The following is a 115,343-nucleotide window of genomic DNA, read 5'->3' as shown; positions in this document are numbered from 1 at the left end:
CATCCGCGCAGTCTCTCTCGCGCCGCCGCTTGCTTATTCGCGCAGTCTCTCGCTTGGTTTGCTCGTCCGCGCAGCCTTGCACGCCGCCGCTCGCTCATCCGCGCAGTCTCTCGCGCCACCGCTTGGTCGTCCGCGCAGCGTCTCGCGCCGCCGCTTGTTCATCCGCGCAGCCTCTCGCTTGGCTTGTTCATTCGTGCGGCCCCTCGGGTCGGCGCTTGTTCGTCCGCGTGGCCTCAGGCTGGGATCTGCTCATTTGCGCAGCCTTCGCGCCCGCGTTTGTTCATTCGCGCACCGGCCCGCCTTCCGTACTGGTCGCTGCGCGCATCGTGTCACCGCCGGGCAAGATGCACCGTTCTGTGGCAGTTGTGGCCCGTGGAGAGGATTCCGGACAGCCTGCATGGGTACACCAGTCAAGTACGGTTCCGTCTCTTTGAGGAGGCTGACATGTCTGTTCGTGAACCGAGCGCGCAGCCTGACATCGAGCACCCGATCGATCTGACCGACCTGCCCGATCGCGGCGAACGTCCGAAACCGGCCCGCGTTCCGGAGCACCACCCGGACGACTCCGGCTTGCCCGGCGACGTACCGGGACCGCACAGCCCGGACTCGCCGCCGCGGGAATAGACCCGAGGTGGTCAGGTCCAATAGAGGATGCGGCATGCGGGGAGCCGTGCGGCGATCTCCGATTCGAACCAGCCGCGCAGCTCTCCCATGACCGTCGGCGGGTAGACGTACTTCACCGCGCCGAACTTGCCATGCTTGCGGCTGCGCGATTCCTCGTCCATCTCGATCCGGGTCCGCGGGTACCAGCCCAGCAGCACCTCTTTGCTCCCCGGGGTGAAACGGTGCGTGATGAGCTCGGCGGTCAGGTCGAGCCCGGGAACCCCGTCGACGGCAGTCGCTACGGCGTCCAGCAACGCGCCGTAGTGACGCCGCCAATCGTCGATCGCCATGATGGGGGCGATCGTCAGGCCGACCGGATAGCCGTCGAGTGCGAGGGTGCGCAGCGCGGCCAGGCGTTCCGGCAGGGGAGCGGTGCCGCCCTCCATGCGGGTGGTGACCGGTTGGCCGTTGACGCTGAACCGCACCCGCGTCCGCCCGGCGTGCGGCAGCCCGGTGAAGGTGCCGACGTCGGCGAACTTGGTCGTCCACCGCAGCTGCACCGGCGCGTCCCAGGCGCCGAAGTGCTCGACTGCGCGGCGCCAGCTGCCGGTCAGATGCTCGAGGGCGAGCGGATCGGTGTAGCAGGACGCCTCGAACGTGGTTCCCTCGTCGCGGCGCGCGGCCCGGCGGCTGGTGACCGTGCCCCGGCCGGCGTAGTCGGCCAGCCCGTCCAGGATGTCGTCGAGGTCGGCGTAGACACGGGTGACCGGGGGACCGGACAGCGAACCGGCCAGATAGCAGTACTGGCAGTGCGCGGGGCAGCCCTCAGCCAGGTCGAACCGCCAGTCGGCGCTGGGCGAGATCGGCTGTAACCGGCGACGCGACGGCGGGCTTACGACGATCGCCAGGGTCGACTTCGCTCTCGCGTACGTCTGCCGGTCGTTCTCGCCCCGGACGCCGGTGAGCCGGGCCGACTTCAGGCGCTCGACCTCGATCCCCTGCGCCTCGACGAGCGCCATGATGCGGCGGCCGTGCGGGTGGTCATACGCGGGCGGGGTTGCCACCACCCGCTTCGGGGTCCAACGCCGCCCCGGTCGCGGCGGCGGAGCGACACCGCTCAGATCGTGCGTCCATACCTGCTCGCCGCTGGCGCTGTGCGGTGCCGTCACCTCGTCGAGGGCCAGTGGGTCGTTCAGGTCGGGCACCTCCCGCCAATACCCCGGCCAGGGCGGATGTACCGTTTGTCGAGCCTGAAGTTTGACCACACGATCCGGGAGCGGCGCGAGCGATGACGGCGATTCAAGAGATCCCGCTGAAGACCATCACCGGCCAGGAATCCACGCTGGGTGATTATGCGGGGCAGGTGCTGCTGGTGGTGAACGTCGCCTCCAAGTGCGGGCTCACGCCTCAGTACGACGGGCTCGAGAAGCTCCACGAACGGCTGCGCGACCAGGGCTTCACCGTGCTCGGCTTCCCGGCGAACGACTTCGGCGCGCAGGAACCCGGCACCGACGAGGAGATCGCCGAGTTCTGCTCGACGACGTTCGACGTGCAGTTCCCGATGTTCTCGAAGATCAGCGTGCTCGGCGCCTCCCGGCACCCGCTCTACGACGCCCTCGCCGGCGACCAGGACGTCCAGTGGAACTTCGAGAAGTTCCTGATCGCCCGCGACGGCACGGTAGCGGGCCGTTTCGCGCCCGGTGTCACCCCCGACGACCCCGAGCTGACGTCCGCGATCGAGCGGGAGATTGCCGCCCCGCGCCCGTAGCCAACGCGCCCCACAAGCAGCCCACCGCTCTGCATAGCTCAGTGAGCGGATTGCGCGAGTGGTCACGGCGTTGTGCGGGTCGGTGAGCGGATTGCGCGAGTGGTCGCGGTGTTGTGCGGGTCGGTGAGCGGATTGCGCGAGTGGTCGCGGTGTTGTGCGGGTCGGTGAGCGGGTTGCGCGAGTGGTCGCGGTGTTGTGCGGGTCGGTGAGCGGGTTGCGCGAGTGGTCATGGTGTTGTGCGGGTCGGTGAGCGGGTTGCGCGAGTGGTGACCGCGTTGCGCGGGTCGGTGAGCGGGTTGCGCGAGTGGTCACCGCGTTGCGCGGGTCGGTGAGCGGATTGCGCGAAGTGGTGACCGCGTTGCGCGGGTTCAGTGAGCGGATTGCACGAGTCGTCACGGCATTGCGCGGGTCAGTGCGGGATGCGCGAATGGTAACCGCGCCGGCCGGCCATGCGGGTGGCCGGCGTTCTGCTATACGGCGCCCGCGCGGGTTCGGTTGCGCCACATCTCGAGGGTGATCTCGTACTCGACCTCGCCCTCTTCCGTGCCGGGCAGCGGGTCGTCCCACTCCGGGAAGAACGTGCGTACGTGGCGCATGCCGACGGCCTTCATGACGCCTCGGGATCCGGCGTTCACGGCCATCGTCTGCGCGATCACGCGACTCTGGCCCACGGTGTCGAAGGCGTGCCGCAGGAGCGCGCGAGACGCCTCGCTGGCCAGGCCCTGCCGCCAGAACCGCCGGGCCAGCCGGTAGCCGAGCTCGGCGACGGCCGGGTCGTCCGGCTGGTCGGGCCCGTGCGCCGGCGGCAGCATCATGAGCCCGACAAATCCGTCCGCGGACTCAACCATGGGCTCGGCGCCCGACGCGGACTGCATCGTGGGCTCGGCACCCGACGCGGACTCCATCGTGGGCTCGGCACCTGACGCGGACTTCATCGAGGGCTCGGCACCTGACGCGGGCTCAGCCGTGGTCTTGGCACCCGACGTGGGCTCAACCAGGGTCTTGTGCTCGGGCGCGGTGCCGGGGTGGTCCGAGGCCGGCCCGCCGCCGTTCGAAGCGAACGCCATCCAGTAACCGAGCCCGTCGACCTTCCCCGACAGGGCCATCCGCTCCGCATGGCTGGCGATCACTTCCTCGCGGGAACGGGCGCGCCCCCACAGATAGCGCAGCACCTCCGGATCGGCGTCGAGCTCGACCTCCAGCTCCAGGTGCCGGTCGGCCAGCGGGACCATCACAAGTCGCTCGGTACGCAGGATCGGCTGTGCCACCCGGCGACGATCACACATCCGGGGGCCGTCTGCGACCGAGTTTGCGTCAACGTGCCGCTGCACCGGTCCGGATGATGCGACCACGACGGTCTCCTGACTGGGCGGCGCGAGATGGGTGGGCCAGCCATGCTGTCCGAGCGCGTGGCTGTGGAGAACGCGGGGCGTGACTGGGCGGCGCGAGATGTGTGGGCCGGTCAGGCTGCTCGAGCGCGTGGCTGGGCAGAACGCGGGGCGTGACTGGGCGGCGCGAGGTGGGTGGGCCGGTCAGGCTGCCCGAGCGCGTGGCTGAGGAGAACGTGGGGCATGGCTGGGCGGCGCGAGATGCGTGGGCGGCTCCTCACCCCGTACGCGGAACGCGTTGTCGGCCGGTGCGGCTGAGCGATTCTGTCCATTGACAAGCCTCGAATCGATAGTTAGCTTCTGTGAACGTTAACAACTCCCTGGCTCCAACAGCGGAGGCCGCCTGACCCCCGCTTCGCTTTGACGCGAAAGGCGCATCATGGGTATCCGTTCCTCGGGCTGGCGGGCCGCGCTCGCCGCCTTCGTCCTGGCCGGGGCCGCCGCCCTGGTCGGAGCCGCCCCGGCCCAGGCGGCCGGCACCGGACCGTGCGACATCTACGCCGGCGGCGGCACCCCCTGCGTGGCCGCCCACAGCACCACCCGTGCGCTCTTCGGCTCGTACGGCGGCAGCCTCTACCAGGTGCGGCGCTGGTCCGACGGCGCCACGTCCAACATCGGCGTGCTGAGCGCCGGAGGCTATGCCAACGCCGCCGCGCAGGACTCGTTCTGCTCGGGCACCTACTGCACGATCGTGCGCATCTATGACCAGACGTCGCGCCACAACGACCTGACCATCGCCCCGGGCGGCGGCGCCAACCCGACCGCCGACCAGGGGGCCAACGCCGCGGCACTGCCGGTGACCGCGGGCGGGCACAAGGTGTACGGCGTCTACATCTCGGCCGGCAACGGCTATCGCAACAACGCGACCAACGGCGTCGCCACCGGCAGCCAGCCCGAGGGCATGTACATGGTCACCGAGGGCACGCACGTGAACGACCGGTGCTGCTTCGACTACGGCAACGCCGAGACCAACAACATGGACACCGGCAACGGCGACATGGACGCGATCTACTTCGGCAACCTGTGCTGGTTCTCGCCCTGTTCGGCCGGGCCCCGGGTGGCCGCGGACCTCGAGAACGGCCTCTTCGCGGGCGGCAACGGATCGTGGACCGCGAACACCGGCCGTAACAGCGCCTTCGTGACCGCCGTCCTCAAGAACAACGGCACATCCACGTACGCGATCAAGGACGGCAACGCGCAGTCGGGCGGTCTCGCCACGCGGTACAACGGGTCGTTGCCGACGCAGGCCGGCTACAACCCGATGACCAAGCAGGGCGCGATCATCCTGGGCATCGGCGGTGACAACAGCAACGGCTCGGTCGGGTCGTTCTTCGAGGGCGTGATGACCAGCGGTTATCCCAGTGACGCGACCGAGAACTCCGTGCAGGCCAATATCGTCGCCGTCGGTTACAGCAAGAGTGTGACGTTCCCGGTGAACGGCGCGACCTACCGCCTGACCAACCTGGCCGCCGGCAAGGTGCTCGACGCGGTGAACTGCGGCACCGCCAACGGCACGGCGATCCAGGTGTGGCAGTCGCTCGGCAACACCTGCCAGCAGTGGCGGTTCAACAGCGTCGGCGCCAACAAGTGGACGATCACGAACGTGAACTCGGGCAAGGTGCTCGACGCGGTGAACTGCGGCCTGGCCCTCGGGACGGCCGTCAACCTGTGGCAGTCGCTCGGGAACCTGTGCCAGCAGTGGGCGGTCATCCCGGCCGGCAACGGGCGGTACGAACTGGTGGTCGAGAACAGCGGCATGGTGCTCGACGACCAGAACTGCGGCACCGCCAACGGCACGAAGGCCCAGCTCTGGATGTGGCTCAACAACACGTGCCAGCTCTGGTCGATCGCACCGTGATCGTCAACGCGGCCGGCCGCGCAGGCAAGCCGGTCGGCCGGCCGCGTAAGGAAACCGGTCGGCCGCGTCAGGAAGCCGCCCGGCCGCGCAGGGAAGCCCGGCCGGGCGCGTCGGGCGGTGACCCAGGGCAGGCGGTAGCGTCGGGGAAATGATCTCGGCGCTCTCCGGTTTTGCGGTCATCGGGGTGATCGTGTTCGCCGGGTGGGTGGCCGGTCGCTGGGGCCGGCTGCCCGCCGACACCGAGACCGTGGCCGGCAAGCTCGCGTACACCGTGCTCTCGCCCTGTCTGCTCTTCACCAGCGCCGCGGCGTCCGACCCGGGCACGCTCTTCACCGAGCCCCTGCTCGTGTCGGCCGTCGCGGCGCTGCTCTGCTTCGCGCTGCACACGGTGACGACCCGCGGCCGCGATCTGGGCACGCGGATCGTCGGCGCGCTGGGCGCCGGATACGTCAACGCCGCCTTCATCGGGATCCCCGTGGCCGCGTACGTGCTGCACGACACCGCCCTCGTGGTGCCGATCATCATGCTCCAGCTGCTGGTTTTCATGCCGATCACGGTGACGTTGCTCGAGCTGGCCACCACCGGTCACAGCTCCTGGCGTACGTCACTCACCGTGCCCCTGCGCAGCCCACTCACCGTCGCCGTGGTGCTGGGCATCGTCGTCTCCGTGACCGACTTGAGGCTGCCGTCCGTGCTCACCGACCCGATCGCGGCGATGGGCAACGCGGCCGCCCCGGTGGTGCTCGTCGCGTTCGGCATGTCGCTCAACGGGCGGCGCCTGCTCGAACCCGGCCCCGACCGTCTCCCGGTCATCGCCGCCGCCGTGCTCAAGGCCGCCGTCATGCCCGTACTGGCCCTGCTCATGGCCCTCGCCCTGCGGCTCTCACCGGCCGAGACGTACGCGGTCACGGTCCTGGCCGCCCTGCCCGCCGCGCAGAACGTCTTCCTGTACGCGCAGGCCTTCAACACCGGCGTCACGCTCGCCCGCGACGCCGTCTTCCTTTCCACCCTGGCCAGCGCTCCCGCCCTCGTCACGATTGCGATCTTGCACACGTTGACGTGAACCAAGCTTCAAGTTTTACGGTTGCCGGGTGGTGAATGGTGTCGAGTCCGATCTTGAGACGGGCGTCGGGGAGCGGTTCAGGGCGGCATTCCGCCGTTATCCCACCGGGGTGGCGATCATCTCGGCCGCCGGTCCCGTCGGGCTGACCGCCTCCAGCGTCGCCTCGGTCTCGCTCGACCCGCCCGCGCTGTCGTTCTCGGTGATGGGATCGCCGTCGGCCCAGGCCCTGGTGCGCGCGCCCAGCTTCGTCGTCAACCTGCTCGGCCCCGACTCGATCGCCCTGGCCCGGGCGTTCGCCGGCCCCGGCGGGCCGCGTTTCACCCCCGACCAGGGCTGGGACTACCTCCCCAGCGGCGAGCCTGTGCTCACCAGCGCCTCGGCCTCGTTGCGGGGCATACCGCTGCAGCTGGTGCCGGTCGGCACGTCCACCGTCGTCATCGCCGAGATCGTCGATGTTCTGCTGGGCGAGCCCGGCGGCCACCTCGTCTACCACGACCGCGACTTCATAGCGTCCCCGCGCCGCTGAAAACGCGTCCCCACGCCGCTGAAAACGCGGTCCCGCGCCGCTGAAAACAAGTCCCCGCGCCGCTGAAAACGCGGTCCCGCGCTGCCAAGAACAAGGCCGCCAAACAAGCCACTAGACCACGCGCCGCAACGCGGTCTCCACAGCGTCGATCAACGGGTCGCCCGCCGTCCGGGGATGGCGGGCCAGCCCGAGCTCGACGTCCGGCAGGGCCGGGAGGGCGCCCGAGTCGTGGCCGACCATGGCCGGCTCGAGATTGGCCGGCATGAGCACCCCCACGCCGAGTCCCGCTCGGAGCGCGGCCAGAACCCCGACCAGACTGTTGCTCTCGAACGCCACCCGCCAGTCACGCCCCGACCGTTCCATCGCTTCCAGCGCCGCCCGCCGCCACGCGCAGTCGTTCGAGAACAGCACCACCGGCAGCGGAGAGGCTGTCACGTCCACGCCCCGCCCGATCGCCCACACCAGCGGCCGGCGGACCGTCCACAACGGCGGCGACGGCAGGTCGGGCACCTCGTCGAGCACCAGATGCACCCGGCTCGTCTCGTAGGCCTCCCACATCGCCGCCTTCGACCCGCACAAGACCTCCAGCGTCGCGCCCGGATGCAGACCCGCCAGGTCGGCCAGCGCCTGCGGCAGCCGCGACTCGGCGAGATCTTCGAGCAGCCCGACACCGCAATGCCCGGTGAGCGCGCGCCCGGTCTCGGTGAGCGCCTGGGCCGACAGCGAGAGGATCCTTTCCGCGTACGGCATCAGCTCCTCCCCGGCCCGCGTCGGCGCGACACCGGAGGGCGAGCGGTGCAGCAGCGGACGGCCCACCACACTCTCCAGCCGGCGCAGTTGCTGGCTGAGCGCCGGCTGCGTCAGTCCCAGAGCGCCCGCGCCACGGCTGATGCTCCCCGCCCGTACGGCCGTCACGAAGGACCGCAGCAGCGCCGTCTCGAGATCCCGTGCCATAAGAGTTGATTATGCCTCCCCCAACCAGATAAGGACTTCCTATGGCGTCGGGGAGGTTCTAGCGTCAGGGAAATGAGCGGATACCGGCAGGTGCTCGCCGTGCCCGGCATGGCCTCGTTGCTGAGCGTCTCGCTGCTCGCCCGCACCGCGATCACCGCCGACGTCATGGCACTGACCCTGTACGTCGTGCTCGGCCTCGATCTGAGCTACGCCGCGGCCGGTGTCGTCGCCGCCGCGCTGACCGCGGGCGTGGCGCTCGGCGGTCCGATGCTGGGCCGCCTGATCGACGCGCGCGGTGTGCGCCCGGTGCTGATGACGACCACCCTCGTCCAGGTCGCGTTCTGGCTGAGCGTGCCGGTTTCCCCGTACGGAATCCTGCTCGTCTCCGCCTTTGCCGCGGGCCTGCTGATGGTGCCCGCCCAGGCCGTGACCCGCCAGGCGATAGCCGCCCTGACCACGGCCGATCAGCGCCGCCCCGCGTTCGCCCTCGAATCCGTGCAGGGCGAGCTGGCGTACATCGTCGGCCCCGCCGTAGTCATCCTCGGCGCGGCCACCGTGTCACCCGCGACCGTCGCGTGGGGAGTCGGCGCCGCGATCGTGGCCGGGGGAGCCGGACTGGCCCTGCTCAACCCACCCGTAGGCACTTCCTCCGGTGAGACCGCCCGTCCGCCACGCCGCCAGTGGCTGAACCTCCGGATGATCGCCGCCCTGACCATGGCCCTCGGCACGACAACCCTGCTGAGCGGCGTGGATCTGGCCATCGTGGCCGCCCTGCGGGAGTCCGGCCAGGTCTCGTGGGCGGCCGTGGTGGTAGTGGTGTTCGGTGTCTCGTCGGTGACCGGCGGCCTGATCTACGGCGCCCTGACCCGGCCGCGGCCCACGTGGCTGCTGCTGGCCCTACTCGGTCTGTTGACGATCCCGGCCGGCCTCGCCCACGACTGGCGCTGGCTGTCTGTGGCCGTGATCGGCGCCGGCCTGCTGACCGCACCCACCCTGTCCACGGTCGCCGACGCGGTCAGCCGCCTGGCCCCCGACGGCGCGCGCGGCGAGGCCACCGGGTTGCAGTCGTCGGCTCAGAGCGCGGGTTTCGCCCTGGGTTCGCCCCTGGTCGGCTTGGCGATCGACCTGACCACTCCCGCCGGCGGTTTCGCCACCGCGGGCCTGGCCGGTCTGATCGCCGCCCTGATCGGCTACTCCCTGTCACGCCGGGCCCGGACCGCAGCGCCCGAACACCGCTCGCAACGAGTCGCGGCACGGGCAGCGCTCGAGTTTCGTACGGACCCTAAGGGCGGCGACCCCGGGCCCGATTAGAGGGCCGCAACCCCACCGCCGGGAAGGGATCTCATGAGTAGTGTTCCGCCGCAGAACCCGGGTTTCTCCACGCCCCATGGCGATGCCGTCGTGGCCGCTTACGCCTCGGGTGAAGCAGCGGAATCGATCGCGGCCCGGTTCGGCCTGACGGTAGCCGCGGTTGAGGCCGTCGTGGCCAGGGAGACGACGGTGAACGCCGAGGCCGCTGCCGGGTCGCGGCAGAGCGCTCCCGCCGGCTGGTACGCCGATCCCGGCAACAGTTCCGCGCAGCGGTGGTGGGATGGGCAGCAATGGACCGACGTCGCCCGGATGGCGCCGGCGCTCGCCCAGCCCGTGACGCCGCCGGCGTACGCCAACCTCTACCAGGCTTCCGAGCCCCACGACGGAACGCCGTCGACCGGGAAACGCCGGATCGTCGCCATCACCGCGGGTGTAGCCGCGGTGGCTCTGCTGGCCGGTGGCGCCATCGCGGCGGTAGCCAGTTACTCCGCCAAGTCCGAGCTCTGCGACATCATCGGCAGCCAGGACGCGTATGACCAGGCCGGCGGAGACGAGCCGGACTCACTGGGCAAGATCGAGGCGGTGGCGGAGCGCATCCACACGCTGGCTGGGCGGCTCGTCTTCTCGGGGGAGCTCAAGGACGCCAGCGTGGGCTTCGCCGATTCGCTGCAGACCATGGTGACGTACAGCCGTGCCGGTCTTGACGACACCGCCACGGCCGACCCGGCCACGGCGGACCGCATGAACGACATCGCGTTGTCCGGCGTCGAGAACCTGAGTCAGATGCAGCGATCCTGCGAACTTGCCGTGACGGGCCGGTTGGGTGAGGGCGCGGGCGTCACGGCCGAGATGGCCGACAAGTCGGCCCAGTCCGACGTGCGCGGTGCCGTCAGCGAGGTCGAGCAGTACTACACCGACATGGGCAACTTCTATCCGAACGCCGGTCTCGCCGGCGACAACCGCGGTGGCAGCACGCCGCAGTTGGCACTGGACGGCTCGGCCCGGGCGATCACGCTGTCCGAGAACACTCAGCTGTACTACGTCCCCGCTTCCGGCAGCACCTACCGGATCTGCGCGACCAACACCGGCGGCAGCGGCAAGTGGTACGCCTACGACTCCGCACGTGGCGGCTCGGTCGAGGTCATCAGCCCACCCGCCGATCCGACCCTCTGCGCCTGAGAAAGCCGCACCGCCCGGCAACGCCGTGACGCATGATGTCAGCCATGTTCATCGGGGCGAACGTCACGGTCATCCTGGCTCCCCACTGCGCGTCCGTGCCTCGAGACGGCTGGGCCGGCGAGCAGGACGACCGTCCACTGAGCAGCGCCGGGCACGAACAGGCACGCGCGTTGGCCGAAGCGGTCGGCACGCACATCGACGCGATCTGCACCAGCCCGGCCTTGCGGTGCCGGCAGACCGTGGAACCCCTGGCGGCGCGAGCCGGGCTGGAACTCATCGAACTGCCCGAGCTCCGCGAGGCCTCCGGCTTCGACCAGCCGGCCGAGTGGGTCAACGGCGTGTTCGCCCCCATGGGCGAGGCAATCGCCGGCGCGTGGATCGCCGGTCAGGCCTGGGGCGCCCTGGCCCGTGTGGTCGAAGCCGCCCGCACAACAGTGGCCTGCAGCCACGGCGACGTCATCCCGCTCCTGCTCGCCGCGCTGACCGGCGCCTACAGAGTCCCGGTGCCCCCGCTCGTGGAGCGCGGCGGTTGGTACACGTTGCGCTTCGCCGGCAGCGCTCTCACCGTCACGGCCCACACCGGCGGCGCTGCGAACCAATAGAGTCGGCGCGCTTCCCGGATTACTTCCGGAAGGTACGGCGGTAGGTGTCGGGCGCCACGCCGAGGGTGCGCTGGAAGTGGCGGCGCAGCGTGGTCGCGGTGCCCATGCCGGAAGCGGCCGCGATCGTGTCGATGCTGTCGCCGGTGAGTTCCAGTAGCTCCTGCGCGCGACGGATCCGCTGCGTGAGCAGCCACTGCAGCGGCGTGGTGCCGGTGACCGCGTGGAAGTGGCGGGTCAGCTGGCGCGAGCTCATGGTGGCCTGGCGGGCCAGGTCCTCCACGGTGAGTGGCTCGTTCAGCCGCTTCAGAATCCAGGGGAACAGGCCGGCCAGGCGGTGTCCGTCGTCGGCCGGGACGGGAGTGGTGACGAACTGGGCCTGACCACCGGCCCGGTGCGGCGGCACGACCAGGCGGCGGGCCACGAGGTTGGCGACCGCCGAGCCGTGATCGCGGCGGACCAGGTGCAGGCACAGGTCCATCGCGGCGGCCTTGCCGGCGGACGTGAGCACACGGCCGTTGTCGATGTAGAGCACGTCGGGGTCGACCTCGACGAGAGGGTGGCGGGCGGCCAGCTCCTCGGTGTGGGCCCAGTGGGTGGTGGCGCGCAGCCCGTCCAACAGGCCGGCCGCGGCGAGCACGAACGCGCCGGTGCAGAGCGAAACCACCCGCGCCCCCGAGCGGTGGGCCGCGCGCACCGCGTCGACCAGATCGGCGGGAGTGTCGTCGATGTCGGCCACGGCGGGGACGATCACCGTCCCGGCGTGGGACAGCCGGTCGAGCCCGCTGTCCGGTTCCAACGAGAAACGACCGACCCGTACGGTCCGGTCGCCGCAGATCGAGACGTCGTACCACGGCACCTGGACGGCGTCGGGGGCGTTGCCGAAGACCTCCTGGGCCAGGGCCAGCTCGAAATGCAGCATCCCGTCGGTGGCGGCGATGGCGACGGAGCCTGCGGAGGAATCCATGTCGGAAATTGTATGGGTAATGTCATTCCCGACGCTTGGATTCGACCGGCTGATCCGACAGGGTTGCTAAGGAGATCACCATGTGGGGGAGCGGCAGTGGAAAACGTGGCGGTATACGGGGCCTCGGGCCACACCGGGAGATTCGTGGTCGCGGAGTTGCTCGAGCGGGGGCACATCCCGCTGCTCGTCGGCCGCGACCTCGACAAGCTGGCCAAGCACCAGCCGGGGCTCGAGACACGGCAGGCTGTCGTCGACGACCCGGCCGCACTCGATCGAGCAATGCGGGGCGCGGACGCCGTGATCAACTGCGCCGGGCCCTTCGCCACCACCGCCGCGCCACTCATCGAGGCGGCGTTGCGCGCCGGCGTCCCGTACGTGGACGTGGCGGCCGAGATCGAGGCGAACCGTGACACCTTCGCGACCTTCGCCGAGCGCGCCCGGGTCGCGGGCACGGTCGTGGTTCCGGCCATGGCTTTCTACGGCGGCCTCGGTGACCTGCTGGTGACCACCACGATGGGGGACTGGACGGCGGCGGACGAGGTGCACATCGCGTACGGCCTGAGCAGTTGGCATCCGACGGCCGGCACCCTCGACGCGGGGGCGGTGTCGCGGAAGCGGCGAGCGGGTCGCCATGTCCGCTACACCGGCGGGCAGCTGCGGTATCACGACGAGGAACTGCTGACCGTACGGTGGCCGTTCCCCGACCCGCTCGGCCCGCAGAACGTCATAGCGGAGTTCACGATGGCCGACGTCGTCACCGTTCCCAGCCACTTGGACGTCCCCGAGGTACGCACCTACATGACCGCCAAGGCCGCGGCCGATCTCTCCGCGCCCGGCGCCTCGGCCCCGCTCGCCGTCGACGAGCGGGGCCGATCCGACCAGACTTTCGTGGTCGACGTCCTCGTTCGCTCCGGCCTGGAGGAGCGCCGGGTGGTCGCGGCCGGTCAGGACATCTACGCCGTCACCGCGCCGCTTGCCGTCGAGGCGGTCGACCGCATCCTGACCGGCCGCACCCGGGCCACCGGAGTCGCGTCCGCCGGCGCCGTCTTCGACGCCCCGGACTTCCTTCGAGCGCTGTCGGCACGCGTGACGCTGAGTCAGTTCTGAATGGCGGGCCAGAGGGCTTCGGGATGGCAGCGCGCGGGACAAGCCTGGATGTAGACCTCGTTGCCCAGGAAGAGGTAGACCTGCTCCTTGCCCTCCCGCATCGGCCACATGTCGAAGCCGAAGTTCTCCGGGACCTGGCACACGAAAACCATGTCGGTGCCGCAGGAGCAGCGGTAGTGCTCGGGCTCCTGCGCCCAGGACGGGACGCCGCCCAGCTTGAAACCGGCCCGGCCCCGACGGTTCTCGACCGTCTCCTCGGCGGGATGGAGAACGAGGCGACGCGCCTGCAGGTGCGGGTCGGCTTCGGCCGCGGGGGATCCGGCCGGGCGGAGGAGGAAACGCCAGAACGGTCCCTCGTACGGATCGGTGACCGTGTCCCAGTAGCGCTCGGGCAGCTGCAACGGGCCGAAGACGCCCTCGTCGTGCTCGGGGCACTGGAAGACCAGCAGATGGTCGCCGTCGAGGAACGGGATGTCGAGCTGGAAGAAGAAGACCATCGGCTTGCCGCAGAAGCAGGCGGGCCACGACTCGCCGGCCGCCAGCAGGGGCCGGCCGCCGAGGGTGTTGTGGTCACCGGCGGCCGGCGGCTCGTCAAGGATCTCAACCGTGAAGATCGACATCGCGCCAAAGTACCGGAGTCCCGGCCAGACCCGGAGCAGGACGCGGTGCCGAGGCGGGGGCAGGACGCAGGGTCAAGGCTCGAGGAGACTGCGCGCCACCTGCAGGTCGGTGATCAGCACGTTGACCCAGCCACCCCGTACGGCGGCCTGGATGGCTTTGCTCTTGCGCCGGCCCCCGGCCACCGCGACGCGCCGCGGGACGCGCATCAGGGTGGCCGGGTCGATGCCCAGCACCCGTTCGTCGAACGCCGACTCGATGTGCGTGCCGGCCGCGTCGAAGAAGCGCATGCACACGTCACCCACCGCGCCCGCCGAGCGCAGGCCGGGCAGCTCACTCTCGGCGAACGCGTTGCCGCTCTCGCGCAGCAGCGGCGACGGCTCGATGCTGCCCACGCCGACCAGGGCCATCGTCAGGTCGTCGCACGCCTGGAGCACCGGCTCGATGTTGGGGTCGGTCACGAACATCTGCCGCATGTCGCCCGACGCCAGCAGGCCGGGCGCCTGCAGATAGACGGCCTGGGCGCCGGTCAACGCGGCCAGGCGACCGGTGATGCGGGTGGCCTGGGTCTGCGCGGTCACGTTGCCGACGCCGCCCAGCATCTGCACCACCTGGTCGGCGACCGGCGTCGGCCGGGGATGCATGGCCTCGACGGTCGCCAGGATCGTCGAACTCCACGAGGAGACACCGATGCGCTCGCCGCCCATCAGCGTCGTCTCCAGATAGACGGCCGCCGCCGAACCGAGGGCCCGCATCACGTGGCCCTCGTCGGCGTGGTCGTCGGTGTCGGCCACGATCACTTCGGTCAGCCCGTACGCCTGCTCGATCTGCTCCTCGAGTTCCGCGTACACACCGCGCGGCGCGATCACCGTCGTGCGCACGATGCCCAGGTCGACCGCGCGTTTGAGCAGTCGCGACACGCGCGGCTGGGAGATGTGCAGTTGCTGCGCGATCTGGGGCTGGCGCATGCCCCGCTCGTGGTACATGCGCGCCACCTTGGTCAGCAGCCGGATCTGGTCGGTGGCGACCTCGTCGACCGCGTAGCGCTCCGCCACTGAGGGTTCCTCCCATAGGTCACGCCAAGCTTAGGAGAATATCCATTCAACCCCGCCGCGGCGGAACAAGGTCCTAGCGGACAGTGATGATCACCCGTTGGTAGTGCTTGAGCGCGGGCGTCCCGTCGTCGGTCACCTCGAAGATCAGGTGGATCGTCTGCCCGGACTGCGCGTCGGCCGGCACGGTCAGCGACACCGCGGAGCCACGAACGGCGAGATCAACGGCTTTCCCGTACGTTCCGGCGTCCGTGTACTGCCACCACCGGTACGCGAGCTGGTCGCCGTCCGGGTCGCTCCCACGTCCGTGCAGCGTCACCGGGCGGCCGGCCTTCACCGACAGATCAACCCCTTCCCGTACGGAAGCAAGCGGGTTGTGGTTGGCATCGCGATACCTGGGTGTCACACCCCAGTCCGCCCGCGCCGCGAAATCGTTCTGCAGATCGGCCACCCAGCGTGTCTGCGGGAACGCCCGGTCGGCCGCCCCGGTGAACGTGTTGACGTCACTGGTGTCGATCCAGCCCGACGCGTTCGGCGCGAAACGACCACCCCAGCCCCCGTACGTGGGGTTCTCCGACGACCGCAGCCCGTTGAAGTCGAACAGGTACATGTACGCGGGGGAGTCGCCCTCGGAGATGAAGTCGTGCACGTCGTACGTCAGGTTCTGATCGGGCCGCCACCGGTTGTTCTCGTCGTCGCCCCGCGTCGGTTTGCCGTCGCGGTATGTCCGATACTGCTCGAGCAGCGCGCCGTGGCCGTTCAAGAAGTTCGTTTCCATGTACGGGGCTTTCAGCGTGGACTGATACGCGGCCGGCACCTGGCGCGTCCACAGGTAGGCGAAACTCCAGAACTGGCTCTGGTTGTCGATGATCCTGATGCCGGGCCAGTTCGGCCGGATGTAGTCGGCCAGCGTCGCGTCCTGGTTGAGGATGTTGTAGATGACCACTTTCTTGTTGATCTTGCGCTGGATCGAGGGCCAGGCGCCCGTGCCGGAAAACTGGTCCTGAATCGACTTGAGCGCCCGCGCGGTGGTGTTGAGGCCACCCCAGGCCTGCACGTAGAGTGGCCCCGGCTTGTCGTCCAGGATGACCTTCTTGATCCACTCGGAGCCCTCGGTCACCTGGGTCATCTCGCTGACGTTCGAGACGTTGCCGATCTTGTAGAACGACCGCAGCTTGGCCGGCGTGGGGTAGCCGTCGGCGTGCTGGCGCAGGTTCGGGTAGAGCTTCGCGTACAGGTCGATGTAGTGGTCGACCCACTCGGTGCCGGTCCAGCGGTAGGGCGCCACGTCGGCGCCGTTGCCGGCCCAGTGGAAGCGCGAGCTGGAATAGACGATGCCGGCGATGTCGAACTCGTTCGCGTAGTACAGGAACCGGATGAACGAGTCCATGTCGTCCACCTCGCCGTCCTGGGTGACGACGATGCGCGGCTTGGCGGGGGAGTGGGACATGCCGTGAGCCTGGGCCGGGGCAGCCATGGCGGTCAACGGGAGGGCGACGGTGAGCGCGGCGGCGACAACCAGCCGCGACAACTTGGGCATGGGGCGACCTCGCAAGTGGATTGAATAGAGATTCGGGCTTGCATCGGTATCGCCCACGCACCGTAAGGCGACACCGTCAAGGGCGTCAATGCCCCGCGAAAACGCGCCCCGGAGCAACACCGGAACGACCCGTTGACAAGAACGACATCGACCATTCACAGTGAGGGCATGCCCAATCGCCTATGAATGGATATTCAACATGACGGTGCTCACACGCCGGTGGCTGGCGGCGGCGACCGCGCTGGCGCTCGCGTCGGCGGTGACGGCCTGCTCCAAGGTTCCGGGCGTCTACGTCTATGAGAAGGACGGGCAGGCCGCGGCCGAGTCCAACGCCACCGACCCGGCGACGTACGTGAACGACAACTGGACGCAGAAGATCGTCCCGACCGTTCACGACAACGCGAAGGACGTCACCGAGGTCGCCGCCGCGATCAAGGAGGACTCCGACGCGGCCGGCAAGGAGCTCGGCAAGCAGGCCGGCACCGGCAGCCCGTACGCGTTCATGGTCAAGGGTTCCGGCACGGTCACCGAAGTGGACACCTCGGTCCCCACCGGCCCGGTCACCGTCGAGGTGCCGCAGGCGGGCGGCAAGCCGCTCAAAGTCACGATCGCCACCGGCCCGGTCATCGCCGGCACCGCGGTGCGCGACGCCGTCGGTTTCATCGCGTTCGGCGACTTCACCAACCAGATCGACTACGCCGAGGTCGCGAACCAGATCAACGATCGCGTGAAGACCGACGTCATCGCCAAGGTCGACCGCGACGCGCTCAAGGGCAAGAAAGTCGACTTCTACGGCGCGTTCTCGTCGCTCACCCCCGGCACGATCTTCCTGGTGCCGACCGAGCTGGCGGCGCAGTGATGAGCGAACCCCGCGGACCGCGCCACGACGCGATGAGCGAAGCGGCACAACCGCGCAACGACGCGCTGACCGAGGCGGCGGCACAACCGCGCAACGACGCGCTGACCGAGGCGGCGGCACAACCGCGCAACGACGCGCTGACCGAGGCGGCGGCACAACCGCGCAACGGCGGGTTGAGCGAAGCGACACAACCGCGCAACGTTGCCATGAGCGAAGCGGCAGAACCGCGCAACGGCGCGATGAGCGAAATTCTGGAAGCGCGCAACATCAGCAAGAACTACGGCGGGGTGCGCGCGCTCAAGGACGTCACGTTCACGGCGTACCGGGGAAAGGTCAACGTCCTCGTCGGCGAGAACGGCGCCGGCAAGTCGACGCTCATGAAGATCCTGTCCGGCAGCGAACAGCCGACCAGCGGCGAGATCCTGCTCGAGGGCGAACCCGTGCAGCTCGGTAGCCCGCGCCACGCGCAGGCGCGAGGCATCGGCATCATCCACCAGGAACTCAGCCTCTTCCCGAACATGACGATCGCCGAGAACCTGTTCGCCGGTCGTGAGCTGCGCAAGGGCGGCCGTTTCGTCGACGCCGCCGCCCAGCGCCGGCAGGCCCGCGAGGTGCTGCACCGGCTCGGACAGCACCGGCTCGACCCGGACACGCTCGTCGGCGACCTGCCCATCGGCCAGCAGCAGCTCGTCGAGATCGGCCGGGTGCTGCTCACCGACGTACGCGTGCTGATCATGGATGAACCCACGTCGGCGCTCTCCAACCACGAGGTCGACGTGCTGTTCGGCGTGATGGACGAGTTGCGCCGGGACGACGTCACGGTCATCTACATCTCGCACAAGCTCGACGAGTTCCGCCGCATCGGCGACTGGGTCACGGTCTTCCGCGACGGAAGCCTCGTCGCGCACGAGTCGATGAGCCGCACCGACACCGGGTGGATCGTGCGCCAGATGGTCGGGCGGGACCCCGATTCCCTGTACGTGCGTAACAGCTCCCCGGTCGGCGACGTGCTGCTCGACGTGCGCGGTCTGACCGTTGACGGAACGGTCAAGGTGGACGACGTCTCGCTCACCGTGCGCGCGGGCGAGGTGGTCGGCATCTACGGCCTGATGGGCGCCGGCCGCACCGAACTGGTCGAAACGCTCATGGGCATGCGCGAAGCGAGCGCCGGTGAGGTGTTCATTCGCGCAAAGACGGAGCCGAAAGGAACAGTTCAAGCGCGCATGGCGGCCGGCCTGGCCCTGGTGCCCGAGGACCGGCAACGCGACGGACTCGTGCCGACCATGTCCGTACGGGAAAACATCTTGTTGGCCACGCTCGCCCGGATGACCCGCGGCGGCCTGCTCAACGGCGGCGCCGAACAACGCACGGCGAAGGACAAGGTCGGCGAGCTGGCCATCAAGATCCCCGGGCTGGGGGCGCTGGTGACCGCGCTCAGCGGCGGCAACCAGCAGAAGGTCGTGCTGGCCCGGGCCCTGCTCACCGACCCGGTCGTGCTGCTGCTCGACGAACCCACCCGCGGCATCGACGTCGGCGCCAAGTCGCAGATCGCGTCGCTGATGGCCGACCTGGCCGCGCAGGGCTTCGGCGTCCTGTTCATCTCGTCCGAACTGGCCGAGGTGATGGCCATGGCCGACCGGGTGCTCGTCATGGCCCGCGGACGCGTCACCGCCGAGTTCACCGCCGAGAACGTCACCGAGGAAGCGCTCGTCGCGGCTTCCGCATCCGACAGCGTCCTGGAGGCGTCCGCATGACCGACACCCACGTGGCTCCCCCCAAGCACGCGGCCGCAGCGCCTCCGCCGGACGAGCCGAAGAACACCGCCCTGGCCCGGGCCGCCCTCCTCCTGCTGCGCGGCCGCACCCTGGTCGTCCTGGTCATCCTCGTCATCATCTTCAGCTCGATCTCGTCGGAATACCTGACGCAGAGCAACCTGATCCTGATGACCAAACACGTGGCCATCAACGCCATCCTCGCCATCGGCGTCACCTTCGTGATCCTGACCGGCGGCATCGACCTCTCGGTGGGCTCGATCGCGGGACTGGCCAGCATGGTCGCGGGCGGCCTGCTCTTCAAGGGCCTGAACTTCCCCGGCGGCACGGTCTTCTTCTCGGTGGCCGTGGTCATCCTCATCGGCATCGTGGTCGGCGCCCTGGTCGGCGCGGTCAACGGCGTGCTGATCACCCGGTTCAAGGTCGCGCCGTTCATCGCCACGCTCGGCATGCTCTACGTGGCCCGCGGCGCGGCGCAGCTGCACAGCGACGGCGGCACCTATCCCGACCTGGCCGGCACCGAGGCCCGCGGCAACACCGGCTTCGGGTTCATCGGCGTCGACAGCATCCTCGGCATCCCGGTCGCCGTCTGGATCATGGTCGTGGTCGCCGCGGCCGCCGTCGTCGTCACCACCAAAACCCCGTTCGGAAAGCGCATCTTCGCCGTCGGTGGCAACGAACGCGCGGCGGTGCTCTCCGGCATCCGGGTGAATCGAATCAAAATTGCCGTGTACGTCATCTCGGGTGCCTGTGCGGCGCTGGCCGGCCTGCTGCTCACCTCGGAGCTGGGCGCCGCCTATCCCGACACCGCCACCACGTACGAGCTGAACGCGATCGCCGCCGCCGTTCTCGGTGGCACCGCGCTCAGCGGCGGCCGCGGCACGATCATCGGCACCGTGATGGGCGCCTTCGTCATCGGGTTTCTCAGTGACGGCCTCGTGCTGGTCGGCGTCTCCACCTTCTGGCAGTCCGTGGTCAAGGGCGCCGTCATCGTCTTCGCCGTCATCACCGAGCAGGCGCAGCAGCGTCTGCAGTCCAACCTCGCCAAACGCACCGCCTGATTCCGAGCCGCCTTCCGCACAGCTTCACGACCCAGCCGTACGACCCTTCTGTCTCACCCGCATCGCCTTCTGCAGCCGCACGACCCCCTCTCTCACCCGCACCGTCGCACGTGAAGGGACAAATCCTCATGAAATATCTTCCCTCCCGCAGAGCCTTCATCGCCGTCGGCGCCGCCTCCGTGCTCGCCCTGTCCGCCTGTGGTGGTGGCGACGACTCCTCGTCGTCCGGCAGCGGCGAAAGCGCGGCCCCGGCCGCTTCGAAGCTGATCGTCATCATCACGCCGTCACCCGACAACGTCTTCTTCAAGGCCGAGCAGGACGCCGCCGACGCCCAGGCCAAGAAGCTCGGCTACGAGACGCTGGTGCTCAGCCACGACGACGACCCGACCAAGCAGAGCCAGCAGTTCGACACCGCGATCAGCCGCAAGGCGGCCGCGATCATCCTGGACAACGCGGGCGCCGACGCCTCGGTCACCGCCATTCAGCGGGCCAAGGACGCCAACATCCCGACGTTCCTGATCGACCGGGAGATCAACAAGACCGGCGTCGCGGTCGCCCAGATCGTCTCGAACAACGCCCAGGGCGCCGGCCTCGGCGGCCAGGAGTTCGCCAAGCTGATGGGCAACAAGGGCGAGTACGCCGAGCTGACCGGCAAGCCGACCGACACCAACGCCGGTGTCCGGTCCAAGGGTTACCACGGCATCCTCGACCAGTACCCGGACCTCAAGATGGTCGCCCAGCAGAGCGCCAACTGGGACCAGGCCGAGGCGCTGCAGAAGACCCAGACGATCCTGCAGGCCCACCCGAACATCAAGGGCATCATCGCCGGCAACGACACGATGGCCCTGGGCGCCTGGGCTGCCGTGCAGGCCGCCAAGAAGGACATCGTCGTCGTCGGCTTCGACGGCAGCCCCGACGTCGTCTCCTCGATCCAGAAGAAGGGGATCAAGGCGACCGTCCTCCAGCCCGCCAGCAAGATCGCGGAGATGGCCGTCGACCAGGCCGATGCGTACATCAAGGCCGGCGGCAAGACCGACCAGCCGGAGAAGCAGTCGATCGACTGCGTGCTCGTGAACCCCGACAACGCCGACTCGGTCAAGAACTTCGCCGTCGAAGGCTCCTGACCTTCTTCGGGGCGGGCCTTCTTCTCGGGCCCGCCCTTCACCACCCGCAGAAAGGCACACCCATGCTGGTCGCCGACCCTGGTACCGCCGCCGCCTGGCGCCGATTCCGGCAGGAGTTCTCCGACTCCGGCCCCGAGCGCCGCCGCGAGATGCTGCGGGAGCGGGCCAACCAGTCCCGAACCACCGACCTGCACATGATCGGCCGGGCCGGCCTGGGCCATGTGGGCGGCGACATGTCCGTCCTCGACATCCTCACCACCCTGTTCTTCTCGGTGCTGCGCGTCGACCCCGAGAAGCCCGACTGGGCCGACCGGGACCGGTTCGTGCTCAGCAAGGGACACACCGCCGGGGCCCTGTACGCGACCCTGGCCGCGGCCGGATTCTTCCCGACCGCCGAGCTCGACACGTTCGCCGGGCCGCTCTCCGCCCTCAACGGCCACCCGAACCGCGTCAAGGTTCCGGGCGTCGAGACCAACACCGGCCCGCTCGGCCACGGCCTGCCGGTCTCGGTCGGCATGGCGGTCGCGGCCCGGCTCTCCTCCTCGTCGCGGCACGTCTACGTGGTTCTCGGCGACGGCGAACTGCAGGAGGGCAGCAACTGGGAGGCCGCGATGACCGCCGGGCACCGCCACCTGACCAACCTGACCGCCGTGGTCGACCGCAACCGTCTGCAGCAGGGTGCGCGCACCGAGGAGACGAACACGCTCGACCCGCTGGACGACAAGTTCCGGGCGTTCGGCTGGGACGTGCTCGAAGTCGACGGCCACGACCATCTGGCCCTGTACGACGCGTTCACCGCGCCGCGCGGCGAGCGGCCCACCTGCGTCATCGCCAACACCACCAAGGGAAGAGGCGTCTCCTTCATGGAAGACCGCGTGGAGTGGCACCACAAGGTGCCCTCGGCCGAGCAGATCGTCGCCGCGTCGGCGGAGCTGGCCCGATGAGCGCGCCGGTCGCCTCCGTTCCCGAGACCTTCGACTGCCGCGTCGCCTTCGCCGAGGAACTGAGCGCTTTGGCACGCGAGGATGAGCGAATCGTCGCGGTGTGCAACGACTCGGTCGGATCGAGCAACCTCGTGCAGTTCCAGAAGGAGTTCCCCGACCGGCTCATCAACGTGGGCATCGCCGAGCAGGACATGGTCGGGGTCGGCGCCGGGCTGGCGCTCAGCGGTTACATCCCGTTCGTCTGCGGCGCGTCGCCGTTCCTGACCGGGCGCGCGCTCGAACAGATCAAGGCGGACGTCGCCTACAGCCAGTCGCCGGTGGTCCTGTGCGGCATGAGCCCCGGGATGGCGTACGGGGAACTCGGTCCCACCCACCACTCGATCGAGGACCTGTCGTGGCTGCGCGCGATCGCCGGTCTCGACGTGGTGGTGCCCGCCGACCCGGCCGAGACCCGTTCGGCCGTGCGCTGGGCGGCGAACGCGGCCCGGCCGGCCTTCCTGCGCGTCGGCCGTTTCAAGGTGCCCGCGGTGACCGGTAACCGTCCGTTCACGTTCGGCGCGGCGACCACCCTGCGCGACGGCTCGGATGTCACGGTGGTGGCGGCCGGAACCATGGTCTCGCGCGCGCTCGACGCCGCCGCGGAGGCCGCTGAGCAGGGAGTGTCAGTGCGCGTGCTGAACATGTCGACGATCGCGCCGCTCGACGAGGACGCGATCCGCCTCGCCATGCGCGAGACCCGCGGAATCGTCACCGCGGAGGAGGCCACCACCACCGGCGGCCTGGGCGCGGCGGTCGCGGCCGTCGTCGTCACCGAGCGCACCCCGGTGCCGATGCGCATGCTCGGCATCCATCGCGAGTTCGCACCCACCGGCACCACGGCGTTCCTCCTCGAACACTTCGGCCTGACCGCCGCCGACATCCGCCAGGCCGCTCTCGCCCTGGCCCACACCGATGCCTGACTCTCGCTCCGGCGCTGACGGTCTCCCCGGCAACGCGGGCGCCGCCGAGCGTTCGAGCGGTGGCGAGCGTTCGAACGCTCACGACCGTTTGCACGCGGATGAACGCGACCGTTTGCGCGCAGACGAGCGTGAGCGTTTGCGCGCGGATGAGCGTGAGCGTTTGCGCGCGGATGAACGTGAGCGTTTGCGCGCGGATGAACGTGAGCGTTTGCCCGTGGACGAGCGCGACCTCGTGCTTGCGATCGATCAGGGGACCAGCGCGACCAAGTGCCTGCTGGTCGATCCCACGGGTGCGGTTGTGCGGAGCGGGTCGGCGCCGGTGCCGATTCGCTATCCACGGCCGGGGTGGGTCGAGCAGGACGCGGACGAGATTCTGGACAGCGTTCTGGCGGCGGCCACGGCCTGTCTCGAGGGCGTCGACCGGGGGCGGGTGCGGGCGGTCGGGTTCAGCACGCAACGCGAGTCGGCGGTCGTCTGGGACAAGCGGACCGGCCGCCCGGCGGGACCGGTGCTGGGGTGGCAGGATCAGCGGGCCCAGCCGATCTGTGACGCCCTGCGGGAGAAAGGACAGGCTTCCCGCGTACGGGAAATCTCCGGTCTTCCGCTCGACCCGATGTTCAGCGCGGCCAAGTTGCGGTGGCTGCTCGACCGGACACCCGACGCGGCGGTCGGGACCGTGGACTCGTGGCTGCTGTTCGCGCTGACCGGAAGCCACCAGATCGAGTCGGGCAACGCCTCCCGCACGCAGCTGTTCGACGTCCGGGCCGGGGCGTGGAGCCCGGAACTGCTCGACATGTTCGGGATTCCGTCGACCGCGCTGCCGGCCGTCACGCCGTCCTCCGGTGACCTCGGTGTCATCGGGGAGCGCGGGGGAGTGCTGGCGGGGCTGCCGATCACCGCCGTGCTGGGGGACTCGCACGCCGCGCTCTACGCGCACGGGCCTCAGATCGACGGCGGCGTCAAAGTCACCTATGGGACCGGGTCGTCGGTCATGCGCCTGGGTGCGGTCGATGACACCGGTGTCTGCCTGACGGTCGCCTGGAACGACGAGCCGGCCGCCGAGGGCAACATCCGGTCGTCGGGGGCGACGGTGGCCTGGCTCGCCGACTTTCTCGGGGTGTCGGCGGGACAGATCGGAAACCTCGCCGCCGAGGCGTCCAGCGACGGCGTGTTCCTGGTGCCGGCCTTCGGCGGGCTGGCCGCGCCCTGGTGGGACGACACCGCGGTCGGCCTGATCAGTGGCCTCACCCTCGGATCCACACCGGCCCAGGTCGCCCGGGCCGCCGTCGAGTCGATCGCCCATCAGGTCACCGATGTCATCGACGCCATGGGGGCGGTCGACCGGGTGCTGGCCGACGGCGGCGCCAGCGCGAACGACACCCTCATGCAGATCCAGGCCGACCTCACCGGCGTGCCCGTCCGGCGCGCCCGCACCGCCAACCTGTCCGCCCTCGGCGCCGCGTTCCTGGCCGGAGGCTTCACGCCGCCGATCTCGTACGACGAATTCCGTCCCCAGCCGGGCGACTTCAGTGCGCAGCGCACCGCTTGGCGCGCCGCCGTCGCCCGGGCCCGCACCCCTCGTGATGGGAGCCCCGCATGACCGAGTACCCCCGCTTCGGAGCCGGCCTGTGGCACTTCGCCACCTACGTCGACCGTTACGCCAGCGACGGCTACGGACCAGCCCGCACCACATTGGATGCCATCGAACTGGCCGGGCAGGTCGAGGACCTGTCCGTGGTCGACCTCAACTACCCGTTCACGCCCGGCGTCGGCCTCAGCGAGGTCAAGGACGCCCTGGCCGCGCAGGGGCTGTCGGCCATCGGCATCACCCCCGAGATCTACCTGCGGAGGTTCAGCCGGGGCTCCTTCACCAACCCCGATCCCGCCGTACGGAAAGCCGCTCTTGATCTGATGCACGAGGCGGCCGGGATCGTGCGCGAACTCGGGGCCGACTACGTGAAGATCTGGCCCGGTCAGGACGGCTGGGACTACCCGTTCCAGGTCGACCACCGGACACTCTGGAAGCTCGCGGTCGACGGCATGCGCGAGCTCGCGGGCGCGCACCCCGACCTGAAGTTCGCCATCGAGTACAAGCCGCGCGAGCCGCGCGTGAAGATGACGTGGGACTCGGCGGCCCGCTCGTTGCTCGGCATCCAGGAGATCGGGCTCGACAACGTCGGCATCCTGCTCGACTTCGGGCACAGCCTCTACGGCGGCGAGTCACCGGCCGACGCCGCCCAGCTCATCATCGACCACGGCCGCCTCTACGGCATGGACGTCAACGACAACCTGCGCGGCTGGGACGACGACCTGGTCGTCGGCACGGTCCACCTGACCGAGATCTTCGAGTTCTTCCACACCCTGCGCAAGAACGACTGGGACGGCGTGTGGCAGCTCGACCAGTTCCCGTTCCGGGAAGACAGCGTGGACGCCGCCAACACCGCGATCGGCACGCTGAAGCGGATCCACCGCGCGCTGGACCGGCTCGACACCGCCGGGCTGGCCGAGGCGCAGGAGCGGCAGGACGCGATGGCCGCGCAGCGGATCGTGCAGAACGCCCTGTTCGGTGAGGTCGACTGACCCCTCGCCGAGTGCTCATGCCGGTCGGGCTTGCCGTCCGCCCGAGAGCCTTTCCGCGGCGCCGTAGCCCTTTCCGAGTAGCAGTAGCCCTTTCCGCATCGCCGTAACCGTTCCGCCGAGTAGACCGGGAGATCTCATGCGTATCCACCGCGCGCTCACGATCGCGGTCGCCGGAATCGCGGCCGCCACCACCATGGCCGCGCCCGCCTCCGCTTCCCCCGCCGGCCGTTCCGATGCCGGGCACTCCGCCGGCAAACCACGCACCGTCGTCACGACCGACATGGAATCGGACGACATCGCCTCGCTCATCCGCTACATGCTCTACACCAACGAGCTCGACACCCAGGGCATCATCTACAGCAGCAGCAAGTTCCACTGGGCCGGCGACGGCCGGGGGACCGAGTTCTTCCTGCCCAACCGCGAATACACGACACCGCAGACATCGTGGCGCTGGACCGGCTCGACGACGATCGAGGACACGATCATCCCCGCGTACGCGAAGGTCTATCCCAACCTGCGCAAGCACGACCCGGCCTATCCGTCCCCGGCCCGCGTGAAGTCGCTCGTCCGGCTGGGCAACATCGCCTTCGAGGGTGAGATGGCGGCCGACACCCCCGGCTCGAACCTGATCCGGGACCTGTTGCTCGACCACGACCGGCGGCCGCTCTATCTGCAGGCCTGGGGCGGCACGAGCACCATCGCGCGGGCGCTCAAGTCGATTGAGGAGCGCTATTCGTCCTCGCCCCGGTGGGCGGGTGTGAAGGCGGCGGTGTCGGCCAAGGCGGTCATTCTGGCCAGCGGTTTCCAGGACGAGACCTACGCGAACTACATCTCGAAGGCGTGGCCCGCGCTGCGCGTCGAGGAACTGTCGGCCGGCTACGCCACGTGGGGCTTCAACTGCAACAACAACGGCCAGGGCAACGTCCGGGGCCTGCCCGCCGACCGCGTCTACTTCACCGGCGCCTGGATCCGGCGGAACATCCAGATCGGCCCGTGGGGTTCGCTCTACCGGTCCTGGCTCGACGGCCAGACCACCCCCGGCGACCCGCTCGACGTCTTCGGCGACCCGGTCAAGGCGCCGGGCGGCTGGTGCAAACCGATGGCCCCGTACGACTTCCTGTCCGAGGGCGACAACGTCGTGTTCAACCAGTTGCTCCGTACGGGCCTGCAGAACCCGGCCGACCCGGCGATCGGCGGTTGGGGCGGCCGCGCATACCAGGTCTCGGCCTCGCCCGACCTGTGGCGACTCGTCCCCGCCGAGAAGGATGTCACCGGTGTCGACGTGCCCAACCTGACCACGTTGCGCTGGGCCGCGGCCGCCCAGAACGACTTCGCCGCCCGCATCCAGTGGACCCTGACCCCGCGCCGTTCCCAGGGCAACCACCCGCCGTCGGTCCGGATCGTCACCGGTGACACGGTGCGGGCCCGCCCGGGAGCCACGGTGTCCCTGGCCGCGAAGCTGTCCGACCCCGACGGCAAGCGCGTGACACCGGCGTGGTGGCAGTACCGCGAGGAAGGCACCTATCCCGGCCTCGTGACCATCACCAGCCGGGGTTCGTCCGCCACCGTGAAGGTCCCGTCGGACGCCCAGCCCGGCCAGACCATCTCGGTGATCCTGCAGGGCACCGACAGCGGGACGTTCCCGCTGACCCGCTACGACCGGGTCACGATCCGGGTGATCTGACCCAGCTTGTGAGAGGCGCTGCTCCGGTCGGCGGGCAGCGCTTCTCCCGGCTGCGTTTCGGCCCGCCCGGCGCATCCGGTCGGCGGGGCAGCGCCTTTCCGGGCTGCGTTTCGGCCGGCGCGGCGCATCCGGCCGCGGACCGGCTATCTGGGACGATCTGATGTGCGCGGCCGGTGCCAGACGTCGGCGAACCAGACCACGACCGCCAGCCCCAGCAGGACGGCCGGCCAGCCGACCACGTCGACCAGCACGATCAGGGCGGCGGCCGCGACAACGGCGGCCCGCATCAGGACCGCCGGCGGAACCGTTGAGAACCTCACTCCCTCATGGTCCGCCGCCGTCGCTTCGCCGGGCACCGAATCGTGACTACCGGCACGATGTGGTGTTCGTTGCCTTTCGCCAGGCCCGGGACATTCACACCGGCCGGGGCCGGGCCGGGCGCTCCGGGGCGTAGCGTCCAACCATGGACTCGAAGAGGCTTCGGGACGTCTACGAGGATCTGCACCGCCATCCGGAACTGTCGTTTCAGGAGCACCGGACGGCGGGCGTCGCGGCCGACTGGTTGCGGGAACATGCGTACGGGGTCGTCGACGGTCTTGGTGTCACCGGTGTCGCGGGTATTCTGCAGCGCGGGGACGGGCCGGCGGTCTGGTTGCGGGCCGACATGGACGCGCTGCCGGTCGGCGAGGAGACCGGTCTCCCGTACGCGAGTGGGGTCGACGGTGTGTCCCATGCCTGCGGCCATGACATGCATGTCACGTGGTTGATGGGGGCCGCCGCCGAACTCGCGGCGGCCGAGGACTGGCGCGGCACGGTGGTCGCGGTGTTCCAGCCGGCCGAGGAGTTGGCCAAGGGCGCGCAGGCGATGGTGGACGACGGCCTCGCCGAACGCGTTCCCCGGCCCGAGATCGTGCTCGGCCAGCACGTCGCGCCGCTCCCGGCCGGCATGATCGGGCTGACGCCGGGGCCGATGTGGGCGGCCTCCGACTCGCTGCGGGTCACCATCCACGGGCGGGGCGGGCACGGCTCGCGGCCCGAGACCACGGTCGACCCGGTGGTCATCGCCGCCGCGACCGTCCTCCGCCTGCAGACGATCGTCTCCCGCGAGGTGTCGACCACCGAGACCGCCGTGGTCACCGTCGGCGCGATCCAGGCCGGGGCCAAGCACAACGTCATTCCCGACAGCGCGACGCTTCTGCTCAACGTCCGCACGTACGACCCGAAGGTGCGCGACCGGGTGCTCAACGCGATCACCCGCATCGTCCGGGGCGAGGCCGCGGCCGGCGGTGCACCCCGCGACCCGGAGATCGTGATCGAGGAGTCGGCGCCGACGCTGACCAACGACGTGGCGGCGGCCGAACGGACCCGCCGCGCGCTGGAACCGGTGGCCGGCCCGTTCGGAGTGGTGAACCCCGGTCAGTTGCCCAGCAGCGAGGACGTCCAGGTCCTGGCGACCGCGGCCGGGTCACCGATCACGTTCTGGCTGGTCGGCGGCGCCGATCCCACCCCGTTCCGCGGCGCCACCACGGTCGAGCAGTTCATCGAGGTCGCGGGTCGCATCCCGTCCAACCATTCCCCGCTCTACCACCCCATCCCCGAACCGACGATCGCCGCCGGCGTCACCGCCCTGGTCTCAGCGGCCCGCGAGTGGCTCGGAGATCGCGCCCGCTGACCGGCGTCCTCGTCCCGTCAGCGACGGTTTCGGGCGGGGCGAACCGGATCGGTCATCGCTTCGTGGCCAGTCGACGCCGCAGATGGTCGCGGCAGGCGGGCCACTCGGGTGCGATCACCGAGAAGATGGCCGAGTCGCGCAACCGGCCCTCCTCACCCGGTGCCCACGAACGCGACCACCGGCGCAGCACCCCCTCGAACGTCGCGCCGGTCGCGGCGATGGCCGCCCGGGAACGGGTGTTGCGGGCGTCGGTCTTCAGATCGACCCGCTCGACGTGCCAGCTCTCGAAGGCGTGGCCGAACAGCAGCAGCTTGGCCTCGGTGTTGATGCCGGTGCCCTGCGCCGCGGCGGCCAGCCAGGTGAAGCCGATCTCGATGGCGTACAGCTCGCCGGTGCCCGGCCGCCGTCGCGGATCCCAGTACGCGGTGGCGCCGACCGCCCGCCCGGTCTCCACTGCGATCTGCGCGTACGGCGTGAGGACCCCGCCCGCCGCCCGTTCGAGTTGCGTGTCGATGTAGCCGGTCACCTGCTCGGGCGTCGGGACCCAGGTCCAGCCGTACGAGTCCCGGTTCTGGGCGGCCGCCGCGGCCAGGTCACCGGTGTGGTCGTGGGTGAGGGGCTCGAGGCGTACGAAGGAGCCTTCGAGGACAGGCTGCGGCAGGCGCACGGAACACTCCCGGTCGTGTCTTGCCCGGCACCCGGGCGCCGGACCTGGTCATCACCCGAAGCACCCACCCATGACAAGGGGTGGCCGGCCTTTACGCCGGCACTCGTGACCGTCGGACGCTATCAGGGACGTCGCAGTCAGGTCGCGCTCGAATTCCGGACGGCTGGGGCTGTGCGGGGGCGGCCGGTCAGCTCGAGCAGGACCGCCAGCACCACGCCGGCGAAGAGGCAGCTGTCGGCGACGTTGAAGACCGGGAAGTACTGGGCGTCGGGACCGAAGACGCTGATCATGTCGACCACGTGACCTCGGAACGGGCCCGGATCGCGGAACAAGCGGTCGAGCAGGTTGCCCAGCGTGCCGCCCAGCACCAGGCCGAGCGCGACCGCCCACGGTGTCGAGCGCAGCCGCAGCGCCATCCAGCCGATCCACCCGCAGACGGCGATGGCGATGAGCGGGAACACCCAGGTGTGCCCGGCGCCGACGCTCCAGGCCGCGCCGCTGTTGCGCCACAACGAGAGATAGACCAGGCCACCGAGGATGCGGACCGGCTCGCCGGTGTTCAGCCCGTTGGTCGAGAGTTCCTTGACGAGCTGATCGAGCGCGACCGCCAGCACGGCCACGGCCCCGAGCACCGCGACCGTCCTCGGCGAGGGACCCCGCTCGGCCGTGAGCGTGGGCGATCCGGCATCCGTCATCGTTTCGTCCTCCGCTCGCAGGCGACACACCGCCGCGTCGCTACAACTACCACATGGGAGGAGCCCGGCGGCCGGTGGCGGTCGTAAACGGATCGACCGGGGCCGGCGGTGATGGATAGCGTCGCGGGGTGATGCGGTATCAGTACGTCGGACCGCCGGAGATCCGCGAGGAGGCCGGCGCTGGGGAACCGGCTGTCCCGGTGTGCCACGAGGGCGAGCCGCCCGCTGTGGAACCGGTCGCTTCGGGATTTCCCGGGGGCGAGCCGGTGACGTACGTGGTAGGGCTCGACGGGTGGCTTCGGCTCGCGCCGCGGCGCAGCGAGCACGTTGTTCTCGCCCGTGGGGAGGATGTGCTGGCCGCGGGGGAGATGACGTTCGACGTGGACGGCCGGCGGGTTCTGGCGGTGTCGAACCAGTCGACCGGCTACTGCCCCGACCCCGACTGCTGGCCCGCCGTGGCCGAGGCGCTCGACCGCCTCGGCGTCGGGCACCCGGGCGACTTCACCGACAAGCTGATCTTCCGCCGCTGCCCGGACTGCGGCGAGCGCAACGTCGTGCGGGACGGCGACTTCATCTGCGCGCTCTGCGACGGCGAGTTGCCGGCGTGGTGGAACTTCGGCCCGCCACCAGCTGCCGACGACTTCGGCCCGTCACCAGCTGCCGTCGACTTCGGCCCGTCACCAGCTGCCGTTGAAGAAGGCTGACAGGGCCGCGGCGGGGTTGGCGGCTGTGGTGGCGTTGGCTACGACCACGGCTGCCATGGCCAGGGTCAGCAGGGCCGACAGGACGCCGGTCACGGCCAGCAAGCGGCGGACCGGCTTGGCCGAGCGGTCGGTGGCGGCGAAGCGGCGCCACAGCCGTACGGTGGCAACCAGCAGGATCAGCGTCGCGAAGCCGGCGATGGGGACCATCACGGCGTGGTACCAGCCGAAGTCGTCGATCATGGTGGTGAGCGACGCCGGGGTGGGGGCGCCGGTGTTCAGGGCTTCGGAGAGCTGGTGGCCGGCGTCGGCCAGGGCGGACTCGCCGGACGTGGTCTCGGCGACCATCGGCAGCAGCGAGGAGAACGGCGCGAGGGTGCCCTGCACGTTGGCCATCAAGGCCGCGGCCGACAGCAGCGCGAGCATCGTGACGACCGTCGCGGACGACTTCCACAGCGCGCCGGTCCGCTTCCAGAGCGGCACGGCCAAGGTCGCCAGCACCGCCAGGAGCGCCCCGGCGATCGCGCCCTTCACGATGTGGAAGGCGTACCAGTAGTCGACCAGGCCCTGCAGGCGCGCGTCGAGCTCGCCGCCGCCGGAACGCCAGTAACCGGTGAACGCCTCCTGCGACGCCTCGACCAGGTCGCCGTGCGAGACGAGGTGGCTGCCCGTCCACGACGACGCCAGCAGCGGCGGCACGAGCACGAACGCCGCGATGAGCGCCGCCGCGAGAACGGTCAGCAGCTGAGGCCTGTGCTGTTCCACCAAGGTTCCGTCTCCCCGCACTTTGATCGACACCGGCACTGTAGCCACCGCCGTCATCCCGGCGGCGGGCGGAAGTCAGCGCAGTCGTGCGTCGCGGTCCCGGTGGTCGCTGATGATCTGGTCGACGGGGGAGAAGGGCGGCCGGTTGCCGGCTAGCGTTTGCGGTGGCGCAGGAGGATGTCGGCCACCCACGCCAGCAGGCCCACGCCGAAGACGGCGGCGATCCAGCCGACGATCTCGATCAGGACGACGACCACCGTGACGCCGATCATCACCATGCGGGCGGCGATCGCGGCCGGGGAGCCGCGGCGGGTGCCCCGGGCCGGTTCGGTGGCCAGGCGTGCCGCCAGCTCGCCGAACTGGCGGGCCTCCCGCAGGCGGGCCTCGCCGTCGGCGACCAGGATGCCGTCGCAGAGATCCCGTACGCCGGGGGTCTGCCGCACCTCGGCCGTGATCTCGTCGTAGATCTCGGGGCTCTCCACCCGGCCGGTCAGGATGACCACGCCGTTCTGCACCTGGACCGCGAGGGGCTGGCGCCGGAAGCGGTCATCGGCCGCCATCGCCTCGGCTATGCGACGGGCGAGCTCGCTGTCGGCACCGCCCGGGTCCTCGGGCGGTGGCATGCCGAAGAGCTCCATCGTGACCCCCTCACCGCTTGTCGTCGGCGTCGCGGAGTTCGTCGGAGACCAGCAGGTCCTCGCGGGCCAGCCCGGCCCGGTAGCCGGCCCGCCCGATCATGTGGGCCGCCACCGGCGCCGTGGCCATCTGGAAGACGGCGACCAGCAGCAGCGTGGTGATGTCGACGGCCTCGCGCAGACGCAGCGCGCACCCGATCAGCACGAGCAGCAGACCGAGCACCTGAGGCTTGGTAGCAGCGTGCATCCGCGACAGCAGATCAGGAAAGCGCATCAGTGCCACACCGGCCGACAAACTCAGCAGGGCCCCGACGACCAGGCACGCCCCGGCGATGACGTCGAGCACGCCGTTCATCGCTTCTCCTCTCCCGCGCTGCGGGCCGGCCCGGCCGACCCGTTGATGGAAGGGGCGGGCCCGCGACTCGGCTCAGGCGAGGAGAACGAGGGCTCGGGCTGCCGGCGGATGGCGAACCGCGCCACGCTGACGGCCCCGGTGAAGCCGAGGATCGAGAGCACGGCCAGGATCGGCAGCACGGTCGCGTCCCGCGAGAACGCCGCCTCGGCGGCCAGCGCCATCACGATGACGGCCAGCAGCACGTCGGTGGCCACGATCCGGTCGAGCACCGACGGCCCCCGGACGATCCGGACCAGGGCCAGCCCGGCCCCGACGGCGAGCAGGGCGGTAACCACGACGGCGACGGCGGTCACGCCGGGACCTCCTTGATGACACGGCGCTCGGCGGGGGAGCCGAAGGCCTGGATGATCCGGCTTTCCAGGTCGAGCACGTCCTGCCGGAACTTCTCGGCGTCGTCCGGCGACTCGACGCCGAGGACGTGCACGTAGAGGACGCCGCGCTTGCGGTCGGCGTCGACGATCAGGCTGCCCGGCACCAGCGACAACGCCTCCGCGGTCAGCGTCAGCCCCAGGTCGGACGGGCAGCGCAGCGGCACCGCGATGACCGCGCTGCGCGGCACGTGCCCGAACCGGAACGCCAGCGAGGCGACCTGCGCGCTGGCCATCACCATGTCGCGCAGGAACCGGGTGACGAACCGCAGCAAACCCAGCGGGTGGATCCGCCCGGCGTAGGTGACCGGGGGCAGCGGGAACACGATCAGGGTGATCACCGCGACCACCAGGCCGCCGACCACCGTCAGGGGCGTGAACGAGCCCCACAGCAGCACCCAGATCACGGTCAGGCCGAGCGCCGCCACGCAGCGGTCCCGCCAGCGTCCGCCGCTCATCGGGTTCCCCCTCCGAAGACGGCTTCCACATAGCCGGAACGTTCCAGCAACGTCGACGCCGCCTGGTCACCCACGTCGAACAGCGGCCCGGCGGCGAACGTCAGCCCGGCGCCGAGCGCGACCAGGGCCAGGGTCGGGGCGACCATCAGGGCGGGCAGCCGGCCCGACGGCATCGACTTGTGCGGCGTACGCCAGAAGGCGAGGTTCCAGACGCGGGCCACCGCATAGAGCGTGAGCAGGCTGGTCAGGATGCCGCCGATGACCAGCAGCCAGGCCAGCACGCCGCCGTCGGCCACCCCGGCCTGCACGAGGCCGAGCTTGCCGATGAACCCGGAGAACGGCGGGATGCCGGCCAGGTTGAGCGCGGGCACCAGGAACAGCACGGCCAGCACGGGGGAGAGCTTGGCCAGGCCGCCGAGTTTGTCCAGGGCCGTGCTGCCGCCGCGTTTCTCGATCAGGCCGGCGGCCAGGAAGAGCGTGGTCTGGATGGTGATGTGGTGGACCACGTAGAAGATCGCGCTGGACAGCCCGAGCTGCGTGGTCAGCCCCACCCCGAACAGCAGATAGCCGATGTGGCTGATCAGCGTGAACGACAGCAACCGTTTGATGTCGGACTGCGCCACCGCGCCCAGGATGCCGATCACCATGGTGAGCAGCCCGGTGATGAGCAGGACGGCCGCGGCCCGCCCGCCGGGGAACAACAACGTCTCCGTACGGATGATCGCGTACACGCCCACCTTGGTCAGCAGCCCCGCGAACACCGCGGTGACCGGCGCCGGGGCGGTCGGGTAGCTGTCCGGCAGCCACGAGGACAGCGGGAACACGGCCGCCTTGATGCCGAACGCGAGCAGCAGCATGCCCTGCAGGATCAGCCGCAGGCCGTCGGGCAGCGCGTCCAGCCGTTCGACCAGTTGCGCGAGGTTGAGCGTGCCCGTCGCCGCGTAGATCAGGCCGATCGCCGTCAGGAAGATCACCGAGGACAGGAGACTCACGACGACGTACGTGGAACCGGCTCGGATTCTGTTCTCGGTGCCCCCGATCGTCAGCAGCACGTAGCTGGCCACGAGCAGGATCTCGAACCCGACGTAGAGGTTGAACAGGTCGCCGGCGAGGAACGCGTTGGTGACGCCAGCGGTCAGCACGAGATAGGTCGGGTGGTAGACCGACAGCGGCGTCTCCTCGTGCCCGTCGGCCATGCCCTGCCCGATCGAATAGACGAGCACGCACAGGGTCACGGCAGCCGAGACCACCAGCATCAGCGCGGCCAGCTGGTCGGCGATGAGCACGATGCCGAGCGGCGCCGCCCAGCCGCCGACCGCCACGACCTGTGAGCCCTCGGTGGTCGAGAGCCAGAGCAGCAGGCACGAGACCACCAGCGTGGCGGTGAGAACGGTGAGGCTGACGGTCCGCTGGGCCCGCGGCTTGCGCGCCATCATCAACGTCAGCGCCGCCCCGAGCAGCGGCATGACGACGGGCAGCGGAACGAGAAAGGTCATCGAGCGGCCTCACGATCGGCGGGCGGGGGAGCGTCGGTGGGCGGGGGAGCGTCGGCCGGCGGGGGAGCGTCGGTGTGATCGGTGTCGTCGGTGCCGGAGCCCTGGTCGCGTTCGGCCAGCTGCATGATGCGGCGGTCCTCGACGTCGTCCTGCACCTCGTCGTGCCCGGACATCGCCCAGCTGCGGTAGGCCAGGGCCAGCAGGAAGGCGGTCATCCCGAGCGTGATCACGATCGCGGTCAGGATCATGATCTGGGGGAGCGGGTCGGCCATCTCCTCGTCCGGGCCGAGGCCGACGATCGGCGGGGTTCCGGCCTCGCCGCCCAGCAGGATCAGCAGGTTCACGCCGTTGCCGAGCAGGATCATTCCCATGAGTACGCGGGTGAGGCTGCGCTCGAGCACCATCGAGACACCCGCCGCGAACAGCACGCCGATCACGACGATGTAGACCAGATTCGGAGTCATTTACACCGGCTCCTTCTGTCGTTCCAGGGCCCGGCGTTCCTCGCGGGCGGCGACGTCGTGCTGGCGGTCCAGCTCGGCGCCGAGGCTGCGCAGGATCTCGAGCACGAGCGCGACCACGATCAGATAGACGCCGATGTCGAAGAAGGCCGACGTGGCGAAGTGGATGTGGCCGAGCAGGGGCAGGGTCAGGTCGACCAGCGCGCTCTGCAGCACCTGGCCGCCGGCGACCATCGCGGCCGCGCCGGTGCCGACCGCGATCAGCAGGCCTGCCCCCAGCAGCAGGCCGGCGTCGACCGGGGCGGCCGCGTTCAGCTCGCGCCGCCCGCCGGCCAGATAGCGGGTGGTCAGCGCCAGCCCGGCCACCAGCCCACCGGCGAAGCCGCCGCCGGGCGCGTTGTGACCGGAGAACAGCAGGTAGACCGAGAAGAGCACGATCGTGTGGAACAGCAGGCGGGCCACCACCTGCAGGATGATCGACTGGCGGCGGGCCTCCGGGTTGTCCCCGGCCCGCAGCCACGCGCCGCCCGGTGTGGCCTGACCGCCCTGCTCCTTGCGACGCCGTTGCAGCGCCTCGGAACGGCGGAAGATCAGGCTGGCCACGCCGGTGGCGGCGACCACGAGCACCGAGATCTCGCCCATGGTGTCCCAGGCCCGGATGTCGACCAGCGCCACGTTGACGATGTTGTGGCCGCCGCCGAACGACACCGCGGGCTCGGCGAAATCGACCGAGATCGGGGTCGCGATCCGGCCACCCACCGCCACGTAGGCCATGCCCGCGGCGACCACCCCGGTCGCGACCGCGATCACCGTGCGGACGACCCGGGTGAACCGCAGCGGGCGGGCCGAGAACCGCACCGGGAGGCGGCGCAGCACCAGCACGAACATGACGATGGTGACCGTCTCGACCAGGAACTGGGTGAGGGCCAGGTCGGGGGCGCCGTGCAGCACGAACAGGACGGCCACGCCGTACCCGCAGATGCCGACCAGGATCATCGCGGTCAGCCGGCGCCGGGAACGGGCCGCCACCAGGGCGGCCCCGACCACGACGGCGCCCGCCACCAGCTGCAGCGGCGTGTCCCACAGCCGCAGACCGGTGGGCCAGGGCGCGCCGCCGAACAGCAGCGTGCTGCCGCCCAGGATCACCAGCACGACCAGGATGACGCCGAGCGAGAACGGCAGCGATCCGCGCTGGGTGGCGCCGGTGAGCTCGACCGCGGCCCGGTCCACGGCGTTCATCAGTCGCTTGTAGACGGACTCGGCCTGGGGCAGGCGCTGCCTCGGCCACGGACGGCCCTGCAACTGCCCGGCGAAGACGACCCCGCCGATCGCGAACACCACCACCGATAGCAGGAGCGGCAACCCGAGGCCGTGCCACAGGGCGAGGTGGTCGCCGGTCGGGCCGGAGAACAGGTCCGCGTACGGGGTCAGCACCCCGTCCAGCCACGACGCGCCGATCCCGGCCGCCAGCCCGGCCACCGACAGCAGCCCGGCCGGCGCCAGGAAGGCCCATCCTGGCCGCGGCAGCTCCATCGACCGGTGCCCGGGCTTGCGCGCGAAGGCACCCCACAGGAACCGGAGCCCGTACGCCACCGTCAGCGCCGACCCGGCGACCAGCGCGAGCAGTACGAAGCGGTCGGCCGTGCCGCCGTGCTCGAACGCGGCGAACAGCGACTCCTTGCCCACGAACCCGGCCAGCGGCGGCACCCCGGCCATCGAGGCGACGGCCAGCCCCGCGATGCCGGCCAGAACCGGCGCGGTGCGGCCGAGCCCGCTCAGCTCGCGCAGGTCGCGGGTGCCGGCCTGCCGGTCGATGATGCCCACGACCAGGAACAGCGCCGCCTTGAACAGGGCATGCGAGAGCAGCAGGGCCGCCCCAGCGAGCGCGGCCGTTCGGGTCGCGGCCCCGAAGGCGACGGTCAGCAGACCCAGCTGGCTGACGGTCCCGTACGCAAGAAGCAGTTTGAGGTCGTGCTGGCGCATCGCCGCCCAGCCGCCGAGCAGCAGCGTGACGACCCCGGCGACCACCGCCACCGGGCGCCAGGGCGCGGCCTGCGCGAGCATCGGGCCCATCAACCCGAGCAGGAAGACGCCGGCCTTCACCATCGAGGCCGCGTGCAGATACGCCGACGCGGGCGTGGGCGCGGCCATGGCGGCCGGAAGCCAGAAGCTGAACGGGAAGATGGCCGACTTGGACAACGCCCCGGCCAGGATCAGCACCGCCGCGACCGCGCTGCCCTCGGGCAACGGGCCCGCCACGATCTCCGACCACCGGTACGTGCCCGCGCCGTGGCCCAGCATCACAAAGCCGACCAGCATGGCCAGCCCGCCCGCGGTGGTGACCACCAGGGCCTGCATCGCCGCGCGCCGGCCCGCCGCCTGCTCACCCTTGTGGCCGATCAGCAGGTACGAGAAGACGGTGGTGAGCTCCCAGAAGACGTACAGGAGAAGAAGGTCGTCGGAGACCACCAGGCCGGTCATGGCGGTGGCGAAGCCGAGGAAGATGCCCGCGAAACGGCCCAGCGCCGGGTCGCCCTCGTCGAAGTAGCGCGCGCAGTAGGCCAGCACGACCGCGCCGATGCCGCTGACGATGAGCAGCATCAGCCACGCCAGCGTGCCCATGCGCAGCGCCATCTCCATGCCCAGGTGCGGCACCCACGGATAGATCTCGGCGAGCGGAGCCTCCTGGAACAGGGTCCAGCCGAACGTGGCCGCCGGAACCAGGGCCAGGACATAGAGGGCGCGGTTTCCCAGGGCCCGCACCAGAACCGGGGCCAGCAGGGCGGCCGCGGTGTGCAGGACGAGGACGGCGAGCATCACGGCTCGATCAGCCCCGCCCGGATCGCGTACCGGGTCAGCTCCTGGCGGTCCTTGAGACCCAGCTTGGTCAGGATGTTGGACCGGTGGCGCTCGACCGTCTTGACGCTGATGTAGAGCATCTCGGCGATCTCGCGGGTGGAGTGCCCCTCGGCGACGAGTTTGAGCACCTCCTCCTCGCGTTCGGTGACCGCGCGGGCCGGGATCTCGGCGCCGGTGCGGGCCCGCTCGAGATAGTCACGCACGAGGGCGGTGACGGCGCCCGGGTAGAGGAACGGCTCGTCGCGCATGGCGGCGTGGCAGGCCTCGACCAGGTCCTGGTCGGCCACCGACTTCAGCACGTAACCGGCCGCGCCGACGCGCAGCGCCTCGAAGAAGAACTGTTCGTTGTCGTACATGGTGAGGATCAGGACACGCACTCCGGGGTGGGTTCGGGTGAGTTCACGGGCGGCCTGCAGGCCGGTCATCCGGGGCATGGCGATGTCGAGCACGGCCAGGTCGGGCGGGTCGGCGGCGGCCAGGGCCAGGGCCTCGGCGCCGTCCGCGGCCTCGCCGATCACTTCGAGGTCGTCCTCGGCGTCGAGGATCAGGCGGACCCCACGCCGTACGAGGGCATGGTCGTCGGCCAGCAGGATGCGGATCACGCCGGAACCTCCAGCTGCACCGCGGTTCCGCCGGTGGCGCCGGATTCCACCGTGAGGCCGGCGCCGATCAGCAACGCCCGTTCTCGCATCCCGCGGATCCCCGCCCCCTCCGGTGCGCCGCGCAGCCCGCGGCCGTCGTCACGGACGCACAGCCGCACCCCGGCGTCGATGCGGGCCAGCACCAGGTCGACGTGCTTGGCCGCGGAGTGGCGGGCGGCGTTGGTCAGGCTCTCCTGGGCGACCCGGTAGACGACCAGCTCGACGTCCTTGCGCAGCACGGGCAGATCGGAACCGACCTGCCGGCGCACCGACATGCCGGCCGTGGTGAACTCGCCCGCCAGCGCGCGCAGGGCACTGGCCAGGCCGAGCTCGTCGAGCACCCCCGGGCGCAGCCGGCGGGCGATCCGGCGGATCTCGTCGAGGCTCCGACGCGTGCTCTCCTGCACCTGCAGAAGCTGATCCCGTACGGCCTCCGGGGCCGACTTGGCGACCCGCTTGAGGTCGAGCAGCACCGCCGTGAGGGTCTGGCCGATCTCGTCGTGCAGTTCCTGGGCGATCCGGTGCCGTTCGGCCTCCTGCGCCGACAGGGCCCGCCCGGCGCTCGACGCCCGCTCGGCCTCGAGCCGCTCCAGCATCGAGTTGAACGCGGTGATCAGCGCGGCGATCTCGCCGTGCCCGCGGGCGGCCAGGCGGGTGCCCGGCTTGAGCAGGTCGATCGTGGTCATCACGCGGGTGAGCCGGGCCAGCGGGGCGAGGCCGACGCGCAGCATGGCGGCGTTGGCGACCAGCGTCACCGCCGTGCCGGCCAGGATGATGAGCGCCTCGGCCATCCGGGCGGTGGTGGAGACGGTCACCGGGGCGAACAGCAGCACGAGGGCCGCGACGGTCAGCACCGCCGCGTTCAACGAGAAGATCCGCCAGAACAGCGACACGTTGGATCACCCGACTCAGGAGGAGGAGAACGTTGCCCCTCGACCCTGCCTGGCGGCGACCGGGTTTGCCATCGGGTCTGACACCCACATCGGGTGTTCAGGTCACGTGAGCCTGACCACGCGGGGCAGGGGAGACGGGTGGGGCGCGTGAGCCGGGCGGCGGCGGTATTCCTGCGGGCTGACCCCGCGCTCGCGCTTGAACGCCGTGCTGAGGGCGAACGCGCTGCCGTAGCCGACCCGCCGCGCCACCGACTCCAGGGTGGTGTCGCCCTGCCGCAGCAGATCGGCGGCCAGGATGAGCCGCCAGCTCGTCAGGTAGGCCATCGGGGACTCGCCCACGACCTCGGTGAAGCGGCGCGCCAGCGAGGCTCGGGACACGCCCGTGCGCATGGCCAGAGAGGCCACGGTCCAGCCGTACGCCGGATCGTCGTGGATCAGCCGCAGCGCGGGCCCGACCACGGGATCGGTCTGGGCCCGCTGCCAGCCCGGCGCGTCGTCGGACGGCGCGGCCAGCCAGGACCGCAGCACCGAGACCAGCACGAGGTCGAGCAGCCGGTCGAGGACGAGGTCCTGGGCCGGTTCGGTGCCGTTCATCTCGCGCACGAGCAGGTCGATCAGCGCCCGGTCACCCGCCTCGGCCGGCCGGATCAGCAGCCCCGGCAAGGCGTCGAGCATGCGACGGCTGACCTCGCTGTGCATCTGGTAGGTACCGCTGATCATCACGGTCGCGCCCTCGGGCCGGGCGCCCCACGTGCGCACCCCCTGCCCGGTCAGCGACATCTCGGTGCCGTCGACCGACTCGCAGCGCTGGCCCGGATGGATGACGATCTGCGGGGCGGTGCCCGGGTCGTCGGCCATCACGTACGGCTCGGTGCCGTTGACCACCGCCACGTCGCCCGAGCCGATGCGGGCCGGGGGCGCGTCCGGCTTGAGGATCCACGCCTCGCCGCGCACGAGCGTGATGAGCGAGAGCGGCGAGCCGTCCTGGATCCGCAGCGACCACGGCGGATCCAGGACCGAGCGCAGCAGGAACGCCCCGCGGGCCCGGGGCCCGTCCAGCAGACCGGTCAGCGCGTCCATGGACGACAAACTACAGGTGCTCAGCTCCAGGCGGCGGCGGCCTTTTCGGCGTACGAGGAAAAGGGTGTCGCCGGTCGTCCCAGCGCCTGCCGCACCCCGTCGGCCGGCGTGGCGTTGCGCCCGTCGAGGATGCCGCGGAACATGTCGCCCAGCTCTACCGGCAGCCCCGCCTCCCGCAGCACCGACCGGTACTCCTCGTGGCTGATCGGCGTGTAGCGGACCGTCCGCCCGACGACCCGGCTCAGCTCGTCCGCGACCTGCCCGAACGTCAGCGCCTCGGGACCGGTCAGCTCGTAGTGCCGGCCCCGGTGCTGCGGGTCGGTGAGCGCGGCCGCCACCACCTCGGCGATGTCGTCGGCGTCCACGAACGGTTCGGCCACATCGCCCGCGGGGAGCCGGATGTCGCCGCTGAGCACCGCCCCGACGAGGAAGTCCTCGCTGAAGTTCTGCGCGAACCAGGCACAGGTGACGATCGTCCAGCCGGTGCCCGCGTCCTTCACCCGCTGCTCGGCCTCCTGCGCCAGCGGCTCGCCCCGGCCCGACAGCAGCACCAGCTGCTCGACCCCGCAGGCCGCGGCCAGATCGGCGAAGGCGCCCACCTTCGCGGCCGCGCCCGGCAGCCCGAGGTCGGGATAGAAGGTGATGTACGCGGCCTTCTCGCCTTCGATCGCCGGCCGCCAGCTCGTCTCGTCGTCCCAGTCGAACCGGATCTCCGACTTCCGCGACCCGATGCGCACGTGTTCCCCGCGGGCCGCCAGTCGCTCGGCCACGCGCCGTCCGGTCTTGCCCGTCCCACCGATGAGAAGTGTCATGCCTCCGATTACAGGCGGCCGCCATGAGACTCTGAATGGTTCAGGGCCTCGATCGCATAAGCGAAACACTCAGCGGTTGGTCGAGTCTCCGGGTCGATGGCGACGCACTCGTCGAAGAGTGTCCCGGCCACGCCGGACAGGCGCGGGACCGGCCGCGCGACCCGGGCCCGGACCACCTCGTCAGGGTCGGTGCCGGGCCAGGCCGGGCCGCCGGTGAGGCAGGAATGCAGCACCAGGGCGAGCGCGTAGACGTCGGTGGCCGGGCCGGTCGGGCGGCCGTGGAGCTGTTCGGGCGCGAGGTAGGCCGGGGTTCCCCAGACCCGACCGTCGGCGTCGGTCGACGGGCCGCCGGTGCGGTCGGCGAAGCCGAAGTCGACCAGTTTCGCGCCGCCTGGGGCCAGCATGATGTTGGCCGGCTTGACGTCGCGGTGCACCAGGTCGCGGGCGTGGGCGGCGGCCAGCGCGCGGGCGATCCCGGCGCACGCGGCGGCCGCCTCGGGCCACGGCAACGGGCCGTGCGCGGTGAGGCGGGCGGCCAGGGTCGGGCCAGGCACCAGCTCCATGACCAGGAACGGGCCGGCGTTGTCGGTCTCGCCGTAGTCGAGCACCCGCGCGATGTTCGGGTGACGCAGCCGTACGCCGGTTCGAGCCTCCCGGCGTACGGCTGCCTGATGGGCCTGGTTCTGGGCGCGGTCAGGCGTGAGCATCTTGACCGCGACCGGCTGCCGCAGCACCCGGTCGTCGGCCCGTCGCACCACCGCCATGCCGCCCTGCCCGATCGCCCCGCCCAGCCGGTAACGCCCGGCCAGCAGGGTCAAGACCGCTTGGCGGCGCGCGGCAGCCCGTTGACCACGGCGAGCAGCACCACGAGGGCGCCGACGAGCTTGTCGTTCCAAGCCACGTGCAGCTGGTCCGGATAGTCGAGCACCCACGGCGCGGAGGCCAGCCAGGCCCCGATCAGGGCCGCGGCCGCGCTCAGGGCGAGCGAGCGGTGCGGCATCACGATCTGGGCGGCGGCGATCACGATCAGCACGACCCCGGCCACGACGTCGTTGATCCACGGGTAGACGCCGTGGTCGATGACCACCGGTGTGACCACCAGCCACACCCCGGCGACCCCGATGAACGCGCTCGGCGTGAGAACGAGGTCCCGGCCCAGCCTGCGGGCCACCCGCGTCCGTACGGCTTCGTCGGTAGTCATGCACCCACAGTTACCCGCTTGGTTGGCGGGCCCTGCGCGGGACTGTGACGGTTGCATGACGATCACCGCGCTACGGTCGGGAGTGTGACGATCTTGCCTGAGGGTCTGCTGACCCTGCTCAACGGCCCGAGCCCGTGCTTCATCGCGACCACCGACCCTGACGGGTCACCGCAGCTCACCGAGACCTGGGTCGGCACCGACGGCGAACACATCGTGATCAACACGGTCGAGGGCTTCCGCAAGGTCCGCAACGTCGAGCGCGACCCCCGCGTCGCGGTGATCGTGACCAACCCGGAGAACGCGGCCGACTACTACTCCGTGAAGGGCCGCGTCGTCGACATCACCCCCAAGGGCGGCGCCGAGCACATCGACGAGCTGGCCCAGAAGTACCTCGGCGGCCCGTACCCGTGGTTCGGCGGCCGCGACCAGGTGCGCCTCATCATGACGATCGCCGTCGACAAGATCATTCACGCGCCCTGGGCCTGAGGCCGGGTGGTCCTTTTTGCGGAGGGGATCGCCGATCCCGGCCCGGGCGCGTCGCGCGGCCGCGGCCGGGTATACCTCGGCGGTGGACGATCTCCTTGCCGCCGTCCGCGGCGCGTTCGGCACCAGCACCCTTCCGGGGCTGGCGCCCGGGCTCGTCGTGTCCGACCCCGAGGGGTGGATTCCGGCCACCGCCCTGGCCGGGGAGGACTCAGGACTGCTGCTCGCGGCGGCGCGGCGCCGGTGGGACGCGAGGCCGCACGTCGCGGCGGCGCTGATGTGGAAGGCCTACTCGTACTGGCTGTGCCTGCCGGCCGCGTTCGGCTGGGTCGCGTCCCGCCAGGTGCCGCACGTGACCGCGGCCCAGGTGCTGGTCCGGCTCGACGCGCCGGACGCGCCGATCCGGCTCGGCCTGCGGCCCGGCACCCCGTCCGATCCGGCTGACCCGGCGACGCTGCGGCGGGTGCTCCTCGACGAACACGTGACGCCGCTGCTCGACGCCCTGCAGCGCGAGGTCCGGATTGCCCGGCGGCCGTTGCTGGGATCCCTGTCTGCCAGCCTCGCCCACGCGGCCCGGCACGCCGTACGGGCCGTACCCGACGCCTCCGCGCAGGCGATCGACACCCTCCTCAAGGCCGTCGATGTCCAGGACCTGATCGAGTGGGACGACAACGGCCGGCTCCGCCGCCGTACCTGCTGCCTGGCCTTCACCCTGCCCGAGCCGCGCATCTGCTCCGACTGTTGCTACCAGCCCTGACCGTTGCCGGGCTGGTCCCCGTTCCCGGAGAAGACGCTCCGGAAGCGTTCCAGCGCCACTGTCGAGTCACCGGATGCCCACGCTTCCAGCGCGACCACGCCCCGATATCCCCGTCGGCGCAGGGCGGCGGCTACAGCCGGATAGTGAATCTCACCGGTCCCCGGCTCCGTCCTGTTCGGAACGTCGGCCACCTGGATCTCGCCCACGAACGGCAGTGCCCGCTCGACCAGCCGCACGAGATCACCCTCACCGATCTGGGCGTGATAAAGATCGAGGTTCAGCCGTACGAACGGACTCCCCACCGCCTCCACGAGCGCGATCGTGTCGGCGGCCCGCGCGAACGGCGTCCCCGGATGGTCGACGGCGGTGTTCAGGTTCTCCAGCGTGAATACCCGCCCCGCCCGCTCACCCAGCTCGGCCAGCCGTTCCAGCGTCCGCGCCGCCGTAAGCCACATCGCCGGCGTGACCTCACCGGCCGGCACCACCGGAAGCCCCCGCTCATCCAGCCCCGTCCCGTGCACATTGAGCCGCGGGCACCCGAGCCGCTCCGCCACATCGAGCGACATCCGCGCCGTCTTCAGCAGTTCCTCGGCCCCGTCCGCGTCGGCGAGCGTCCCGCCGAGGTAGCCGGTCATCGACGAGATGGTCGCGCCCGCCCGCTCGACCTCGTCGAGATTCTTGCCGGCCCACTCCCACATCTCCACGTCGAAACCCAGCCCCGCGATCGTGCGTACCCGCTCGACGAACGGCAGCTCCAGAAACACCATCTCCGCGCACACAGCCAGCCGGAAGTCGCTCATTTGGCCACCTCAACCGCTTTCCCCGTACGCACGGAGGCCGCCGCCGCAAGCGCAACCGCGAGAGCCGCCCGAGCGTCTTCCCCCACTGCCGCGAACCCTGCGTTCCCGACTCCTCCGCCGGCAGCGCGCCTTTCCTCCCGCCCGGCAGGGTGCCTTTCCTCCCGGCCGGCACCGTGCCCGTCCTCCCGGTCGGCAGCGCGCCTTTCCTCCCGGCCGGCACCGTGCCCGTCCTCCCGGTCGGCAGCGCGCCTTTCCTCCCGGCCGGCATCGTGCCCATCCTCCCCGTCGGCGCCGGTCCTCGCTTCCGCCGTCCTGGTCGCGACCGCGGTGGTGAAGGAGGCCAGCTCGGCGATGTAGGCGTCGGCGAACAGTTCCTGGTCGCCGCGAGCCGTTTCGACGAGGCGGCCGTTCGCGCCGGAGAACGTCAGGCTCGTGCGGCGGCCGTCGCCCATGGTGGCCATTCCGCCGTCGCCCAGCACCTCTCCTCGGACGTCGTAGCCGTAGCTCGCCTCGAAGCACGCCTCGGCCGTGCCGATCGCGCCGTTGCTGAAACGGACCGTGACGACGGCCGTGTCGAGCAGGCCCCGGTCGCGCCACTCCGGTTCGACCAGGGCGTCCGCGACCGCGTGGACCTCGACCGCCTCGGCGCCCGGGTTCAGGAACCGCAGCGTGTCGAAGTCGTGGATCAGCGTCTCGTTGAAGATGGTGCCGGCCGGGATACGGGCCGGGTCGAAGCCACCCGGATCGCGGGTGAGCGATCGCAACAGCCGCGGAGTGCCCACCTGTCCGTCGTCGATCAGGCGGCGGGCGGCGGCCCAGTCCGGGGCGAAGCGCCGGTTGAACCCGACCCGCAACAGCACCCCCGCGGCCCGGGCGGCGTCGATCACCCGGTCGGCGTCCTCCAGCGTCAAAGCCATCGGCTTCTCACAGAAGACGTGCTTGCCGGCCCGGGCCGCTGCCACCGCAAGGTCGGCGTGGAACCGAGCCGGCGCCGCGACAACCACCGCGTCCACCCGCGGGTCGGCCCACACCAGTTCCACGTCCTCATAGGCGGCGGCCCTGTCCACGTGCGGGTCGGCCCCTGCTTGTACTCCGCCCGGGTATGCGGCAGCTACTCCGCCGACTGCCCTGATGAGTGCCTCGGCCGCGCCTGGCGCCGGGTCGGCGACCGCGACAAGCCGGACACCGGGCAGGCGTCGCGCCAGCGTCTCGCCATGGAACGATCCCATCCGCCCCGAACCGATCAGTGCCACTCCCACCATGCTGCTGCCTCCTCCTGGAACGTTCCAGACCGTCCTCCTGAGGCTGCGGTCCGCACCGGCCGGCGTCAAGACACGCCCTGGAACGTTCCAGCATTTGCGATTACCCTCGTGTCGTGCCCGACGAACGCAGACCGACACTGACCGATGTGGCGATCCGGGCCGGTGTCTCGAAATCGCTGGTGTCGCTGGTGATGCGTGACGAGCGGGGTGCGAGCCCGGAGACCCGGCGGCGGGTGCTCGAGGCCGCCGACGAGCTCGGCTACCATCCCGACAGTCGGGCCCGGCTGTTGCGCAGCGGCCGCAGCCGCCTGCTCGGGGTCGTCTTCGGCATCCAGCATCCGTTCCACGCCGACCTGGTCACCGGCCTCTACTCGGCGGCGCGCGAGACCGGGTACGAGCTGGCGTTGAGCGCGGTCACCCCCGAACGCGACGAGTCCGAGGCGATCCGCGGCCTGCGGCAGGACAGGTGCGAGGCCCTGATCCTGCTCGGCCCCCACTCCAGCGCGGCCGCCCTGACCGAGCTGGCCGCCCGGATCCCGGTCACGGTGCTGGCCCGCGGCCTGAAGATCGAGGGCATCGATGTCGTCCGTACCGCCGACGCCACCGGAACCGCCCAGGCGGTCGACCATGTGGTCAGCCTGGGCCACCGCCGGATCGCGCACATCGACGGCGGCCGTTCCCCCGGAGCCGCCGATCGCCGCCGCGGCTACCGGTCCGCGATGAAGCGCCACGGCCTGGAGCCCTACATCTGGATCGTTCCAGGCGGCCTGACCGAGGAGGTCGGCGCCGTCGCGGCCCGCGAGCTCCTGAACAACCTGCCCACCGCGGTAACGGTCTTCAACGACCGCTGCGCCACCGGCGTCCTCGACGCTTTCACCCGAGCCAACGTCCAGGTGCCCCGGGACATCAGCGTGGTCGGTTACGACGACAGCAGCCTGGCCCGCCTGGCCCACATCAACCTGACCACGATCGCCCAGGACGTCCCCACCATGACCCGCCAGGCGATAACCCGCCTCGTAGCCCGCTTGGAGGGCACAGCCGTCGCCGGCCGGGAGTCCGTGATCCCGCCCGAGCTGATAATCCGCGGAACTACCGCGCCACCCCGCACCTGACCTCGAGCCGAACCTGCGCCCGCCGCCGTCGCGACGCGCCCGAACGTGTGCTACCGCCCCGCCCCGACCTGACTCGAGCCGAACGTGCGCCCGCCGCCGTCGCGACGCGCCCGAACGTGTGCTACCGCCCCGCCCCGACCTGACTCGAGCCGAACGTGCGCCCGCCGCCGTCGCGACGCGCCCGAACGTGTGCTACCGCCCCGCCCCGCCCTGGCCCGCGGGGCCCGTGTCAGGCGCGTGCCCGGCTCCACACCAGCCGCTGAACAAGCAGGGTCAGGACACCGCCGAGGACGATGGCGGCCAGGTTGATGATCAGCTGGAGGGTCGATCCGAACACCTCCGCCCGTACGCCGTAGGCCAGCGCGACCGCCGCGTTGGCCGCGGCCGGGATGGTCGTCACCGAGATCAGGACCCCGACCAGCGTGCCGGCCTTGGCAGAGGTCAGCGAGAGGATGCCGGCGACCCCGCCGAGGAAGCCGATGACCCAGGACAGGGCGTCCGGGCGCCAGATGAAGTCGGTCAGCGGCCGCTCGTCCAGCAGCATCGACCGGTCGACCAGATCGGCGGCGGTGAGCAGCCACACCGCTACGACGGTGACGAGCATGCCGACCGGGAAGCCGACCGCGAGCGCGAGCACGGAGCGCCGCAGCAGGGCAGATCTGCGCTGCACGAGGGCGACGCAGAGCGCGGCCAGCGGACCGAACTCGGGTCCGACGACCATCGAGCCGACGATCAGGATCGGCTGGTCCAGCAACACCCCGACGGCGGCGATGATCATTGCCACGATCATGAAGGCCAGATACGAGGCGGACAGGGTCGCTTCCTCGCCGGTCTGATGTTCGATCTCGTGCCAGACGACCGCGTCGACTCCCAGGCCGGGCACCCGCCGCGCGGCCCGGTCGGCCGAGGCCGACAGAGTGGTGTCGATCCGCTCGACCACGATGGCCCCGTCGTGGTCGAGCCCGAGGCCGCGCAGGTCGTCGAGCACCCGGCTGGCGCCCTCGCGCACGACGTCGAACTCGATCACGTCGCCCGGCGGCACCTGCGCGACACCCGGCAGCACGATCAGATGGGTGACCGCCTCGTCGGCGGCGAGATGCTGCCGCAGCCGGTCGGTGACGGGCACGGGCGAGATGACCCGTACGTGCAGCATGGCGGCTCCGTCCGCTCGGCCCTGATCAAGGGATCCAGAGTAGGCGGCGGCCACCGCCCGGCTCGTCCGGGCGTGATACGGGTAAGTCTCGATACTTGCCTGATCCGATACTCGTGGATATCGTAATTGCATGAGCGAACGGACGGAGCGGGTCGGCCCGCCGAGCCGGGGTGGCCGCAAGCGTGACCATTCCCGCGACGCGGTGATCCTCGAGGCGACCCTCGACGTGCTGGCCGAGTCCGGTTTTGACGGCATGACCATCGACATGGTGGCGGTGCGTGCGGGTGCGGCCCGGGCGACCGTCTACCGGCGGTGGCCAACGAAGATCGATCTGGTGCTCGACGCGGTCAAGCGGCTCGCTCCCGGGCCGGCCGAACTGGAGCGGTTGCCCGACACCGGCAGCCTGCGCGGAGACCTCGTCGCGAGCATGCAGCCGGATACCTCGGAGGAGTCCGAGCGCCGGGTCCGGGTCGTCGCCGGGCTGCAGTCGATCGCCGAACGCAACGAGGACATCGCCGCCGTTCTGACCGGGGGCGGGACGGAGCCGTGGATCGAGGCCAACCGGATCCTCATCCGGCGGGCGGTCGACCGCGGCGAATACGGGCCGGTCGACGTCGACGCGCTCGCGCAGGTGCTCCCGCTCATGTGCACGTGCCGCGTCGCGGTGCAACGGCTGCCCATCACGCCCGAGTACGCCATCGGCCTCATCGATGCCGTACTGCTGCCCGCCATGCGATCAACCAGCAAGGAGAAGTTCGGATGACAGTCACCACGACCGCCCACATCAACTCGCGCGGCCAGGCCCGCGACATGCTCGACTTCTACGGCAAGGCTTTCCACGGTGAGGTGACCGTCGCGACCTACACCGACATCCACGCCGCCGAAGACCCCAGCCACGCCGACCAGGTCGCGTGGGGTCAGGTCACCGCACCCAACGGCTTCCGCGTCATGGCCTACGACGTCCAGCCCTCCAAGACCTTCGACGCCGGTGAGAACGCGTTCTACATCGCCCTGCGCGGCGACGACGCCGGCGAGATCCAGCAGATGTGGGACGGTCTCGCCGACGGCGCCACCGTGCTCACCCCGCTCGGGCCCGCACCCTTCGCCCCGCTCTACGGCATGCTCACCGACCGTTACGGCGTCACCTGGATCGTCGACGTCACGCCGTCGCCGAACTGAGCCAGGTCCGGGCCGCGGATCAGGTGGCGGGGACGGCCAGCGGGCGGTGGGTGGCGCGGGCCGTCGGGCGGGACTGCGGCGCCAGGCGGGCGCTCAGCGTGGCGGCCTCGTCGGCGGCGGTCCGGGCCTCGTGGTTGAGGCTGGTGGCGGCACGGCGGGCCAGGTCGGCGTCGTGCCAGGCGGTGCGCTCGGCGGCCGCGGCCTGGTCGTAGCGGTGGCGCAGCCAGGCGGTCGAAGCGCGGGCGATCACCAGCTCCTGCTCGACCGGGTGGAGGCGGGCGTCCCAGCCGTTGCGGCCGGTGACGGCGTCGGCGATGGCCGAGGCGGGGAGCTCGCCCCGGTCGGCGGCGGCCGTCACGGCGCGGTGCAGGAAACGCTCGCGGGCCGCGTACTCCTCGCAGGTCCGCACCGACCACGGGGCGTTCCAGGCGGCCGCGGCCGTGATTGTGCGCAGTCGGGCGTCGGCGTCCAGCCAGGACTGCCAGGCCGCGTTCATGGTGGTCTCGGCCTGCTCCCAGCGCTCCTGCCACCGCTGCGCTGCGTCGGTTGCGCGGTCGGCGGCGACGCGCACCTCACCCGCGTACTGGAATGCTCTGATCGCCTCTTGACTCTCGCGGCGCCGACGCCGGCCGCGCTCGCGCAGCAGGTCGGCCAGGCCCTGCACCACGCGGCCGGGGTGGCGCATGCCCTCGGGGCTGCCGAGCAGCAGCAACGCGGGGAAGGTGAGCACGATGAGGGTCGCCCAGATGGCGACGGGGGCGGGCTCGGTCAGCAGCATTTCCGCAACCACGTTCATGAAAAGGGTCCGTCCGCGAGAAGTCGTCGATGGTCGGCTGCGACCGTCGGGCGACGGTCAGGCGGACGCGAACGGGGGAGCGCGGGAAGCGCGGACGCCCGTGGTGAACTGCGCGCGGAGAACCCGGCTGCGGTCGGCGGGAACCGGCTGAGCGGCTTCCTCAATAGACTCGACCACGACGGCGGGACGGAACCGGCCGGCAAGAACCGTGAACAGGTGGGTGAGCAGGCGCAACAGCATCGCGCTGCGCTTCTCGCCGGTCACCATGCGTTCAATCTACCGACTTCCCCGCCCGGTGCCCACCGCGCCACGCGGAAGCCTAGGCTGAAGATCATGACCTCGAGGCCCGTCCGCGTGGGGCTCCAGCTCCAGCCCCAGCACGCCGACTACAAGACCATCCGCCGCGTTGCCGCCGAGGCCGAGGAGCTCGGTGTCGACATCCTGTTCAACTGGGACCACTTCTATCCCCTCTACGGCGAACCCGAGGGCCTGCATTTCGAGTGCTGGACCATGCTGGCCGCCTGGGCCGAACAGACGTCCCGGGTCGAGATCGGCGCCCTGGTCACCTGCAACAGCTATCGCAATCCGGAACTGCTGGCCGACATGGCCCGCACGGTCGACCACATCAGCGACGGCCGCCTGATCCTCGGCATCGGCTCGGGCTGGTTCGAGAAGGACTACCAGGAGTACGGCTACGAGTTCGGCACCGCCGGGGGCCGTCTTGACGCCCTGGCCGAGGCGCTGCCGCGCATCGAGTCCCGCTTCGCCAAACTCAACCCGGCGCCCACCCGCAAGATCCCGACCCTGATCGGCGGCGGCGGCGAGAAGAAGACGCTGCGCCTGGTCGCCAAGCACGCCGACATCTGGCACAGCTTCGGCGACGCCGAGACCATCGAGCGCAAGGCCGGCATCCTGCGGCAGCACTGCGCCGACGTGGGGCGCGACCCGTCGGAGATCGAGATCTCGACCGCCGTCCAGGGCGACCCCTCCGAGGTCGCGCCGGCCCTGCTCAACCTGGGCGTCTCCCTGTTCACGGTGAACTCGTCAGGACCCGACCACGACCTCAGTGGCCTGCGCAAATGGCTGACCTGGCGGGACGCCGTCAACGGGTGACGGGTGTTTGACCGAAGATCAAGAGGGTAGGTGGCGGGGATGCAGAATCAGAGCATCCCGACCGATCCGGACAAGTATCCGCCGCTCGACCCCGGGGCGCCCATTCCGGACGACCCGGGTGAGCTGGAACCGGGCAGCCCCGATCCGCTGCCCCCGCCACCGGCCGAACCGTCGCCCGTCCCGACCGAGCCTGCGCCCGACCCGGGAGGCGTGCCGGAACCGGCGTGAAACCAGAGGCCCGAACGGCCGAGGGGCGGTCCCCTGTGAGTCCGCTGTGCGCCACCTGTAGCTTGGGCGCGACGAAACGGGGGAGACCATGAAGAAGACGCTCACCAGCGCGGTTGTCGTCCTGGCCTCGGCCGCGCTCCTGGCCACCGGCTGCGCGGGCGAGGGCGGCGGCAGCGCCAAGTTCCAGGACCCGGTCGCCCCCGCGGGCAACGGCGTCGAAGCCCTCGAGGCGGCGCAGATCCTGGAGAAGGCCAAGGCCGCCCTCGCCCAGGCCAAGTCCTTCCACATGAAGGGCACGATGAAGTCCGAGGACGGCAAGATCGGTCTCGACTTCAAGGTCGCCGGGGAGGAGCTCGCCGGCTCCATGACCATGGACGGCCCGAAACTCGAGATGCTGGCCGTCGGCGGCAAGCGCTACATCCGCCCCGACGAGACGTTCTGGGGCCTGGGCAACACCCCCGAGAAGGCGGCCCAGATCGCGGCCACGGTCGGCGACCGCTGGGTGCTGGTGCCGACCAAGAACCAGAGTTTCAACGGCATGTTCGGCGCCACCGACGTCGGTGACCTGCTCGAGAACGAGGGCGCGGTCACCAAGGGCAAGGTCGAGCAGATCGACGGCAAGCCCGCGATCGGCCTGGTCGACGGCGACCCCGAGGGCGGCACGCTCTACATCGCGACGACCGGCGAGCCCTATCCCGTACGGCTGGCTGGCCCGACCCCGGCCGACGGCGCGCTGACCTTCAGCGAGTACGGCGAGACGTTCGCCGACATCAAGGCGCCCGCCGCGGCCGAGGTCGTGAACCTGGAGTCGCTGACGAAGTAGGGAGCCCCGGTGGTTTCTGGGGAGGGCCGCGGCAAACCTGGGGATCTCGTTCCCGATGTCGGCGGGACGGGCGGTCGCGAGGCTCGGAGGCAGTTGCCTACCGAGAAGAGAAGACCATGTTCCGTACGATCGTCGCCGCGCTCGCCCTTGTCGCCCTGGTTCCCGTGGACGCACCGCCGGCTGTTGAGCCCGCGCCCGTTGTCGCCCTGATGCCGGTGGACGCGCCGCCTCCGGGTTTTGCCCTGATGCCGGTGGACGCGCCGCCTCCGGGTTTTGCCCCGACGCCGGTGGACGCGCCGCCCCCGGTTATTGCCCCGACGCCGGTGGACGCGCCGCCTCCGCCCGGGCCGGAGGACAGGCCCCCGGTTCCGTGTTCGGTCGGGTACGACGTGAACGGGCCGTCGCCGATCCGGCGGTGGAACGGCGCCGCCTGCCGGGAAAGGTCTATGTGGATCGGCTAACCGACAGCGCCGGGCACGGGGCAGGGCCATAGTGTTGCGAATGACGACGGGGACCAGGGTTCAGTGGCGCGAGGCCTACCTGGGCGGATCGCCCGAGGCCGAACGGCGGCTCTTCGAGAAGATGGCCGTGCAGATCATGCGGACGCAGCTCAAGAACCGCAAGGCGTCCGGCGCGAAACAGATCGTGGCCGGCTTCCAGGCCAAGGGCACGTACGCGGTGGACGATGCCGAGCTGCGGTTCCGTGAGGATCTTCCGGCCGACCTGCGCGCCGGCTTCGCGCAGCCGGGCGCGGTCTATCGAACGGCCGTCCGGTTCAGCAACGCCGAGGGCCGCATCCTCGACGACCGCGAACCCGATCTGCGCGGCGCCGCCCTGCGGGTGGCGGCCGGCCCGGCCGGGCACCACGACCTGCTGATGACCAACGCGCCGGTCTCGCACGCCCGCGACGCCCGGCAGTTCGCTGAGTTCGCGGTGGCCACGGCCGGCGGGGGTCTCGGGCGCTACCTGGGCCTGGCCCGGCTGATGTTCGTTCTCGGCCCGGGCGAGACGGTCCGGATGGCCCGCAACGTGCTCGCCGGCCGGCGCCGCATCGACAGCGTGGCCACCGAGACCTACTGGAGCCGCATCCCGATCACCTGGGGCGACGAGCTGGCCGTGCAATATCTGCTGCGCCCGCTGCCCGGCCCGCCGCCGCCGGCCAAGCCGGACGGCCCCGATTTCCTCACGGCCGAGCTGGGGGAGCGGCTGCGGGGTGGCGACGTCCGCTTCGAGTTGTGCGTGCAGCGCTTCCGCAGTCCACAAGAGACACCGATCGAGGACGCGGCGGTCGACTGGCGTTCGGACAGCGCTCCGCCCGAACCGGTGGCCACGCTGACGATCCGGGCCGGCTCGTGCGACAACCCGGTCGTGCACGCGATGCGGTTCAACCCGTGGAACACCACCGCCGGTTTCCGTCCGCTGGGCAACCTGAACCGCGTACGGAAGGCCGCCTACGACGCCAGTGCGGCGCATCGGGACCGGCAGCGCTGGCTCACCGACGTGCCGGCCCGCAACCGGATCGCCAGCTCGGCCATGGTCGGCATTTTCGGCCTGGTCAACCGGTTCCGGCCGTGGCACCGGCTGCCCGACTCGCTCGCGCTGCTCAACCTGGCCGCGCTGCGGGACGTGCTCCGCCGCGACAATCTGATCGACACCGAGGCTCGAGAGGCCCCTCCCGCCGTACGGGATGTGCCCGTGCCGCCCGAGAATCAAGAGCGCGATTTCCGTACGTACGAGGGCCGTTGGAACGATCTGTCGGCCCCCGCCATGGGCGCCGTCGGGGCCGCGTTCGGCCGCAACGTGCCCGCCGTGCACCGGCCCGACCTGATCAACGAACCGAACCCGATCGAGGTCAGCCGCCAACTGTTGCGCCGCGACCAGTTCCGCCCCGCCACGTCGCTGAACATCCTGGCCGCGACCTGGATCCAGTTCCAGGTGCACGACTGGGTCGTCCACGCCCGGCACCCGCTCGGCGTCGACGACGTGCGCGTGCCGCTGCCGCCCGGCATGCCCGGCTGGGTCAACACCCCCGGCGGCCCGCTCGAACCTGAGATGCGCATCGGCGGCAACATCAGCCAGGGCGTCGGCGCCGACGGCGTCGAGCAGCTGTTCGGCAACGTCGCCTCGCACTGGTGGGACGGCTCCGAGGTCTACGGCACCGACACCGCCAAGGCGGGCGAACTGCGCGACGGCCCGAAGATCAAGCTGACCCCGGAGGGCTACCTGCCGATCGACGTGGCCGGTGCCGAGATCACCGGCTTCAACGAGGCCTGGTGGCTCGGCCTGAGCAGCATGCACACGTTGTTCGCGCGAGAGCACAACGTCCTCTGCGATCAGCTGAGCGAGCGCAACCCGGGCTGGGCCGACGAGCGGATCTATCAGACCGCCCGCCTGATCGTGGCCGCCCTGATCGCGAAGATCCACACCGTCGAGTGGACGCCCGCGATCCTCGCCACCGACGTGCTCAGGCGAGGCATGAACGTCAACTGGAACGGTGTGCCCGCCAACGATCTGCTGAGCCGGATCGGATTGTGGCTCACCGATGTCAACGCGCTGCACGGCATCCCGAAGACGACCCCCGACCACCACACCGCGCCCTATTCGCTGACCGAGGACTTCGTCACCGTCTACCGCATGCACCCGCTGATCCCGGACGACTACGCGTTCTCCACACCGGACGGTCAGACCATCGGGTCGCGGACGTTCCTCGACCTGCAGGGCGGCAAGGCCGACGACGAGTTGCGGGCGATCGGGCTGACGAACGTGCTGCACTCGTTCGGCACGGCCCACCCGGGCGCGATCACGCTGCACAACTATCCGTTGTCGCTGCTCAACCTGGAGCGGGAGGGCGAGATCGTCGACCTGTCGGTGGTCGATCTGGTGCGCACGAGGATGCGCGGGGTGCCGCGGTACAACGACTTCCGGGCGGCCCTGCACATGCCGCGGATCACGCGCTGGGAAGACCTGAGCGGCGACCCCGAGACCGTACGCCGTCTGCGGTCGGTCTATCGCAGCATCGACGAGGTCGACACGATGGTGGGCCTGTTCGCCGAGACGCCGCCCGAGGGCTTCGGCTTCTCCGACACGGCGTTCCGGGTCTTCATCCTGATGGCCTCGCGGCGCCTGCAGAGCGACCGCTTCCTGACGGCCGACTACCGTCCCGAGATCTACACCCAGTTCGGCCTCGACTGGATCGCCGAGACCACGATGACCGACCTGATCCACCGCCACTGTCCCGAGCTGAAAGCCGTCCTGCCGAGGGAGAAGAACGCGTTCGCCCCGTGGGGCCGTTCACCCGATCGAGAGAGATAACTGCGGCGATACGGGGTAAGCCGCGCCATGGTTTCCGAACAGTTGCGGCGGGTCACGCACCCGATGGCCCAGTTCGACGGGCTGGCGATCGATGTCTCCGATGTGGAGGCCCAGGCCGAGTTCTGGCGGGTGGCGCTGGGTGGCCGGGTGCGGGAGGACGGCGACGGGCAGCTGCGGGTCGTGCCCGGTCCGGGGCGGCCGGGCCGCGAGATCATGCGCCTGCGCGAGGTGGAGCGGCCGGGGCCGGACGACGCGCGGGTGCACGTCGACCTGCGGCTGCCGGGGGAGGAACCGCACGGGCTGGTCGCGGCCGGCGCCCGGCTCGTGCGGTCACCCGGGCCCGACCCGTGGTTCGTGCTGGCCGATCCCGAGGGCAACCAGTTCTGTGCGTTCGGCGCCTCCGACGGCCGGTCGCCGGGCATGTTCGAGCTGGTGGTGAAGTGCGCCGACCCGTACGGGCTGGCCCGCTGGTGGGCGGCGGTGCTCGGCGGCGAGGTGGAGGAGGAGGGCGAGGCGGCCTCGGTGGCGGGCGCGCCCGATTTCCCCTGGGACTACATGGTCTTCGACCCGGTGCCGGGGATCAATCAGTACCGCGGCCGGGTGCACTGGCACCTGGTCGGGCGCGAGCGGGAGCCGTTCGCGCTGCTCCAGGCGGGTGCGACGGTGATGGCCGAACCGGCCCGGACCCGTCCGTGGTGGGTCCTGGCCGATCCGGAGGGCAACCGCTTCTGCGTCAGCCCGCCACCAACAGGCTGAGGTCGTCAACCCGCCACCAGCGGGCTGAGCGCCTTTCCGACCGCCGAGACCACGCCGGGGCGGTGGCCGTTGCGGATCAGGTTGATGCAGATGCCGTCGACGCCGGCGCCCAGGATCTTCTCCTGGATCTGCTCGGCGACCTGGTCGGGAGTGCCGAGGAAGGCGCGGTTGCGGCGGTCCTCGGGGATGCTCTCGCCCAGCTCCTTGGCCTCCTGCTCGGTCTCGCCGACCATGCCCATGATCAGGAAGCTGGTCTTGAGCGTGGCCGGGTCGCGGCCGATCTCCTCGCAGCGCTCGCGCAGCACCGAGATCTTGCGCGGCAGGTCGGCCAGGTCGCAGATGATGTTCATGTGGTCGGCGAAGCGCGCGGCCAGCCGGAACGTCTTCTGCTCACCCGAGCCGCCCAGCATGATCGGGATGTTCGGTCGGACGCGCGGGTTGTTCATCGCACCCCGGGCGACATACCACTTTCCCTCGTACGTCGCCTCTTCGCCCTTGAGCATGGGCGCGATGATGTTCAGGGCCTCGTCCAGCCGCTCGAAGCGGTCGGTGAAGGTGCCGAACTCGTACCCCATGTCGTGGTGCTCGCGCTCGAACCAGCCGGCGCCGATGCCCAGCACGGCGCGGCCCTTGGAGACCACGTCGAGGGTCGTCACCGTCTTGGCCAGCATGGCCGGGTTGCGATAGGTGTTGCCGGTCACCAGCGTCGACAGCTGGATCGTCGAGGTCACGCCGGAGAGCGCGCCCAGGGCCGTGTACGACTCGAGCATCGCCTGGTCGGGCGTGCCGATGCCGGGCAGCTGATAGAAGTGGTCCATCACCAGCACCGTGTCGAAGCCGGAAGCCTCGGCCTCCTGGGCCTGCGCCACCACCGTGTCGAAGAGGTTCTCGTTCGGCACACCGGGATAGGTGAAGTTCGGAATCTGGTATCCGAGCCGGATCGTCACTGTTCCTCCGCGACTTCAAGCCAATGTAAGTGGGCTATCACTTGCTAATGTAAGAGCCTACTTACACCGGCGCAAGCGAGGAGGACGGCGTGTCGGCGAAGCAGGGCTACCACCATGGTGACCTCCGGGCCGCCCTGATCGGGGCCAGTTTCGAGCTGCTGGCCGAATGCGGGCCGCAGAAATTCTCGGTCGCCGCCGCGGCCCGCAAGCTGGGTGTGAGCTCGGCCGCGCCCTACCGGCACTTTCCCGACCGGGCCCACCTGCTGAGCGCGGTGTCGGCCGTCGCCGCCCGTGACCTGCGCGCCGAGATCCTGGCCGCCGGGACGGGTCTGCCCGGGGTCGCCGAGGCCTACGTCCGTTTTGTGGCTCGCACCGGCGCCGGCTTTCCGGTCATCTTCGCCGCCGAGCTCTACGCCGTACCCGACGACGAGCGCCGCGAACACACCCGCGCGCTGATGACGACGCTGTTCGACCTCGCGCCCGCCCCCGACCACGCGCGGGCGCTCCTGCTGGTCGAGGCCACCATCGCGGTGGCGCAGGGTTATGCCTCGCTCTACCACGACGGGTTCTTCAGCCGCAGCGCCCACAGCATCGACGACATCGCCGCCCGCGCGGCCGAGGCGGCGGCCGCGCTGGTCCGGCCGGCTTGATCGTCCCGCTGATCCGATCGTTCCGGCGGCCGGTTTTCGTCCGCTGGGCTGATCTCGCGGCGGCTGGTTCGTCCGCTGGTCCGATCGTTCCGGCGGCGGGTTTCGTCCGCTGGTTCCGTCCGCTGGTCTGATCATCTCGGTGGCGCAACCGGGCCGCACCCGCGAGGGCACGGCGTAGCTCCCGCCGCCCCGGAGTCTCTTCCGGGTGACGACACGACAGGAACTCCGACCGGATCCGACGATCCGCCGCCGAGCCCGCCGGGCCATCACCCTTCCGCTCGCGGCGGTCGCCCTCGGCCTGACCGCCCTCGCGGCGCCCGCACCGGCCCAGGCCGCGCCGCCCTCGGTGGCCCAGACCTGGAACACGCTGATGTACCGCAGCCTCACCCGCCAGCAGACCGCCGCCACCCTGCGCACCACCATCGCCGCTCAGCAGCAGACCGTGGTGACCCGCAACTCCGAACTCACCAACGCCACCAACGCCGGCGCTCTCGCCCAGACCCAGCTGACCACCGCCACCACCGCCGACAAGAACGTTCGAGCCCGCGTCACCGCTGCTCAGACCACCCTGACCACCGCCCGGCAGAACCTGGCCAAGGCCGAGAAGAAGAAGCCCCGCAGCAACGCCGCCATCACCAAGGCCAAGAACGCGGTCACGGCCGCCACCAAGACCCTGACCGCGCGCCAGACCGAGGCCAGGACGGCGGCCACCGCCTTGTCCGCGGCGCAGATCAACGCCCGTACGGCCACCGCGACGCTCGCCACCGCGGTCACCAACCGGGATGCCGCCGCGGCCGCCGTCGTGGTGACCCAGCAGAAGCTGACGGTCCTGCCGACCGCCTACTCGCTGCAGACCCAGGCCACCGCCCTCGGCCGCGACGTGGTCACCCAGTCCCGCCCCACGTTCGCGGTCGCGGACACCGTGCAGGTCTACGGCATCACCGTGCACCGCAGCGTCGCGTACGCCTTCAAGCGCATGCTCGACGACGCCCGGGCCAACGGCGTCGTGCTCTCCGGGGGTGGTTTCCGCACCAAGGAGCGCCAGATCCAGCTGCGCAAGAGCAACGGCTGCCCCGACGTCTGGACCGCGCCGTCCTCCTCCTGCCGCGTGCCCACGGCCATTCCGGGCCGCTCGCTGCACGAGCTCGGCATGGCCATCGACATCAGCCAGAACGGCAAGACCCTGAGCCGCAACACCACCGGCTTCAAGTGGCTGCAGGCCCACGCCTCCGCGTACGGCTTCATCAACCTGCCGTCCGAGCCGTGGCACTGGTCCATCACCGGCGGCTGACAAAGCTTCACCTCTGCCGGCAGCTCCATCGCCGGCGGCTGATAGGCGCTGGGCGCCTCGCGAACAATGCGAGGCGCCCAGAATGCGTTTCTCAGCGGCGGTTGTCGACGATCCGCCGGGCCTTGCCTACGGAACGTTCCAGGCCGTCGGGCGGGAGGATCTCGACCGCCGCGGTGACGCCGATCGAGTTCTTGATGAGGGCGGCCAGCTCGCGGCCGTCCGGGGTGGCGTCCGGCCGGGACTCGACGCGGACGGTCAGTTCGTCCATGCGGCCGGGGCGGGTCAGGACGCACTGGTAATGCGGGGCCAGGCCGGGGATCCGCAGGATCAGTTCCTCGATCTGGGTGGGGAAGACGTTCACCCCGCGCACGATCATCATGTCGTCGGTGCGGCCGGTGATGCGTTCCATGCGGCGCATGGTGCGGGCCGTGCCGGGGAGCAGCCGGCTCAGGTCCCGGGTCCGGTAACGGATGATCGGCATGGCCTCCTTGGTCAGCGAGGTGAAGAGCAGCTCACCCTCGTCGCCGTCGGGCAGCACCCGGCCGTCGGCGGGGTCGACGATCTCGGGATAGAAGTGGTCCTCCCAGACGTGCAGACCGTCCTTGGTCTCCACGCACTCGGCGGCCACGCCCGGGCCGATCACCTCGGACAGGCCGTAGATGTCGACCGCGTCGATGCCCAGCCGCGACTCCATCTCGGTGCGCATGTCCTCGGTCCACGGCTCGGCGCCGAAGATGCCCACCCGCAACGTCGTGCCGTGCGGATCGAGGCCCTGCCGCTCCATCTCGTCCACAATGGTCAGCATGTAGCTCGGCGTCACCATGATGATGTCCGGCTCGAAGTCGGCGATCAGGCGGACCTGTCGCTCGGTCATGCCGCCGGACACCGGTATCACGGTGCAGCCCAGGCGTTCCGCGCCGTAGTGCGCGCCCAGGCCACCGGTGAACAGCCCATAGCCGTACGCCACGTGGACCCGGTCGCCGGGACGCCCGCCGGCCGCCCGGATCGAACGCGCCACCACGTCGGCCCACATGTCGAGGTCGGCCTGGGTGTATCCGACCACCGTGGGGCGGCCGGTGGTGCCGCTCGACGCGTGGATGCGGGCGATCCGGTCGCGTGGCACGGCGAACATGCCGAACGGGTAGGTCTCCCGCAGGTCCTGCTTCGTGGTGAACGGGAAGCGGGACAGGTCCTCGAGGGTCCGGCAGTCCTCGGGGCGTACGCCGGCCTCGTCGAACTTGCGGTGGTAGAGCGGCACATTCTCGTACGCGTGCCGCAGCGTCCACTGCAGACGGCCGAGCTGGAGGGCGCGCAACTCGTCGCGGGACGCGGTCTCGATGGGCTCGGTCATGACGGGCGCCGTTGCTGGGGTATCGCGGGCCGCAGCGCGCCGTCGCGGGCCAGTTCGCTCAGCACGGCGTTGAGGTCGTCGACGTGTTGCTCGGTGTGCGCGGCGGTCAGCTGGACCCGGAACCCGATCTCGTCGCGCGGCACACCCGGATACGGCGCGAGCGTCACGTACTGGCCGGCCGCCCACAGCCGCTCCGACACGTCGATCAGGTCGTGATCTTCGGAGATGGGGATCTCGACCACCGGTGTGTCATGCACGTTGAGTGTGTGCACACCCATTCCCCGTACGTGGGCAAGCAGTTTCGCCGTCAGCCGGTAGAGGTGGGTGCGCAGTTCGTCGCCGCGCTTCTCGTTGACATCGAGCCCGGCCATCACCGTCGCCAGCGATGCCACCGGTGACGGGCCCGAGTACAGGTAGGTCGGGGCGTCCACCTTGAGCTTGTTCTTCACCGCGGTCGGCAGGGCCAGATAGGCCAGCAACGACGAGTACGCCTTGGAGAACCCGCCGACGAGGATGACGTTGTCGTACGTTTCGCCGCTGTGCTTGACGATGGCGTTGCCGCGCATGCCGTACGGGGAAGCTTCGACCGCGCTGCGCTCACCGATGACCCCCATGCCATGCGCGTCGTCGACGTAGAGCGTCGCGTCGTACTGGCGGCACAGGGCCGCATACCGCTTCAGGTCCGGGATGTCACCGGTCATGCTGTTCACGCCGTCCATGCAGACCATGACCGGGCGGGCCGTGGCCTCCTTGAGGTGGCGTTCCAGCTCATCCAGTTCGCCGCTGCGGAACCGGCGCATGGTGGCGCCCTGGCCGCGGGCGAAAACGCAGCCGTCGTAGATAGTGCGGTGGGCCCGGCTCTCCATGATGAGCGTGCCCTGGCCGATCAGGGCCGGGATGACCCCGAGGTGGATCTGCGAGATGGTCGGGAGCAGCAGCACGTCCTCGGCGCCGAGCAGTTCGGTCAGCCGCTCCTCGAGTTGCGGATAGAGCCGGGGGCTGCCGAGCATGCGCGACCAGCTCGGGTGGGTTCCCCAGCGGCGAAGCTGCGGCTCGACCGCCTCGATCACTTCTTCGTCCAGGTCGAAGCCCAGGTAGTTGCAGGAAGCCCAGTCCACAAGCCAGTCCTGGCCGATGCGAATCCGGCGCCCGTCGATCTCCTCGATGACGGCGTCGTACATCCGGCTGTTGACTCGGAGGTCTTCGATGTCATGGGTTTGGGCCGGCACTTCGTACCCCTTTCACGCTTCTAGATCATCAAAGGCCGTACCCCAGAGATCGTCGACGAACCGGAATCGTCAGATCGATCCCATTCCCATTGCCACGTTGGTCTTTTGGCGGTCTTGATCGCCGTTTGACCGTCTTAGGGTTTTTGATCAGCCTGCGGAACCGGCCGGAGTCCGGGCCTTCGACGGCGTGCGGAACCGGCTTGGTTCCGGGCCTTTGATCTGCGTGCGGAACCGGCTGGGTTCCGAGCCTTTGATCTGCGTGCGGAACCGGCTGGGTTCCGGGCCCCTTGCCCGGCACGCGGAACCCGGCCCGCCGCACGGCCTTCGAAGACGCCATGACCTTTCCTGTACGCCGGTGGGCCGTGGCTTTTTCTGTCCGCCTGGGCGCTTCTCCCGTACGGCGGTGGGCCGCAGCCGCGGCGACCGTGGCCGTTCTCGCCGGGTGTGGCGGACGGGCCGAACCCGCCGCTCCCGTGGCCTGGACGGAACCGGCCGCCTACACGTACGTCCTCGAATCGTCCTGTGGCGAGCGCGCCCTGATCGGCCGGTTCCGCATCACGGTCGAGAAGGGCGCCGTGGCCGGGGCCGTGGGTCTCGACGAACCGGGCCGGCAGATGGTGGAGACCGGCCGCAGCGAGCCCATCCCGTCCGTGGGCATGCTGATCGACCAGCTCAACGACGCCCGCGTCGCCGGAGCGCACGAGGCCGACCTGGAGACAGGCGCCGACGGCGTCCCCACCCGCATCACGATCGACCCGGAGAAGAACGCCGTCGACGACGAATCCTGTTATGCCATCAGCGATCTGACGCCGAAGGCGGGTTGAGTTACAGCCGTGCATTTGCCGTGGCCGGGTTGAGTCACAGTCGCGTGATGGCCATGGCCGGGTTGAGTTACAGCCGTCATTTGCCGTGGCCGGGTTGAGTCACAGTCGCGCGATGGCCGTGGCCGGGTTGAGTTACAGCCGTCATTTGCCGTGGCCGGGTTGAGTCACAGTCGCGCGATGGCCGTGGCCGGGTTGGGTCAGAGGCGCGCGATGGCCGACGCCGGGTCCTCGATGGCGTCGGCCACGCTGCGCATGAAGCCGGCCGCCGTCCCGCCGTCGCACACCCGGTGGTCGAACACGAAGCTCATCTGCGTGATTTTGCGGACGCAGATCTGGCCGTCCACCACCCACGGGCGGTCCAGGATGCGGCCGAAACCGAGGATCGCCACCTGCGGGTGGTTGATGATGGCGGCGCTGCCGTCAACTCGGAAGCCACCGTAATTGTTCAGCGTGAAGGTGCCGCTGCCGTGCACCGTGCCCTCCCGCGCGTCCTCGGTCACCCGCCGGATCTCCCGGTCGAGCCCGGCCGTGGTCATCGCCCCGGCGTCGGTGACCGCGGGAACGACCAGACCCCGCTTCCCCTGTACGGCGATGCCCAGATCGATGCGTTCGAGCTGCACGATTTCCTGGCGTTCGGTGTCCACTCGCGCATTCAGCACCGGGAACTCGCGCAGCGCGGCCACCGTGAAACGCGCAAGATAGGCCAGGATGCCCGGCCCCGGACGTGTCGCTTCGCGCAGCTCCCACAGCCGGGTGGCGTCGACATCCACCCAGACCGTCGCCTCGGGAATCTCGGAGCGACTGCGCGTGAGCGCCGCCGACACCGCCTTGCGGAACCCGGTGAGCGGAATGCGCGTTTCCCCCGCAACGGCCGCAGCCGAAGTGTTGCTCGCGCCGTTCACTGCACGAGGTGTGTCTTGCCATGTGCGCGGAGCGCCGTTCAGTGCGTGCGACGCGCCGTTCAGTGCACGTTCGAGTTCGCGCGAAACGTCAGCGCGCACGATCAGACCGCCAGGCCCGCTCCCGTCGACTGCGCTCAGGTCGACGCCGCCCTCCTGAGCAAGCCGGCGCACAAGCGGCGACACGACAAGCGGCACACGGGCCCGCGCAGACCGTGCGTTTTGCGCGGGTGCGGGTTGCGCGTTTTGGAGCGGTGTGGACTGCACGTTTTGCTCAGGTGTGGGTTGCGCGTTTTGGAGCGGTGTGGACTGCACGTTTTGCTCAGGTGTGGGTTGCGCGTTTCGGGGCGGTGCGGACTGCATGTTTTGCTCAGGTGTGGGTTGCGCGTTTCGGGGCGGTGCGAACTGTGCGTTTTGCGCGGGTGCGGTTTGCGCTTTTTGCGACGGCGCGGACTGAGCGTTTTGCGCGGGTGCGGGTTGCGCGTTTTGCGGCAGCGCGGACTGCGCGTTCTGCGCGATGGTGTTCGTGGACTGCGCGTTCTTGGCTGTCGGCGCGGACGCGGCGGGTGTCACGGATGCGCGCGGGCGGCGGCGACGGCCGGGAACCGAGGAGGCACCCGGCGTTCCGTAGCCGATCAGGACGTTGCCGGAACCGGCGCGCTCCTCCTCGCGGTATGTCTCGGCCGGCGTCTCCGCGAACTCGACCGTCAGCAACGGCTTGCCGACCTCGAGCACCGACCCCTCGGGCGCGTGGCGGGTGGAGACCTTGCCCGCGTAAGGCGTCGGGACTTCGACGAGCGACTTGGCCGTCTCCACCTCGACCACGGGCTGGTCCACGGCCACGGTCTCGCCCTCGGCGACCAGCCACCGCACGACTTCCGCCTCGGTCAGGCCCTCGCCCAGGTCGGGCAGCCGGAACACCTGGCCGCTCACGATTCCTCCCACTGCAGGTCGTCGACGGCGTCGAGGATGCGGTCGACGCCGGGCAGGTGCAGGTGCTCGTACTTCGGCGGCGGGTAGGGGATGTCGAAGCCGCTCACCCGGCGGATCGGCGCCGCCAGGGAGTGGAAGCAGCGCTCGGTGACCCGCGCGACGATCTCGGACGACACGCTCGCAAACCCGGACGCCTCGGCCACCACGACGGCTCGCCCGGTCGAACGCACCGCCGCGCACACCGTCTCGTCGTCGAACGGCACGATCGAGCGCAGGTCGACCACCTGCAGGCTGCGCCCCTCCCGGTCGGCGACCTCGGCCGCCTCCAGAGCCACGGGCACGCTCGGCCCGTACGCGATGAGGGTCGCGTCCGTCCCCTCGCGCCGCACCACCGCCCGCCCGATCGACGACACCGGTGTCAGCCGCGCTTCCGCCTCGTGCCCTGCCACCGCTCGCCCGCTCGAAGACGCCGGTGTCAGATGCGCCTCCGTCTCGTGCCCTTCCACCGCTCGCCCGCTCGAAGACGCCGGTGTCAGACGCGCTTCCGTCTCGCGCCCCTCCATCGCTCGCCCGCTCGACGACACCGGTGTCAGCTGCACCTCTTCCTTGGCCCAATACAGCTTCTTGGGCTCGAGGAACACGACCGGGTCGGGCGACGCGATCGACTCGCGCAGCAGCGTGTACGCGTCGCCGGGGGTCGACGGTGCGACCACGTGCAGGCCGGGCGTGTGCGCGTAGTAGGACTCGGACGAGTCGCAGTGATGCTCCACGCCGCCGATCCCACCCGCGTACGGGATCCGGATGACCATCGGCAGCGCCACCCGGCCCCGGGTGCGGTTCCGCATCTTGGCCACGTGGCTGACGATCTGCTCGAAGGCCGGGTAGGCGAACGCGTCGAACTGCATCTCCACGACCGGCCGCATGCCGTTCATCGCCATGCCGACGGCCACCCCGACGATCCCGGACTCGGCCAGCGGCGTGTCGAAGCACCGGTCCTCGCCGAACTCGGCCGTGAGCCCGTCGGTGACCCGGAAGACGCCGCCGAGCGCGCCGACGTCCTCGCCGAACACGACCACGGTGTCGTCCTCGGCCATCGCGTCCCGCAGGGCCCGGTTGAGCGCCTGCGCCATGGTGAGCTTCTCGTGTGTCATCCCAGCGCCCCTTCCCGGGCGAGTTCGTCGGCCAGCTGTGCCTGCTGTTCGCGCAGCTGCGGGGTGGGTGTCGCGTAGACGTCGGCGAACAGGCGGGCCGGGTCGGGTTCGATGTCGCGGTTGAGACCGTCGCGCAGATGAGCGGCCACCTGCTCGGCCTCGTCCGCCATCGCCGCCATCTCGGCCGCCGGCAGGTCGAGGTGGCGGGTCAGCCGGGTGATCGGATCGCGCTCGACCCACGCCTCGACCTCGGCGTCGGTGCGGTAGCGGGTGGCGTCGTCGGCGTTGGTGTGCGCCTGCATCCGATAGGTGTGCGCCTCGACCAGCTGCGGGCCCTCGCCGTCCCGGGCCCGCGCCACCGCCTCACCCAGCACCGTGAGCAGCGCGGCCACGTCGTTGCCGTCGACCCGCTCGCCGGGGATGCCATAACCGATTCCCTTGTACGCCAGGGAGGGCGCCGCCGTCTGCCGGGCCAGCGGCACGCTGATCGCATACTCGTTGTTCTGGATCAGGAACACCACCGGGGCGCGCAGCACGGCGGCGAAGTTCAGCGCCTCGTGGAAGTCGCCCTCGCTGGTGCCGCCGTCGCCGCACAGCGCCATCACCACGGTCGGCTCGCCGCGCAGGCGGGCGGCGTGCGCGACCCCGACCGCGTGCGGCAGCTGGGTGGCCAGGGGAGTGGCGTGCGGTGCGACCCGGTGCTCGTACGGGTCCCAGCCGCAGTGCCAGTCGCCCTTGAGCAGGGTCAGCGCCTCGACCGGGTCGACGCCCCGGCCGACCGCGGCCACGGTGTCGCGGTAGGTCGGGAACAGCCAGTCGCCGTCGTCGAGCACCTGGGCGGCCGCGACCTGACACGCCTCCTGCCCGTGGGAGGACGGGTAGACGGCCAGCCGGCCCTGGCGGACCAGCGCGTACGCCTGGTCGTTGAGCCGCCGGGCGGTGATCAGCGAGGCGAGGGCCCGGCGCAGGTCGGCGTCGGACGGGAAGGTGCGCCCGGAGTCGGCGACGGGGTGGCCGTCGATGCCGATCAGGGTCACAGGGGTGGCCGAGGGCAGAAGGTGGTGTGCGTCACCTGTCATGGGGTCATGCTCGTTGCGTTGCCATTTGGATTCCAGTGCTGGCCCGGAACCGAGAAGATGTACGTCGGATAGCCTGTTTCCGGAGCCGAACGTCCAGCGATCACGGTTCGCGGGGCGGGGAGGGAAGACAAGTGGCCGACGCCGTCGACGAGATCGACCGGCAGATCCTGGCCGAGCTCACCCGCGACGGGCGCCTGTCGATGCGCACCCTGGCCGAGCGGCTGCACATCTCGCGGGCCAACGCCTATGCCCGGGTCGAGCGACTGCGCACGGCGAAAGTGATCCGTGGCTTCCGCGCGGACGTAGATCCCGTTGCGGCGGGGCTCGGCACCACGGCGTACGTGACGGTGAACCTGAATCAGGCCGAGTGGCGCGACGTGGCCGAACGGCTGCGCGCGCTGCCCGGCGTCGTGCACATCGCGCTGGTCGGTGGCGAGTTCGACGTGATCATGCTGGTGCGGGCCGAGGACAACAACGCGCTCGGACGCCTGGTGCTCGACGAGATCCAGGGTATGCCGGGCGTGGTGAACACGCGGACGCTGCTGGTCTTCGAAGAGGCGGAACCGGGGTAAGGAGGCACGGATGAGATCGATCGTGCAGGGGGCGCTCGCCGTCGGACTGGTGGCGGGGCTGGCGGCCTGTTCCGCCGACGAGCCGGCCGCCGCGCCCGCGAGGCAGACCGTGACACCGTCGGCCGCGGTCGAGGTGCCGGCCTTGGTCGAGACCAAGGTCGAGGGCGGCGGGGACGACCCGGTCAAGGCCCCTCCCGGGTGGACGGTCAGCGTGTGGGCCGAGGTGCCGGGCGCGCGGCTGCTGGCCTGGACCCCGGACAAGCGGCTGCTGGTGTCGCGTCCCGAATCGGGCGACGTACTGGTGCTCGATCAGCAGGGACAGCAACAGCCGCTGGTCGAGGGCCTGAACCAGCCGCACGGGCTCGCTTTCGACGGCGACACGCTCTATGTGGCCGAGAGCGATCAGGTCGATTCTTTCGCGTACGCGGCAGGCCAGGTGAGCGGCAAGCAGGTCGTCATCGACAACCTGCCCGACGACAAGAGCCCCGAGCTGGGCGGCAAATATGCCCACGCCCTCAAGAGCGTCGCCGTGGGCGAGGACGGCTCGATCTACGTGTCGATCGGCTCGACCGGCAACATCTCCGAGGAGGATCGCGACGCCTCGCCGGAGCGCGCCGCTATCCTCCGCAAGTCGCCGCAGAAAGAGGTCGAGACGTTCGCGCGCGGCGTGCGCAACGGCACCGGGCTGGCGATCGACCCCGACGGCGGCGTGTGGACGGCCGTCAACAACCGCGACAACATCGCCAACCCGAAGAACGGCGACGTCGAGGAGTCGTACGTCAACGACCACCCGCTCGAACCCCTGGCCCGGCTCACCCCGGGCCGCGACCTCGGCTGGCCGTACTGCAACCCCGACCCCGACCTGAGCAGCGGGGAGATCAGTTACACCGAGCGCCCGTTCGTGCGTGACGTGCAGACCAACCCGGACGGCGAGAAGCTGGACTGCTCGAAGCTGAAGCCCTCCGAGCAGGGCATGGGCGCGCACTCGGCGCCGCTGGGCATGAGCTTCGCCTCGGACCTCCCGGGCGGCTACGGCGACGGCGCGCTGGTCGGTATCCACGGCTCGTGGAACCGCAATCCGCCCCGCCCGCCCGAGGTCTCGTTCTTCGCGTGGCGCGACGGCACCCTCGGCCCGCAGCAGACCCTGCTCACCGGCTTCCAGCGAGAGGACGGCTCGCGGTGGGGCCGGCCGGTGATGGCGGTGAAGGGCCCGGATGGCGGCATTTATGTCAGCGACGATCAGGCCGGGGTGATTTATCGCGTCGCCTCGTCCTGAACTGTGAAGGGTCGGGCTGCGTACGGCAATTGCCCGGCCCTTCCCTTTGCTCCCGATCATCACTGAATGTAATCAGTGAAGTTGATCACAGCCCCTCACGGGCTTCGCCTCTCACCGCTACTGTGCGACGTCTAGTTACCTTTGCGTTCGCTGTTAACGCTGGTCAGACGCCAGTAGCACGTTGCGGCGATGACACACAGTGATTACGACCGTGTTGCCAACCGGCGCCGGTCGACATCACTGAGAGTCATCGTTGTCGAGAGGACGAGGAAGCACCGTGATCCCCGCGCCCCGGTACGACTACGACGCCTACAGCGGCCTCGCCGGCCCCGCGACACCCGCGCCGGACGAGGCCGGGCCGACCGCCATGCGCCGCCTGGCCGGCCGCCGCCCGGTCGGCAACATCGCGATCACCCTGTTCGCGTTCGCGTTCGAGGCCACGTTCGTGACCTGGCTGCTCAGCTCGGTCGCGGTGCCCGACCGCTCGCTGCACCCGGTGCTGCACGCCGCGACCTGGTTCATGATCGTCGCGACCCTGCTGATCGAGGTGTTCCGCCTGGTCAATGTGGTCACGCTCTGCCTCGCCACGATCTGGGCCCGCGATCCCCAGCCGCTCACGCCCGACCCTGACCTGCGGGTCGCGTTCCTGACCACGATCGTGCCCGGCAAGGAGCCGATCGACATGGTCGAGCGCACCCTGGAGGCCGCGACCAAGGTGCGCCACGAGGGCAAGTACGACGTCTGGCTGCTCGACGAGGGCGACGACGACGAGGTCAAGGCCATGTGCGAGCGCCTCGGCGTGCGCCACTTCACCCGCAAGGGCCGCCCTCTCGACAACACCCCGGCCGGCGCGTTCAAGGAGAAGACCAAGCACGGCAACTACAACTCGTGGCTCCGCAAGCACGGCAGCGAGTACGACGTGTTCGTCTCGGTCGACCCCGACCACGTGCCGCTGCCCAACTTCTGCGAGCGGCTGCTCGGCTACTTCCACGACCCCAAGGTCGCCTTCGTGGTCGGCCCGCAGATCTACGGCAACTACGACAACATCGTGACCCGCTGGGCCGAGTCGCAGCAGTACCTGTTCCACTCGCTGCTGCAGCGGGCCGGCAACCGGTTCGGCGCGGCCATGCTGGTGGGGACCAACAACGCCGTACGGATCGAGGCTCTGCGCGAGATCGGCGGCATCCAGGACTCGATCACCGAGGACATGGCGACCAGCCTCGCCCTGCACGCGGCCGGCTGGCGCTCCGTCTACACCCCCGACGTGCTGGCCGTGGGTGAGGGCCCGTCCTCCTGGACCGACTACTTCAGCCAGCAGTACCGCTGGTCGCGTGGCACCGACGAGGTCGCCGTGGCCAAGTTCGCGCGGATGATCCCCAAGCTCGGCGCCCGGCGCACCCTGTTCTACGGCCTGCTCATGTCGTACTACCCGCTGACCGCGCTGGCCTGGATCCTCGGCGCCATCAACGCCACCTGCTATCTGGTGCTGGGCGCCAAGGGTGTGCAGGTGCCGCAGCAGGTCTGGTTGATGCTCTACGTCGACGCCGCGCTCTTCCAGTTCCTGCTCTACCTCTGGAACCGGCGCCACAACGTGAGCCCGCACGAGGAAGCCGGCTCGTCCGGTCTGGCCGGCATGCTCGTCTCGACGCTGTCGACACCGGTCTACGTGTCCGCGTTCCTGTCGGCCGTGCTGCGCCGCCCGGCCCGCTTCGTGGTCACCCCCAAGGGTGAATCGGCCAGCCCGGACGGGGTCACGACGTTCAAGCACGGGCTGCGCTGGGCCGCGTTCTACGCCGTCCTGCTGATCGCGGCGCCGTTCGCCGGCCACGTCGACGGCTTCATGTGGCTCTGGCCCGCCCTCAACGTGATCATCTGCCTGACCCCGCCGGTCGTCTGGCTGGCGCATCGCAAACGCGCCACCGCCCCCGTTGTCCAGGTCGAAGAAGTCAAGATCGAAGAGCCCGTGGAGACGTACGCATGACGCCCCGCCCCCGCCCGACTCTCGCCCGACGCCTGGCCAGTGGCCTGGTCGCCCTGGCCGTCCTGACGGTGGTGGCGGTGGTGAACCGGCCCATGGTCGCGTTCGGCGCCGACGCCTACCACACGTTCTCGATCAACCGGCAGTCCTACAAGGAGCAGTACGGCCACTGGGCCAGGCTGCCGGTGCCGGCCGGTTTCCAGGTCAACGCCATCCACGCCGCGCTGCTCAACACCGGCAAGGTGCTGATCATCGCGGGCAGCGGCAACAACCGGGAGAACTTCGAGGCGGGCACGTTCCGCACGATCCTGTACGACCCCGCCGGTGACGTGTTCACCGAGGTGCCGACCCCGACCGACGTCTTCTGCGCCGGGCATACGTTCCTGCCCAACGGCAACCTGCTGATCGCCGGCGGCACCAAGACGTACGAGGTGCTCGAGGGTGACATCACCAACGCGGCCGGCGTCATGAAGATCAAGAACGAGTCGGCCACGGCCGGTCCCCGTACGTTCCCGAAGGGCACCCGCCTCGAATCGCCGACCGGTTTCGTCTACGAGACCCGCGACGACGTGACCGTGCCCGCCGCGTACCAGATGAACCACGGCGGCATCCCGATGCAGCACGCCGGCGAGGCCGAGGTGTGGGTCGACGCCATGCTGCCCGGCAACTCGCCGATCGTGGACAAGCCCGCCCAGTACAAGATCCAGGGTCTGACCGGCGTCGACACGAACAACCTGTACGGCGTCTCCGACAAGATCACCCGGGAGAAGCAGGAGTACGGCGGCGACAACACGTCGTACGAGTTCGACCCGGTCGCCGAGAAGTACATCCGCACCGGCGACATGGTGAAGAGCCGCTGGTACCCGACCCTGGCCGAGATGCCCGACGGTGACGTGCTGGCCGTCTCCGGCCTCGACGAGTTCGGGCGCATCCTGCCCGGTGACAACGAGAAGTACCTGCGCGCCGAGAAGAAGTGGGTGGCCGCACCCGAGCTGAAGCGTTACTTCCCGACCTACCCGGCGCTGCACCTGATGTCCGACGACCGGTTGTTCTTCTCCGGCTCCAACTCGGGCTACGGCAGCGACACCGAAGGCCGTACACCCGGGCTCTGGAACCTGAAGGACAACACCTTCGAGGTGGTGCCCGGGCTGGCCGACCCGCGGATGACGGAGACGAGCTCGTCGGTGCTGCTCGCTCCCGCCCAGGACCAGAAGGTCATGATCTTCGGCGGCGGTGAGGTGGGGGAGTCGCCGGTCTCGACCGCCCGCACGGCCATCGCCGACCTCGACACGGCCAACCCGATCTACGAACCCGGCCCCGACCTGCCCGAGCCGGCGCGGTACCTGAGCACGGTGCTGCTGCCCGACGACACCGTATTCACCACGGGCGGCTCGTCCGGGTACCGCGGGGGCCCGTACGGAGGAAAGCCGCGCAGCGATCTGTTCAACTCGCAGATCTATGTGCCGTCGTCGAACTCGTTCGCCACCGCGGCCGAGTCGACCGTGGGCCGCAACTACCACTCCGAGGCGATCCTGCTGCCCGACGGACGGGTCATCACGCTCGGCAGCGACCCGCTCTACGACGTGACCGGCAAGAACCCCGGCAGCTTCGAGAAGCGCATCGAGGTCTACAGCCCGCCCTACCTGTTCCAGGGCAAGCGGCCGGTCCTCACCGGTGGGCCTACCACGGTGAAGCGGGGGACGACGGTAACGTTCTCGACGGACAGCACGAACGTGCAGCGCGCCCGCCTCGTGCGGCCCAGCGCGGTCACCCACGTCGTCGACGTCGACCAGCGGTCGGTCGCGGTCGACATCAAGCCCTCGGAGGACGGATTGGCGATCAGCATTCCCGAGAAGAAGGGCCTCGTGCCCTCCGGCTGGTACATGCTCTTCGTCGTCGACGACAAGGGCGTGCCCTCGGTCGCCCGGTGGGTGCAGGTCGCGTAGTGGCTCGTCATCGCGTCGCCCGGCGGCGGGGTCTGCTCGTCGTCGCGGCCGGCCTGGTCGGGGTGCTGACCGCGGCCTGGTTCGTGGTCCGGTCGCTGTCCGACTCGCCGGCTTCCGAAGCCGACCTGCCGCACGCCTCGCCCGGGCCGTACAAGCCGTCCCTCTACGTCGAGCCGGCCGGACCCGCCGTCGACCAGGTCAGGACGTACGAATCGGAGGGCCGCACCGCCGAGGCCACCGCCATCCGCAAGATCGCGGACCGCCCGGTCGCGGCCTGGTTCGCCGACGAGACCACCGACCCGGCCGCCCGCGCCCGCGACCTGGTCACTTCGGCCGCCGTCGCGGGCAAGATCCCGGTGCTGACCCTCTACCGCATCCCCCAGCGTGACTGCGGCAGCCACTCCGGCGGCGGCGCGACCACCCCCGCCGAATACTCGGCCTGGATCGGCTCGATCGCCGCCGCCATCGCCGGCCACCGAGCGATCGTGATCGTCGAACCCGACGCGGTGGCCCAGGCCGTGCAGGGCTGCCTGAACGAGACCGAACGGGTTCAGCGCTACAAGCTGCTCGGCCAGGCGATCGACAAGTTTTCGGCCAACCCGCAGGTCTCGGTCTACCTGGACGGCGGCAACCCGAGCTGGATCACCGACACGACCCGGATGGGCGACGCGCTCAAGAGGGCCGGAGTCGCGCGGGCCGACGGTTTCGCGCTGAACGTGGCGAACTTCGAAACCACCGAGGCCAACATCGACTATGGGACCCGGCTCTCCAAGAAGCTGGGCGGCTCCCGTTTCGTGGTGGACACAAGCCGCAACGGCAACGGCCCCGCCCCGAAGACCGACTACGACGGCCACTGGTGCAATCCGCCGGGCCGAGCCCTGGGCGACGCGCCGACCCTGCAGACCGGCCACAAGCTGGTAGACGCCTTCCTCTGGATCAAGCGTCCCGGCGAGTCCGACGGCGCCTGCGGCGACGGCGCCCCCGAGGCCGGAAAGTGGTGGCCGAAGTACGCCTTGGAGCTGGCCCGCGGTTGACGCGCGTCTCATTCCCGGTCGTCCCTTAGTACGGCTCCTGTCCAAGGCCCGCCCTACCAGGGGGACCACCACCCTAGCCCCCATTGTTTCGCGTTTGGGTGATCTTGGGGTGGGGGCCTGTGGACAACGCGGAATTGTGGACAACGGTTACCGGGTCGGGCTGAGGCGTAGCGTGGTCGAAGCCGCGGCGTCGTTGACCATCTGGCCTACGGAGCCGCCGCCGTAGCGGGCGTATTTGGCTCGGTAGGCGTCGTCGATTGCTGTGCGGAGGGAGGCCTCGGTGTCCATGTCGGTCACGAGCACGTCGACCTCCAGGCCGGGGACTCGGATGCGCGCCCGGCCCGACGCCACCGCTTGGCCGAACCAGCCGGTGTCGCGGCGGTACCACGTGCGCACGAAGATCTGGTCGGCGGCTCGGACGACCCAGATCGGCGTCCAGCGGAGCAGGGTGCCGTCGGCGCGGCGGGCGGCGATCTCCAGCTCGTCGGACTTGTCGACCGTGGCCAGTTGCTCGGTGGACCAGCTATCCGTCATGCCGCCCAGTCTGCCTTCACCTCGATCCGGATGCCGTTTCCGGTGGTGGCGACGCGCAGGCGGTCCAGGCCGTCGACGATCAGGTCGGCCTCCTTCAGCTCGTCGGCGAACGCGGTGCCGGTGACGGCCAGGACGGTGCAGCCGGCGGCGCGGGCCGAGCGGACTCCGGCCGGGGCATCCTCGACGGCCAGGCAGCGGGCCGGGTCGACACCCAGGCGTCGGGCGGCGAGGGCGAAGGGCTCCGGGTCCGGCTTCCCCACCCGTACGTCGTCCGCCGTCACCATCACCTCGGGGGCGCTCAGACCGACGGCGTGCAGGCGGGCGGTGGCCAGGGTTCTCGAGCCGGACGTGACGACGGCTCGGCGTGACGCGGGGACGGCGGCGAAGAACTCCCCGGCGCCGGGGAGGGAGCGGGCCGTGGGGGCGTCGGCGATCTCGATCTCGAGGATGCGGGCCAGGCCTTCCTCCGTACGCTCCGGGGGCAGCAACAGGGTCATGAGGGCGCGAGCCGGCCGTCCGTGATTTTGGGCGACGAGCTCGGTGTCGACGCCCATCTCCTCGGCGAAGCGGCGCCACGAGCGCAGCACCGACGCCGTCGAATCGGCCAGTGTTCCGTCCAGGTCGAACAGCACGGCGTCGAAGTCGCGCTCGAACAGGCCGGGAGCCGGGGCCTGCTGAGATCCGGCGGTGTCCTCCGAGGGCCGCGGAACCGCGACGGCGGTTGAGACCGCGGGGTTGGGCGCGGCGTCGGCGTGGTGTGGCGCGATGACACCGGGGCGCGGTGCGGCATCGGCGGCCTGCGGCGAGGCACCAGCGGGGTGTGGCGCGGCCTCGACGGGCTGTGGTGCGGCGTCGGCGGGGTGCGTTGTGGCACCTGCGGGGTGCGGCGCGGCGTCTGTGGGGGAGCGCCGCGGGGCGGTGTCGATCGGGGATCGGACGTTCAGGGCGACCAGCGCGCGCATCAGTTGCTGGTCTGTGGTCAGTTCGGCGTCCAGCTCGATCACGGGGACGGCGGGCGGGGTGTAGGGCTCGGGGACGCGGTGGTTGTCGCGCGTCTCGGTGCGGTGGGCCCGGCGGGCGGCCAGCAGGTCGTCGGAACCGTTGAGATGGATCATCTGGAGGTCGTCGCCGGTGGCGTCGCGCAACAGGTTCCACTCGGGGCCGCCGCGCAGCTCGGCCGTGAAGGGGGCCACCAGCACGAGACGGCCGGCCGTGGCGACGATGTCGCGGGCCGCGGCGTGCAACGCGGCGTATCGGCCCTCACGAATGGCGGCGGCGTGCGGCGAGGCCAACCAGTGGCCGCCCAGTGCGTCCGGCGGAAGGTGGTCCAGCAGCGGATTCGTCACCGAGTCGAGGTCGAGCAGGGGAGCGGACAGGACCGTCGCCAAGGCCCGGCCCAGGGTCGACTTGCCGCTGCCGGCCGTGCCGGAGACGGCGACGACGAGTCGTGCGGGCGGTTGACAATCTGCCGAGGAACGCCACATCATGTGCGTCATGTTACCGGTGTCATGGTCAATCAAGACACCGGTGACATGATCTGATTTCGAAGCGATCGAAAGGCGGCCGCGGGAGTTCGCGGCAGGCCGGTCGTGCAAAGGCGAATGGCGAGGCACCGGCGTCACGACCAAGCGTGACACCGGTGACATAGGCAGACTTTCAGCGGCTAGGAGAACGCCCGTGATGGATCCGGCACGGCTGGTCGCGGGCATCGACCTGGGCAGCACCGGGCTCAAGATGCTCGTCACCGACGAGGCGGGCCTCGAGATCGGCTCGGCCCAGGTGGCGACGCCCTGGCGGTCGGGGCCGGGCGGCACGACCGAGATGGACGCGTCCGTGCTGCTCGCTGCCGTCCGCACGCTCGTGACGACGGCCGCGCGCCGCGTCGCCGAGGTGACCGACGCGCCGATCGAGGCCGTCGCGCTGGCCGGCATGGGCGAGACGGGAATGCTGGTCGACGCCCACGGCGTTCCGGTCGCCCCGGCCTACGCGTGGTTCGACCCCCGCGGCGCCGAGCAGGCCGCGGCGTTCCCGGCCCGGATCCGCGCCGACTTCGCCGGCCGCACCGGACTGCCGCTGGGCGCGCAAGTCAGCGTGGCCAAGCTCGCCTACCTGCGCGACCAGGGGGTGCGGCTCGAGGCGACCCGGTGGCTCAACCTGCCCGAGTTCGTCGCGGCGGCGCTCGGCGGCGAACCGGTCAGCGAATATTCCCTGGCCTCCCGGACCGGCCTGCTCGACCAGGACACCGGCCTGCCGTGGACGGACATGCTGCACGTCCTCGGGGTAACCGACGCGTTCCTCCCGCGGCTGGTCCACGCGGGCACGCCGATCGGTGTCACCGGTGTCATCGGCGGCGAAAGCGCGCTGCACGGCGGAAACGCGTTCGGCGGCGCGAACGGGCTGCACGGCGGAAACGCATTCGGCGGCGCGGGCGTGTTCGGCGGCACAGGCGAGGCCGGAGACGTGCCCGAGAACCTGCGGGGCGCCCTCCTTACGATCGCCGGCCACGACCACCTGGTCGCGGCCGAGGCGACCGGCGGCCTGCCCGCGAGCCACTACCACGTCTCGATGGGCACGGCCGAGGTCCTGCTCCGGGTGATCGACGCCCCGCTCGGCTTCGAGGCCCGCGGCCGCCTGGCCGAATACTTGATCAACGAGGTACGCCACGTCGTCCCGGGCAAGCACGTCCTCGTCGCCGGCGTGAAGACCGGACTGCTGCTGCGCCGCGTCCTGCAGACGGCCGGCATCCACGACCGGGCCGGGCGCGACCGGCTCGACGCGGCCGCGATGGACATCCCGTACGCGGGAACTCTGCCCCCGGACGCCATCGAGGTCTCCGGCGCCCGCAACGACGACGGGGTTCTCAAACTCACCGTCCGCACGGATGGCGTCAGCCCGGCCGAAGTGTTCGGCGCCGTCCTGCGGCACAGCAACGACGAGATCCGCCTGCTGATCGACGCCATGGACGCCGAGCTCCCCCCGGCCACCACCTCCACCCTCACCGGCGGCTGGACCGGCATGGCGGCCGTACGCCGCGCCCGCGAGCAGGTCCTGCCCGCGATGACCGCCTCGACCCGCGAACAAGAGACCGCGTACGGCGCCACCCGCGCCGCCGCCCGACTGCTGAGCACCATCCCACCGAAGATTGGAACCGCACCGTGAACACGCTGACCACCCTCGAACGGCGCGGCATGTCCGCGATCTCCACCCCGGGCGGCCGGATGCTCATCGTCGCCGCCGACCAGCGCAACGGCATGAAGGCCGCGATGAAGGACGCCCCCGGCGGTCCCGACTCGATCAGCACCGCCGAGCTGGCCGAGGCCAAGGCCGACCTGCTGCGCTACCTCGCCAACAACGCGCCCGCGATCCTGCTCGACCCCGAGGTCGCGCTGCCGGCCGTGGTCGACGACGGCGTGCTGGCCCGCAACACCTCGCTCGTGGTCGGCATGGACGCCTCCGGTTACGAGACCGTCGACGGCCTGCGGTACGCGCGGTACGTGCCCGGGATGACGGCCCGCCGCGTACGGGAACTCGGGGGTGACGTCGCCAAGATGTTGTGGCACACCCGGCCCGATCTGCAGGGCTCGGACTCCCGGGTCGCCGAGGAGATGCGCGAGCTGGTCGCCGCCTGCGCCGACGAGGGTCTGCTGCTCATCGTCGAGCTGCTCACCTATCAGCTCAAGGGGGAGAGCGAGGAGGAGTACGCGGCCAAGTTCGGTCAGTTGGTGGCCGACGGCGCCAAACTGGCCGTGGAGTGCGGGGCCAAGGTGCTGAAGCTGCAGTACCCAGGCTCGGCCGAGGGCTGCCAGGCCGTCACCGCCGCCGCCAACGGCGTGCCGTGGGCCGTCCTGTCGGCCGGTGTCGACCACGAGACGTTCCTCGGTCAGGTCGCCACCGCGATGGCCAACGGGGCGAGCGGCGCCATGGCCGGGCGGTCGCTGTGGAAGGACAGCCTTTCGGTGTCGCACGACCTCCGCAAGGATTACCTGACCAAGCGGGCCCTGCCGCGACTGCACGAACTCGCCGAGGTGGTGGACGGGGCGTAACTGGCGAAGCGCCGCGGCGGTTCCGATATGCTGCGGCGGCGCTGACGGACCTGCGGAGGTGACCACCATGGCGACCATGCGAGATGTTGCCGCCCGCGCCGGCGTGTCGGCGAAGACGGTGTCCCGTGTGTTCAACGAGGACCCGCACGTGCTTCCCGAGACGCGCGCCCACGTCGAGCAGATCATGCGGGAGCTCAACTACGTCCCGAACATCCTGGCCACGACGTTCCGGTCGGGCAAGTCGTCGGCGATCGGGGTGGCCGTGCCCGACGTCGTCGACCCGTTCTTCGCCGCGATCGCCCGGGCGGTCGACGACGTCGCCCGCAAACGGGGTGTGGCCACGCTGCTCACCAATCTGGGCGACGAACCGGTGCGGGAACGGGACGTGCTGGAGTCGTTGCTCAGCCGGCGTCTGGCCGGGCTCATCGTGGCGCCGATCAGCGGCGACCACTCGTGGCTGAAACGCTGGACCGAGACCACGCCGGTGGTGTTCGTCGACCGCTCGCCGGTCGGGCTTCCGGCCGACATCTTCACCGACGACGACGAGGCCGGCGGCTACCTGGCGACCGCTCACCTCATCGGGCACGGACACCGGCGGATTGCGTACGTCGGTGACCGGTTCCACCTGTCGACCGAAGTGAACCGCCTGGCCGGTTACCGCCGGGCCCTCACCGAGGCGGGCATCCCGCTCGACCAGGAGCTCGTCGCCCCGTACGTGAACGATCGTGACTCGACCCAGGCCGCGGTCGTCCGGCTGATGGCGCTGCCGGACCGGCCGACCGCGGTGTTCTCGTCGAACGCGCGCAGTTCCATGCTGCTGTTGCACGTGTTGCCGGAAGACACGGTCGCGGTGGTCGGCTTCGGCGACTTCCCGATGGCCGACCTGTTGCGGCCGGCCCTGACCGTCGTCGACCAGGACCCCGACCAGATCGGGCTGCTCGCGGCCAACCGGGTGTTCGAGCGCGCCGACCACCCGAAGCGGCGGTTCAAGCGCAACAACATCCTGGACGTGACGCTGATCGAGCGCGAGTCCTGCAAGGTGGCCAAGCCCTAACGCCCGTACGCAGTCGCCGGCCGCACCCGGCCGGCGATGTGTGCTGCCCATCGTCGAACCGCTGCGGTGCCCGTGGGTCAGCACCCGCGGTGCGCCCTCGGTCATCGTCCCGTCGAGGCTTGTGACGGGCGGTGGATCACGGCTATGTCACCGATGTCATGCAGATCAAGAAATAGCCATGACACCGGTGACAAACACCGGTGACATGCCCTACTGTGCGTTTCAAACGAGTTAACAAGTGGCCCCGCTCACAGGCCAAGAAACAGCAAGCGAGCAGGTCAGCGAGCAGCGAGCAAGCAGGCCGGCAGGCGGCAAGCGAGCGGATCAGCAAGCGGTTCGGCAACGAGCCGGCGAGCGGGCCACCGAGCAAGCACCGAACACGGAACGACACAACATCACGGAACAGGTCACGGAGGAGTTCGCATGACTGCACACGCCGCTCGCCGGGCCGTCGTCACCGCGCCCGGCCAGGTCGAGATCCGGCCCGCCGAGGCGCCCCGCCCGGAGGCCGGCCAGGTCGTCGTCCGCATGCGGATGGTCGGCATCTGCGGTTCCGACGTCCACGCCTTCCACGGCCGGCACCCGTTCGTGTCGCTGCCCTACAGCCCCGGCCACGAGATCTACGGCGTGGTCGAGGCGGGCGAGGGCTTCGAGCCCGGCACCCGGGTCGCGGTCGAGCCGATCCTGGCCTGCGGCGACTGCAAATACTGCCGGGACGGTCGCTACAACCTCTGCGCGACCATGACGTTCTTCGGCTGCACCACCGAGCTCGGCGGCCTGGCCGACTTCCTCGTCGTCCCGGCCGACCGCGTGATTCCCCTGCCCGACGAGGTCACCGAACTCGCGGCCGTCCTCGTCGAACCGCTCTCCACCCCCGTCCACGCCGTCCGGCTCGCCGGGCCGGACCTCACCGGTAAGACCGTCGCCATCCTCGGCGCCGGCACCATCGGCCTGCTCACCCTGGTCGCCGCCCGGCATGCCGGCGCGGCCCGGATCGCCGTCAGCGATCTCAGCCCGGCCAAGCGGGAACTGGCCCGCGAGCTCGGCGCCGACTCCGTGCACGACGCGGCGTCGCCGTCGATGGTCCAGGACATCCGGGACGATCTCGGCACCAGCGCGGACGTCGTCTTCGACTGCGTGGCCGTGCAGAACACCGTCGACCAGGCCATGGCCATCGCCGTCAAGGGCGGCACGGTCGTGATCGTCGGCGTTCCCGCGGCGCCGGTCACGGTTCCCCTGCCCGAGATCCAGGACCTGCAGGTACGGATCCAGGGCAGCGCCACCTACACCCGCGAGGACATCGAGCAGGCCGTCGCCCTGCTCGCCTCGGGGGCGGTCGACCCCGAGCGGATCGTCACCGTCCAGTACCCCCTCGACCAGATCGCCGAGGCGTTCGACGCCGCCTGCAGCGGCCGCCACGTCAAGGTCGTGGTCACCGCATAACAAGCAGCACAAGACGCCGTACGGAAAGCCGCGCAAGAAGCCGAATAACAAGCCGTTTCACTGCAAACAGCCCTCCCCGGCTGGTACACGCATTTCTGGAGGTCAAGTCATGTGGAAGTCAAGAGTCACGATAGCCGCCGCGGCGGCCTGCACCCTGGTGCTCTCCGCCTGTTCCGGCGCCGGCACCTCGGACAACGCCAGCTCGTCGGAGGGCGCCAGTGAGATCACGGTGCTGATGGTCGGCAACCCGCAGATGGAGGACATCCAGAAGCTGACCGCCGACAACTTCACCAAGCAGACCGGGATCACCGTGAAGTACACGATCCTCCCGGAGAACGAACTGCGCGACAAGGTGACCCAGGACGTCGCCAACCAGGGCGGCCAGTACGACGTGGTCACCATCGGCGCGTACGAGGTGCCGATCTGGTCGAAGAACGGCTGGCTGCACGAGCTGTCCACGCAGATGGACGCCGATGCCGCGTACGACAAGGCCGACCTGCTCAAGCCGATGGTCACCGTGGCCAGTGGCGAGGACGGCAAGATGTACGGCGCCCCGTTCTACGGCGAGTCGTCGCTGCTCATGTACAACAAGGAGATGTTCGAGGCCAAGGGCCTGACCATGCCCGAGAAGCCGACCTGGCAGCAGGTGGCCGACCTGGCGGCCAAGGCCGACGACAAGGCCAACGGCGTGGCCGGCATCTGCCTGCGCGGCCTGCCGGGCTGGGGCGAGGGCATCGCGTCGCTCACCACGATCGTGAACACGTACGGCGGAACCTGGTTCGAGAAGGACTGGACCCCGAAGCTGAACGCGCCGGAGTTCAAGGAGGCGACCAAGTTCTACGTGGACCTGGCCCGCGCCCACGGTGAGCCCGGCGTCGCGCAGTCCGGCTTCACCGAGTGCCTGAACATCTTCAGCCAGGGCAAGTCGGCCATGTGGTACGACGCCACGTCGGCCGCGGGCACCATCGAGGACCCGAACGCCTCCAAGGTGGCCGGCAAGGTCGGATACGCGTACGCCCCGGTCAACAAGACCGACTACTCGGGCTGGCTCTGGTCGTGGGACTGGGCGATGCCCAAGACCACCAAGAAGGCCGACGCCTCGTGGAAGTTCATCAGCTGGGCCACCAGCAAGGACTACGAGCAGCTGGTCGGCAAGGAGCTCGGCTGGTCCCGCGTCCCGGCCGGCAAGCGCACCTCGACCTACTCGATCCCGGAGTACAAGGAGTCGGCCAAGGCGTTCGCCGACATCACGCTGGACTCGATCGCCAACGCCGACCCGGTGAACCCGGGCCTGCAGGAGCGGCCGGCCACCGGTGTCCAGTTCGTGGCCATCCCCGAGTTCCAGGACCTCGGCACCAAGGTGTCGCAGGAGATCGCGGCCGCCCTCACCGGCCAGAAGACCGTTGACCAGGCTCTCAACGACGGTCAGAAGCTCGCCGAGGCCGTGGCGAAGAACTACAAGTAGCGGAGCCGGGTGCGCCGCCGGCCGCCGGCGGCGCACCCGCCCCACTCGGAAGGCTCCGACCATGACCGATCTCGCTACCCGGCCGGCGCCCGCGCCCGTCGTGGAAAAGACCCGCAGTTCCAAGGAACGCTGGGTCCGCCGCGCACCCCTGCTGCCGGCCCTGATCTTCGCGATCATCGTGACCCAGCTGCCGTTCCTGGTCACGCTCTATCTCTCCACGCAGGGCTGGAACGCGCTGCGGCCGGGCCAGCGCGAGTTCGTCGGCCTCGACAACTACGTCACCGTCCTGACCGACACCCGCCTGCGGGCGGCCCTGATGAACACGGTCCTGCTGACCGCCGGCGCCGTCATCTTCTCGCTCATCCTGGGCCTGGTCCTGGCCATCCTGCTGGATCGCAAGTTCCTCGGCCGCGGGATCGTCCGCACGCTGCTCATCACGCCGTTCCTGGTGATGCCGATCGCGGCCGCGCTCCTGTGGAAACACGCGATCTACAACCCCACGTACGGGCTGATCAACGGTCTGTTCGGCGGCTCGACCGACTGGGTGTCCTCGTATCCGAAGGCGGCCGTGATCGCCACGCTGGTGTGGCAGTGGACGCCGTTCATGATGCTGATCCTGCTGGCCGGCCTGCAGTCGCAGTCGCACGAGGTGATCGAGGCGGCCCGGGTCGACGGCGCCAACGCGTGGCAGATCTTCCGCCGGATGACGATCCCGCACCTGCGGCAGTATCTGGAGCTGGGCGCCCTGCTCGGCTCGATCTATCTGGTCAACACGTTCGACGCGGTCTTCACGATCACCCAGGGCGGTCCGGGCACGGCGACGACCAACCTGCCGTACGAGATCTATCTGACGATGTTCCGCAAGTTCGAGTACGGCGAGGCCTCCGCGGCCGGCGTGATCGTGGTGATCCTGACGATCATCGTCGCGACGTTCGCACTGCGCGTCATCTCGGGCCTGTTCAAGGTGGAGGCCAACCGATGAACCGCCGCTTGATCGACTCCGTCTGGGGTGTCGTCGCGTGGGTGGCGGGCATCGTGTTCGTCTTCCCCGTCATCTGGATGGTGCTCACCAGCTTCAAGCAGGAGAACGCGGCCGCCTCGAACCCGCCCTCGTGGGTGTTCGAGCCGACCTTCGACCAGTACGCGCTGGTGTTCGAGCGCAACATGACGCCGTTCCTGTTGAACAGCCTGACCGCGTCGCTGATGTCGACCCTGCTCGTGGTGCTGCTGGCGACCCCGGCCGCGTACGCGTTGTCGTTGCGCCCGGTCGAGAAGTGGTCGGACTCGCTGTTCTTCTTCATCAGCACCAAGATGATGCCGGCCGTGGCCGCGTTCCTGCCGGTCTATCTGCTCGTCAAGCACGCCGGGATGCTCGACAATGTGTGGACGATGGTCATCCTCTACACGAGCATGAACCTTCCCCTGGCGGTCTGGATGATGCGGTCGTTCCTGCTCGAGGTGCCCCGCGAGGTGCTCGAGGCGGGCGAGGTGGACGGCGCGGGCCTGATCACGTCGATCCGCAAGATCATCCTGCCCATCGTCAGCCCGGGCCTGGCCGCGACCGCGCTGATCTGCTTCATCTTCGCCTGGAACGAGTTCTTCCTGGCGCTCAACCTGACCGCCACCAACGCCAGCACCGCGCCGATCTTCCTGGTCGGGTTCATCTCGTCCGAGGGCGCCTTCCTGGCCCGGCTCTGTGCCGCCGCCACGATCGTGTCGCTGCCGGTGCTCATCGCCGGCTGGCTCGCTCAGAACAAGCTGGTCCGTGGCCTGTCCATGGGCGCCGTCAAATAGGGGAACCGATGTTCGACTTCGCCCAGCGCACCATCCTCGTGACCGGTGCCTCCGGCGGCATCGGAGCAGCCACCGTCCGGCTGCTCCGGCGCCACGGGGCCGACGTGCTCGCCTCGGGCTCGACCGCCGAGGGGGTGGCCGAGCTGGTCGCCGAGACGGGCGCCCGGCCGCTGCCGTTCGACCTGACCACCGAGGCGAGCGTGCGGGACGCCCTGCAGGACGTGCCGCTGTGGGGCGTGGTCAACTGCGCCGGGTTCGGTGGGGAGATCTCCTCACCGACCGACTTCGACCTCGACGTCTTCGACCGGGTCATCACGGTCAACGCCCGGGGCGCGCTGCTCGTCACCAAGTACGCGGCCCGCACGATGATCGCGGCCGGCAACGGCGGGGCGATCGTCAACGTCTCCAGCCAGGCCGCTCTGGTCGCGCTGAGCGGCCACATCTCGTACGCGGCCTCGAAAGCCGCCCTGGACAGCATGACCCGGGTGTCGGCGCTGGAGCTGGGCCCGCACGGCATCCGGGTCAACAGCGTCAACCCGACCGTCGTCATGACACCGATGTCGGCGTTCTACTGGGGCCGGCCCGAGATCCAGGAACCGTTCCTGTCCCAGATGCCGCTCGGTCGTTACGCGACCGAGGAGGAGATCGCCGCCCCGATCGCTTTTCTCCTGAGCGACGCCGCCTCCATGATCACCGGGGTTACGCTCCCGGTCGACGGCGGTTACACCGCTCGCTGATCCACCTTTCTCGAGAACAGGAAGCCGATGTTCGACTTCACCAACCGCCCGATCCTGGTCACCGGCGCCTCCGGCAACATCGGCGCCGCGACGGTCCGGCTTCTGCGCAAGTACGGCGCCGAGGTGATCGCCGCGGGTCCGAGCGACGAGCTGCTGGCCCCGCTGGTGGCCGAGACCGGCGTACGGGGTCTGGCCTTCGACCTGGCCTCGGAGGAAGCCGTGCGGACGGCCCTGTCCGATCTGCCGCTCTACGGGGTGGTCAACTGCGCCGGCCTCGGCGGCGTGGTGGCCCCGCTGGTCGACGCCGACGTGGACGTCTTCGACAGCGTCATGGCGGTCAACACGCGGGGCGCCTTCCTGGTCACCAAGTACGCGGCCCGCACGATGATCGCGGCCGGCCGGGGCGGGGCGATCGTCAACGTGTCGAGCCAGGCCGCCCTGGTCGCGCTCGACGGCCACATGTCGTACGGGGCCTCGAAAGCCGCCCTGGACAGCATGACCCGGGTGTCGGCGCTGGAGCTGGGCCCGCACAACATCCGGGTCAACAGCGTCAACCCGACCGTGGTGATGACACCGATGTCGGCCTCCTACTGGGGCCGGCCCGAGATCCAGGAACCCTTCCTGTCCCAGCTGCCGCTGGGCCGGTATGCGACCGAGGAGGAGATCGCGGCCCCGATCGTGTTCCTGCTCAGCGACGCCGCCTCCATGATCACCGGCGTGACGCTGCCGGTCGACGGCGGTTACACGGCCCGCTGACGGCTCGGGTCAGCGCAGGTATTTCGCGCGTTCCTCGGCGGTGAAGTCGCGCGTGGTGCGCCGGTCGGCCAGCTCGAGCACGTCGTCGATCGGCCCGCACACCTCGCAGGGCAGGAAGCGCACGCTCGCCCCGTACAGGGTGATGAGCCGGCGGCCGTCGGCGCTGAAGGCCAGTTGCCGGGCGTCGAGATGGTCGAGGGCCAGGGCCTCACCGCTGCCGTCGGTGTTCCACAGGCGCACCGAGCCGTCGGTGCCGATCCCGGCGATCATCCGGCCGTCCGGGCTGAAGCTGACCGTCGAGGTGCGTTCGACGATGCCGGTGAGCTTGACCGGGTCGGCCTTCCGATCGGTGGGCCAGACCCGGATCGCCCCGTCCTCGCCGGCGGCGGCCAGCAGCTTTCCGTCCGGACTGAACCGGAGGTCGTCGGGCCGGATCCGGTTCTCGACGGTCCGCGTCACCTTTCCGGTGACCGGATCCCACAGCTGGATGTTCTGCGAGCCCGGCGACTCCTCGACCAGGGCCACGCGGGTGCTGTCCGGGCTGACGGCGGTCGGTCCGACGCCCGCGATGACGGCGGCGGCCCGCCGGTCACCCGACCGCCACAGCCGGATCTCACCGTCGCCGCAGTTGACGACGAGCAGACGGCCGTCGTCGCTCAGGTCGGCGTCGTTGGTGGTCACCAGATCGGGGGTGCGGGGGCACTCCACGACCGCCGGTTTCTCGCCGGACGCCATCTGCCACCAGGAGATCTGTTCGCTGTCGCGGGCGGCGGCGGCCACGGCGCGGCCACCTGCGCTGACGGCCAGCAACTGCGGGTTCTCCGGGGCGCCGCGCAGCACCGTCGCCCTCCCCGGAGTGCGGGCGGGACGGACGGCGAGGGTGCCGGGCCCGGTCGTGGCCACCATGACGCTGCCGTCGTCGCTCAACAGCGTGCGGGTGCCCGGTGAGGTCGGGAAGGCGACCTCGGCCGGGTCGGAGGCGGCGGCGTCCCACACCCGTACGGTGGCGTCGTCGCTGCCCGAGAAGAGCCGGTGGCCGTCGGGGCTGAACGCCAGATCCCGGACCGGGCCGCGGTGCCCCCGCAGCACCAGGCCGCTCGGGCCCGTCCCGGCGCCGTCGGCCGACAGGTCCCAGATCCGGATGATCCGATCGTCTGTGCCCGCGGCCAGTCGGCGGCTGTCCGGGCTGAACACCACGTCGCCGTACCAGAACTCCGCGCCGCGGAACTCCTCGGGCGTGCCCCGCCCGTCGGCCGGCAGGACCGTGACCTTGTCCCAGCCCCCGACGGCGACCAGGCGACCGTCCGGGCTGAACGCGACGGACGCGGGCGGCTCCTGGACCGGGATCCGCAGCACGACGGGAGGCTTCGACGTGCCGACGTCCCAGATCCGTGCGGTGCCGTCGCCCGAGGCGAGGAACAGCTTTCCGGCCGGTCCGAAGGCGAAGTCCTCGGCCGTTCCGGGGTAGGCCAGAGACCTGGTGAGCCGGCCCTGTGCGGTCTCCCAGACGTGGATGCGCGAGTCGTCGCCGATCGTGGCGACCCAGCGGCCGTCCGGGCTGAACTCCAGGTCGGAGAGGCCGGCCAGCCCGGCTGGGCTCAACGGGCGGCCCGCCGGGGCGTCACCGGGCCGCCACAGCACGATCTGACGGTGGCCGCGCTGACCCGGAACCCAGTGGGCGATCGCCAGCTGCCCGTCGGGGCCGATGTCGACCAGGTCGCCGGTGACCGGCACCGTGGCCGGGGGCGTCCGGCCCGACGGGTCCCACAGCTTGACCACGCCGTTGAGGTCGGCGCTGACGGCCCGTGAGCGGTTGACGGCCAGCGAGTAGACCTCCGTGTCGTGCCCGTCCATCGTGAAGATCGTCCGCGCGTCGGTGGTCGCCTGACGCAGCACCGATTCGGTCTCGCTGTCGGCGCGGATGCCGTAGGCCCGCCGCGCGAGCAGCAGCGCCAGTTCGGGATCGGTCAGCCGTTCGGCCCGGGCGCCCGCCGCCAGCTCCCGGGCCATCGCCCGGTCGCGCTCGTCCGCCGCCTGCCGTGCGGACACCCCGGCCACGGTGGCGAGCACCCCGAGGACGGTCAGCCCGGCCAGCAGCGCCGCCGACAGCCGCCGCCCGCGACGGGTGCGCAGCCGGGCCTCCCGGTCGCGCAGCGCCCGGCCCGCTTCCAGGAACTCAAGCTCCCCGGCGCCCGGGTCGATGACGCCCGCCTCGGCCGCCTCCAACGCCGACGACAGGCGCAGTCCTCGGTAGAGCGCGTCGTCGTCGCGGTCGAGCGCCGTCCAGACCGCGGCCGCCTCGGTCAGCTGGTGATGCAGCCGCAGCCCGGCCCGGCTCTCCTCGACCCAGTCGTGCAGCCGGGGCCAGGCCCGCACCAGCGCCTCGTGGGCGATCTCGGCCGTCTCCCGGTCGGTGGTCACCAGCCGGGCCGCGGTGAACGCCTCGATGACGGCCGGGGCCTGCTCGATCGTCTCCAGCTCGGCGTGGCTCATCCGGCGGCGGGTGACCAGGCCGTCCGGTCCGACGTCGACCATCCCCAGCAGCACTCGCCGGGCCACCGGCCGTTGCTGTTCGGAGAGCGCCTGAAAGGCCCGCTCGGCGGTGTGGGCCACGGCGCCGGCCACGCCACCGGCGGCCTGGTAGCCCGCCAGCGTCACCATCGCGCCCTGCCGGCGGTGCCACGCCTCGCGCAGCGCGTGCGCGGCCAGCGGCAGTGCCCCCGGCGAGTCGCTGACCTGCGCCACGATCGTGGCCACGAGCGCACCCTCGACCCGGGCCCCGCGCTTTCCGGCCGGGCCGGTCACCGCCTCGCGCAGCTCGGCCGGGCTCATCCCGCCGATCAGCACCTGCGCGTCGGCCAGCGCGGCCAGCAGCGGCGGATGCTCGGCGAACCGGGCGTAGTGGTCGGCCCGCGCGGTCAGCACAACCCGGGCACCCTGCGGGTCCGCACACATCGCGAGCAGCGCCGTGACGAACTCCGCCCGCTCGGCCGGGTCGACCTCGGCCGCGAACACCTCTTCGAACTGGTCGACCACGACCAGCGGGGCGGCGCCGTCGCGGCCCTGCCGCACCACCAGCGACGCCCGGCTCGGGGCCGCGCGCAACTCGTCCAGCAGCCCGCCGGCCGGCACCCCGGCGTGCCGGGCCAGGTGCACGGCCAGCTCGGTCATCGGGCGTGGGCCCGGCGTCAGCAGCATCGACGGCCCGCCCACGGCCGGCACCAGCCCGGCCCGGACCACCGACGACTTGCCCGCCCCGGACGGGCCGAAGACCACCAGGAACCGCCGCTCGCCGAGGCGGCGCACCAGCTCGGCCACCAGCGCGTCACGGCCGAAGAACAACTCGGCGTCCTCCGGCTCGAACGTCGCCAGCCCGGGATAGGGCGAGGGGTCGGTCGCCTCCGGCACCGGGACCGGGCGTTCCGCCTCGCGCCAGCGCCGCTCCCACTCCTCGACATCGCCGTCGCACGCGGTGACATAGGCCAGCGTCACCTCGAGCGTGGGCAGCCGCCGGCCCGACGCCGCCGCCGACAGCGTGGCCACCGAGTAGTTCACCCGGGCCGCCATCTGCCGGTAGCCGGGTTTGCCGGCCTTCTCGCGCAACATCCGCAGCCCGGCCGCCAGTTGCTCGACCGGCCCGCCCCGCCCGTCCAACGGCCGTTCCGGCCTCGGCATCGCGTCACCCCCGCAACGTCGTGCCACCCATCGTCCATTGTCGCTGCGTTGTCCAGTGTTGTTTGTCTGAACGCCGACCCAGGGGCCAGACAACCGTCGCGCCGATAGACAGGAACCGACCGGTGCCCGGTCATCCACGACGAACGGGGAAACGATGCGAACGATGAGATTCCTGACCGCCTCCGCGGCCGTGCTGACGGCCCTGCTGACGACACTGCTGGTGGCGCCGCAACCGGCGGCCGCGGCCAACCGTCAGGTCAGCTGCCGGGTCACGAGCCAGTGGACGTGCGTGACGGCTCCGCTCAGCACGGCCGACACCACGATCTTCCACCTCAGCACGCAGGGGATCCCGAACGATCCGACCGGGATCCGCGGCGACTCGTTCGTCATCGTCCGTGATCTCCGGATCGCCGGCACCCCGGAGGTGCTGCGCGAGTACCGCTGGTACGGCGACGAGCACAACCACTGGCGGAGCCAGGTGTACTCCACCTATCAGGCCGAGCTGCACTGCCCGACCAAGTGCCAGAACGCGGTTCTCTACTTCGCCAACTACTGACGACCACTCATCGGGGGGCTGCGGGCGTGTGCACAATGCACACGCCCGCAGCGGTGTTCCGGGACCATGATTCCGGTGTCATTGCCGGAACGGATGGCCTGACTGTATGGGATTGGGGTCGAAACGGTTCGACCCCGCGCGTGGTGGTGCCGGAGCGCGCCGCCTTGCCGCAAGCTTCAACCACCGATCCCTGCGGACGGAAGGAGCCCCCGGTGGGCACTGCCAATGCGCGTACGGCGCATCTCGACGCCGCCACCGCCCGGCGCGGACCGAGGAACGGGCAGGCCGGGCTCTACGGCTCGAAACCGGCCACGATGGAGGGCCGCCTGCGCGAGCTCGCCGCCGCCGGGCAACTGGCCGCCGCGGCCGCCCAGGGCAGCGCCGAACGCAGCGTGCTCACCGGTGCCGCGTACGAACTGGTCTGGCCGATCGTCTTCTCCCGGGTGACCCGCCGGTTCGAGCGGCAGCGCGGCCACTCCCTCTGTGCGGCCGGCGTCGGCAACCTGGCCGACGAATGCCTCGACCGGTTCCACGACGACGTCGAGGCGGTCGTCGACGATCTGCTGGCCCACGCCGACCGTCCGATCCGCCATCTCGAGGCCTGGGTCGCCACCCGGGTCGGCGCCGCCACCGTCAACGCCCACCGCCGCCGGCGCGGGGAACGCGGCGCGCTGCAACGGCCGCGGCTGCCGGGCTGGCTGGCCGAGGGGCTCGGTCACGACCGCTGGCTGACCACCCTGGCCGTCGACATCCTGGTGTGGGTCGGGGTCAGCGGCACCGCGGGCAGCGAGCTGTGGCCCCTGGAAAGCTGGGCACAGACCCGGGCCGCGTGCACCGGGGACTGGCCGGGCAGCGACCCGGCGACCGTGTGCCGCGAGGTCGAGCAGGTGCTGGCGGTCATGCGCGGGCGGCCGCACTGGTACGCGTCGTTCGTGGAGCGTCCCCTCGGCGCCAAGCAGGCCCCGGTGGCGGCCATGGGGGAGACGGCGGCCCCGCTCGAGCTGGGCGAGCCCGACGACCGGGTGGAGTCGGAGCTGCGCAGCCTGGCCGCTCAGGCCGTACAGGCGATCGGTGACCGTGTCGAGAACGGCGAGCCGGCCGAGGAGGTGGTCGTCGAGGTGGTGCGGACGATGTTCGGCGGTGTCTTCACCGGCACCCTCGACCAGCCCCCGCACGGCGCCTGCGACCCGCTCGGCGGCGTCACCGGCGCGCTCTCCGACCGGCAGCGGCTCAACGCGATCGTCGAGACGGCCCTGACCATCATCGACGAGCCGGACCACTGAGTTCTGGCGCCGGCGGCGACTACCGGACCGAGCGAATCGGCGGCGGCAACGACGAGAGCCGGGTCGTCAGCATCGGCGGCAGCAGGGTCGCGGCGGGGACACCGGTGTCATCGTCCCGCTCCAGCAGCCGGTCGACGGCCAGCCGCCCGAGCTGAGCGGCCGGGATCTGCACGTTGCTGACGTTCGGGGTGGCCGCCAGGGCGACGTCGTCGGGGCAGATGGCCAGCACCGAGACGTCGTCCGGGACCCGCCGGCCCAACGTCCGCAACGCCGTCAGCACGTGATCGACCGCGCCCTCGTTGTGCACGATCAACGCCGTCGTGTCACCCAGCCGCGACAGGGCTTCGAGCGCGGCCGGAAACACCGGTTCCAGCGGTACGGCGTCAGCGTGCACCCCGCAGCGCAAGGCGGCCGCCCGTACGCCGTCGCGGGTGCGCCGGGCGAAGCCGGTCCCACGGTCGTAGACCGCCTGCGGCGCCCCGAGCAGCGCCACCCGCCGATGCCCGAGCGCCGCCAGATGCTCCACGCACAGCTCGCCCGCCCGCGCGAAATCCAGATCCACGCAGACCAGCCCGGTCGGGTCGGCCGGCAGCCCGATCAGCACGCTCGGCCGGCTCAGCTCCCGCAGCGCCGGCACCCGCTCGTCGTCGGTCTCGACGTCCATCAGGATCAGCCCGTCGACCAGCGCGCTGCCCGCCACCCGCCGCAGGCCCGCCGCCCCCTCGTCGGCGGTCACCAGCAGCACGTCGTACCCGCCGGCCCGGGCCGCGTCGACCACGGCCGCCGCGAACTGCATGACGACCGGCACGTTGATCCCGGCCCGCAGCGGCAGCGCCAGCGCGATGATGTTCGACCGGTTGCCGGCCAGCGCCCGGGCCCCGGCGTGCGGATGGAACCCGAGCGCCCGCACGCTCGCCAGCACCTTCTCGCGGGTCACGGCCGAGATGGCCCGCTTACCACTGAGCACATAGGACACCGTGCTGGCCGAGACGCCGGCGTGCCGGGCGACGTCGGCGATCGTGACCGGCCCCGGGGTCACGAGCGGAACGTGATCGCGCTGACCCGGCTCCCGGCGTCCATGGCGAGGTAGAGGTCGTGCACGCCCCCGGTCTCGGGCACGGCCACCGCGGATCCCGGTGTCACCAGAGCGAATTCCCCGCCCGCGTACGGGTCGTCGAGCCGCAACGTCACGGCCGGTCCGTCGCCGTCCACGGCCACCTCGCGGACGCCGGACAGGTCGGTCCCGTTGAGGCAGCACCAGGCGCCGTCCTCGGTGGCGCGCACCGCCTCACCCCGTACCGGGTCGCCGGTCGCGACCAGCGTGATCCCGCTGTACTCGTCGTGGTCGCCGGCCCGGATCGTCCGGTCGGCGGCCCGCTGCGCCCCGATCCGGCGCCCCCGCACCGGAAGCGTGCCGGTGAGCCGGATGTCGCTGGCCGAGCGCCCCACCAGGATCTTGTGGCGCGCGGTCTCGACCACGAACCGGTTGGACGTCACGTCCCAGAAGTTCAGATCGGCCACGTCGAGCGTGAAGCTGACCAATGTGGACGCCCCGGGTTCGAGGCGCACCTTCTCGAACGCCCGTAGCTTGCGCAGCGGTTGCTTCACCCGTGACACCTGCTGGTGCGTGTAGAGCTGAACGACCTCGCTGCCCGCCCGCGACCCGGTGTTGGTGACCCAGCAGGTGATGGTGACCCGGTCGCCGACGGCCGCGCTGGCGTGCGAGATGTCGAGGTTCGAGTAGTCGAAGGACGCGTACGACAGGCCGTGCCCGAACGGATAGAGCGGCGTCCCGCGGTAGTACTGATAGGTCGCGTCGTTGGTGATGATGTCGTAGTCGAGGATGTCCGGCAGCTCGCAGGCGCTGCGGTACCAGGTCTGCGTGAGCCGCCCGCCGGCGTCGGCGCGCCCGGTGAGCACGTCGGCCAGCGCGTGGCCCAGTTCCTGGCCGCCGTGCGACATCCACAGCACGGCCGGCAGGTGCGTGTCGGCCCAGCCGATCGCGTACGGGTAACTCGACACCAGCACCAGCGCGGTGTTGCGGTTGGCGGCGAACACCTCGCGCACCAGCCGGTCCTGGGCCGGCGGGAGCTCGAGGTCGACCCGGTCCTCGGTCTCGCGGCCGTTGACCAGGGGATGGTTGCCGATCACGACCACTACGGCGTCGGCGGTGGCGGCCAGATCGGCCGCGTCCGAGGCGCCGTCGACGATCGTCTCCAGGCCGAACCGGGCCGCGCGCGGGCCGAGCGTCAGCTGCGCGGTGACGGCGCCGCGGTCCGGGTTGCCGGGCGAGCTGTGCGTCCGCAGCGCGACCGACCCGTCCGGCCGCCGGTCGATGCGGAACATCTCGTGCACCACCCACTCCGACGGGCCGGGGGAGTCGGCGGCCAGCTTGCCGTCGCGGGCGCGCAGAAACTTGCCGTTGAGCGTGGACCGCAGGGTCACCACGCCGTTGCCCCAGTCGAACACGTCGAACGAGGCCGGTTCGGGCGTCAGCCGTACGCCGTGCTCGTCGGCGGCCAGATGGAGCGCTCCCAAAGTGAGCACGACTCGATCGACGCCTTCCGCGTGCACCACCTCCGGGAGCACTTCGGCCAGGCCGTCGCGCGCGGTCACCGCGTACGGGAGGGAACCGCTGTACCAATCGGTGAACGTGTGGCCGGCGTGGGTGCCGACGACCGCGACCGTCCGGTGCCGCGCCGGGTCGAGCGGGAGCAGGCAGCACTCCGACTTGAGCAGCGTGATCGACTCGCGCGCGGCTTCCCGGGCCAACTCCCGGTGGGCCTCAAAGTCAACTTCGGTTCCCGCGTACGGGTTCTGACCGCTCGGATCGAACTCGCCCAGCCGCACCCGGATCGTCAGGGCCCGCCGCACCGCCCGGTCGACGTCCTCTTCCTTGATCAGTTCCCGGCGCAGCGCCTCGGTGATCCGCTCGACGGTCACGTCACTCCGCTTGTCGGCGTCGGTGAAGCTGTCGATGCCCGCCCGCAGGGCCGCCGCGTGGCTCTCGGCGTGATCCGGGAACCAGGCCTGCTGCATCGGGTCGGCCAGGTTGCTCGGCGCGTAGGCGTCCGACACCACGAAGACCTCGTCGCCGGTCCACGTGCGCAGGTCGTCCTCGAGGTAGGGCGAGACGTGCGCGGGCCGGCCGTTGACCAGGTTGTACGAGGCCATGACGGCCACCGCCGAGCCGTTCTCGACGGCCGGGCGGTAGGCCGGGAGCTCGTACTCGCGTAGCACCCGCGGGCTCAGGTTGCTCGACGTGAGGCAGCGGTCGGTCTCGTTGTTGTAGCCCAGGAAGTGCTTGAGTGTGGGCGCGGTCCGCAGCACCCGCGGGTGGTCGCCGGCCAGGCCTTTCGCGTACGCGTCACCCATCAGCCCCGTGAGGAAGGGGTCCTCGGCGTAGCCCTCCTCGTTGCGCCCCCACCGCGGATCGCGTAGCGGGTTGACCACCGGGGCCCAGACGTTCAGGCCGGCGCGCCCCTCGCGGTGCATGACCCGGACCTCGTCGCCGGTGGCCGCCCCCACGCGCTTGACCAGGTCGAGGTTCCAGCTGGTGGCCAGGCCGATCGCCTGCGGGAAGACGGTGGCCTCGCCGAGCCAGGCGACGCCGTGCAGGGCCTCGGTGCCGGTGGTGAAGGCGCCGACGCCGAGGCGGTCGATCGCGGGCTGGTGCTGGTGGAGCATCGCCACCTTCTCGGGCAGCGTGAGGCGGCTCAGAAGGTCTTCGACGCGCTCCGCGAGGGGGGCGCCGGGCCGGCGGAAAAGCGGTGTCTCGCTCATGGGGTCACATCCGGTGGAGGCGGTCGTCGAAGCGCTTCAACAGCTACCCGCGATGGCCGGCGACGTTTTCGGTGGAGGGGTCGTGGCCAAGCTTTCGAAGCGCTTCGACACGGGCAACGCACATGTCATCCGTGTTTCGGCGAATTGACGAACTGTCTACCCGAGCCCGGCCCGGCCCGTCAAGAGATTCCCCTCGATGCCCCCGCCCATGGGTAAGCGCTTGCCCGAGCGCGGAGGCCGCCCTTTCGTCGGTTTTGCCCGACCCGCTGCGGCCGAGCGGCCACTATGCTGCCGCGGTGATCAAGGTGAGGTTGGCGCTCGTCGGGGCGCTCGCGGCGGGCAGTCTGAGCGGCTGCGGCGTCGGCAGCCTCCTCGACTACGGGTGCAGCGACCGCGATGTGCGGCTCGGGCCGGTGCTCGCCCAGGAACCTGTTCTGGCCGAGCAACCCGACGGCGCGATCCGGCTCGGCGACTTCTCGGGCTGCGACGACGATGACGGTTTCGCGTACGCGGGCCGCAGCTACCGCAGCGATCTCAGCCGGGACGAGGTGCTGACGTTCTATCGCGCCGCGGCCGAGAAGCACGGCTGGACCTGGGCCGGGGACGGCACCCCGGTCCCGTCGACCGGCCTGGTCATCAGCGCGGCGCAGGCCTGCTTCACCAAGGTGATCGACGACGCCGACGCGCATCTGTCGGTGTGGTTCCCGGCCGACTTCAACGGTGTGCCCGGCGAGCCCGATGCGCCGGCCGACGAGTACGGCCTGGACCTGCGAGCCTCCCACGACGGCGCCGCCTGGTGCTGACCCGGCCGCATCCTGTCCGGGGCGCTCGTACCTCCGCGAGCCCCGTCGTCGTGGCCATGCGCCCCGGCGTCGTAGCCGACGCGGATCGTTCGGGCCGGCGTCCTGGATACTCGTCTGCGCTCATTGGCTGCCTCAGCGCATCCCGAACAGCAGGCGGGTCGGCCTCGTGCGGCGGACGAGCAGGTCGTACACCGCGAACATGACCGCGAACGAGACGGCGACGATCACGAGGTATTTGACCAGCATCGGTGCGTCCCACCGTACGGCGAAATAGGCGACCGCCACCACGATCGGCTGGTGGAGAATGTAGAGCGGGAGGGCGGCCGTGCCCAGGTAGGCGAGCACCCCACGCTTCGGGGCGGTGGGGGAGGGGCGAGGCTCGGTGATCTGCTCGCGGCCCGTCCGGTCGGTAGTTTCCTGGTCGCGGCGCTGACCTCCGTCGCCTCCGACAGTGGCTCGCTCGTCGTCGTTCGGGCGGCTGGGCTGATCGGGTTCGACGGGGACGCGGGGGCGGTCGAGTAGGCCGAGGATTGCCACCAGCCAGAACCAACCTGCCAGCGCGAACACGATCCGGGCGGCGATCGCATGAACGGTCATGTCGAGGAACGGGTCGCCGTCCGCGGTGCTGAGCAGGGCCCCGGACGCGCCGAACAGGAGGATGCCGGGCAGGACGGCCAGGCGGGCGTCACGGCGCATGGCGGTGCGGAAGCGGTCGTCGGCGGCGAGGACGAAGCCGTACAGGAAGAACAGCAGGTATGCCCAGCGGCTCCACCCCGCGAACGATTCCTCCATGCCCAGCAGCGCACCGACGACGGCCGGCGGGATCGCGGGCACGACCAGGAAGAGCCCGCGCCGGGTCAACCGATCGCCCAGCCAAGCCGGCCATCCGCCCGGCACCCACGCGACGATGGCGGCCAGCATGAGCGCGAACGTCAGCAGCAGCACGACGAACCACAGGTGGCCGGTTTCGAAGGACTCACCCCGTACGAGAAAGGGGAACTCCGACCATCCCAGGTGGACGTCGAAGAATGGGGTGAGGAAACGCGGATAGGACTCGTCGTAGGCGGGGTCGGCGGCCTTGAGGCGCAGCCACTGCGGCACCGGGATGATGGTCAGCGTGGCGAAGACCAGCGGAACACCGAGGCGCAGCAGGCGTTCCCGCACGAAGCCACCGGCACCGCGCCGCCGCATCGAATGCCACGAGCCGAGCCCGGCGATGAGGAAGAGCGCCGGCATCGCCCAGACCACACCCAGCCCGGCGATCCAGGTGGTGGCTTCGGTGGTCTGCGCGTTCTTGACGTAGAAGTCGTCCCGCTCGTCGAACACCAGCGCCGCATGGAAGAAGACCAGCCCGAGCACGACGAAGAGCCGGATGGCATCCAGTTCGGGCCGCCGGGCCTTGGTCATGGGCGCCTCCTTCTCCCGCGCCCAGAATGGCAGCCCGGCGCGGGTGGCGTCGTCCCCCCAAACGTCCGCAACTCATCGGTCGGCGGGTGCTCGGCACCGATCTCGGCCGGTTGAAGGGCGCGTTGGCCGAGTTCTACGGCCCGGCCGGTTAGCGTGCGGTCATGACAGGTTTCGGTGGGCGGCCCGGCGTGGAACTGGTCGTAGTTGTGGACTGCTCCGATCTGGACCGGTCGGCCGCCTTCTGGTGCGGTGTGCTCGGATACCGCGCTGATCCCAGTTCGTCCGGCCGCTACCGGCAGTTGATGCCCGAGACCGGCCCCGGTCTGGAACTGTTGCTGCAGCGGGTGCCCGAACTCAAAACCACCAAGAACCGGCTGCATCTGGACCTGCGCGTGCCCGACCTGGCCGCCGAGACGTCCCGGGTGTCGGCGTTCGGCGCGCGGCGTGTCACGGCCGAGCCGATCGAGGAGGACGGCTGGACCTGGCACGTGTTCGCCGACCCCGATGGCAACGAGTTCTGTGTGCTCCAGCCGCCCCGCGCTCCGTCACCCGAGGATGGGCAGACAAACTAGGTTCCTAGGACGCTCGAGGGAGTTGTGCGGGATTTACGTCTGTCTCTCCCGTGGACACACCTTCGAACTAGGTTCCTAGGATGATTAAGGAGTTGTGCAAGGGAGCCGCACACCGCGAGCCCGGGCGACGGCGTTGTGTTTTGAGACCGCGAACGGCGAGCAACGAACGAACGGCGATCCAGGGGCACCCGGCGGTTGGCGACGGAATCGACGCTCCCGCCCGGGTGGCGGATCGGCGGCGAGCGAACGAGCCAGCAAAGAAGAACTAACGAGCGGCGGGCGCGCCCTGGGGTGGGGGGAGGACGCCGGCGTCGATGGCGTCCAGGACCCGGGTGGCGCCGCCCGCGGCGGCTGCGCTCGAGTCCAAGGCGGAGGCGACGATGCGGGTTCCGCCGCACTGGGCCGCGACCGAACGGGACTCCAGCTCGGCTGTTGCGGGTGGGATCAGCCAAGGGGCCAGGACCGTGAAGTAGCCGCCCAGGGTTACGCATGCGGGGTTGATGAGGTTGGCCAGCATGGAGATTCCGTGGCCCAGCCGGCGGCCCACCTCGGTGAGGGCGGCCAGCACCTGCGCGTCGCCCGCCTTGGCCAAACGATGGATCTCGTCCACGTGCGGGCCGAACTCCGACGGGGAGAGCGCGGCGTCGGGCAGGGCCTGGCGGATCACCGCATCGAGGCCCGCGTACGCCTCCAGGCAGCCCCGCCGGCCGCAGCCGCACGGGGGGCCGGCCGGGTCGAGCGGCAGGTGGCCGAACTCGCCGGCGAAACCGCGGGCGCCGCGCAGCAGGCGGCCGTCGCAGATGATGCCAGCGCGCAGGCTCGAGCCGCCGGTCAGGTAGACCAGGTCGGAGGTGCCGGCCTCGTCGCCCAGGCGTTGTTCGGCCAGGACGGCCAGGTTGGCGTCGTTCTCGACCATCAGGGGATAGGGCGGGTCGCCCAGAGCGGCGGTCAGCGACTTGCGCAGGTCGACCTGGTGCCAGCCCAGGCCCGCGGCCAGTTCGACGATGCCGTCGGCGTCGACCAGGGCCGGCACGGCGACCGTCAGGCCCAGGACCTGGCGGTTCTCGCGTTCCAGCTTTGCCACGGCCCGCCGGGCCAGGGCGGCCAGTGAGGCGATGGCCTGGCCGGGCTGGCCGGGGGTGCCGGTGAACGCGCGGCGCCAGGACAGCAGCCGTTCGCCGGCCAGGTCGAGGGCGACCGCGGTCAGGTAGTCGGTGTTGATTTCGAGGCCGACCGCGGCGTACGGGGAACCGTCGAGGACCAGCATCATGGCGGGCCGGCCGATCCGGTTCTCGGTCATGCCGACCTCGCGCACCAGGCGCCGGTCGATCAGGTCGGTCACGAGCGACGACACGGTGGCTTTGTTGAGGCCGGTCGTGGCCGCGATGTCGGCCCGCGAGCACGGCGCGTGCGAGCGCAGATGGCGCAGCACGACGGCCAGGTTCGTCGCTCTGACGTCGGCGAAGTCCGCCGGCTGCGGACCGCTGTCCCTAGTGATCACCAACGCCCCCAACCCACCCCCGCAGACTACGGCACCAGCCGGGCCGAGGGCTTGTGGCCCCGCCATTAGTTCGTTTACCGTCCCAACTAAAGATTACCCGAGACGGAGCGAGACAGTGAACTCTTTCGATAGAAGAAGACTCCTCCAACTGGGCGGTCTCGGCGCGCTCTCGATCGCCGGCGGCGGCCTGATGTCGGCCTGCGGTGACGCCAAGACCTCCAGCGGCCCCGGCACGACGACCCAGGATCAACTGCAGAAACTGCTTCCCGCGTACGTGCCCAACGAGCTCGTCAAGGCGGACATCCCGAGCGTGCAGGGCGCCAACGGGTTCTTCAGCAACCCGGCGTTCCTCAAGTACCCGGCCAACCCCGTCACCACGACGAGCGGCGTGCCGGGCAAGGGCGGCAGCTACACGACGATGACCCCGTTGTGGGGCGCGATCCCGTCGGCCAGCGGCAACGCCTACTACGCGGCCGTGAACAAGGCGATCGGCGCCACCCTCAAACTGCAGCCGGCCGACGGCAGCAACTACGACAAGGTGCTGCCCACCCTGTTCGCCGGGGACAAGCTGCCCGACTGGGTGCAGATCCCGAGCTGGAACATGGGCAACCTCGGCTTCGCGGACGCGGTGAACAAGTTCGCCGACCTGGGCCCCTACCTGTCCGGTGACGCGATCAAGGCGTACCCGAACCTGGCCGCCATCCCGACCAGCGCCTGGCAGTGCTGCATCTGGAACGGCAAGCTGTTCGGTCTGCCCGTCTACTACAGCGGCGCCACGATCGCCGGAACCCTCTTCCACCGCAAGGACATCCTGGCCAAGGAGGGCATCAACGCCGACGACATCAAGAACCCGGACGACCTGGCCGCGCTGGGCAAGCAGCTCACCAGCGCGTCGGCCGGGCGGTGGGCCTTCGACGACGTCTTCGATTCCCTGGGCCAGATCTACCATTTCCCGGTCGACCCCAACCGCTGGGTCATCGACGAGAGCGGCAAGATCATTCACCGGTACGAGACGCCGGGCATCCTCGAGGCCTTGAACTGGTATCAGGCGCAGGTGAAGGCCGGTCTTGTGCATCCCGATGCGCTGGCCGACAAGAAGGAGGACGCCAAGCAGCGTTTCTGGAGCGGCAAGGTGGCCATCACCGGCGACGGTCCCGGCGCGTGGAAGGGCGACGACGCCAAGAGCGGCAAGGCGGCCAATCCCTCGTACGACCGTCAGGCCTTCAAACTGCTCTCGCTCGACGGCAAGCCACAGATCTGGATGAACCCCAGCGCCGGCATGTACAGCTTCCTCAACGCCAAGCTGAGCGGCGACCAGATCAAGGAATGCCTGGCGATCGCTAACTACCTGGCCGCGCCGTACGGGTCGGCCGAGTATCTGACCGTCAACTTCGGTGTGCCGGGCACCGATTACACGATGGTCGACGGCAACCCGGTGTTGACCGAGCGGGGCAGCAAGGAGGTGGCGACCACCTATCAGTTCCTGGTCACGCCGATCAGCCCGACGACCGTCATCGCGAACCAGACCCAGGTGGTCAAGGACTACGCCGCGTGGGAGGCCGACATGGTGAAGTACGCGGCCAAGCCGGCGTTCTATGGCATGAACGTCACCGAGCCGGCCCAGTACGCGAGCATCAACCAGCCGATGGTGGACCTGCTCAAGGACATCCGGTACGGCCGTAAGCCCGTCTCGGCGTACGCGGAAGGGTTGAAGACCTGGAAGGCCCAGGGCGGCGACCAGTTGCGCGCGTTCTACGAGGACATCCGCAGCAAGTACGGAACGGGCCAGTGACCGCTCTGCACGAGGCGCCACCGGCTCTTCAGGCCCCGGAGGAGAAACCGGTGAAGAAGAGCCGGTTTCGCCGTGACCGCAGCCTGCTGCTGATGGTGGTCCCGGCGGTGCTGCTGCTGGTCGTGTTCAACTATCTGCCGATGTTCGGCACGGCCACGGCGTTCCAGCGGTACAGCATCTACGCCGGTTTCTGGCACAGCCCGTGGACCGGGTTCGAGACGTTCCGGGCGCTGTTCAGCGATCCGCTGTTCTGGAGCGCGCTCGGCAACACGCTCATGCTCAGCCTGGTCCAGCTGGTGTTCTACTTCCCGGTCCCGATCGCGCTGGCGTTACTGCTGCACTCCATCATGAGCAGCAAGATCCGGACGATCGTGCAGTCGGTCGTCTACCTGCCGCACTTCTTCTCCTGGGTGCTGGCGGTGACCATCTTCCAGCAGATGCTGGGCGGGGCCGGGGCGCTCAACCAGTTCCTGCGCCAGAACGGCCTGGACACCTGGGGGGTGATGACCGACCCGGACACGTTCGCGCTTCTCGTCACCTCGCAGGTGATCTGGAAGGAGGCGGGCTGGGGCATCATCGTGTTCCTGGCCGCGCTGGCCGCGATCGACACCCAGCTCTACGAGGCGGCCGCGGCCGACGGGGCGGGCCGGTGGCGGCGCATGTGGCACATCACGCTGCCCGGCATCCGCGGTGTCATCGCGCTGATGCTGGTGCTGCGCCTCGGAAACGTGCTCACCGTGGGGTTCGAGCAGATGCTCATCCAGCGGGGCGCGGTCGGGCGGGACGCCGCCGAGGTGCTCGACACGTACGCCTACTTCTACGGCGTCGTGAACGCGAACTTCAGCCTGGGCGCCGCCGCGTCGCTGTTCAAGGGTGTGCTGTCCCTGATTTTCCTGCTGGCCGCCAACAAGATCGCGCACTTGCTGGGCGAGGACGGACTGTATCGGCGATGACTGTTCTCGAGAGGGCCCCGCGGACCCGGCCGAACTGGGAGGAGCCGCCCACCGCGGCCGGCCAGACCGGCAAGGGCATCGTCCTGTTCCTGGTTCTGGCCGTCGTGCTTATTCCGTTGTGGATGGTCGTGCTGACCAGTTTCTCCACGCAGAGCGCGGTGAACAGCGCCGGTGGCATGGTGCTGGTGCCGGACGGGCTGACGCTGGCCGCGTACAAGCAGATCTTCACGAACCAGCTCGTCATGCACTCGCTGGTGGTGAGCCTGGGCATCACGATCGTCGGCACGGTCGTCTCGATGGTGGTGACGATCCTGGCCGCGTACGGGCTCTCGCGTCACGGCTCGTTCGCGCACCGGCCGATCCTGATGGTGCTGGTCGTCACGATGTTCTTCAGTGGTGGCCTGATCCCGACGTTCCTGGTCGTGTCGGCGCTGGGCGGCTACGACAGCTACTGGTCGATGATCCTGCCGACCGCCGTGAGCGTCTTCAACATCTTGGTCGTGCGGGCGTTCTTCTCGGCCACCTCGCAGGAGCTGATCGACGCGGCCGCGATCGACGGGGCGGGGGACTGGCGTACGTTGTGGTCGGTTGTGCTGCCCACTTCGCGCGCGGTCACCGCCGTGGTCGCGCTGTTCTACGCGGTGGGTTACTGGAACACGTTCTTCAACGCGCTGCTGTTCCTGCCGGACAACCAGAAGTGGCCGCTGCAGATGGTCATCTACACATACACGTTGCAGGGCAACGCGATGCCCGGCAGCGGTCAGAACACGACGGGACAGTATTTCGGCACGCAGGAGATCACACCCCTGGCCATCCAGATGGCGGTGGTGACGCTGACCCTGATCCCGATCCTGCTGATCTACCCGTTCGTGCAGCGGCACTTCACCAAGGGCGTGCTGCTCGGAGCGATCAAGGGATGATCTTCTTCGGCGGCGACTACAACCCGGACCAGTGGCCCCCGGACGTGTGGCGCGAGGACGTGGCGCGGATGCGGTCGGCCGGCGTGAACCTGGTGACGGTCGGGGTGTTCTCGTGGTCGCGGTTGCAGCCGGCCGAGGACCGGTTCGACTTCGGCTGGCTCGACGAGGTGCTGGATCTGCTGCACGGCAACGGGATCGGCGTGTGCCTGGCCACGCCGACCGCCTCGCCACCGCCGTGGTTCACGCGGGCGCACCCCGACGCCATGCCGGTCACGGCGGCCGGGGTGCGGCTCACGCACGGGTCCCGCGACACGTACTGCGTCAACGCGCCCGCCTACCGCGCGGCCTCGGACCGTATCGCGGGCGAGTTGGGGCAGCGGTACGGCCGGCATCCGGCGCTGCGGTTGTGGCATGTCCACAATGAGTACGGCACGCCCTGCTACTGCGACCATTGCGCGCTCGGCTTCCGGCGGTGGTTGCTGAGGGCGTACGGGGAAACCGCTCTTCTGAACGAGGCCTGGAGCACGGATTTCTGGTCGCAGCGCTACGGATCGTTCGACGAGGTGCTGCCGCCGCGCGCCACCCAGTATCTGAGCAACCCCGCCCATGTGCTGGATTACCGGCGCTTCGTGTCCGACGCGATGCTCGCGCATTTTGTGGCGCAGCGCGACATTCTGCGGCCGTCCGGGGTGCCGGTGACGACCAACTTCGTGCTCGGCGGGTGGGTGCCGGTCGACCACGCCCGGTGGGCTCGCGAGGTGGATGTGGTGGCGGTGGACGACTATCCGGCGTCGGTGGAGTCGCATCTGGCCGAGCGGGCGTTCACGGCGGATCTGGCGCGGGGATGGGCCGGCGGGGAGCCGTGGATCCTGATGGAGCACGCGCCCGGGGCCGTACGGACGCTGGACGGGGTGACGCGGGTGCTGCCGGACGGTCAGGCGCGGGCGGCCGTGGAGACGTATCTGGCGGGCGGCGCGTCCGGGGTCATGTATTTCCAGTGGCGGGCCGGGCGCGGTGGGGCCGAGCAGTGGCATCCCGCGATGATGCCCATGCACTCGGAGATGGCGGAGATCGGGGCGTCGCTCACTGAGCGTTCACCGCTGCGGATCGGGGCGAAGAGGGCGCTCATCTACGACGAGCCGTCGCTGTGGGCGTGGCAGTCGCCGCACCTGCCGACACCGTTCGTGGACTATCACGGGACGGCGCTGCGGTGGCATGCCGCACTGGGAGATCCCGTGGACGTGGTGCCGTTGGGGGCGCCGCTCGACGCGTACGAGGTGGTGGTCGCGCCCCTGCTCCACATGGTCTCGGCGGCCGATCACAAGGCGCTGCGGTCGTATGTGGCCGAGGGCGGGACATTGGTGCTGACGTTCGGGTCGGGACTCACCGACGAGCACTGCCGGATGACGGCCGGGGCGTTCGACGACCTGCTGGGCTTACGGGTGGTGCGGCACCGGCCGGGGGAGGGCGGGGTGTGGCTCGACGAGGCGGAGCCGGCGGGCGCTTCCGTCGTGCTGAGCGTCGAGGGTCGGCCCGTCGTGACCGAGCACCGGTATGGCCAGGGGCTGGTGCGCTATCTGGCGGCCGATGTCGAGGAGTTGACGGCGTGGCCGAGATGATGGCCGATGCCAGCACGACGCTGCGCTACCGCACCCCGGCCGCCACTTGGACCGATGCCCTCCCGCTGGGCAACGGCCGCCTCGGCGCCATGTGTTTCGGCGGCATCGACGAGGACCGGTTCCAGCTCAACGAGAACACGTGCTGGACCGGAACACCTTCCGGCAAGAGCGTCGTTGAGGGCGGCCCGGCGCTCATCGCCCAGGCCCGCGCGGCGCTCGACAACGGCGACGTGCGAACTGCCGAAGAGGCGCTGCGGCGGCTGCAGGGCGGCAACAGCCAGGCCTACCAGCCCCTGGCCGACCTCTGGATCACCCAGGAGACGACCGAACCGCCCACCGTCTATCAGCGGCACCTCGACATGCGTTCGGCGGTGGCCTCACACACCTACGGCGGGCCGGGCGGCCGGGTCAGCCAGGAGGCGTGGATCGGGCCGCGGGCTCTGGTCATCCGCCGCCGCATGCAGAAACCGACCCCGTTGCGCGTACGTCTCACCTCGCCCCACACGGGCGCCGAGCTCGACGAGGACGGCCGCCGTCTGACCGTGCGGATGCCGGGCGGCGGCGTCACCGCAATGGTGGGGCTGAGGGTGTGCGGGGAGGAGGGCGACGTCGTCGTCGTGGTCGCGGCGGTCACCGATTTCGTGGACCCACTGACGGCGCCGCACGGGGATCTCGAGGAGCTTCGCCGTACGCTGCGGGGCCGGCTGGACGACGTGGAGGCGGCGCTGGGCCGTGACGGTGGCTATTCCGCGCTGCGGGCGGCGCACGAGCGTGAGCATCTGCGGTTGTTCTCCCGGGCCGGCGTACGGCTGGGACCGCCGGAGGCCGTCTCGAGGCTCGACACCGCCGACCGGCTGCGGGCGCACGCGGACGGGGAGGACGACCCGGCGCTGGCCGCTCTGCAGTTCCAGTACGGACGCTACCTGCTGATCGCCGCGTCCCGCCCGGGCAGCCTGCCGGCGGGCCTGCAGGGGCTGTGGAACGAGCACCTGCGCCCGCCGTGGAACGCGAACTACACGACCAACATCAACCTGGAGATGAACTACTGGCCGGCGCTGGTCACGAACCTGGCCGAGTGCCACATCCCGCTCCTCGACTGGCTCAACCACGCTTCCGTACGGGGTCGGGAAGCAGCCCGGGACCTGTACGGGCTGGGCGGCTGGACGTTGCACCACAACTCCGACGCGTGGGGTTTCGCGCTGCCGGCGGGGGAGGGCGCCGACGAGGTGCGGTGGTCGTTCTGGCCCCTGGCGGGGGCGTGGCTGGCCCGGCACGCGGCCGAGCACCAAGCGTTCACCGGCGACGACTCCTGGCGGCCGCTGCTGGGCGGGGCCGCCGACTTCTGCCTGGACTGGCTGGTGGAGATGCCGGACGGCACGCTGGGCACGTCACCGTCCACGTCTCCCGAGAACGAGTTCGTCGCCCCGGACGGCCGTCCGGCCGCCGCGAGCGTGTCGACGACCGGCGACCTGGCCCTGATCCGCGACCTGCTGACCAGCGTGGCGGCCGAGAACCCGAGGGCCCGCGCGGCCCTGCGCCGGCTGCCCGCGGAACGGATCGGCGCCGACGGGCGGCTGGCCGAATGGTCCACGGACGTCACCGACGCCGAACCGGAGCACCGGCACACCTCGCACCTGATCGGCGTGTTCCCCGGCTGCTCGGTCACCCCGGACACGACACCCGAACTGGCCGCGGCGGCCCGCCGCTCCCTGGACGCCCGCGGCCTCGAGTCGACCGGCTGGTCCCTGGCGTGGCGGATCGCGTTGCGGGCCCGGCTGCGCGACCCCGAGGGCGCCTACGCCGCCGTCCACCGGTTCCTGCATCCGGCGGGGGAGCGGGCCGGTGTCTACCTGAACCTGTTCTGCGCCCACCCGCCGTTCCAGATCGACGGCAACTTCGGCTTCACCGCCGGGATCGCCGAGATGCTGCTGCAGTCGCACCACGACGAGATCCACCTGCTGCCGTGCCTGCCCGCCGAGTGGGCCGAGGGCGCGTTCGCCGGGCTGCGGGCCCGCGGCGGCGTCACCGTGGACGCCGCCTGGGCCGGGGGCGAACCCCGCGACGTACGGCTGCGCAGCGACACCGAACAGAAGACGACCGTCCGCTTCGGCGACCGTCGTGTGGATGTGGCGTTGCCGGCCGGTGAGCTCGTGGCGGTCGACCTCGGGCTCAGCTGAGCAGCGGGACCAGCCCTTTGGCGTCCAGCTCGTACCAGAGGGCCACCGGCACCGGGACGGCCGAGCGGGTGAGGTTCTGGCGGGCCTGCTGCGGGTCGTCGGCCCCGACCATGACGGCGTCGACGAGCGGGTCGCTGAGCGGGTAGGCCATCGCCGCCGTGGGCAGGTCGACGCCGTGGGCCGCGCACACCGCGCCGATGCGGCGCACCCGCGTGGTGATCTCGCGTGAGGCGGTGCGGTAGTCGAAGACGCAGTTGTCGCCGGGGCGCGACGACAGGATGCCGCCGTGGAAGACGCCCGCGGCCACCATCCGGGCGCCGGTCTCGCGGCAGGCGGCCAGCACCCCGTGCCGGACACCCTGGTCGAGCAGCGTGTAGCAGTTGGCGGCCATCACGATGTCGGCGCCGCGGCGGATGCCGTCCTCCAGAGTGGAGGGTGTCATCGAGCCGACGCCGATCCGGGCCACCACCCCCTCGGTGCGCAGGGCGGCCAGCCCGGCCATGGCGGCGCCGATCCGCGGCTCGGGGGCGCGTTCCGGGTCGTGCAGATAGGCGATGTCGACCCGGTCCAGGCCGAGCCGTTGCAGGGACTCCTCGAGGCTGCGCCGCACCCCGCCCGAGGTCAGATCCCACACCCGCCGCATCGTGGCCGGCACGACGAACCCCTCGGGATCGCCGCGGCCGGCGCCGGACGGGTCGGGCCGCAACCGCCGCCCCACCTTGGTCGACAGCACGAACTCGTGGCGGGGTTTGGTGGCCAGGAACGCGCCCAGCCGTTGCTCGGACAGACCCAGCCCGTAGTGCGGGGCGGTGTCGAAATGCCGCACCCCGGCCGCCCACGCCGCCTCCAGCAACGCCTGCGCCTCGGCCGAGCTGCGGGCCCGGTAGAGGTTGCCCAGCGCGGCGCCACCGAGACCGAACCGGGGGATCGACAAACGCTTCACCCCGGCACTATCCCACCCCCAGGCATCGACAAGCGTCATCACGTGTGGTGTGTTCGACCGATGCGTGTCGACGCCCATCACCACGTGTGGGACCTTTCCGTGCGGGACCAGCCCTGGACCCGGGAGCTGCCCGCGCTGCGGCGCACCTTCACGTTCGGCGACCTCGAAGGCGACCTGGACCGGCACGGCATCGACGGGACGATCCTGGTGCAGACGGTGACCGTGGCCGCGGAGACGCCTGAGATGCTGGCCCTGGCCCACGCCCACGCGCGCATCCTGGGCGTGGTGGGCTGGGCCGACCTGACCGCGCCGGACGTCGCCGAGCGGATCCCGCGCGACAACCGCCTGGTCGGGCTGCGCCACCAGGTGCAGGAGGAGCCGGATCCGCGGTGGCTGCTGCGGCCCGACGTGCAGCGCGGGCTGGCCGCGGTCGGTGCGGCCGGTCTCGCGTACGACCTCGTGGTCACCGCCGATCAGCTGCCGGCCGTGGCCGAGGCGGTGCGACGGCTCCCGCAGGTGCGGTTCGTGCTCGACCATGCCGGCAAACCCCCGATCGCGGCCGGGCGTATCGACCCGTGGCGCGCACATCTGACGGCGATCGCGCGTCACCCCAACGTCGCGTGCAAGCTGTCCGGCCTGGTCACCGAGGCCGGTGAGGACTTCGACGACATTTTCCCGTACGCCCGGCACGTGCTGGACGCCTTCGGGCCGGAGCGCGTGATGTTCGGCTCCGACTGGCCGGTCCTGTTGCTGCGCACCGGCTACGACGAGGTGATCGGTCTGGCCGAGAGGGTCACGGCCGGGCTGAGCCCCGCCGAGCGGGCGGGAGTGTTCGGCGGGGTCGCCGCCCGCTGGTACGGCCCGTTCTGGCTCAGAGGCTGACCGGCCAACGAGACCGTTGACATCGACGAAACGCGATGCTTACATCACCGAAAAGGTTTTCCGCTGTTTCGGTGGCGCGCCGTCTCCCCCGACGAGCCGCAAGCACCATCCGCTCCGTGACGCCGACGTGAACTAGGACCGTCGCCGCCCCGGACCGCCCTCCCGCGCAGCCTCGAAAACGGCTGCCCACCACCGAAGGAGGTGCCGCGATGACCCGTGCCCCCATGGCCGTCGCGATGACCGCGGTACTCACCGGATCCCTGCTCGCCGTCGCCGTCGAGCCCGCTGCCGCCGCCCAGACCATCGGCTACCCCACGTTTTCGGGACCGGCCGTCCCGGCCCCGCCGGTCGCGATGACCACCGGCAACACCATGCAGGTCATCTATGACGCCGAGGCCGCCGGCACCGACTTCTGGATGGACCGGCTGCTGGCCCGGCCCGGCAACGACCCCGCCGGCACCTGGCTGATGAGCCGCGGCCGGGCCGTCTTCATGAAGACCCACACCCCGGCCACGCTCGGCTTCGGCGGCACTGTGGCCTACTGGGAGAGCATCAGCGACCAGGCCGCGTTCACTGTCACGCCCGGCTCCGGCACCTGGACCGAACAGGTGTCCCAGCGCTGGCAGGCCCCCAGCCATTGGAAGAGCGTGCACACCAACGGGTCGCTGCGCATCAACCAGACCAAGTTCATCACCCAGAACGACGTCGCCGTCGACAATCTCGCCATCACCAACACCGGCACCGCATCCCAGACGGTCGCGCTCCGGGTGACCTCGCCCTACGCGACCACCGTCAGCGGCTCGGAGCTGACCGGCCAGCGGGCGGTCAAGAACATGCTGACCACGATCTACCCGAGACTGTCGGCGGACGGATTCGCCGCCGCCGGTGGCGCGTTGACGCGTTCGGTCACCATCGCGGCCGGCGCGACCACCACGGTCAAGGTTCAGCTCGGCTTCCTCGCGACCGAGATCCCGGAAGCGGCAACGGAATACGCCACGATCCGGGCCGCGACGCCGCAGAACGCGTTCGCCACCCACGTCCGGGATTACAACCGCTGGTGGGCCGTCAACGTGCCCTACCTCGACGTGCCCGAGCCGGCCATCAAGAAGGAGATCTACTACCGCTGGTGGCTGATGCGGTTCAACCACCTCGACGCCAACATCCCGGGCCAGGACTTCCAGTTCCCGACCAGCGTCGAGGGCGCGCTCGGCTACAACAACGCGATCGTGCTGACCCAGCCCATGCACATCGACGACCTGAAGTATCTGCGCAACCCCGCCCTCTCGTACGGGCCGTGGCTGTCGGTCGGGCAGGTCTCGAAGGGTGGCCGGTTCGTCGACAACCCGGGCGACCCGGAGAACTGGTCCAACAGCTACACCCAGTACATCGCCGAGGCGGCCTGGCGCAGCTACCAGATCCACGGCGGGCAACCGGCCATCGCGGGCAACCTCGCCAAGTACGCCGAGGGTGACGTGAAGGGTCAGCTCTCCTACTACGACCACGACAACAACGGGCTGATCGAGTACGACTGGGGCGCGCTCACCGGCAACGACGCCGACGCCGTCTCGTTCCACTGGCGCTCCGGCCAGCTCGACCGCGCCGAGTCGGCCTACGTCTACAGCGGCGCTCTCGCGGCCTCCCAGGCCTACGCGGCCATCGGCAACACGGCCAAGGCGACCGAGATGCAGCAGATCGCCGACCGCGTCAGGAACGCCATCACCACGTACCTGTGGGACTCGACGAACAAACTCCTTAAGCACCGGCACGTGGCGACCAACGCGCTCGTGCCCTGGAAAGAGATCAACAACTATTACCCGTACGCGGTCGGGGCGATGCCCAGCACCGACGAGTACCGCCAGGCGCTGCGGCTGTTCTCCGACCCCGCCGACTACCCGGTCTTCCCGTTCTTCACCGCCAACCAGCGCGACAAGGCCGAGGCGGCCGCGGCCGGGCAGCCCGGCAGCAACAACTTCTCCACCATCAACTCGACCGTGCAGTTCCGGCTCTACTCGTCGGTGCTGCGCAACTATCCCAACCAGTGGATGAGCGCCGAGGACTACAAGAAGCTGCTCTACTGGAACGCCTGGGCGCAGTACGTCGGCGGCAACACCCAGTGGCCCGACGCCAACGAGTTCTGGGCCAACTGGAACGCACCGGCCAAGACCATCGACTACCGCTCGTGGATCCACCACAACATCCTCGGCAGCAGCAACTGGACCGTCATCGAGGACGTGATGGGTCTGCGGCCCCGCAACGACAAGCAGGTCGAGCTGAGCCCGATCGGCATCGGCTGGACCCACTTCGCGGCCAACAACCTGCGCTACCGCAACGCCGACCTGAGCATCGTCTGGGACGACCCGGCCGACGGCGTCGTGCGTTACAACGGCATCCCGCAGGGCTACTCCATCTTCGTCAACGGCACGCGGGTGGCCACGGTCGACCGGCTCGTACGGTTCGTGTGGAACCCGGACACCGGCGCGGTCACCTTCCCGTCCACCACGGGCACGGTCCTCTACAGCCAGGCGTACGGGGGACTGCAGGCGCCCGCCGCGGTGACCCAGGGCAGCGCCCAGATGGTCGACATGTTCAACAAGGCCGGCGTCGACCTGACCGCGAACCGGCCCAACCACGCCCAGGGCGCGGCGACCACGGCGTCGTACACAACGAGCGGAACCGCGGGCGCGAACGCGGTCGACGGGTTCCCCATCAACGAGCCGCTGTGGGGGACCTACGGCTCGCCCAACGCCACCGACTGGCTCGAACTCGATCTGGGCCAGGTCCGCACGGTCGACGAGGTGCGGCTGTGGTTCCGCAACGACCGGGCCACCAACAGGTATCGGCAGCCGGCGTCGTATCAGATCCAATACCTCAACGGCAGTACGTGGACGAACGTCGGCTCGGCGGTCAAGACACCGGTGACGCCGCAGGCCAACTACAACGTCGTCAGCTTCACGCCAGTCAGCACGACCCGGTTGCGGGTCCAGGTCACGCACGCCTCGGGCTTCAAGACCGGCCTGACCGAGATCAAGGCGTACGACCGATGAGGCACCGTATATTCCTGACCGGGACCAAGGCTGACGCCCCATCGGCCCGTGGAGGACACGAACTGCTCGGGGGCTCTGTCCTGGCCGCAGCGATGAGGCGCCGCACGCTCCTCGCCGGTTCCGCGGCCGTCGTCGGTGGCTCTGCAGTCACGTCGAGTCCGGCTTTTGCCGGTCCGTCTGACACCGGTGTCTCCTCTCCTCGTGACACCGGTGTCTCCGCTGCCGCCGCCCGTCCTGACATCGGTGTCTCGGCCTATGCCTTTCCGCTGTCGGCCGTGCGGCTGCTGCCCAGCCCGTTCACCGAGAATGCCGCCCGCACCCAGTCCTACCTGCTGTTCCTGAGCAACGACCGGCTGCTGCACACATTCCGGCTCAACGTCGGACTGTCCTCGTCGGCGACCGCGTGCGGCGGCTGGGAATCGCCCACCACCGAGCTGCGCGGGCACTCCACCGGTCACCTGCTCTCGGCGCTGGCCCAGGCCTACGCGAGCACGGGCGACACCGCCTACAAGAGCAAGGGTGACCAGATCGTGGCCGTGCTCGCGCAATGCCAGGCGCGAGCGGCCACGGCCGGCTTCACCACCGGCTATCTGAGCGCTTTCCCCGAAAGCTTCATCGACCGCGTCGAGGCGCGGCAGAGCGTATGGGCGCCCTACTACACGCTCCACAAGATCATGGCCGGGCTGCTCGACATGCACCTGCTGGCCGGCAACGCGCAGGCTCTGACCGTGCTGCTCGGCATGGCCGCGTGGGTCAAGGCCCGCAACGACCGGCTCACGCTCGCGCAGCGGCAGAACATGCTCGACACCGAATTCGGCGGCATGAACGAGGTCCTCACGAACCTCTACCAGGTCACCGGTGACACCACGCACCTGGCCGCGGCCCAGCAGTTCGACCACGCCGAGATCTTCGACCCGCTCGCGGCCGGGCTGGACAGCCTGAACAACTACCACGCCAACACGCAGATCCCGAAGGTGCTGGGCGCGATCCGGGAGTTTCACGCCACCGGTGTCACGAGGTACCGCGACATCGCGGTCACGTTCTGGGACATCGTCACCCGCCACCACACGTACGCGATCGGCGGGAACTCCAACGGCGAGTACTTCAAGGCGCCCGACCGCATCGCGAGCGAACTGTCGGACACGACCGCCGAATGCTGCAACACGCACAACATGCTCAAGCTGACCCGGCAGCTGTTCCTGACCGACCCCTCGCGCGCGGACTACCTCGACTACTACGAAGGCGCGCTCTACAACCACATCCTGGCCTCGCAGGACCCGAACTCGGCGCACGGATTCCAGTGCTACTACGTGCCGCTGCGGGCCGGCGGCCTCAAGACGTACAGCAACGACTACAACAGTTTCGTCTGCTGCCACGGCACCGGGATGGAGAGCAACACCAAGTTCGGCGACACCATCTACTTCCACGACGGCGGCAGCACGCTCTACGTCAACCTGTTCATCCCGTCGGTGCTCACGTGGGGCGCGTTCACGATCCGGCAGGAGACCACGTTCCCGTCCGAGGGCTCGACCCGCCTGACAGTGACCGGGACGGGCCCGTTCACGATGCGCATCCGGATCCCGGCCTGGGCCTCGGGCGCGCAGATCCGCGTCAACGGGGGAGCGGCCACGTCACCGCCGGCCGGGGCCTACACCAGCGTTTCCCGTACGTGGGTCACCGGTGACACGGTGGACGTGACGCTCCCGATGGGTCTGCGCCGCGAGGCCGCCAACGACAACAGCACGGTCCAAGCGGTGAAGCTCGGGCCGATCGTGCTCGCCGGCCTGTTCGGCAGCTCGAACCTGAGCGCCCTGCCCGTGCTCGATCCGGCCACGCTGACTCCCACGTCGGCCGGAAGCGTCGCGCTGCAACCGTTCTACCAGGTCCACGGGCAGCGCTACAGCGTCTACTGGTCGGTGACCGGCTCGCCGACCGTCGCGCACTACCCGTTTGACGGCTCACCGTCCGACGCGAGCGGAAACGGCCGCACGGCAACGGTCTACGCCGCCGGTTACGTCTCTGGGCGTACGGGAAACGCCTTGAACCTCGACGGCAGCGCCGGATACGCCGCCCTGCCGAGCGCGATCCTGGCCGCCGCCACCAATTTCACCATCGCGCTGTGGGTACGCCTCGACACCGTCACCACGTGGAGCCGGCTGGTCGATTTCGGCACCGGGACGAGCGCTTACCTGTTCCTGACACCACACTCGAGCGCCGGCACCCTCCGGTTCGCCATCACCACCAGCGGATCCGGCGCCGAACAACGGATCGACGGCCCGGCCGCCCTGCCCGCCGCGGCCTGGACCCACGTGGCCGTCACCCGCAACGGCAACCTGGCCACGACCACCTGGAACCGGACCATCACGATGCGCAAGTCGGCCACCCTCGGCGGGCTGGCCACGGCCACCGACCAGGTCATCTTCAACCTGACCCGGCCCAATGGCGCCGGCACCATGTGGGCGCCCGAGTTCCACCTCATCAACGGGCGCTGGTACTTCTACAACACGGCCGGGCAGGAGCCGTACAACCTCGGCACCCAGCGGATCCACGTGCTGGAGTCGGCGGGCACCGACCCCATGGGCCCGTACGCTTTCAAGGCCGACCTGCTCGACCCGACGGCCGACAACACGTGGGAACTCGATCCGAGCATCCTGCAGCTCAACGGCAAGCTCTACCTGCTCGGCACGTTCTACAACGGGTCGCAGCCCAACTTCATCCGCGAGCTGTCCAACCCGTGGACGGCGGCCGGCAGCCGGCGCCTGCTCTCCAGCCCCACCTACAGCTGGGAGACCGTGGGCGGCGGGGTCAACGAGGGCGCGGAAGTGTTGCAGCGCAACGGCAAGACGTTCATCATCTTCTCGGCCTCGCACTGCTCGACGCCCGACTACAAGCTGGGCATGCTCACCTACAACGGCGGCGACCCGCTTAACTCGTCCTCGTGGGTCAAGTCGTCGACGCCGGTGTTCCAGCGCAACAACGCGGCGGGTGTCTACGGGCCGGGCCACAACGGCTTCTTCAAGTCACCCGACGGCACCGAGGACTGGATCGTCTACCACGCCACCACCAACCCGAACGGCAACTGCGACCTGAACCGGTCCACCCGGGCCCAGAAGTTCACGTGGAACGCCGACGGCACACCGAACTTCGGCTCCCCGGTGGGACTGGGCGTCACCCTGACCGCCCCGTCGGGGGAGTAGGAGAAACGGCCGGGGAGCAGGCGCACCGGGAGTAGGAGAAACGGCCGGGGAGCAGGCGCACCGGGAGTAGGAGAAACGGCCGGGGAGCAGGCGCACCGGGAGTAGGAGAAACGGCCGGGCAGCAGGCGCACCGGGAGTAGG

At 70.3% G+C, this 115,343-nt stretch carries 101 protein-coding genes, 2 pseudogenes and 1 riboswitch; of the genes and pseudogenes, 59 read left to right on the top strand and 44 right to left on the bottom strand.

What is annotated here, in order from left to right; all coding sequences use genetic code 11:
• Positions 1-444: 444 nt before the first annotated feature.
• Positions 445-624, top strand: a complete 180-nt coding sequence (locus tag JIG36_RS03335; RefSeq protein ID WP_203374462.1) for a hypothetical protein — start codon at positions 445-447, stop codon at positions 622-624.
• Between the two features lie 11 nt (positions 625-635).
• Here the strand turns inward: JIG36_RS03335 and JIG36_RS03330 are convergent, their stop codons facing one another.
• Complete coding sequence (locus JIG36_RS03330) at positions 636-1,808, bottom strand: spore photoproduct lyase family protein (protein WP_203374461.1); 1,173 nt, start codon at positions 1,806-1,808, stop codon at positions 636-638.
• A gap of 83 nt (positions 1,809-1,891) precedes the next feature.
• On the opposite strand from JIG36_RS03330, the gene JIG36_RS03325 reads away from it, so the two are divergent.
• A complete protein-coding gene (locus JIG36_RS03325) occupies positions 1,892-2,371 on the top strand; it encodes a glutathione peroxidase (RefSeq protein WP_203374460.1) in 480 nt (159 codons plus the stop codon).
• Between the two features lie 470 nt (positions 2,372-2,841).
• Here the strand turns inward: JIG36_RS03325 and JIG36_RS03320 are convergent, their stop codons facing one another.
• Positions 2,842-3,639, bottom strand: coding sequence for a GNAT family N-acetyltransferase (locus tag JIG36_RS03320; protein WP_203374459.1), 798 nt, complete (start codon positions 3,637-3,639; stop codon positions 2,842-2,844).
• A gap of 499 nt (positions 3,640-4,138) precedes the next feature.
• Between JIG36_RS03320 and JIG36_RS03315 the strand changes: the two genes are divergently transcribed.
• The 3 genes from JIG36_RS03315 to JIG36_RS03305 all read left to right on the top strand — a co-directional run bounded on the left by JIG36_RS03315 (position 4,139) and on the right by JIG36_RS03305 (position 7,206).
• Entirely contained in the window at positions 4,139-5,617 is a 1,479-nt protein-coding gene (locus tag JIG36_RS03315; RefSeq protein ID WP_203374458.1) for an arabinofuranosidase catalytic domain-containing protein, read from the top strand.
• Positions 5,618-5,765: 148 nt separating this feature from the next.
• Entirely contained in the window at positions 5,766-6,680 is a 915-nt protein-coding gene (locus tag JIG36_RS03310; RefSeq protein ID WP_203374457.1) for an AEC family transporter, read from the top strand.
• Positions 6,681-6,708: 28 nt separating this feature from the next.
• Entirely contained in the window at positions 6,709-7,206 is a 498-nt protein-coding gene (locus JIG36_RS03305) for a flavin reductase family protein (RefSeq protein ID WP_307872551.1), read from the top strand.
• A 111-nt stretch (positions 7,207-7,317) separates the two neighbouring features.
• On the opposite strand, the gene JIG36_RS03300 is transcribed toward JIG36_RS03305, so the two are convergent.
• A complete protein-coding gene (locus JIG36_RS03300) occupies positions 7,318-8,160 on the bottom strand; it encodes a LysR family transcriptional regulator (protein WP_203374456.1) in 843 nt (280 codons plus the stop codon).
• A 72-nt stretch (positions 8,161-8,232) separates the two neighbouring features.
• On the opposite strand from JIG36_RS03300, the gene JIG36_RS03295 reads away from it, so the two are divergent.
• From JIG36_RS03295 to JIG36_RS03285, 3 genes are read left to right on the top strand one after another with little or no spacing between them, the layout of a single operon-like run.
• Entirely contained in the window at positions 8,233-9,471 is a 1,239-nt protein-coding gene (locus JIG36_RS03295) for an MFS transporter (RefSeq protein WP_203374455.1), read from the top strand.
• Between the two features lie 33 nt (positions 9,472-9,504).
• Complete coding sequence (locus tag JIG36_RS03290) at positions 9,505-10,650, top strand: DUF2510 domain-containing protein (RefSeq protein WP_203374454.1); 1,146 nt, start codon at positions 9,505-9,507, stop codon at positions 10,648-10,650.
• Between the two features lie 44 nt (positions 10,651-10,694).
• Positions 10,695-11,252, top strand: a complete 558-nt coding sequence (locus JIG36_RS03285; protein ID WP_203374453.1) for a histidine phosphatase family protein — start codon at positions 10,695-10,697, stop codon at positions 11,250-11,252.
• Between the two features lie 19 nt (positions 11,253-11,271).
• Here JIG36_RS03285 and JIG36_RS03280 read toward each other — a convergent pair whose 3' ends face one another.
• A complete protein-coding gene (locus tag JIG36_RS03280) occupies positions 11,272-12,216 on the bottom strand; it encodes a helix-turn-helix domain-containing protein (protein WP_236045498.1) in 945 nt (314 codons plus the stop codon).
• 105 nt (positions 12,217-12,321) lie between these two features.
• On the opposite strand from JIG36_RS03280, the gene JIG36_RS03275 reads away from it, so the two are divergent.
• Positions 12,322-13,323, top strand: a complete 1,002-nt coding sequence (locus JIG36_RS03275) for a saccharopine dehydrogenase family protein (protein ID WP_438870694.1) — start codon at positions 12,322-12,324, stop codon at positions 13,321-13,323.
• Here the strand turns inward: JIG36_RS03275 and JIG36_RS03270 are convergent.
• The 3 genes from JIG36_RS03270 to JIG36_RS03260 all read right to left on the bottom strand — a co-directional run bounded on the left by JIG36_RS03270 (position 13,314) and on the right by JIG36_RS03260 (position 16,533).
• The gene (locus JIG36_RS03270) at positions 13,314-13,943 is read right to left on the bottom strand and encodes a hypothetical protein (RefSeq protein WP_203374451.1); all 630 of its coding nucleotides are present in this window, start codon (positions 13,941-13,943) and stop codon (positions 13,314-13,316) included. The two genes, JIG36_RS03275 and JIG36_RS03270, sit on opposite strands and share 10 nt — an antisense overlap.
• A gap of 72 nt (positions 13,944-14,015) precedes the next feature.
• Positions 14,016-14,996, bottom strand: a complete 981-nt coding sequence (locus JIG36_RS03265) for a sugar-binding transcriptional regulator (protein ID WP_307872549.1) — start codon at positions 14,994-14,996, stop codon at positions 14,016-14,018.
• A 73-nt stretch (positions 14,997-15,069) separates the two neighbouring features.
• The gene (locus tag JIG36_RS03260) at positions 15,070-16,533 is read right to left on the bottom strand and encodes a DUF1593 domain-containing protein (protein WP_203374450.1); all 1,464 of its coding nucleotides are present in this window, start codon (positions 16,531-16,533) and stop codon (positions 15,070-15,072) included.
• A gap of 199 nt (positions 16,534-16,732) precedes the next feature.
• On the opposite strand from JIG36_RS03260, the gene JIG36_RS03255 reads away from it, so the two are divergent.
• The 9 genes from JIG36_RS03255 (at position 16,733) to JIG36_RS03215 (ending at position 27,516) form a co-directional block, all read left to right on the top strand.
• Positions 16,733-17,392 (top strand): DUF2291 family protein, encoded by a 660-nt coding sequence (locus tag JIG36_RS03255; RefSeq protein ID WP_203374449.1) that lies wholly within the window; start codon positions 16,733-16,735, stop codon positions 17,390-17,392.
• The gene (locus tag JIG36_RS03250; RefSeq protein WP_236045497.1) at positions 17,392-19,146 is read left to right on the top strand and encodes a sugar ABC transporter ATP-binding protein; all 1,755 of its coding nucleotides are present in this window, start codon (positions 17,392-17,394) and stop codon (positions 19,144-19,146) included. The genes JIG36_RS03255 and JIG36_RS03250 overlap by 1 nt, the downstream gene beginning before the upstream one ends.
• Positions 19,143-20,225 carry an ABC transporter permease gene (locus tag JIG36_RS03245; RefSeq protein ID WP_203374448.1) on the top strand — a complete coding sequence of 361 codons (1,083 nt, stop codon included), beginning with the start codon at positions 19,143-19,145 and terminating at the stop codon, positions 20,223-20,225. Before JIG36_RS03250 ends, JIG36_RS03245 begins: the two co-directional genes overlap by 4 nt.
• Before the next feature lie 128 nt (positions 20,226-20,353).
• Entirely contained in the window at positions 20,354-21,349 is a 996-nt protein-coding gene (locus JIG36_RS03240) for a D-ribose ABC transporter substrate-binding protein (RefSeq protein ID WP_203374447.1), read from the top strand.
• A gap of 62 nt (positions 21,350-21,411) precedes the next feature.
• Positions 21,412-22,293, top strand: coding sequence for a transketolase (locus tag JIG36_RS03235; RefSeq protein WP_203374446.1), 882 nt, complete (start codon positions 21,412-21,414; stop codon positions 22,291-22,293).
• The gene (locus JIG36_RS54610; protein ID WP_203374445.1) at positions 22,290-23,252 is read left to right on the top strand and encodes a transketolase family protein; all 963 of its coding nucleotides are present in this window, start codon (positions 22,290-22,292) and stop codon (positions 23,250-23,252) included. Before JIG36_RS03235 ends, JIG36_RS54610 begins: the two co-directional genes overlap by 4 nt.
• 214 nt (positions 23,253-23,466) lie before the next feature.
• The gene (locus JIG36_RS03225; RefSeq protein ID WP_203374444.1) at positions 23,467-24,852 is read left to right on the top strand and encodes an FGGY-family carbohydrate kinase; all 1,386 of its coding nucleotides are present in this window, start codon (positions 23,467-23,469) and stop codon (positions 24,850-24,852) included.
• Entirely contained in the window at positions 24,849-25,832 is a 984-nt protein-coding gene (locus JIG36_RS03220) for a sugar phosphate isomerase/epimerase family protein (protein WP_203374443.1), read from the top strand. Before JIG36_RS03225 ends, JIG36_RS03220 begins: the two co-directional genes overlap by 4 nt.
• A gap of 136 nt (positions 25,833-25,968) precedes the next feature.
• Complete coding sequence (locus JIG36_RS03215; RefSeq protein ID WP_203374442.1) at positions 25,969-27,516, top strand: DUF1593 domain-containing protein; 1,548 nt, start codon at positions 25,969-25,971, stop codon at positions 27,514-27,516.
• A 143-nt stretch (positions 27,517-27,659) separates the two neighbouring features.
• On the opposite strand, the gene JIG36_RS03210 is transcribed toward JIG36_RS03215, so the two are convergent.
• Positions 27,660-27,836 (bottom strand): hypothetical protein, encoded by a 177-nt coding sequence (locus tag JIG36_RS03210; protein WP_203374441.1) that lies wholly within the window; start codon positions 27,834-27,836, stop codon positions 27,660-27,662.
• Between the two features lie 143 nt (positions 27,837-27,979).
• On the opposite strand from JIG36_RS03210, the gene JIG36_RS03205 reads away from it, so the two are divergent.
• Positions 27,980-29,188 (top strand): amidohydrolase, encoded by a 1,209-nt coding sequence (locus JIG36_RS03205; protein ID WP_203374440.1) that lies wholly within the window; start codon positions 27,980-27,982, stop codon positions 29,186-29,188.
• A gap of 52 nt (positions 29,189-29,240) precedes the next feature.
• Here JIG36_RS03205 and JIG36_RS03200 read toward each other — a convergent pair whose 3' ends face one another.
• Together JIG36_RS03200 and lspA are read right to left on the bottom strand one after the other, a co-directional pair.
• On the bottom strand, positions 29,241-29,855 hold the full coding sequence (locus tag JIG36_RS03200; protein ID WP_203374439.1) for a GNAT family N-acetyltransferase: 615 nt from the start codon (positions 29,853-29,855) through the stop codon (positions 29,241-29,243).
• Between the two features lie 11 nt (positions 29,856-29,866).
• A riboswitch (SAM riboswitch) is annotated at positions 29,867-29,966 on the bottom strand.
• Between the two features lie 26 nt (positions 29,967-29,992).
• Positions 29,993-30,550 carry a signal peptidase II gene (gene lspA / locus JIG36_RS03195; RefSeq protein WP_203374438.1) on the bottom strand — a complete coding sequence of 186 codons (558 nt, stop codon included), beginning with the start codon at positions 30,548-30,550 and terminating at the stop codon, positions 29,993-29,995.
• Positions 30,551-30,681: 131 nt separating this feature from the next.
• On the opposite strand from lspA, the gene JIG36_RS03190 reads away from it, so the two are divergent.
• On the top strand, positions 30,682-31,254 hold the full coding sequence (locus JIG36_RS03190; protein ID WP_236045671.1) for a hypothetical protein: 573 nt from the start codon (positions 30,682-30,684) through the stop codon (positions 31,252-31,254).
• Here the strand turns inward: JIG36_RS03190 and JIG36_RS03185 are convergent.
• From JIG36_RS03185 to JIG36_RS03120, 14 genes are all read right to left on the bottom strand, one after another.
• Positions 31,228-32,016, bottom strand: a complete 789-nt coding sequence (locus tag JIG36_RS03185; RefSeq protein ID WP_203374436.1) for a hypothetical protein — start codon at positions 32,014-32,016, stop codon at positions 31,228-31,230. The genes JIG36_RS03190 and JIG36_RS03185 overlap by 27 nt on opposite strands.
• 152 nt (positions 32,017-32,168) lie before the next feature.
• Entirely contained in the window at positions 32,169-32,654 is a 486-nt protein-coding gene (locus JIG36_RS03180; protein WP_203374435.1) for a BON domain-containing protein, read from the bottom strand.
• 10 nt (positions 32,655-32,664) lie between these two features.
• On the bottom strand, positions 32,665-33,006 hold the full coding sequence (gene mnhG, locus JIG36_RS03175) for a monovalent cation/H(+) antiporter subunit G (RefSeq protein WP_203374434.1): 342 nt from the start codon (positions 33,004-33,006) through the stop codon (positions 32,665-32,667).
• Positions 33,003-33,359: an MrpF/PhaF family protein gene (locus tag JIG36_RS53870; RefSeq protein WP_203374433.1), complete on the bottom strand. Its 357-nt coding sequence runs from the start codon at positions 33,357-33,359 to the stop codon at positions 33,003-33,005. The genes mnhG and JIG36_RS53870 overlap by 4 nt, the downstream gene beginning before the upstream one ends.
• Entirely contained in the window at positions 33,356-33,892 is a 537-nt protein-coding gene (locus tag JIG36_RS03165; RefSeq protein ID WP_203374432.1) for a Na+/H+ antiporter subunit E, read from the bottom strand. Before JIG36_RS03165 ends, JIG36_RS53870 begins: the two co-directional genes overlap by 4 nt.
• A complete protein-coding gene (locus JIG36_RS03160; protein ID WP_203374431.1) occupies positions 33,889-35,388 on the bottom strand; it encodes a Na+/H+ antiporter subunit D in 1,500 nt (499 codons plus the stop codon). Before JIG36_RS03160 ends, JIG36_RS03165 begins: the two co-directional genes overlap by 4 nt.
• On the bottom strand, positions 35,385-35,852 hold the full coding sequence (locus tag JIG36_RS03155) for a Na(+)/H(+) antiporter subunit C (protein ID WP_203374430.1): 468 nt from the start codon (positions 35,850-35,852) through the stop codon (positions 35,385-35,387). The genes JIG36_RS03160 and JIG36_RS03155 overlap by 4 nt, the downstream gene beginning before the upstream one ends.
• Entirely contained in the window at positions 35,853-38,666 is a 2,814-nt protein-coding gene (locus tag JIG36_RS03150) for a Na+/H+ antiporter subunit A (RefSeq protein ID WP_203374997.1), read from the bottom strand. It abuts the gene before it with no gap.
• Entirely contained in the window at positions 38,666-39,310 is a 645-nt protein-coding gene (locus JIG36_RS03145) for a response regulator (protein ID WP_203374429.1), read from the bottom strand. The genes JIG36_RS03150 and JIG36_RS03145 overlap by 1 nt, the downstream gene beginning before the upstream one ends.
• The gene (locus tag JIG36_RS03140; protein ID WP_203374428.1) at positions 39,307-40,242 is read right to left on the bottom strand and encodes a sensor histidine kinase; all 936 of its coding nucleotides are present in this window, start codon (positions 40,240-40,242) and stop codon (positions 39,307-39,309) included. The genes JIG36_RS03145 and JIG36_RS03140 overlap by 4 nt, the downstream gene beginning before the upstream one ends.
• A gap of 102 nt (positions 40,243-40,344) precedes the next feature.
• Positions 40,345-41,322 (bottom strand): AraC family transcriptional regulator, encoded by a 978-nt coding sequence (locus JIG36_RS03135; protein WP_203374427.1) that lies wholly within the window; start codon positions 41,320-41,322, stop codon positions 40,345-40,347.
• A gap of 20 nt (positions 41,323-41,342) precedes the next feature.
• A complete protein-coding gene (locus JIG36_RS03130) occupies positions 41,343-42,134 on the bottom strand; it encodes an NmrA family NAD(P)-binding protein (RefSeq protein WP_203374426.1) in 792 nt (263 codons plus the stop codon).
• An 8-nt stretch (positions 42,135-42,142) separates the two neighbouring features.
• Positions 42,143-42,952, bottom strand: coding sequence for a serine/threonine-protein kinase (locus JIG36_RS03125; RefSeq protein WP_203374425.1), 810 nt, complete (start codon positions 42,950-42,952; stop codon positions 42,143-42,145).
• The gene (locus tag JIG36_RS03120) at positions 42,949-43,335 is read right to left on the bottom strand and encodes an SPW repeat domain-containing protein (RefSeq protein WP_203374424.1); all 387 of its coding nucleotides are present in this window, start codon (positions 43,333-43,335) and stop codon (positions 42,949-42,951) included. Before JIG36_RS03120 ends, JIG36_RS03125 begins: the two co-directional genes overlap by 4 nt.
• A gap of 84 nt (positions 43,336-43,419) precedes the next feature.
• On the opposite strand from JIG36_RS03120, the gene JIG36_RS03115 reads away from it, so the two are divergent.
• Complete coding sequence (locus tag JIG36_RS03115) at positions 43,420-43,821, top strand: PPOX class F420-dependent oxidoreductase (protein ID WP_203374423.1); 402 nt, start codon at positions 43,420-43,422, stop codon at positions 43,819-43,821.
• A gap of 82 nt (positions 43,822-43,903) precedes the next feature.
• Positions 43,904-44,575 (top strand): hypothetical protein, encoded by a 672-nt coding sequence (locus JIG36_RS03110; RefSeq protein WP_203374422.1) that lies wholly within the window; start codon positions 43,904-43,906, stop codon positions 44,573-44,575.
• Here the strand turns inward: JIG36_RS03110 and JIG36_RS03105 are convergent.
• Together JIG36_RS03105 and JIG36_RS03100 are read right to left on the bottom strand one after the other, a co-directional pair.
• Entirely contained in the window at positions 44,563-45,375 is an 813-nt protein-coding gene (locus tag JIG36_RS03105; protein WP_203374421.1) for a TIM barrel protein, read from the bottom strand. The genes JIG36_RS03110 and JIG36_RS03105 overlap by 13 nt on opposite strands.
• Positions 45,372-46,637 carry a Gfo/Idh/MocA family oxidoreductase gene (locus JIG36_RS03100; protein ID WP_203374420.1) on the bottom strand — a complete coding sequence of 422 codons (1,266 nt, stop codon included), beginning with the start codon at positions 46,635-46,637 and terminating at the stop codon, positions 45,372-45,374. The genes JIG36_RS03105 and JIG36_RS03100 overlap by 4 nt, the downstream gene beginning before the upstream one ends.
• A 113-nt stretch (positions 46,638-46,750) precedes the next feature.
• Between JIG36_RS03100 and JIG36_RS03095 the strand changes: the two genes are divergently transcribed.
• Positions 46,751-47,749, top strand: coding sequence for a LacI family DNA-binding transcriptional regulator (locus JIG36_RS03095; RefSeq protein WP_307872548.1), 999 nt, complete (start codon positions 46,751-46,753; stop codon positions 47,747-47,749).
• Between the two features lie 229 nt (positions 47,750-47,978).
• Here the strand turns inward: JIG36_RS03095 and JIG36_RS03090 are convergent, their stop codons facing one another.
• The gene (locus JIG36_RS03090) at positions 47,979-48,902 is read right to left on the bottom strand and encodes a DUF389 domain-containing protein (RefSeq protein WP_203374419.1); all 924 of its coding nucleotides are present in this window, start codon (positions 48,900-48,902) and stop codon (positions 47,979-47,981) included.
• A gap of 130 nt (positions 48,903-49,032) precedes the next feature.
• Between JIG36_RS03090 and JIG36_RS03085 the strand changes: the two genes are divergently transcribed.
• A complete protein-coding gene (locus JIG36_RS03085) occupies positions 49,033-49,665 on the top strand; it encodes a TetR-like C-terminal domain-containing protein (RefSeq protein WP_203374418.1) in 633 nt (210 codons plus the stop codon).
• On the top strand, positions 49,662-50,081 hold the full coding sequence (locus tag JIG36_RS03080) for a VOC family protein (RefSeq protein ID WP_203374417.1): 420 nt from the start codon (positions 49,662-49,664) through the stop codon (positions 50,079-50,081). The genes JIG36_RS03085 and JIG36_RS03080 overlap by 4 nt, the downstream gene beginning before the upstream one ends.
• 19 nt (positions 50,082-50,100) lie before the next feature.
• On the opposite strand, the gene JIG36_RS03075 is transcribed toward JIG36_RS03080, so the two are convergent.
• The gene (locus JIG36_RS03075; RefSeq protein WP_203374416.1) at positions 50,101-50,877 is read right to left on the bottom strand and encodes a hypothetical protein; all 777 of its coding nucleotides are present in this window, start codon (positions 50,875-50,877) and stop codon (positions 50,101-50,103) included.
• Between the two features lie 57 nt (positions 50,878-50,934).
• On the bottom strand, positions 50,935-51,144 hold the full coding sequence (locus tag JIG36_RS03070) for a hypothetical protein (RefSeq protein WP_203374415.1): 210 nt from the start codon (positions 51,142-51,144) through the stop codon (positions 50,935-50,937).
• A 66-nt stretch (positions 51,145-51,210) separates the two neighbouring features.
• Here JIG36_RS03070 and JIG36_RS03065 point away from each other — a divergent pair, with 66 nt between their 5' ends.
• The 5 genes from JIG36_RS03065 (at position 51,211) to JIG36_RS03045 (ending at position 57,109) form a co-directional block, all read left to right on the top strand.
• Positions 51,211-51,990 carry an LLM class F420-dependent oxidoreductase gene (locus JIG36_RS03065; protein WP_203374414.1) on the top strand — a complete coding sequence of 260 codons (780 nt, stop codon included), beginning with the start codon at positions 51,211-51,213 and terminating at the stop codon, positions 51,988-51,990.
• Positions 51,991-52,029: 39 nt separating this feature from the next.
• Positions 52,030-52,218, top strand: a complete 189-nt coding sequence (locus JIG36_RS03060) for a hypothetical protein (protein ID WP_203374413.1) — start codon at positions 52,030-52,032, stop codon at positions 52,216-52,218.
• An 88-nt stretch (positions 52,219-52,306) separates the two neighbouring features.
• Entirely contained in the window at positions 52,307-53,041 is a 735-nt protein-coding gene (locus JIG36_RS03055; RefSeq protein WP_203374412.1) for a hypothetical protein, read from the top strand.
• Positions 53,042-53,542: 501 nt separating this feature from the next.
• The gene (locus JIG36_RS03050) at positions 53,543-56,353 is read left to right on the top strand and encodes a peroxidase family protein (protein ID WP_203374411.1); all 2,811 of its coding nucleotides are present in this window, start codon (positions 53,543-53,545) and stop codon (positions 56,351-56,353) included.
• 27 nt (positions 56,354-56,380) lie between these two features.
• Positions 56,381-57,109 (top strand): VOC family protein, encoded by a 729-nt coding sequence (locus JIG36_RS03045; protein WP_203374410.1) that lies wholly within the window; start codon positions 56,381-56,383, stop codon positions 57,107-57,109.
• A gap of 5 nt (positions 57,110-57,114) precedes the next feature.
• Here JIG36_RS03045 and JIG36_RS03040 read toward each other — a convergent pair whose 3' ends face one another.
• Positions 57,115-58,056 (bottom strand): LLM class F420-dependent oxidoreductase, encoded by a 942-nt coding sequence (locus JIG36_RS03040; RefSeq protein WP_203374409.1) that lies wholly within the window; start codon positions 58,054-58,056, stop codon positions 57,115-57,117.
• Between the two features lie 89 nt (positions 58,057-58,145).
• Here JIG36_RS03040 and JIG36_RS03035 point away from each other — a divergent pair, with 89 nt between their 5' ends.
• Complete coding sequence (locus JIG36_RS03035; RefSeq protein ID WP_203374408.1) at positions 58,146-58,706, top strand: TetR/AcrR family transcriptional regulator; 561 nt, start codon at positions 58,146-58,148, stop codon at positions 58,704-58,706.
• A 205-nt stretch (positions 58,707-58,911) separates the two neighbouring features.
• Positions 58,912-59,997, top strand: a complete 1,086-nt coding sequence (locus JIG36_RS03030) for a M15 family metallopeptidase (RefSeq protein WP_307872547.1) — start codon at positions 58,912-58,914, stop codon at positions 59,995-59,997.
• A 91-nt stretch (positions 59,998-60,088) separates the two neighbouring features.
• On the opposite strand, the gene paaK is transcribed toward JIG36_RS03030, so the two are convergent.
• Positions 60,089-61,348 (bottom strand): phenylacetate--CoA ligase PaaK, encoded by a 1,260-nt coding sequence (gene paaK, locus JIG36_RS03025; RefSeq protein WP_203374407.1) that lies wholly within the window; start codon positions 61,346-61,348, stop codon positions 60,089-60,091.
• The gene (locus JIG36_RS03020; protein WP_307872546.1) at positions 61,345-62,577 is read right to left on the bottom strand and encodes an aminotransferase class I/II-fold pyridoxal phosphate-dependent enzyme; all 1,233 of its coding nucleotides are present in this window, start codon (positions 62,575-62,577) and stop codon (positions 61,345-61,347) included. Before JIG36_RS03020 ends, paaK begins: the two co-directional genes overlap by 4 nt.
• A gap of 362 nt (positions 62,578-62,939) precedes the next feature.
• Here JIG36_RS03020 and JIG36_RS03015 point away from each other — a divergent pair, with 362 nt between their 5' ends.
• Complete coding sequence (locus JIG36_RS03015; protein WP_203374406.1) at positions 62,940-63,401, top strand: DUF6174 domain-containing protein; 462 nt, start codon at positions 62,940-62,942, stop codon at positions 63,399-63,401.
• A gap of 197 nt (positions 63,402-63,598) precedes the next feature.
• Here JIG36_RS03015 and JIG36_RS03010 read toward each other — a convergent pair whose 3' ends face one another.
• From JIG36_RS03010 to JIG36_RS02995, 4 genes and pseudogenes are all read right to left on the bottom strand, one after another.
• Entirely contained in the window at positions 63,599-65,233 is a 1,635-nt protein-coding gene (locus tag JIG36_RS03010) for a dihydrolipoamide acetyltransferase family protein (RefSeq protein WP_203374405.1), read from the bottom strand.
• Positions 65,230-65,637 (bottom strand): annotated as a pseudogene (locus JIG36_RS53865) (transketolase C-terminal domain-containing protein); the annotation flags it as partial. The gene JIG36_RS03010 and the pseudogene JIG36_RS53865, both read right to left, overlap by 4 nt.
• A gap of 222 nt (positions 65,638-65,859) precedes the next feature.
• Positions 65,860-66,363 (bottom strand): annotated as a pseudogene (locus JIG36_RS53860) (alpha-ketoacid dehydrogenase subunit beta); the annotation flags it as partial.
• A gap of 17 nt (positions 66,364-66,380) precedes the next feature.
• The gene (locus tag JIG36_RS02995; protein WP_203374404.1) at positions 66,381-67,463 is read right to left on the bottom strand and encodes a thiamine pyrophosphate-dependent enzyme; all 1,083 of its coding nucleotides are present in this window, start codon (positions 67,461-67,463) and stop codon (positions 66,381-66,383) included.
• Between the two features lie 131 nt (positions 67,464-67,594).
• Between JIG36_RS02995 and JIG36_RS02990 the strand changes: the two genes are divergently transcribed.
• The 5 genes from JIG36_RS02990 (at position 67,595) to JIG36_RS02970 (ending at position 74,269) form a co-directional block, all read left to right on the top strand.
• Complete coding sequence (locus tag JIG36_RS02990) at positions 67,595-68,035, top strand: Lrp/AsnC family transcriptional regulator (protein WP_203374403.1); 441 nt, start codon at positions 67,595-67,597, stop codon at positions 68,033-68,035.
• A 10-nt stretch (positions 68,036-68,045) separates the two neighbouring features.
• Positions 68,046-69,311: a PQQ-dependent sugar dehydrogenase gene (locus JIG36_RS02985; protein WP_203374402.1), complete on the top strand. Its 1,266-nt coding sequence runs from the start codon at positions 68,046-68,048 to the stop codon at positions 69,309-69,311.
• A 277-nt stretch (positions 69,312-69,588) separates the two neighbouring features.
• Positions 69,589-71,292, top strand: a complete 1,704-nt coding sequence (locus JIG36_RS02980; protein ID WP_307872545.1) for a glycosyltransferase family 2 protein — start codon at positions 69,589-69,591, stop codon at positions 71,290-71,292.
• Positions 71,289-73,235, top strand: coding sequence for a radical copper oxidase GlxA (gene glxA / locus JIG36_RS02975; RefSeq protein ID WP_203374401.1), 1,947 nt, complete (start codon positions 71,289-71,291; stop codon positions 73,233-73,235). The genes JIG36_RS02980 and glxA overlap by 4 nt, the downstream gene beginning before the upstream one ends.
• Positions 73,235-74,269 carry a glycoside hydrolase family 6 protein gene (locus JIG36_RS02970; RefSeq protein WP_307872544.1) on the top strand — a complete coding sequence of 345 codons (1,035 nt, stop codon included), beginning with the start codon at positions 73,235-73,237 and terminating at the stop codon, positions 74,267-74,269. Before glxA ends, JIG36_RS02970 begins: the two co-directional genes overlap by 1 nt.
• A 147-nt stretch (positions 74,270-74,416) precedes the next feature.
• Here the strand turns inward: JIG36_RS02970 and JIG36_RS02965 are convergent, their stop codons facing one another.
• Together JIG36_RS02965 and JIG36_RS02960 are read right to left on the bottom strand one after the other, a co-directional pair.
• Positions 74,417-74,803, bottom strand: coding sequence for a DUF2255 family protein (locus JIG36_RS02965; protein WP_203374400.1), 387 nt, complete (start codon positions 74,801-74,803; stop codon positions 74,417-74,419).
• Positions 74,800-76,290: an HAD-IA family hydrolase gene (locus JIG36_RS02960; RefSeq protein ID WP_203374399.1), complete on the bottom strand. Its 1,491-nt coding sequence runs from the start codon at positions 76,288-76,290 to the stop codon at positions 74,800-74,802. The genes JIG36_RS02965 and JIG36_RS02960 overlap by 4 nt, the downstream gene beginning before the upstream one ends.
• Positions 76,291-76,483: 193 nt before the next feature.
• On the opposite strand from JIG36_RS02960, the gene JIG36_RS51525 reads away from it, so the two are divergent.
• The 9 genes from JIG36_RS51525 to JIG36_RS02915 all read left to right on the top strand — a co-directional run bounded on the left by JIG36_RS51525 (position 76,484) and on the right by JIG36_RS02915 (position 86,095).
• Entirely contained in the window at positions 76,484-77,962 is a 1,479-nt protein-coding gene (locus JIG36_RS51525) for an FGGY-family carbohydrate kinase (protein ID WP_236045493.1), read from the top strand.
• Positions 77,959-78,846, top strand: coding sequence for a tagatose-bisphosphate aldolase (locus JIG36_RS02950; RefSeq protein ID WP_307872543.1), 888 nt, complete (start codon positions 77,959-77,961; stop codon positions 78,844-78,846). Before JIG36_RS51525 ends, JIG36_RS02950 begins: the two co-directional genes overlap by 4 nt.
• A gap of 76 nt (positions 78,847-78,922) precedes the next feature.
• Positions 78,923-79,900: a LacI family DNA-binding transcriptional regulator gene (locus tag JIG36_RS02945; RefSeq protein WP_203374398.1), complete on the top strand. Its 978-nt coding sequence runs from the start codon at positions 78,923-78,925 to the stop codon at positions 79,898-79,900.
• A gap of 423 nt (positions 79,901-80,323) precedes the next feature.
• Complete coding sequence (locus tag JIG36_RS02940; RefSeq protein ID WP_203374397.1) at positions 80,324-81,343, top strand: zinc-dependent alcohol dehydrogenase; 1,020 nt, start codon at positions 80,324-80,326, stop codon at positions 81,341-81,343.
• A 109-nt stretch (positions 81,344-81,452) separates the two neighbouring features.
• On the top strand, positions 81,453-82,808 hold the full coding sequence (locus tag JIG36_RS02935) for an ABC transporter substrate-binding protein (protein WP_203374396.1): 1,356 nt from the start codon (positions 81,453-81,455) through the stop codon (positions 82,806-82,808).
• Positions 82,809-82,869: 61 nt separating this feature from the next.
• Positions 82,870-83,790 carry a carbohydrate ABC transporter permease gene (locus tag JIG36_RS02930; protein WP_203374395.1) on the top strand — a complete coding sequence of 307 codons (921 nt, stop codon included), beginning with the start codon at positions 82,870-82,872 and terminating at the stop codon, positions 83,788-83,790.
• On the top strand, positions 83,787-84,602 hold the full coding sequence (locus JIG36_RS02925; RefSeq protein ID WP_203374394.1) for a carbohydrate ABC transporter permease: 816 nt from the start codon (positions 83,787-83,789) through the stop codon (positions 84,600-84,602). The genes JIG36_RS02930 and JIG36_RS02925 overlap by 4 nt, the downstream gene beginning before the upstream one ends.
• A gap of 8 nt (positions 84,603-84,610) precedes the next feature.
• Positions 84,611-85,339 carry an SDR family oxidoreductase gene (locus tag JIG36_RS02920; protein WP_203374393.1) on the top strand — a complete coding sequence of 243 codons (729 nt, stop codon included), beginning with the start codon at positions 84,611-84,613 and terminating at the stop codon, positions 85,337-85,339.
• A 27-nt stretch (positions 85,340-85,366) separates the two neighbouring features.
• Positions 85,367-86,095, top strand: coding sequence for an SDR family oxidoreductase (locus JIG36_RS02915; RefSeq protein WP_203374392.1), 729 nt, complete (start codon positions 85,367-85,369; stop codon positions 86,093-86,095).
• A 9-nt stretch (positions 86,096-86,104) separates the two neighbouring features.
• Here the strand turns inward: JIG36_RS02915 and JIG36_RS02910 are convergent, their stop codons facing one another.
• The gene (locus JIG36_RS02910; protein ID WP_203374391.1) at positions 86,105-89,770 is read right to left on the bottom strand and encodes an nSTAND1 domain-containing NTPase; all 3,666 of its coding nucleotides are present in this window, start codon (positions 89,768-89,770) and stop codon (positions 86,105-86,107) included.
• A gap of 163 nt (positions 89,771-89,933) precedes the next feature.
• Here JIG36_RS02910 and JIG36_RS02905 point away from each other — a divergent pair, with 163 nt between their 5' ends.
• Both JIG36_RS02905 and JIG36_RS02900 read left to right on the top strand, forming a co-directional pair.
• Complete coding sequence (locus JIG36_RS02905; protein ID WP_203374390.1) at positions 89,934-90,326, top strand: hypothetical protein; 393 nt, start codon at positions 89,934-89,936, stop codon at positions 90,324-90,326.
• A gap of 212 nt (positions 90,327-90,538) precedes the next feature.
• A complete protein-coding gene (locus JIG36_RS02900) occupies positions 90,539-91,609 on the top strand; it encodes a hypothetical protein (RefSeq protein ID WP_203374389.1) in 1,071 nt (356 codons plus the stop codon).
• A gap of 19 nt (positions 91,610-91,628) precedes the next feature.
• Here the strand turns inward: JIG36_RS02900 and JIG36_RS02895 are convergent, their stop codons facing one another.
• Both JIG36_RS02895 and JIG36_RS02890 read right to left on the bottom strand, forming a co-directional pair.
• A complete protein-coding gene (locus JIG36_RS02895) occupies positions 91,629-92,648 on the bottom strand; it encodes a LacI family DNA-binding transcriptional regulator (protein WP_203374388.1) in 1,020 nt (339 codons plus the stop codon).
• Positions 92,645-95,392 carry a glycoside hydrolase family 3 protein gene (locus tag JIG36_RS02890; RefSeq protein ID WP_236045492.1) on the bottom strand — a complete coding sequence of 916 codons (2,748 nt, stop codon included), beginning with the start codon at positions 95,390-95,392 and terminating at the stop codon, positions 92,645-92,647. Before JIG36_RS02890 ends, JIG36_RS02895 begins: the two co-directional genes overlap by 4 nt.
• Positions 95,393-95,688: 296 nt before the next feature.
• Here JIG36_RS02890 and JIG36_RS02885 point away from each other — a divergent pair, with 296 nt between their 5' ends.
• A complete protein-coding gene (locus tag JIG36_RS02885; RefSeq protein ID WP_203374387.1) occupies positions 95,689-96,195 on the top strand; it encodes a hypothetical protein in 507 nt (168 codons plus the stop codon).
• A 132-nt stretch (positions 96,196-96,327) separates the two neighbouring features.
• Here JIG36_RS02885 and JIG36_RS02880 read toward each other — a convergent pair whose 3' ends face one another.
• Positions 96,328-97,602 carry an acyltransferase family protein gene (locus tag JIG36_RS02880; RefSeq protein ID WP_203374386.1) on the bottom strand — a complete coding sequence of 425 codons (1,275 nt, stop codon included), beginning with the start codon at positions 97,600-97,602 and terminating at the stop codon, positions 96,328-96,330.
• Between the two features lie 161 nt (positions 97,603-97,763).
• Between JIG36_RS02880 and JIG36_RS02875 the strand changes: the two genes are divergently transcribed.
• The gene (locus JIG36_RS02875; RefSeq protein WP_203374385.1) at positions 97,764-98,174 is read left to right on the top strand and encodes a VOC family protein; all 411 of its coding nucleotides are present in this window, start codon (positions 97,764-97,766) and stop codon (positions 98,172-98,174) included.
• A 265-nt stretch (positions 98,175-98,439) separates the two neighbouring features.
• Here JIG36_RS02875 and JIG36_RS02870 read toward each other — a convergent pair whose 3' ends face one another.
• Positions 98,440-99,675, bottom strand: coding sequence for an ROK family protein (locus tag JIG36_RS02870; RefSeq protein ID WP_307872542.1), 1,236 nt, complete (start codon positions 99,673-99,675; stop codon positions 98,440-98,442).
• Positions 99,676-99,790: 115 nt separating this feature from the next.
• Here JIG36_RS02870 and JIG36_RS02865 point away from each other — a divergent pair, with 115 nt between their 5' ends.
• From JIG36_RS02865 to JIG36_RS02845, 5 genes are read left to right on the top strand one after another with little or no spacing between them, the layout of a single operon-like run.
• Positions 99,791-101,467 (top strand): type 2 periplasmic-binding domain-containing protein, encoded by a 1,677-nt coding sequence (locus JIG36_RS02865; protein WP_203374383.1) that lies wholly within the window; start codon positions 99,791-99,793, stop codon positions 101,465-101,467.
• Between the two features lie 50 nt (positions 101,468-101,517).
• Complete coding sequence (locus tag JIG36_RS02860; RefSeq protein WP_307872541.1) at positions 101,518-102,420, top strand: ABC transporter permease; 903 nt, start codon at positions 101,518-101,520, stop codon at positions 102,418-102,420.
• Positions 102,417-103,340, top strand: a complete 924-nt coding sequence (locus tag JIG36_RS02855; protein WP_203374382.1) for a carbohydrate ABC transporter permease — start codon at positions 102,417-102,419, stop codon at positions 103,338-103,340. Before JIG36_RS02860 ends, JIG36_RS02855 begins: the two co-directional genes overlap by 4 nt.
• Positions 103,337-104,959, top strand: coding sequence for a beta-galactosidase (locus JIG36_RS02850; RefSeq protein WP_203374381.1), 1,623 nt, complete (start codon positions 103,337-103,339; stop codon positions 104,957-104,959). Before JIG36_RS02855 ends, JIG36_RS02850 begins: the two co-directional genes overlap by 4 nt.
• Positions 104,956-107,136, top strand: coding sequence for a glycosyl hydrolase family 95 catalytic domain-containing protein (locus tag JIG36_RS02845; RefSeq protein WP_236045659.1), 2,181 nt, complete (start codon positions 104,956-104,958; stop codon positions 107,134-107,136). The genes JIG36_RS02850 and JIG36_RS02845 overlap by 4 nt, the downstream gene beginning before the upstream one ends.
• Here JIG36_RS02845 and JIG36_RS02840 read toward each other — a convergent pair.
• A complete protein-coding gene (locus JIG36_RS02840; protein WP_307872540.1) occupies positions 107,129-108,079 on the bottom strand; it encodes an aldo/keto reductase in 951 nt (316 codons plus the stop codon). The genes JIG36_RS02845 and JIG36_RS02840 overlap by 8 nt on opposite strands.
• Positions 108,080-108,139: 60 nt before the next feature.
• On the opposite strand from JIG36_RS02840, the gene JIG36_RS02835 reads away from it, so the two are divergent.
• The 3 genes from JIG36_RS02835 (at position 108,140) to JIG36_RS02825 (ending at position 115,202) form a co-directional block, all read left to right on the top strand.
• Positions 108,140-108,961, top strand: a complete 822-nt coding sequence (locus JIG36_RS02835; protein ID WP_203374378.1) for an amidohydrolase family protein — start codon at positions 108,140-108,142, stop codon at positions 108,959-108,961.
• A gap of 209 nt (positions 108,962-109,170) precedes the next feature.
• Positions 109,171-112,005, top strand: a complete 2,835-nt coding sequence (locus tag JIG36_RS02830; RefSeq protein ID WP_236045491.1) for a discoidin domain-containing protein — start codon at positions 109,171-109,173, stop codon at positions 112,003-112,005.
• A 275-nt stretch (positions 112,006-112,280) separates the two neighbouring features.
• On the top strand, positions 112,281-115,202 hold the full coding sequence (locus tag JIG36_RS02825) for a beta-L-arabinofuranosidase domain-containing protein (protein WP_307872539.1): 2,922 nt from the start codon (positions 112,281-112,283) through the stop codon (positions 115,200-115,202).
• Positions 115,203-115,343 lie beyond the last annotated feature (141 nt).

Source organism: Paractinoplanes ovalisporus (genome assembly GCF_016834655.1).
GTDB classification, from domain to species: Bacteria; Actinomycetota; Actinomycetes; order Mycobacteriales; family Micromonosporaceae; genus Actinoplanes; species Actinoplanes ovalisporus.
The sequence above is the reverse complement of the archived record's forward strand: the minus strand, read 5'-3'. Positions and strand labels throughout refer to the sequence as shown.

Coding starts and splice junctions, on each gene's coding strand:
- JIG36_RS54610 (WP_203374445.1), top strand. CDS start 22,290: ATGAGCGCGCCGGTCGCCTCCGTTCCCGAGACCTTCGACTGCCGCGTC.
- JIG36_RS03165 (WP_203374432.1), bottom strand. CDS start 33,892: ATGAGCGGCGGACGCTGGCGGGACCGCTGCGTGGCGGCGCTCGGCCTG.
- JIG36_RS03250 (WP_236045497.1), top strand. CDS start 17,392: ATGAGCGAACCCCGCGGACCGCGCCACGACGCGATGAGCGAAGCGGCA.
- JIG36_RS03075 (WP_203374416.1), bottom strand. CDS start 50,877: ATGAACGTGGTTGCGGAAATGCTGCTGACCGAGCCCGCCCCCGTCGCC.
- JIG36_RS03090 (WP_203374419.1), bottom strand. CDS start 48,902: ATGCTGCACGTACGGGTCATCTCGCCCGTGCCCGTCACCGACCGGCTG.
- JIG36_RS03240 (WP_203374447.1), top strand. CDS start 20,354: ATGAAATATCTTCCCTCCCGCAGAGCCTTCATCGCCGTCGGCGCCGCC.
- JIG36_RS03325 (WP_203374460.1), top strand. CDS start 1,892: ATGACGGCGATTCAAGAGATCCCGCTGAAGACCATCACCGGCCAGGAA.
- JIG36_RS03290 (WP_203374454.1), top strand. CDS start 9,505: ATGAGTAGTGTTCCGCCGCAGAACCCGGGTTTCTCCACGCCCCATGGC.
- JIG36_RS03285 (WP_203374453.1), top strand. CDS start 10,695: ATGTTCATCGGGGCGAACGTCACGGTCATCCTGGCTCCCCACTGCGCG.
- JIG36_RS02850 (WP_203374381.1), top strand. CDS start 103,337: ATGATCTTCTTCGGCGGCGACTACAACCCGGACCAGTGGCCCCCGGAC.
- glxA (WP_203374401.1), top strand. CDS start 71,289: ATGACGCCCCGCCCCCGCCCGACTCTCGCCCGACGCCTGGCCAGTGGC.
- JIG36_RS02965 (WP_203374400.1), bottom strand. CDS start 74,803: ATGACGGATAGCTGGTCCACCGAGCAACTGGCCACGGTCGACAAGTCC.
- JIG36_RS02905 (WP_203374390.1), top strand. CDS start 89,934: ATGAGATTCCTGACCGCCTCCGCGGCCGTGCTGACGGCCCTGCTGACG.
- JIG36_RS03180 (WP_203374435.1), bottom strand. CDS start 32,654: ATGGAGCTCTTCGGCATGCCACCGCCCGAGGACCCGGGCGGTGCCGAC.
- JIG36_RS03120 (WP_203374424.1), bottom strand. CDS start 43,335: ATGACTACCGACGAAGCCGTACGGACGCGGGTGGCCCGCAGGCTGGGC.
- lspA (WP_203374438.1), bottom strand. CDS start 30,550: ATGACGGATGCCGGATCGCCCACGCTCACGGCCGAGCGGGGTCCCTCG.
- JIG36_RS03055 (WP_203374412.1), top strand. CDS start 52,307: ATGAAGAAGACGCTCACCAGCGCGGTTGTCGTCCTGGCCTCGGCCGCG.
- JIG36_RS03235 (WP_203374446.1), top strand. CDS start 21,412: ATGCTGGTCGCCGACCCTGGTACCGCCGCCGCCTGGCGCCGATTCCGG.
- JIG36_RS02875 (WP_203374385.1), top strand. CDS start 97,764: ATGACAGGTTTCGGTGGGCGGCCCGGCGTGGAACTGGTCGTAGTTGTG.
- JIG36_RS02940 (WP_203374397.1), top strand. CDS start 80,324: ATGACTGCACACGCCGCTCGCCGGGCCGTCGTCACCGCGCCCGGCCAG.
- JIG36_RS03190 (WP_236045671.1), top strand. CDS start 30,682: ATGCGGTATCAGTACGTCGGACCGCCGGAGATCCGCGAGGAGGCCGGC.
- JIG36_RS03105 (WP_203374421.1), bottom strand. CDS start 45,375: ATGAGCGACTTCCGGCTGGCTGTGTGCGCGGAGATGGTGTTTCTGGAG.
- JIG36_RS03315 (WP_203374458.1), top strand. CDS start 4,139: ATGGGTATCCGTTCCTCGGGCTGGCGGGCCGCGCTCGCCGCCTTCGTC.
- JIG36_RS02920 (WP_203374393.1), top strand. CDS start 84,611: ATGTTCGACTTCGCCCAGCGCACCATCCTCGTGACCGGTGCCTCCGGC.
- paaK (WP_203374407.1), bottom strand. CDS start 61,348: ATGACCGAGCCCATCGAGACCGCGTCCCGCGACGAGTTGCGCGCCCTC.
- JIG36_RS03245 (WP_203374448.1), top strand. CDS start 19,143: ATGACCGACACCCACGTGGCTCCCCCCAAGCACGCGGCCGCAGCGCCT.
- JIG36_RS03270 (WP_203374451.1), bottom strand. CDS start 13,943: ATGTCGATCTTCACGGTTGAGATCCTTGACGAGCCGCCGGCCGCCGGT.
- JIG36_RS03045 (WP_203374410.1), top strand. CDS start 56,381: ATGGTTTCCGAACAGTTGCGGCGGGTCACGCACCCGATGGCCCAGTTC.
- JIG36_RS02835 (WP_203374378.1), top strand. CDS start 108,140: ATGCGTGTCGACGCCCATCACCACGTGTGGGACCTTTCCGTGCGGGAC.
- JIG36_RS03220 (WP_203374443.1), top strand. CDS start 24,849: ATGACCGAGTACCCCCGCTTCGGAGCCGGCCTGTGGCACTTCGCCACC.
- JIG36_RS02930 (WP_203374395.1), top strand. CDS start 82,870: ATGACCGATCTCGCTACCCGGCCGGCGCCCGCGCCCGTCGTGGAAAAG.
- JIG36_RS02915 (WP_203374392.1), top strand. CDS start 85,367: ATGTTCGACTTCACCAACCGCCCGATCCTGGTCACCGGCGCCTCCGGC.
- JIG36_RS03135 (WP_203374427.1), bottom strand. CDS start 41,322: ATGGACGCGCTGACCGGTCTGCTGGACGGGCCCCGGGCCCGCGGGGCG.
- JIG36_RS03155 (WP_203374430.1), bottom strand. CDS start 35,852: ATGACTCCGAATCTGGTCTACATCGTCGTGATCGGCGTGCTGTTCGCG.
- JIG36_RS03050 (WP_203374411.1), top strand. CDS start 53,543: ATGACGACGGGGACCAGGGTTCAGTGGCGCGAGGCCTACCTGGGCGGA.
- JIG36_RS02830 (WP_236045491.1), top strand. CDS start 109,171: ATGACCCGTGCCCCCATGGCCGTCGCGATGACCGCGGTACTCACCGGA.
- JIG36_RS02890 (WP_236045492.1), bottom strand. CDS start 95,392: ATGAGCGAGACACCGCTTTTCCGCCGGCCCGGCGCCCCCCTCGCGGAG.
- JIG36_RS02945 (WP_203374398.1), top strand. CDS start 78,923: ATGCGAGATGTTGCCGCCCGCGCCGGCGTGTCGGCGAAGACGGTGTCC.
- JIG36_RS03065 (WP_203374414.1), top strand. CDS start 51,211: ATGACCTCGAGGCCCGTCCGCGTGGGGCTCCAGCTCCAGCCCCAGCAC.
- JIG36_RS03080 (WP_203374417.1), top strand. CDS start 49,662: ATGACAGTCACCACGACCGCCCACATCAACTCGCGCGGCCAGGCCCGC.
- JIG36_RS03130 (WP_203374426.1), bottom strand. CDS start 42,134: ATGACACTTCTCATCGGTGGGACGGGCAAGACCGGACGGCGCGTGGCC.
- JIG36_RS03260 (WP_203374450.1), bottom strand. CDS start 16,533: ATGCCCAAGTTGTCGCGGCTGGTTGTCGCCGCCGCGCTCACCGTCGCC.
- JIG36_RS02925 (WP_203374394.1), top strand. CDS start 83,787: ATGAACCGCCGCTTGATCGACTCCGTCTGGGGTGTCGTCGCGTGGGTG.
- JIG36_RS03280 (WP_236045498.1), bottom strand. CDS start 12,216: ATGGATTCCTCCGCAGGCTCCGTCGCCATCGCCGCCACCGACGGGATG.
- JIG36_RS51525 (WP_236045493.1), top strand. CDS start 76,484: ATGGATCCGGCACGGCTGGTCGCGGGCATCGACCTGGGCAGCACCGGG.
- JIG36_RS03255 (WP_203374449.1), top strand. CDS start 16,733: ATGACGGTGCTCACACGCCGGTGGCTGGCGGCGGCGACCGCGCTGGCG.
- JIG36_RS02845 (WP_236045659.1), top strand. CDS start 104,956: ATGATGGCCGATGCCAGCACGACGCTGCGCTACCGCACCCCGGCCGCC.
- JIG36_RS02910 (WP_203374391.1), bottom strand. CDS start 89,770: ATGCCGAGGCCGGAACGGCCGTTGGACGGGCGGGGCGGGCCGGTCGAG.
- JIG36_RS03150 (WP_203374997.1), bottom strand. CDS start 38,666: ATGCTCGCCGTCCTCGTCCTGCACACCGCGGCCGCCCTGCTGGCCCCG.
- JIG36_RS02855 (WP_203374382.1), top strand. CDS start 102,417: ATGACTGTTCTCGAGAGGGCCCCGCGGACCCGGCCGAACTGGGAGGAG.
- JIG36_RS02880 (WP_203374386.1), bottom strand. CDS start 97,602: ATGACCAAGGCCCGGCGGCCCGAACTGGATGCCATCCGGCTCTTCGTC.
- JIG36_RS03295 (WP_203374455.1), top strand. CDS start 8,233: ATGAGCGGATACCGGCAGGTGCTCGCCGTGCCCGGCATGGCCTCGTTG.
- JIG36_RS03160 (WP_203374431.1), bottom strand. CDS start 35,388: ATGACCTTTCTCGTTCCGCTGCCCGTCGTCATGCCGCTGCTCGGGGCG.
- JIG36_RS03215 (WP_203374442.1), top strand. CDS start 25,969: ATGCGTATCCACCGCGCGCTCACGATCGCGGTCGCCGGAATCGCGGCC.
- JIG36_RS03060 (WP_203374413.1), top strand. CDS start 52,030: ATGCAGAATCAGAGCATCCCGACCGATCCGGACAAGTATCCGCCGCTC.
- JIG36_RS02960 (WP_203374399.1), bottom strand. CDS start 76,290: ATGATGTGGCGTTCCTCGGCAGATTGTCAACCGCCCGCACGACTCGTC.
- JIG36_RS03335 (WP_203374462.1), top strand. CDS start 445: ATGTCTGTTCGTGAACCGAGCGCGCAGCCTGACATCGAGCACCCGATC.
- JIG36_RS03085 (WP_203374418.1), top strand. CDS start 49,033: ATGAGCGAACGGACGGAGCGGGTCGGCCCGCCGAGCCGGGGTGGCCGC.
- JIG36_RS02935 (WP_203374396.1), top strand. CDS start 81,453: ATGTGGAAGTCAAGAGTCACGATAGCCGCCGCGGCGGCCTGCACCCTG.
- mnhG (WP_203374434.1), bottom strand. CDS start 33,006: ATGAACGGCGTGCTCGACGTCATCGCCGGGGCGTGCCTGGTCGTCGGG.
- JIG36_RS02985 (WP_203374402.1), top strand. CDS start 68,046: ATGAGATCGATCGTGCAGGGGGCGCTCGCCGTCGGACTGGTGGCGGGG.
- JIG36_RS03310 (WP_203374457.1), top strand. CDS start 5,766: ATGATCTCGGCGCTCTCCGGTTTTGCGGTCATCGGGGTGATCGTGTTC.
- JIG36_RS03070 (WP_203374415.1), bottom strand. CDS start 51,144: ATGGTGACCGGCGAGAAGCGCAGCGCGATGCTGTTGCGCCTGCTCACC.
- JIG36_RS03300 (WP_203374456.1), bottom strand. CDS start 8,160: ATGGCACGGGATCTCGAGACGGCGCTGCTGCGGTCCTTCGTGACGGCC.
- JIG36_RS03205 (WP_203374440.1), top strand. CDS start 27,980: ATGGACTCGAAGAGGCTTCGGGACGTCTACGAGGATCTGCACCGCCAT.
- JIG36_RS02995 (WP_203374404.1), bottom strand. CDS start 67,463: ATGACAGGTGACGCACACCACCTTCTGCCCTCGGCCACCCCTGTGACC.
- JIG36_RS03100 (WP_203374420.1), bottom strand. CDS start 46,637: ATGGTGGGAGTGGCACTGATCGGTTCGGGGCGGATGGGATCGTTCCAT.